The organism is Amycolatopsis sp. NBC_01286 (assembly GCF_035982555.1).
Lineage (GTDB): Bacteria > Actinomycetota > Actinomycetes > Mycobacteriales > Pseudonocardiaceae > Amycolatopsis.
Window position 1 is genome coordinate 8,860,018 of the sequence record NZ_CP108428.1, and the last position, 109,848, is coordinate 8,969,865.

At 71.0% G+C, this 109,848-nt stretch carries 116 protein-coding genes and 4 pseudogenes (2 of these 120 cut by a window edge); 60 read left to right on the plus strand and 60 right to left on the minus strand.

Features of this window, described 5'->3' with window-relative positions; translation table 11 throughout:
- Positions 1–345: the beginning of a serine hydrolase domain-containing protein gene (locus tag OG570_RS40480; protein WP_326954071.1), read on the minus strand. Its footprint begins 795 nt before the window's first position; 345 of the gene's 1,140 nt are visible here — the first part of the coding sequence; the start codon lies at positions 343–345; the stop codon falls past the left edge of the window.
- 781 nt (positions 346–1,126) lie between these two features.
- On the opposite strand from OG570_RS40480, the pseudogene OG570_RS48475 reads away from it, so the two are divergent.
- Both OG570_RS48475 and OG570_RS40485 read left to right on the plus strand, forming a co-directional pair.
- Positions 1,127–1,417, plus strand: a pseudogene (locus OG570_RS48475) (ATP-binding protein); the annotation flags it as partial.
- A 124-nt stretch (positions 1,418–1,541) separates the two neighbouring features.
- Complete coding sequence (locus tag OG570_RS40485; RefSeq protein ID WP_326948632.1) at positions 1,542–1,742, plus strand: hypothetical protein; 201 nt, start codon at positions 1,542–1,544, stop codon at positions 1,740–1,742.
- 382 nt (positions 1,743–2,124) lie between these two features.
- Here OG570_RS40485 and OG570_RS40490 read toward each other — a convergent pair whose 3' ends face one another.
- Positions 2,125–2,697: a nuclear transport factor 2 family protein gene (locus tag OG570_RS40490; RefSeq protein WP_326954072.1), complete on the minus strand. Its 573-nt coding sequence runs from the start codon at positions 2,695–2,697 to the stop codon at positions 2,125–2,127.
- 113 nt (positions 2,698–2,810) lie between these two features.
- Between OG570_RS40490 and OG570_RS40495 the strand changes: the two genes are divergently transcribed.
- Positions 2,811–4,001, plus strand: coding sequence for an amidohydrolase family protein (locus OG570_RS40495; protein ID WP_326954073.1), 1,191 nt, complete (start codon positions 2,811–2,813; stop codon positions 3,999–4,001).
- A gap of 21 nt (positions 4,002–4,022) precedes the next feature.
- Here the strand turns inward: OG570_RS40495 and OG570_RS40500 are convergent, their stop codons facing one another.
- Together OG570_RS40500 and OG570_RS40505 are read right to left on the minus strand one after the other, a co-directional pair.
- Positions 4,023–4,460 carry a MarR family winged helix-turn-helix transcriptional regulator gene (locus OG570_RS40500; RefSeq protein WP_326954074.1) on the minus strand — a complete coding sequence of 146 codons (438 nt, stop codon included), beginning with the start codon at positions 4,458–4,460 and terminating at the stop codon, positions 4,023–4,025.
- 283 nt (positions 4,461–4,743) lie between these two features.
- Complete coding sequence (locus tag OG570_RS40505) at positions 4,744–5,064, minus strand: hypothetical protein (protein ID WP_326960379.1); 321 nt, start codon at positions 5,062–5,064, stop codon at positions 4,744–4,746.
- A gap of 33 nt (positions 5,065–5,097) precedes the next feature.
- On the opposite strand from OG570_RS40505, the pseudogene OG570_RS40510 reads away from it, so the two are divergent.
- Positions 5,098–5,289, plus strand: a pseudogene (locus tag OG570_RS40510) (single-stranded DNA-binding protein); the annotation flags it as partial.
- A gap of 409 nt (positions 5,290–5,698) precedes the next feature.
- Positions 5,699–5,848 carry a hypothetical protein gene (locus OG570_RS40515; protein WP_326954075.1) on the plus strand — a complete coding sequence of 50 codons (150 nt, stop codon included), beginning with the start codon at positions 5,699–5,701 and terminating at the stop codon, positions 5,846–5,848.
- 44 nt (positions 5,849–5,892) lie between these two features.
- Here the strand turns inward: OG570_RS40515 and OG570_RS40520 are convergent, their stop codons facing one another.
- From OG570_RS40520 to OG570_RS40540, 5 genes are all read right to left on the minus strand, one after another.
- Positions 5,893–7,134 (minus strand): hypothetical protein, encoded by a 1,242-nt coding sequence (locus OG570_RS40520; RefSeq protein WP_326954076.1) that lies wholly within the window; start codon positions 7,132–7,134, stop codon positions 5,893–5,895.
- Positions 7,134–7,307 carry a hypothetical protein gene (locus OG570_RS40525; RefSeq protein ID WP_326948626.1) on the minus strand — a complete coding sequence of 58 codons (174 nt, stop codon included), beginning with the start codon at positions 7,305–7,307 and terminating at the stop codon, positions 7,134–7,136. The genes OG570_RS40520 and OG570_RS40525 overlap by 1 nt, the downstream gene beginning before the upstream one ends.
- A gap of 157 nt (positions 7,308–7,464) precedes the next feature.
- A complete protein-coding gene (locus OG570_RS40530) occupies positions 7,465–7,683 on the minus strand; it encodes a hypothetical protein (RefSeq protein ID WP_326948625.1) in 219 nt (72 codons plus the stop codon).
- A 108-nt stretch (positions 7,684–7,791) separates the two neighbouring features.
- Positions 7,792–7,998: a hypothetical protein gene (locus tag OG570_RS40535; protein WP_326948624.1), complete on the minus strand. Its 207-nt coding sequence runs from the start codon at positions 7,996–7,998 to the stop codon at positions 7,792–7,794.
- A gap of 70 nt (positions 7,999–8,068) precedes the next feature.
- Positions 8,069–8,470: an ATP-binding protein gene (locus tag OG570_RS40540; RefSeq protein WP_326954077.1), complete on the minus strand. Its 402-nt coding sequence runs from the start codon at positions 8,468–8,470 to the stop codon at positions 8,069–8,071.
- 235 nt (positions 8,471–8,705) lie between these two features.
- On the opposite strand from OG570_RS40540, the gene OG570_RS40545 reads away from it, so the two are divergent.
- Positions 8,706–9,479 (plus strand): transposase family protein, encoded by a 774-nt coding sequence (locus OG570_RS40545; RefSeq protein ID WP_326954078.1) that lies wholly within the window; start codon positions 8,706–8,708, stop codon positions 9,477–9,479.
- Positions 9,480–9,718: 239 nt separating this feature from the next.
- Here the strand turns inward: OG570_RS40545 and OG570_RS40550 are convergent.
- Positions 9,719–9,859 (minus strand): annotated as a pseudogene (locus tag OG570_RS40550) (alpha/beta hydrolase fold domain-containing protein); the annotation flags it as partial.
- Positions 9,860–10,259: 400 nt separating this feature from the next.
- On the minus strand, positions 10,260–11,378 hold the full coding sequence (locus OG570_RS40555) for a zinc-binding alcohol dehydrogenase family protein (RefSeq protein ID WP_326954079.1): 1,119 nt from the start codon (positions 11,376–11,378) through the stop codon (positions 10,260–10,262).
- A 94-nt stretch (positions 11,379–11,472) separates the two neighbouring features.
- Between OG570_RS40555 and OG570_RS40560 the strand changes: the two genes are divergently transcribed.
- A complete protein-coding gene (locus OG570_RS40560; RefSeq protein ID WP_326954080.1) occupies positions 11,473–12,039 on the plus strand; it encodes a TetR/AcrR family transcriptional regulator in 567 nt (188 codons plus the stop codon).
- Positions 12,040–12,681: 642 nt separating this feature from the next.
- Here the strand turns inward: OG570_RS40560 and OG570_RS40565 are convergent.
- Positions 12,682–13,314: an RHS repeat-associated core domain-containing protein gene (locus tag OG570_RS40565; RefSeq protein WP_326954081.1), complete on the minus strand. Its 633-nt coding sequence runs from the start codon at positions 13,312–13,314 to the stop codon at positions 12,682–12,684.
- Positions 13,315–13,876: 562 nt separating this feature from the next.
- Between OG570_RS40565 and OG570_RS40570 the strand changes: the two genes are divergently transcribed.
- Positions 13,877–14,425, plus strand: a complete 549-nt coding sequence (locus tag OG570_RS40570) for an RICIN domain-containing protein (RefSeq protein ID WP_326954082.1) — start codon at positions 13,877–13,879, stop codon at positions 14,423–14,425.
- A 95-nt stretch (positions 14,426–14,520) separates the two neighbouring features.
- Here the strand turns inward: OG570_RS40570 and OG570_RS40575 are convergent, their stop codons facing one another.
- The 4 genes from OG570_RS40575 to OG570_RS40590 form a co-directional block, all read right to left on the minus strand.
- A complete protein-coding gene (locus OG570_RS40575) occupies positions 14,521–17,322 on the minus strand; it encodes an AfsR/SARP family transcriptional regulator (protein WP_326954083.1) in 2,802 nt (933 codons plus the stop codon).
- Positions 17,323–19,451: 2,129 nt separating this feature from the next.
- Positions 19,452–19,652, minus strand: coding sequence for a hypothetical protein (locus OG570_RS40580; protein ID WP_326954084.1), 201 nt, complete (start codon positions 19,650–19,652; stop codon positions 19,452–19,454).
- A 60-nt stretch (positions 19,653–19,712) separates the two neighbouring features.
- A complete protein-coding gene (locus OG570_RS40585) occupies positions 19,713–20,024 on the minus strand; it encodes a class I SAM-dependent methyltransferase (protein ID WP_326954085.1) in 312 nt (103 codons plus the stop codon).
- Positions 20,025–20,030: 6 nt separating this feature from the next.
- Positions 20,031–20,213: a hypothetical protein gene (locus OG570_RS40590; RefSeq protein ID WP_326948619.1), complete on the minus strand. Its 183-nt coding sequence runs from the start codon at positions 20,211–20,213 to the stop codon at positions 20,031–20,033.
- A gap of 48 nt (positions 20,214–20,261) precedes the next feature.
- Here OG570_RS40590 and OG570_RS40595 point away from each other — a divergent pair, with 48 nt between their 5' ends.
- The gene (locus tag OG570_RS40595; RefSeq protein WP_326954086.1) at positions 20,262–20,495 is read left to right on the plus strand and encodes a hypothetical protein; all 234 of its coding nucleotides are present in this window, start codon (positions 20,262–20,264) and stop codon (positions 20,493–20,495) included.
- Positions 20,496–20,545: 50 nt separating this feature from the next.
- Here the strand turns inward: OG570_RS40595 and OG570_RS40600 are convergent, their stop codons facing one another.
- Positions 20,546–22,360 carry an eCIS core domain-containing protein gene (locus OG570_RS40600; RefSeq protein WP_326948617.1) on the minus strand — a complete coding sequence of 605 codons (1,815 nt, stop codon included), beginning with the start codon at positions 22,358–22,360 and terminating at the stop codon, positions 20,546–20,548.
- Between the two features lie 623 nt (positions 22,361–22,983).
- On the opposite strand from OG570_RS40600, the gene OG570_RS40605 reads away from it, so the two are divergent.
- Entirely contained in the window at positions 22,984–23,208 is a 225-nt protein-coding gene (locus OG570_RS40605) for a trypco2 family protein (protein ID WP_326948616.1), read from the plus strand.
- Between the two features lie 288 nt (positions 23,209–23,496).
- Here OG570_RS40605 and OG570_RS40610 read toward each other — a convergent pair whose 3' ends face one another.
- Positions 23,497–23,595: a CoA transferase gene (locus OG570_RS40610; RefSeq protein WP_326954087.1), complete on the minus strand. Its 99-nt coding sequence runs from the start codon at positions 23,593–23,595 to the stop codon at positions 23,497–23,499.
- Positions 23,596–23,836: 241 nt separating this feature from the next.
- A complete protein-coding gene (locus OG570_RS40615) occupies positions 23,837–24,157 on the minus strand; it encodes a hypothetical protein (protein WP_326948614.1) in 321 nt (106 codons plus the stop codon).
- A 263-nt stretch (positions 24,158–24,420) separates the two neighbouring features.
- On the opposite strand from OG570_RS40615, the gene OG570_RS40620 reads away from it, so the two are divergent.
- Positions 24,421–24,708, plus strand: coding sequence for a three-helix bundle dimerization domain-containing protein (locus OG570_RS40620; protein ID WP_326954088.1), 288 nt, complete (start codon positions 24,421–24,423; stop codon positions 24,706–24,708).
- A 48-nt stretch (positions 24,709–24,756) separates the two neighbouring features.
- Here the strand turns inward: OG570_RS40620 and OG570_RS40625 are convergent, their stop codons facing one another.
- The gene (locus OG570_RS40625) at positions 24,757–25,218 is read right to left on the minus strand and encodes an SRPBCC family protein (RefSeq protein WP_326954089.1); all 462 of its coding nucleotides are present in this window, start codon (positions 25,216–25,218) and stop codon (positions 24,757–24,759) included.
- A 69-nt stretch (positions 25,219–25,287) separates the two neighbouring features.
- Here OG570_RS40625 and OG570_RS40630 point away from each other — a divergent pair, with 69 nt between their 5' ends.
- Both OG570_RS40630 and OG570_RS40635 read left to right on the plus strand, forming a co-directional pair.
- Entirely contained in the window at positions 25,288–25,749 is a 462-nt protein-coding gene (locus tag OG570_RS40630) for a MarR family winged helix-turn-helix transcriptional regulator (protein WP_326954090.1), read from the plus strand.
- A 218-nt stretch (positions 25,750–25,967) separates the two neighbouring features.
- Positions 25,968–26,630, plus strand: a complete 663-nt coding sequence (locus OG570_RS40635; RefSeq protein ID WP_326954091.1) for a hypothetical protein — start codon at positions 25,968–25,970, stop codon at positions 26,628–26,630.
- A gap of 448 nt (positions 26,631–27,078) precedes the next feature.
- On the opposite strand, the gene OG570_RS40640 is transcribed toward OG570_RS40635, so the two are convergent.
- The 4 genes from OG570_RS40640 to OG570_RS40655 all read right to left on the minus strand — a co-directional run bounded on the left by OG570_RS40640 (position 27,079) and on the right by OG570_RS40655 (position 32,485).
- The gene (locus OG570_RS40640; RefSeq protein ID WP_326954092.1) at positions 27,079–27,660 is read right to left on the minus strand and encodes a carboxymuconolactone decarboxylase family protein; all 582 of its coding nucleotides are present in this window, start codon (positions 27,658–27,660) and stop codon (positions 27,079–27,081) included.
- Positions 27,647–27,985: a hypothetical protein gene (locus OG570_RS40645; protein WP_326954093.1), complete on the minus strand. Its 339-nt coding sequence runs from the start codon at positions 27,983–27,985 to the stop codon at positions 27,647–27,649. The genes OG570_RS40640 and OG570_RS40645 overlap by 14 nt, the downstream gene beginning before the upstream one ends.
- 51 nt (positions 27,986–28,036) lie before the next feature.
- Positions 28,037–28,441: an ATPase gene (locus tag OG570_RS40650; protein WP_326954094.1), complete on the minus strand. Its 405-nt coding sequence runs from the start codon at positions 28,439–28,441 to the stop codon at positions 28,037–28,039.
- 231 nt (positions 28,442–28,672) lie between these two features.
- Positions 28,673–32,485 carry a Pls/PosA family non-ribosomal peptide synthetase gene (locus tag OG570_RS40655; RefSeq protein ID WP_326954095.1) on the minus strand — a complete coding sequence of 1,271 codons (3,813 nt, stop codon included), beginning with the start codon at positions 32,483–32,485 and terminating at the stop codon, positions 28,673–28,675.
- A 598-nt stretch (positions 32,486–33,083) separates the two neighbouring features.
- On the opposite strand from OG570_RS40655, the gene OG570_RS40660 reads away from it, so the two are divergent.
- The 4 genes from OG570_RS40660 (at position 33,084) to OG570_RS40675 (ending at position 36,636) form a co-directional block, all read left to right on the plus strand.
- Positions 33,084–33,482: a DUF1003 domain-containing protein gene (locus OG570_RS40660; RefSeq protein ID WP_326954096.1), complete on the plus strand. Its 399-nt coding sequence runs from the start codon at positions 33,084–33,086 to the stop codon at positions 33,480–33,482.
- Between the two features lie 951 nt (positions 33,483–34,433).
- Positions 34,434–35,696, plus strand: a complete 1,263-nt coding sequence (locus OG570_RS40665) for a sodium:proton exchanger (protein ID WP_326954097.1) — start codon at positions 34,434–34,436, stop codon at positions 35,694–35,696.
- 133 nt (positions 35,697–35,829) lie between these two features.
- Positions 35,830–36,030 (plus strand): hypothetical protein, encoded by a 201-nt coding sequence (locus tag OG570_RS40670; RefSeq protein WP_326954098.1) that lies wholly within the window; start codon positions 35,830–35,832, stop codon positions 36,028–36,030.
- 186 nt (positions 36,031–36,216) lie between these two features.
- Positions 36,217–36,636: an STAS domain-containing protein gene (locus tag OG570_RS40675; protein WP_326954099.1), complete on the plus strand. Its 420-nt coding sequence runs from the start codon at positions 36,217–36,219 to the stop codon at positions 36,634–36,636.
- Positions 36,637–36,897: 261 nt separating this feature from the next.
- Here OG570_RS40675 and OG570_RS40680 read toward each other — a convergent pair whose 3' ends face one another.
- The 4 genes from OG570_RS40680 to OG570_RS40695 are packed head-to-tail and all read right to left on the minus strand — an operon-like array spanning position 36,898 to position 40,137.
- Positions 36,898–38,100 (minus strand): cytochrome P450, encoded by a 1,203-nt coding sequence (locus tag OG570_RS40680; RefSeq protein WP_326954100.1) that lies wholly within the window; start codon positions 38,098–38,100, stop codon positions 36,898–36,900.
- On the minus strand, positions 38,097–39,311 hold the full coding sequence (locus tag OG570_RS40685) for an NAD(P)/FAD-dependent oxidoreductase (RefSeq protein WP_326954101.1): 1,215 nt from the start codon (positions 39,309–39,311) through the stop codon (positions 38,097–38,099). Before OG570_RS40685 ends, OG570_RS40680 begins: the two co-directional genes overlap by 4 nt.
- Positions 39,308–39,502: a ferredoxin gene (locus OG570_RS40690; protein WP_326954102.1), complete on the minus strand. Its 195-nt coding sequence runs from the start codon at positions 39,500–39,502 to the stop codon at positions 39,308–39,310. The genes OG570_RS40685 and OG570_RS40690 overlap by 4 nt, the downstream gene beginning before the upstream one ends.
- Entirely contained in the window at positions 39,499–40,137 is a 639-nt protein-coding gene (locus tag OG570_RS40695) for a VC0807 family protein (RefSeq protein ID WP_326954103.1), read from the minus strand. The genes OG570_RS40690 and OG570_RS40695 overlap by 4 nt, the downstream gene beginning before the upstream one ends.
- Before the next feature lie 222 nt (positions 40,138–40,359).
- On the opposite strand from OG570_RS40695, the gene OG570_RS40700 reads away from it, so the two are divergent.
- The 4 genes from OG570_RS40700 to OG570_RS40715 are packed head-to-tail and all read left to right on the plus strand — an operon-like array spanning position 40,360 to position 43,949.
- Positions 40,360–41,436 carry a sensor histidine kinase gene (locus OG570_RS40700; protein ID WP_326954104.1) on the plus strand — a complete coding sequence of 359 codons (1,077 nt, stop codon included), beginning with the start codon at positions 40,360–40,362 and terminating at the stop codon, positions 41,434–41,436.
- Positions 41,433–42,086, plus strand: coding sequence for a response regulator transcription factor (locus OG570_RS40705; protein WP_326954105.1), 654 nt, complete (start codon positions 41,433–41,435; stop codon positions 42,084–42,086). Before OG570_RS40700 ends, OG570_RS40705 begins: the two co-directional genes overlap by 4 nt.
- A 10-nt stretch (positions 42,087–42,096) precedes the next feature.
- Positions 42,097–43,287 carry a sensor histidine kinase gene (locus OG570_RS40710; protein ID WP_326954106.1) on the plus strand — a complete coding sequence of 397 codons (1,191 nt, stop codon included), beginning with the start codon at positions 42,097–42,099 and terminating at the stop codon, positions 43,285–43,287.
- Positions 43,284–43,949 (plus strand): response regulator transcription factor, encoded by a 666-nt coding sequence (locus OG570_RS40715; RefSeq protein ID WP_326954107.1) that lies wholly within the window; start codon positions 43,284–43,286, stop codon positions 43,947–43,949. The genes OG570_RS40710 and OG570_RS40715 overlap by 4 nt, the downstream gene beginning before the upstream one ends.
- Here OG570_RS40715 and OG570_RS40720 read toward each other — a convergent pair.
- Together OG570_RS40720 and OG570_RS40725 are read right to left on the minus strand one after the other, a co-directional pair.
- Positions 43,946–44,764, minus strand: a complete 819-nt coding sequence (locus OG570_RS40720; RefSeq protein ID WP_326954108.1) for a CPBP family intramembrane glutamic endopeptidase — start codon at positions 44,762–44,764, stop codon at positions 43,946–43,948. The genes OG570_RS40715 and OG570_RS40720 overlap by 4 nt on opposite strands.
- 322 nt (positions 44,765–45,086) lie before the next feature.
- Complete coding sequence (locus OG570_RS40725; RefSeq protein ID WP_326954109.1) at positions 45,087–45,569, minus strand: dihydropteroate synthase; 483 nt, start codon at positions 45,567–45,569, stop codon at positions 45,087–45,089.
- A 109-nt stretch (positions 45,570–45,678) separates the two neighbouring features.
- Here OG570_RS40725 and OG570_RS40730 point away from each other — a divergent pair.
- A pseudogene (locus OG570_RS40730) lies at positions 45,679–46,340 on the plus strand (transposase); the annotation flags it as partial.
- Positions 46,341–46,685: 345 nt separating this feature from the next.
- On the opposite strand, the gene OG570_RS40735 reads toward OG570_RS40730, so the two are convergent.
- Positions 46,686–47,150: a DUF1707 SHOCT-like domain-containing protein gene (locus OG570_RS40735; RefSeq protein ID WP_326954110.1), complete on the minus strand. Its 465-nt coding sequence runs from the start codon at positions 47,148–47,150 to the stop codon at positions 46,686–46,688.
- A 162-nt stretch (positions 47,151–47,312) separates the two neighbouring features.
- Between OG570_RS40735 and OG570_RS40740 the strand changes: the two genes are divergently transcribed.
- From OG570_RS40740 to OG570_RS40765, 6 genes are all read left to right on the plus strand, one after another.
- The gene (locus OG570_RS40740; protein ID WP_326954111.1) at positions 47,313–48,011 is read left to right on the plus strand and encodes a response regulator transcription factor; all 699 of its coding nucleotides are present in this window, start codon (positions 47,313–47,315) and stop codon (positions 48,009–48,011) included.
- The gene (locus OG570_RS40745; protein WP_326954112.1) at positions 48,008–49,417 is read left to right on the plus strand and encodes a HAMP domain-containing sensor histidine kinase; all 1,410 of its coding nucleotides are present in this window, start codon (positions 48,008–48,010) and stop codon (positions 49,415–49,417) included. The genes OG570_RS40740 and OG570_RS40745 overlap by 4 nt, the downstream gene beginning before the upstream one ends.
- Before the next feature lie 55 nt (positions 49,418–49,472).
- The gene (locus OG570_RS40750) at positions 49,473–50,096 is read left to right on the plus strand and encodes a DUF998 domain-containing protein (protein WP_326954113.1); all 624 of its coding nucleotides are present in this window, start codon (positions 49,473–49,475) and stop codon (positions 50,094–50,096) included.
- Complete coding sequence (locus OG570_RS40755) at positions 50,093–52,108, plus strand: glycosyltransferase family 4 protein (RefSeq protein ID WP_326954114.1); 2,016 nt, start codon at positions 50,093–50,095, stop codon at positions 52,106–52,108. Before OG570_RS40750 ends, OG570_RS40755 begins: the two co-directional genes overlap by 4 nt.
- Before the next feature lie 104 nt (positions 52,109–52,212).
- On the plus strand, positions 52,213–52,761 hold the full coding sequence (locus OG570_RS40760; protein ID WP_326954115.1) for a hypothetical protein: 549 nt from the start codon (positions 52,213–52,215) through the stop codon (positions 52,759–52,761).
- 38 nt (positions 52,762–52,799) lie between these two features.
- The gene (locus OG570_RS40765; protein WP_326954116.1) at positions 52,800–54,008 is read left to right on the plus strand and encodes an alpha/beta hydrolase; all 1,209 of its coding nucleotides are present in this window, start codon (positions 52,800–52,802) and stop codon (positions 54,006–54,008) included.
- A 5-nt stretch (positions 54,009–54,013) separates the two neighbouring features.
- Here OG570_RS40765 and OG570_RS40770 read toward each other — a convergent pair whose 3' ends face one another.
- The 3 genes from OG570_RS40770 to OG570_RS40780 all read right to left on the minus strand — a co-directional run bounded on the left by OG570_RS40770 (position 54,014) and on the right by OG570_RS40780 (position 56,219).
- On the minus strand, positions 54,014–54,844 hold the full coding sequence (locus OG570_RS40770; RefSeq protein WP_326951503.1) for an undecaprenyl-diphosphate phosphatase: 831 nt from the start codon (positions 54,842–54,844) through the stop codon (positions 54,014–54,016).
- A gap of 124 nt (positions 54,845–54,968) precedes the next feature.
- Positions 54,969–55,418: a DUF1707 SHOCT-like domain-containing protein gene (locus OG570_RS40775; RefSeq protein ID WP_326954117.1), complete on the minus strand. Its 450-nt coding sequence runs from the start codon at positions 55,416–55,418 to the stop codon at positions 54,969–54,971.
- 99 nt (positions 55,419–55,517) lie between these two features.
- Positions 55,518–56,219 (minus strand): response regulator transcription factor, encoded by a 702-nt coding sequence (locus tag OG570_RS40780; RefSeq protein ID WP_326954118.1) that lies wholly within the window; start codon positions 56,217–56,219, stop codon positions 55,518–55,520.
- Here OG570_RS40780 and OG570_RS40785 point away from each other — a divergent pair.
- Entirely contained in the window at positions 56,218–57,138 is a 921-nt protein-coding gene (locus OG570_RS40785) for a sensor histidine kinase (RefSeq protein WP_326954119.1), read from the plus strand. The genes OG570_RS40780 and OG570_RS40785 overlap by 2 nt on opposite strands.
- Here OG570_RS40785 and OG570_RS40790 read toward each other — a convergent pair.
- The 3 genes from OG570_RS40790 to OG570_RS40800 all read right to left on the minus strand — a co-directional run bounded on the left by OG570_RS40790 (position 57,089) and on the right by OG570_RS40800 (position 59,346).
- A complete protein-coding gene (locus OG570_RS40790) occupies positions 57,089–57,751 on the minus strand; it encodes a phosphodiester glycosidase family protein (RefSeq protein ID WP_326954120.1) in 663 nt (220 codons plus the stop codon). The two genes, OG570_RS40785 and OG570_RS40790, sit on opposite strands and share 50 nt — an antisense overlap.
- Before the next feature lie 456 nt (positions 57,752–58,207).
- Complete coding sequence (locus tag OG570_RS40795) at positions 58,208–58,837, minus strand: DedA family protein (RefSeq protein WP_326954121.1); 630 nt, start codon at positions 58,835–58,837, stop codon at positions 58,208–58,210.
- 83 nt (positions 58,838–58,920) lie between these two features.
- Positions 58,921–59,346, minus strand: coding sequence for a hypothetical protein (locus OG570_RS40800; RefSeq protein ID WP_326954122.1), 426 nt, complete (start codon positions 59,344–59,346; stop codon positions 58,921–58,923).
- Between the two features lie 140 nt (positions 59,347–59,486).
- Between OG570_RS40800 and OG570_RS40805 the strand changes: the two genes are divergently transcribed.
- A complete protein-coding gene (locus OG570_RS40805) occupies positions 59,487–59,870 on the plus strand; it encodes a phosphatase PAP2 family protein (protein WP_326954123.1) in 384 nt (127 codons plus the stop codon).
- 1 nt (position 59,871) lies between these two features.
- Here OG570_RS40805 and OG570_RS40810 read toward each other — a convergent pair whose 3' ends face one another.
- Both OG570_RS40810 and OG570_RS40815 read right to left on the minus strand, forming a co-directional pair.
- Entirely contained in the window at positions 59,872–60,501 is a 630-nt protein-coding gene (locus OG570_RS40810) for a transglycosylase SLT domain-containing protein (protein ID WP_326954124.1), read from the minus strand.
- A gap of 101 nt (positions 60,502–60,602) precedes the next feature.
- Positions 60,603–61,217: a phosphatase PAP2 family protein gene (locus tag OG570_RS40815; protein WP_326954125.1), complete on the minus strand. Its 615-nt coding sequence runs from the start codon at positions 61,215–61,217 to the stop codon at positions 60,603–60,605.
- A 135-nt stretch (positions 61,218–61,352) separates the two neighbouring features.
- Between OG570_RS40815 and OG570_RS40820 the strand changes: the two genes are divergently transcribed.
- The 7 genes from OG570_RS40820 to uppS are packed head-to-tail and all read left to right on the plus strand — an operon-like array spanning position 61,353 to position 66,274.
- Complete coding sequence (locus OG570_RS40820; RefSeq protein WP_326954126.1) at positions 61,353–62,399, plus strand: MGDG synthase family glycosyltransferase; 1,047 nt, start codon at positions 61,353–61,355, stop codon at positions 62,397–62,399.
- A complete protein-coding gene (locus OG570_RS40825; protein ID WP_326954127.1) occupies positions 62,396–63,100 on the plus strand; it encodes a polysaccharide deacetylase family protein in 705 nt (234 codons plus the stop codon). Before OG570_RS40820 ends, OG570_RS40825 begins: the two co-directional genes overlap by 4 nt.
- Positions 63,101–63,109: 9 nt before the next feature.
- Entirely contained in the window at positions 63,110–63,493 is a 384-nt protein-coding gene (locus OG570_RS40830; RefSeq protein WP_326954128.1) for a BlaI/MecI/CopY family transcriptional regulator, read from the plus strand.
- Positions 63,494–63,496: 3 nt separating this feature from the next.
- Positions 63,497–64,417 (plus strand): M56 family metallopeptidase, encoded by a 921-nt coding sequence (locus OG570_RS40835; protein ID WP_326954129.1) that lies wholly within the window; start codon positions 63,497–63,499, stop codon positions 64,415–64,417.
- A gap of 52 nt (positions 64,418–64,469) precedes the next feature.
- Positions 64,470–64,766, plus strand: a complete 297-nt coding sequence (locus tag OG570_RS40840; RefSeq protein WP_326954130.1) for a PadR family transcriptional regulator — start codon at positions 64,470–64,472, stop codon at positions 64,764–64,766.
- A complete protein-coding gene (locus tag OG570_RS40845; RefSeq protein ID WP_326954131.1) occupies positions 64,763–65,485 on the plus strand; it encodes a hypothetical protein in 723 nt (240 codons plus the stop codon). The genes OG570_RS40840 and OG570_RS40845 overlap by 4 nt, the downstream gene beginning before the upstream one ends.
- Positions 65,486–65,497: 12 nt before the next feature.
- Positions 65,498–66,274 (plus strand): polyprenyl diphosphate synthase, encoded by a 777-nt coding sequence (uppS, locus tag OG570_RS40850; protein WP_326954132.1) that lies wholly within the window; start codon positions 65,498–65,500, stop codon positions 66,272–66,274.
- Positions 66,275–66,713: 439 nt separating this feature from the next.
- Here the strand turns inward: uppS and OG570_RS40855 are convergent, their stop codons facing one another.
- Positions 66,714–67,136: a hypothetical protein gene (locus OG570_RS40855; RefSeq protein ID WP_326954133.1), complete on the minus strand. Its 423-nt coding sequence runs from the start codon at positions 67,134–67,136 to the stop codon at positions 66,714–66,716.
- 390 nt (positions 67,137–67,526) lie between these two features.
- Between OG570_RS40855 and OG570_RS40860 the strand changes: the two genes are divergently transcribed.
- The 3 genes from OG570_RS40860 (at position 67,527) to OG570_RS40870 (ending at position 70,023) form a co-directional block, all read left to right on the plus strand.
- Positions 67,527–68,771 carry a sensor histidine kinase gene (locus OG570_RS40860; RefSeq protein WP_326954134.1) on the plus strand — a complete coding sequence of 415 codons (1,245 nt, stop codon included), beginning with the start codon at positions 67,527–67,529 and terminating at the stop codon, positions 68,769–68,771.
- Positions 68,759–69,409 (plus strand): response regulator transcription factor, encoded by a 651-nt coding sequence (locus tag OG570_RS40865; protein ID WP_326954135.1) that lies wholly within the window; start codon positions 68,759–68,761, stop codon positions 69,407–69,409. Before OG570_RS40860 ends, OG570_RS40865 begins: the two co-directional genes overlap by 13 nt.
- Before the next feature lie 116 nt (positions 69,410–69,525).
- Complete coding sequence (locus OG570_RS40870; protein ID WP_326954136.1) at positions 69,526–70,023, plus strand: N-acetyltransferase; 498 nt, start codon at positions 69,526–69,528, stop codon at positions 70,021–70,023.
- A gap of 44 nt (positions 70,024–70,067) precedes the next feature.
- Here OG570_RS40870 and OG570_RS40875 read toward each other — a convergent pair whose 3' ends face one another.
- Positions 70,068–70,376 (minus strand): hypothetical protein, encoded by a 309-nt coding sequence (locus OG570_RS40875; RefSeq protein ID WP_326954137.1) that lies wholly within the window; start codon positions 70,374–70,376, stop codon positions 70,068–70,070.
- Positions 70,377–71,243: 867 nt separating this feature from the next.
- Between OG570_RS40875 and OG570_RS40880 the strand changes: the two genes are divergently transcribed.
- Complete coding sequence (locus tag OG570_RS40880; protein ID WP_442788225.1) at positions 71,244–72,476, plus strand: cytochrome P450 family protein; 1,233 nt, start codon at positions 71,244–71,246, stop codon at positions 72,474–72,476.
- 409 nt (positions 72,477–72,885) lie between these two features.
- Here OG570_RS40880 and OG570_RS40885 read toward each other — a convergent pair whose 3' ends face one another.
- The gene (locus OG570_RS40885) at positions 72,886–73,575 is read right to left on the minus strand and encodes an ABC transporter ATP-binding protein (protein WP_326954139.1); all 690 of its coding nucleotides are present in this window, start codon (positions 73,573–73,575) and stop codon (positions 72,886–72,888) included.
- Positions 73,572–74,654, minus strand: a complete 1,083-nt coding sequence (locus OG570_RS40890; RefSeq protein ID WP_326954140.1) for an ABC transporter permease — start codon at positions 74,652–74,654, stop codon at positions 73,572–73,574. Before OG570_RS40890 ends, OG570_RS40885 begins: the two co-directional genes overlap by 4 nt.
- Positions 74,655–74,820: 166 nt before the next feature.
- Between OG570_RS40890 and OG570_RS40895 the strand changes: the two genes are divergently transcribed.
- From OG570_RS40895 to OG570_RS40905, 3 genes are all read left to right on the plus strand, one after another.
- Positions 74,821–76,020, plus strand: a complete 1,200-nt coding sequence (locus tag OG570_RS40895; RefSeq protein WP_326954141.1) for a sensor histidine kinase — start codon at positions 74,821–74,823, stop codon at positions 76,018–76,020.
- Complete coding sequence (locus tag OG570_RS40900; RefSeq protein WP_326954142.1) at positions 76,017–76,652, plus strand: response regulator transcription factor; 636 nt, start codon at positions 76,017–76,019, stop codon at positions 76,650–76,652. The genes OG570_RS40895 and OG570_RS40900 overlap by 4 nt, the downstream gene beginning before the upstream one ends.
- Before the next feature lie 275 nt (positions 76,653–76,927).
- Entirely contained in the window at positions 76,928–77,140 is a 213-nt protein-coding gene (locus OG570_RS40905; protein ID WP_326954143.1) for a hypothetical protein, read from the plus strand.
- A gap of 54 nt (positions 77,141–77,194) precedes the next feature.
- On the opposite strand, the gene OG570_RS40910 is transcribed toward OG570_RS40905, so the two are convergent.
- A complete protein-coding gene (locus tag OG570_RS40910; RefSeq protein ID WP_371827507.1) occupies positions 77,195–77,797 on the minus strand; it encodes a hypothetical protein in 603 nt (200 codons plus the stop codon).
- 217 nt (positions 77,798–78,014) lie between these two features.
- Here OG570_RS40910 and OG570_RS40915 point away from each other — a divergent pair, with 217 nt between their 5' ends.
- From OG570_RS40915 to OG570_RS40925, 4 genes are all read left to right on the plus strand, one after another.
- Positions 78,015–78,590: a dihydrofolate reductase family protein gene (locus tag OG570_RS40915; protein WP_247050492.1), complete on the plus strand. Its 576-nt coding sequence runs from the start codon at positions 78,015–78,017 to the stop codon at positions 78,588–78,590.
- Positions 78,591–78,633: 43 nt separating this feature from the next.
- Complete coding sequence (locus tag OG570_RS40920) at positions 78,634–79,260, plus strand: alpha-ketoglutarate-dependent dioxygenase AlkB (protein WP_326954144.1); 627 nt, start codon at positions 78,634–78,636, stop codon at positions 79,258–79,260.
- A gap of 334 nt (positions 79,261–79,594) precedes the next feature.
- Positions 79,595–79,729: a hypothetical protein gene (locus OG570_RS48480; protein ID WP_442788350.1), complete on the plus strand. Its 135-nt coding sequence runs from the start codon at positions 79,595–79,597 to the stop codon at positions 79,727–79,729.
- 69 nt (positions 79,730–79,798) lie between these two features.
- Positions 79,799–80,110 (plus strand): hypothetical protein, encoded by a 312-nt coding sequence (locus OG570_RS40925; RefSeq protein WP_326948568.1) that lies wholly within the window; start codon positions 79,799–79,801, stop codon positions 80,108–80,110.
- Between the two features lie 62 nt (positions 80,111–80,172).
- Here OG570_RS40925 and OG570_RS40930 read toward each other — a convergent pair whose 3' ends face one another.
- Both OG570_RS40930 and OG570_RS40935 read right to left on the minus strand, forming a co-directional pair.
- Complete coding sequence (locus OG570_RS40930) at positions 80,173–81,450, minus strand: cytochrome P450 (RefSeq protein ID WP_247050488.1); 1,278 nt, start codon at positions 81,448–81,450, stop codon at positions 80,173–80,175.
- Between the two features lie 53 nt (positions 81,451–81,503).
- Entirely contained in the window at positions 81,504–83,165 is a 1,662-nt protein-coding gene (locus tag OG570_RS40935) for a peptide-N4-asparagine amidase (protein WP_326954145.1), read from the minus strand.
- Between the two features lie 144 nt (positions 83,166–83,309).
- Here OG570_RS40935 and OG570_RS40940 point away from each other — a divergent pair, with 144 nt between their 5' ends.
- The gene (locus tag OG570_RS40940; protein WP_326948565.1) at positions 83,310–84,305 is read left to right on the plus strand and encodes a LacI family DNA-binding transcriptional regulator; all 996 of its coding nucleotides are present in this window, start codon (positions 83,310–83,312) and stop codon (positions 84,303–84,305) included.
- A gap of 1 nt (position 84,306) precedes the next feature.
- On the opposite strand, the gene OG570_RS40945 is transcribed toward OG570_RS40940, so the two are convergent.
- Positions 84,307–85,149 carry a 1-aminocyclopropane-1-carboxylate deaminase/D-cysteine desulfhydrase gene (locus OG570_RS40945; protein WP_326954146.1) on the minus strand — a complete coding sequence of 281 codons (843 nt, stop codon included), beginning with the start codon at positions 85,147–85,149 and terminating at the stop codon, positions 84,307–84,309.
- Positions 85,150–85,211: 62 nt separating this feature from the next.
- On the opposite strand from OG570_RS40945, the gene OG570_RS40950 reads away from it, so the two are divergent.
- Complete coding sequence (locus tag OG570_RS40950) at positions 85,212–86,417, plus strand: MFS transporter (protein WP_247050481.1); 1,206 nt, start codon at positions 85,212–85,214, stop codon at positions 86,415–86,417.
- Positions 86,418–86,572: 155 nt separating this feature from the next.
- Here OG570_RS40950 and OG570_RS40955 read toward each other — a convergent pair whose 3' ends face one another.
- From OG570_RS40955 to OG570_RS40965, 3 genes are read right to left on the minus strand one after another with little or no spacing between them, the layout of a single operon-like run.
- A complete protein-coding gene (locus OG570_RS40955; protein WP_326954147.1) occupies positions 86,573–87,466 on the minus strand; it encodes an ROK family protein in 894 nt (297 codons plus the stop codon).
- The gene (locus OG570_RS40960) at positions 87,463–90,357 is read right to left on the minus strand and encodes a glycosyl hydrolase 2 galactose-binding domain-containing protein (RefSeq protein ID WP_326954148.1); all 2,895 of its coding nucleotides are present in this window, start codon (positions 90,355–90,357) and stop codon (positions 87,463–87,465) included. Before OG570_RS40960 ends, OG570_RS40955 begins: the two co-directional genes overlap by 4 nt.
- Positions 90,354–91,796: an APC family permease gene (locus OG570_RS40965; protein WP_326954149.1), complete on the minus strand. Its 1,443-nt coding sequence runs from the start codon at positions 91,794–91,796 to the stop codon at positions 90,354–90,356. The genes OG570_RS40960 and OG570_RS40965 overlap by 4 nt, the downstream gene beginning before the upstream one ends.
- A gap of 147 nt (positions 91,797–91,943) precedes the next feature.
- Here OG570_RS40965 and OG570_RS40970 point away from each other — a divergent pair, with 147 nt between their 5' ends.
- The gene (locus tag OG570_RS40970; RefSeq protein ID WP_326960296.1) at positions 91,944–93,116 is read left to right on the plus strand and encodes an ROK family transcriptional regulator; all 1,173 of its coding nucleotides are present in this window, start codon (positions 91,944–91,946) and stop codon (positions 93,114–93,116) included.
- Between the two features lie 51 nt (positions 93,117–93,167).
- Here OG570_RS40970 and OG570_RS40975 read toward each other — a convergent pair whose 3' ends face one another.
- Positions 93,168–93,398 carry a hypothetical protein gene (locus OG570_RS40975; protein ID WP_247050471.1) on the minus strand — a complete coding sequence of 77 codons (231 nt, stop codon included), beginning with the start codon at positions 93,396–93,398 and terminating at the stop codon, positions 93,168–93,170.
- A 122-nt stretch (positions 93,399–93,520) separates the two neighbouring features.
- Between OG570_RS40975 and OG570_RS40980 the strand changes: the two genes are divergently transcribed.
- The 4 genes from OG570_RS40980 to OG570_RS40995 are packed head-to-tail and all read left to right on the plus strand — an operon-like array spanning position 93,521 to position 96,936.
- Positions 93,521–94,336 (plus strand): class I SAM-dependent methyltransferase, encoded by an 816-nt coding sequence (locus tag OG570_RS40980; protein ID WP_247050469.1) that lies wholly within the window; start codon positions 93,521–93,523, stop codon positions 94,334–94,336.
- Positions 94,337–94,384: 48 nt separating this feature from the next.
- The gene (locus tag OG570_RS40985) at positions 94,385–95,869 is read left to right on the plus strand and encodes an MFS transporter (protein WP_326954150.1); all 1,485 of its coding nucleotides are present in this window, start codon (positions 94,385–94,387) and stop codon (positions 95,867–95,869) included.
- Between the two features lie 2 nt (positions 95,870–95,871).
- On the plus strand, positions 95,872–96,429 hold the full coding sequence (locus OG570_RS40990; protein WP_326954151.1) for a TetR/AcrR family transcriptional regulator: 558 nt from the start codon (positions 95,872–95,874) through the stop codon (positions 96,427–96,429).
- Between the two features lie 21 nt (positions 96,430–96,450).
- Positions 96,451–96,936 carry a DUF3592 domain-containing protein gene (locus tag OG570_RS40995; RefSeq protein ID WP_326954152.1) on the plus strand — a complete coding sequence of 162 codons (486 nt, stop codon included), beginning with the start codon at positions 96,451–96,453 and terminating at the stop codon, positions 96,934–96,936.
- Here the strand turns inward: OG570_RS40995 and OG570_RS41000 are convergent.
- Entirely contained in the window at positions 96,933–97,730 is a 798-nt protein-coding gene (locus tag OG570_RS41000; RefSeq protein ID WP_326948553.1) for an FkbM family methyltransferase, read from the minus strand. The genes OG570_RS40995 and OG570_RS41000 overlap by 4 nt on opposite strands.
- Positions 97,731–97,884: 154 nt before the next feature.
- Between OG570_RS41000 and OG570_RS41005 the strand changes: the two genes are divergently transcribed.
- Positions 97,885–98,961, plus strand: a complete 1,077-nt coding sequence (locus OG570_RS41005) for a DUF2235 domain-containing protein (protein WP_326954153.1) — start codon at positions 97,885–97,887, stop codon at positions 98,959–98,961.
- On the opposite strand, the gene mftD is transcribed toward OG570_RS41005, so the two are convergent.
- The 4 genes from mftD to mftE all read right to left on the minus strand — a co-directional run bounded on the left by mftD (position 98,962) and on the right by mftE (position 103,097).
- Complete coding sequence (mftD, locus tag OG570_RS41010) at positions 98,962–100,137, minus strand: pre-mycofactocin synthase MftD (RefSeq protein ID WP_326954154.1); 1,176 nt, start codon at positions 100,135–100,137, stop codon at positions 98,962–98,964.
- Entirely contained in the window at positions 100,134–101,564 is a 1,431-nt protein-coding gene (mftF, locus tag OG570_RS41015; RefSeq protein WP_326954155.1) for a mycofactocin biosynthesis glycosyltransferase MftF, read from the minus strand. Before mftF ends, mftD begins: the two co-directional genes overlap by 4 nt.
- Positions 101,561–102,346, minus strand: a complete 786-nt coding sequence (locus tag OG570_RS41020) for a mycofactocin-coupled SDR family oxidoreductase (RefSeq protein ID WP_326954156.1) — start codon at positions 102,344–102,346, stop codon at positions 101,561–101,563. Before OG570_RS41020 ends, mftF begins: the two co-directional genes overlap by 4 nt.
- Positions 102,347–102,407: 61 nt before the next feature.
- On the minus strand, positions 102,408–103,097 hold the full coding sequence (gene mftE / locus OG570_RS41025) for a mycofactocin biosynthesis peptidyl-dipeptidase MftE (RefSeq protein WP_326954157.1): 690 nt from the start codon (positions 103,095–103,097) through the stop codon (positions 102,408–102,410).
- A gap of 92 nt (positions 103,098–103,189) precedes the next feature.
- Here mftE and mftR point away from each other — a divergent pair, with 92 nt between their 5' ends.
- Positions 103,190–103,819 carry a mycofactocin system transcriptional regulator gene (gene mftR, locus OG570_RS41030; RefSeq protein ID WP_326948547.1) on the plus strand — a complete coding sequence of 210 codons (630 nt, stop codon included), beginning with the start codon at positions 103,190–103,192 and terminating at the stop codon, positions 103,817–103,819.
- Here mftR and OG570_RS41035 read toward each other — a convergent pair.
- A complete protein-coding gene (locus OG570_RS41035) occupies positions 103,805–104,479 on the minus strand; it encodes a GntR family transcriptional regulator (RefSeq protein ID WP_326954158.1) in 675 nt (224 codons plus the stop codon). The genes mftR and OG570_RS41035 overlap by 15 nt on opposite strands.
- Positions 104,480–104,548: 69 nt before the next feature.
- Positions 104,549–105,142 (minus strand): hypothetical protein, encoded by a 594-nt coding sequence (locus OG570_RS41040; protein ID WP_326954159.1) that lies wholly within the window; start codon positions 105,140–105,142, stop codon positions 104,549–104,551.
- 264 nt (positions 105,143–105,406) lie between these two features.
- Here OG570_RS41040 and OG570_RS41045 point away from each other — a divergent pair, with 264 nt between their 5' ends.
- The 3 genes from OG570_RS41045 (at position 105,407) to OG570_RS41055 (ending at position 108,513) form a co-directional block, all read left to right on the plus strand.
- Positions 105,407–106,366 carry an ArsR/SmtB family transcription factor gene (locus tag OG570_RS41045; protein WP_326954160.1) on the plus strand — a complete coding sequence of 320 codons (960 nt, stop codon included), beginning with the start codon at positions 105,407–105,409 and terminating at the stop codon, positions 106,364–106,366.
- 96 nt (positions 106,367–106,462) lie between these two features.
- The gene (locus tag OG570_RS41050) at positions 106,463–107,350 is read left to right on the plus strand and encodes a polysaccharide deacetylase family protein (protein ID WP_326954161.1); all 888 of its coding nucleotides are present in this window, start codon (positions 106,463–106,465) and stop codon (positions 107,348–107,350) included.
- The gene (locus tag OG570_RS41055) at positions 107,347–108,513 is read left to right on the plus strand and encodes a M20 family metallopeptidase (RefSeq protein ID WP_326954162.1); all 1,167 of its coding nucleotides are present in this window, start codon (positions 107,347–107,349) and stop codon (positions 108,511–108,513) included. The genes OG570_RS41050 and OG570_RS41055 overlap by 4 nt, the downstream gene beginning before the upstream one ends.
- A 68-nt stretch (positions 108,514–108,581) precedes the next feature.
- Here the strand turns inward: OG570_RS41055 and OG570_RS41060 are convergent, their stop codons facing one another.
- Complete coding sequence (locus tag OG570_RS41060; protein WP_326954163.1) at positions 108,582–109,088, minus strand: type VII secretion system-associated protein; 507 nt, start codon at positions 109,086–109,088, stop codon at positions 108,582–108,584.
- On the minus strand, positions 109,078–109,848 hold the 3' portion of the coding sequence (locus OG570_RS41065; protein WP_326954164.1) for a hypothetical protein. It continues 11,085 nt past the right edge of the window; only the last 771 of its 11,856 coding nucleotides appear in the window; its start codon lies off the right edge, out of view; it ends in the stop codon at positions 109,078–109,080. Before OG570_RS41065 ends, OG570_RS41060 begins: the two co-directional genes overlap by 11 nt.

A 109,848-nucleotide genomic window follows, 5' to 3' on the forward strand; every position in this document is an offset into this window, starting at 1 on the left:
CACCAGTCCGGGCAGCCAGCGCTCGACGGTGTCTTCGAGGGACACCCGGTGCTCGGCGACGAGTTGCAGCATCACGGTGGCGACGAACGTCTTGGTCGAGCTACCGATCCGGAACGCGTCCCCGGACTGTACCGACGACATGGTCGCGATGTCGGCCTGTCCGGCTTCGGCGAACAGCTGTCCGCGCGGGCTGGTCACTTGCGCCGCCACACCCACGGTTCCGGTCTGCTGGACCGCGTTCACCTGCTGCTGCAACGCGTTCGGCGTCGAGCTGGTCGAGGCCGACGCCGGAATGGTCACGGCAAGAGCGCACGCGGCGGCCGCGGCGATCGTCGCTGCCACCATTGTGTACTTGGTATTCGTACGCACGATTTGGGCCTCCTGAGGCGCGTTCACGCCGCATTCGCGGCGCTGGCAAAATGTATGAAGATCGCCAGGCCGAAGCGATCAAGCCAGCCCCCGAATCGATGGTGGGGTTAGCCCCCGTACGACCAGGCCGAGGTCCGGGGTGGGAAGATCGGCCGAAGGGCCGCCCACAGGACCTGAACGGCCGCGGCGGACCGGTACCCGGCCGTCCCAGCCCGTTGTCGCGCCTCAGCCGAAGCCGGGTGCCGGGCCACCTGGTGGGGTTAACCCCTATCAAACGTCGGGGTGACCCGGTCTGTGCCGGGACGATCTTTCGGCGAATCTGAGTACCGCCGCGCGGAGGCCGAATCCGACTACCGCCACGTGGATCGTTGGTTCACCGAGGAAGCAGTGTCATGACAGACGGACTGATCGCACGTATCGGCCCATAGTGTTTCCGGCGGTGTTGGCGATGTGGGTCGCTTGCCTGGATGACCTGGTCAGTTGGCTGCGCGGCGGACCCCTCCGATCCCGCGGCCCGAATCGGGCGAAGGGGCATCGTCGACTACGCCGTGGGCTCCCGAAGCCTGGGTCCGGCTGGCGCCCACGGCGGTCCGGCTGCCGCGGTTGATCCGGACGTTGATGGCCGACCTCACCGATACCGAGGCGCTCGAGGTCAGCACGTGGCACTTCCCGGCCGGCGAACCCTGGCCCGACAACGCAGCGCCCACCCGGCGTTTCCCTGCTCCCCGACGACACGATCGCCGCGATAGCCGGATCCCTGAGTCGGCCGGGGTTGCTGACGCTGGCCCACCGCGGTGTCCTGACCGTCGAGGACCTTCCCGAGTTTTCTGCCCGCTCCGTCGAGGTGCTGCGTCCGGCGCTGGAGAACGGCACGATCGGCATCACCGCCTCGGCAGGTGCCGAATCGGGTCCGGCCGGAGCACGCGTCGTGTTCACCGCCCGGGACTGCCTGTGCGGCAGCGTCCGGACCGAGGTCTGCCGCTGCACCCCGTCGCAGCGTGCGCGCTACCTCGCTCGGACACCGCTGTGGTTGCTAGACCGCGTCGACCTGTTCGTCCGGCAGGTCACCGCCCCCGAGCCCGGATCCGTCGCTGCCGTCACTGGAGTCGCTGCGCAACAGCGTCGCCCGAGCCCGGGAACGCGCACGCTACAGGCGGGGGTGCCGCATCGCGATGCGCGCCTACCAGCGCGGCGACGGCACCAGCGCGCGGATCGCACTCGAGAACACCGACCCCGAACAGCCCCTGACACGACTGCTCACGAGCATGCTCGGCCACGCTGTCCCGCCGTCGACGGTCCGCGACCTGGTCCAGAAGACCAGCGCCGAGGCTCGCCGCGCGCTGCTCGGCGAGCCTCCGGCCGACCATGCCTGACGCTCGCTTCCCCACACCGGTCGCGCTGACTGCCGGAAGGCTCGGCGTGGTGTCGCGCGGCGAGCCAGCCCGTACCTGCTCGGAGACGTCCTGGGTGACGGCGGAGGGCATCCCCGGCGGTGGGCACGCCCGGCTTGACGGGTCGTGGATCGCACGAACGTCAGCACACCCCGGCCAGGCGGTGCGTCCCTGAAGCACGGCCCGATACCCGGGGTGAACCAGCCCCGTCACCCATCGCACGCCTGTCCCGGTCACCTGCAGACCGGTTCACGACCGGGCGGATGAGACCGGCCGGGGACGTCACCTGACGGCGCCCCGGCCTGCTATGTCGTGTCAAGCCGCCGCGAGGTTGGTCGACGCCTCACCTTCTTGACGGGCCTGGTCAGCGCGGCAGGCCGGCCCACGCGTAGGCGTCGTCATACAGCGCGGTGAGGTCGGTGGGCCGGTCGACGCCGTGGCGATCGGCCGGAACCGTGTACCCGCGCTCGGTCATCCACAGGCTCAACATGCGATAGGACGGCCGCGTGCCCTGAAGGTCGCCCGGATTCAGCGTCAGGGCAATGCCGGGGACGGCGGAGGTCATCGTGTCGTGGTCGAAGATCGCGACCGACGCGGCCAGCCGCCAGCCATCGGCTCCCCTTTCGGCGCGGTGCAGCATCCGCAGGTACGCGACGAGGTCGGTCTCGACGCCGCGGAAAGCGCCGCGCATCTCGATCGTCACCGGCACCTCGGCGATCGCGCGGGAGCCGTTGACGTCGATGACGGGCAGCCCGAGACGATGGGTGGACGGGGTGTGGTCGAACACCCGCTTGGACACCTCGATGTACTCCACCGCGGTGCCGTCGAACCAGCTTGTCCGGATGGTCGCCTCCGGCGTGTAGCACCGCTCGAGGCGGGACCACCAGCCCCGGTCACGCGCCTGCCGCTCGTGGGCGATCAGGTCCAGCACGCTCATCACGTCTGCTTCATTGTCGGACATGGGTAGCTGCACACCTTCCTCTGCTCGGAACGAAGTCGTACCACCTCATCCATGGGTTAGTATATACGAACACGTATAAAGGAGGATTCATGACCCGCTATGTCATCGAAGGTGCCCGGGTGTTCGACGGCGAGCAGCCGATCGGCGTGCGCACCGTGGAAGTCGAGGGAACACGGATCGTCGCCGTCGGCGCGTCGACACCCTCGACAGCCGAGCGGATCGACGGCAACGGCGCCACCCTGCTGCCCGGCCTGATCGACGCCCACACCCACGCCGACGTGGAGACACTCGGTCAAGCCCTCCGATTCGGCGTGACCACCGAGTTCGACCTGTTTTCCTTCCCGCACGCAATGCACCCGGTTCGTCGCGCCGCCGCCGAACGAACCGACATCGCGGACGTCCGTTCGTCCTCAGTGGGACTGACCGCACCCGGCGGGCACCCCACCCAGCTCCACGGCGGCCTGAACGATCCGGAGCTGCCGACGGTCACCCGGCCCGAAGACGCCGCGCGTTTCGTCGACGAGCGCATCGCCGAAGGCGCCGACTACATCAAGGTGCTCATCGAGAGCGGCAAAACCCTCGGCAAGACCGTCCCTGTCGTCGAGGAGCGCATCGTCAAGGCAGCGGTGGCCGCCGCGCATCACCGCGACCGCATGGTGATCGCCCACGCTCTGACCCTCGATGCGACCTGGCAGGCGCTGGCCGCCGGGGTCGACGGATTCGCGCACCTGTTCATCGACGGCCCGGCCACGCCCGAGCTGATCGAGGCGTTCCTTGCGGAAGGCGCGTTCCTGACCCCGACACTGAACCTGCTGGCCTCACTCACCGGCCGGCACCTCGGCGCCGTCCTGGCGGGCGACAGCCGGGTCACCGGTCGCCTGCCGCAGCCCTGGACGGACAACCTCAGCCGTGAATTCAACACGCTCCCGGCCGGCAATTTCGACAACGCACTGGCCGCGGTGAAGGCGATGCACGAGGCGGGTGTACCGATCCTGGCCGGGTCGGATGCCAACCACCACTTCGGCGCCCTGGGCATGGCACACGGGGCGAGCTTGCACGGCGAACTGCAGCTGCTCGTGCGGGCCGGGCTCACTCCGACCGAGGCGCTGCGGGCCGCCACCAGCGTGCCCGCGACTACATTCGGCCTGCACGACCGCGGCCGGATCACCCCGGGCGCGCGCGCCGATCTGCTGCTGGTCGACGGCGATCCCACCAGCAGGATCAGCGACACCCTGTCGATCAGGGACGTGTGGCGCAGCGGCACCCGGGCAGTTCAATGAGCTCCCCGGAGCCCGGTCTGCTCACGTCGGGAGTGCGGCCTCAGCGATCGACTGCAACGAGATCTGCAATGCCCGGCGGCTCCGATCGGGCAAACCGGCGAGCAGCTGGGTCATCACCTGCTCGACGATCGTGTCGCAGCGCCGAACGAGCTCCTCGCCCTCAGCAGTGAGGCGGTGCAGGATCGCCTTGCCGACGCCCGGCCGGCGTTCGAGCAACCCGCGCTGTTCCAGACGGGCCACCACCGCGCCCGCGGACTGATCGGACTGCCCGATGAACAGGGCCAGCGCATGGGTCGAGGAATCCGGCTCGGCCGCGACGGCGTACAGCATGCCCCACTGCGGCAACGTCACCCCGACCTCGGCGAGCGCGGTTTCGCAGGCCATCTGCTTGCGCAGCTGCGCTCGCCGCAGCTGCATCGCGATATCGACACCGCTGGGCACGTCCTGATCAGCCAGCATCCTGACACGATATAACAACACATGTACTCGGGCCTGGAGAAGCTCGTCCGATCCCTCAGGCGGCGCTCCCAAGCCCGCTTGCCGGATCGACCGTCTCGGCCAGGAGATCACCGTCCCCGATGGTCCGGGGCCTGCGGACCTGGCCGGCCACAACCCAGCGTGAGAACTCTTCGAACCGCACACCTCTCACGAGACCCTCAGCCCGGCGATCTGTTGCACTCGGGTTCAAGATCCATCGGAATGTCGCCGTGGGGCGTCCGGCTCCGCTGATCGGCAGGTCGACTCACAACGCGTGCACGGACACGTTCCCGAACGAGGTCTTCCCCGTCGCCGTCGAACTCTGCAGGCCTACGAAGCTCTCCGTCGGGACCAGCGTCGGGTCCACCACCGACAGCACCTCCCGGCCGCCGTCGTAGAGGGTCAGCTTCGAGCCTTGGACTGCGAAGCGCAGTGCGTGCGTCTCCTCCGGCTTGATGTCCGCCGCCGCGCCGGTACCCGCCAGCTTCGTGTCGACCCCGGCGTCCACGACGCCGATCGCGTACTTCTGGCCCCAGGACGCGATGCCCGCGTAGTAGTAGCTGTCGCGGGTGGTGAACCTCGTCATCAGGACCGCGTCACGGTCGTTCAGCGCCGTGCTGTGCGCTGCACGATCTGGCGGCAGGCGGCCGAGAACGTCGCCGAGTCCCTGGCCCGCGGCGCCCGCGGCGTCGTCCAGGGCCTCAAGCAGCGCTCGTTCCAGACCAAGGAAGGCGAGAGCCGCACGGTGGTCGAGCTGGATGTCGACGAGATCGGCCCGTCGCTGCGCTACGCCACCACCACTGTCACCAAGAACGCGAAGAACGCGCCCTCAACGGTGAACCCGGACCTGTTCACCAGCACACCCGCCGGCCTTCCCCGCCGGCCGGACAGCGAGCACGTCGGAACCCACGATGCGCCCGCTCGGATCGCGCACGCGACCGATGAGCAGATCAGCCGCTGGCAGCGGATCGTCACCACGCACCTGCCCGACGCCCCGGTGACCGATGAGCGGTGGGGCTGGCTCGCGCCGCTCGGTGCCCGCCCCGACGATGCCGCGCTTGCGCGGCAGTGGGACCAGGTCATCGGGCTGGCCGCGGCGTATCGTGAAACGTACGGAATCACCACCGCCGACGCTGCCTCCCCGCTCGGCTACCCAATCCGCCGGCAACGACCTTCGGGCCGACGCCTGGCGTGACATCACCCGGCAATGGAGGCATTTGATGACCACACCCGATCCCGAAGACGCTGCATCGGACGTGATGCTGACCCGCGAATCACTGCGCGACGCGCGGCGAACCGAGTTGGAGGAACTGGTCGACGACCAGGATCGTGGTTACAGCGAAAGCGCCCACCGCGGGCTCAGCTACTGAGCCACCCGCCGCCGACGTCCGGCGAGGACGGCCGCGATCACGTTTCAGGGCGTTCCGGGCACGCCGAGCTTCCAGAACACGAACGCCGGCTCCTGGTTCACCTTGGCTTCCCGGCGCAGGCCGTCACGGACGGCCGGGCCGAAGCCGAGGAGGCTCGAGAGGGCACCGAAGATCGTCGCCGCGGGCGGTGCGGCGCCGGCCATCCCGCCGGCGACGGCGAAGCCGGCCGTAGCCAGGACGAAAGGCAGGTCACGCAGCAGAGTGTTGCGCCGCATGGCTTTCTCGATGACGCGGATGTTCGGCCGGAACACCTCGTCGAAGACCCGGGCGACGTCCGCGGGGAACCGCTCATCGTCCGGATCCGAGCCGATCAGGTCCTCGGTCAACGCGAGGTGCCGCCGGAAGGCGTCGAACGCCTCGTCGTTACCCCGGATCGTGAGCAGGTCCGGCGTCGGCAACTGTTCCAGGACCGGCCGGGTGAAGGTGTCGACGAAGGACAGCAGCCTCGTCCCGGGATGCAGGCCGTTCATCGCGTCCCGGGCCAGCCGCCAGTACGCGTCGGACGTGCTCCAGAACGTCCCGTCGACCGCTTCCGCGTGCAGCAGCCCGTTCCACGTGGTCAGGGACTGCAGGGTCAGCCGCGGCTCGACGGTGAACCGGGCTATCTCGGCAGGACCCATGCCGAACTCCGTCCACAGCTCACGGTCCAGCTCGATCTTCGCCTGCTCGGCCAGCAACGGCAGCCGGTACTCGACCCACTGCGGATAGCTGTGCACGTCGCAGCCGAGCATTTCCAGGTGGTCGCCGAGGTGGTCGGTGACCGCGCGCTCCACCGCAGATACGGTCTCCTCGGCCGCCATGCGCAGCGGCCGGAACACGACGAGCCCGGCCCGTACCAGCGGCAGCACGTCCCACATCCGCTCGAGCTGGGTAGCCAGGTGGGCCAGCAGCCGGGTGCCGGTCTGCCTGCCGAAGGTCCGCCGGTAGAAGTGGGCGAACCGCTTGATGTGGTCCTGCACGTACAGCAGCGGGTCGTCGCAGATCACCAGGTCCGCGACCAGCACCGCGCTCTTGACCTCGGCGGACCAGTCGCGCCAGGGATCGAGGGCGATGACGGCGACCCGGCCCGGTTCCGGCCGCGGCTCCTGGCCGGGCGCGGGCAACCCCGTGTAGTAGACGCGGAGCCGCTCCAGCACCGCTTCGGCATCGTCACGCTTGCTCAGCGACAACTCGAGCTCGGGAAGCAGTTCGTCGAGGAACCGGCTGTACTCGCTGTCGACGGACATCAGCGACCCGGGGCGTAGCCGGTCATGATGCGGGCAACTTCGCCCGGCGAGGGCGTGCGCGCGTACACCCCCTCACTGGCAGCGAAACGCACCTCATTCCCGGCGACGGCCGCAAGGAGGATCAGCGGGTAGGTGTGGTCGGCCGGCACCAGACTGCTGAACAGCGCACGCATGCCAGCACTCTACGGCGGGAAAACGCGTTGGCGGGCAAGTCCGGGTGACCTTACGATCCGCCGGGGTGTGCCCCCGGCCGCGCCACGCCGTGACCACCGCCCAGGCGGAGCGAATCTCCGGTTTCGAACGAGCGCGCGTCCTCGGACTGGCCTTCGATCACCCGGACCATGGTGTCGAGCACCTGCCACAGCGGGCGTCGGTGACGACCTGTTCCAGCAGGGCCCGGTGCTCGGCGCTCACCCGCTGCGCGTGCTTGAGGTCGGTGGTCTCCACCCCGAGCACGGTGATCCCTACGACGTTGCCGGTCCTGTCGCGGCGCGGGTCGTAGGTGAAGTCGAAGAAGGTCTCCCGCGTCGTCTGCCCGGTTCCGAGCACGATCCGGGCGTCGCGGGCGGTGTAGGGCGTGCCCGATCGGTAGACCTCGTCCAGCAGCGCGAGAAATCCTTGGTCAGCGAGTTCCGGAAGGACCGTCTCGATCGGCGCTCAGATGTACCCGGCGGTCATGCCGACGGTGGCGCGGAAGGACGGGTTCGCGGTCTCCACCAGGTGCCGCGGTCCCGACAGCACCGCGAAGACCATCGGCAGCCGGCCGAACAGTGCGGCCAGATCGTCGTCCGGCGCGTCAGGCCGGTCGTGCCGTGAGTCCCTGCCCGCCGACCGGAGCGCGCGCTCAGTGTGAGACTCGTGCATTCCCCGTCTGTGTGCTCGACACAGCCTACGGTGGCCGGGCTCCTTGATCGATGCCGCCAGGTGACATCGGTCAGGCGAGCGGTCCGGGCCAAACCATTCGGACGGTGGTGCCGCCGCCGGTGCTCGTGACGCTGGCCTGCGGAGCGACCGCGCGGATGATCGGGATCCCCCGGCCGCCGTCGCGGCCGGGGTCTTTGTCCTTTCGCCAGCAGCCGATGTCGCTGACCGTGACCGCGACCTCGCCGGATTCGTCGCGGGTCGCGATGACGGTCATCAGGCCGATCGTGTGGCGCGGGTAGGCGTGCGCGACGACGTTCGCCATCGCCTCGTAGACCGCCAGCCGCAGGTCTCGCACGAGGTCGGCGGTCAGGCCCCAGCTGGTGGCCCAGTCGGCCAGGACGTCACGCAGCATCGCCGCGTGCGCGGCCACCGCCGTGACCTCCCGCATCAACCGGGCAGGGAACTTGGGCACCGATTCGTCCTCGGCGTCGGGCACCGGCACGAGGACCTCACTCTCAGCTCACCACCATTCCCGTACCCGGACAGCTGGGTGAACCAAACGTGCGCGATACCTGGGCAGGTGGGAACGGCTGGTACACGTTCGGAGGCGGCCGTGTTCGGTCGCGAGTCGTATTGGCTCCGGCCTAAGGGATGTCTCGTAACCCGGTGTCGGGCTGACTGGGGCGATAGTTGATCATGTTGTTGTGGTGCAGGTGATCACAGCGTCGCGGCCGGAGTGGATTGCCCCGTTCACCGGGCTGGAGCCGGGCCAGTTCCGCAAGCTCGTGCGGCTGGTCGCGAAGCGAGGCGGGGACGAGATCGCGGACGGCCGCCCGGGCCGGCAGTGGGCGTTGCCGCTGGCAGACCGGGTGTTGCTGGTCGCGACGTACTGGCGGACGAATCTGACGATGCGCCAGATCGGGCCGCTGTTCGGGGTGTCGCATTCCGCGGCGCACCGGGTGATCGACACGATCGGCCCGCTGCTGGCCCTGGCCCGCACACGCCGGGTGGATGCGGTCGCGATCGTGGACGGCACCCTGGTCCCGACCCGCGATCACCGACTGGCGACCCCGTCGAAGAACTACCGCTACTCGACCAACGTGCAGGTCGCGATCGACGCCGAAACCCGGCTGGTCATCGCCACCGGCGACCCACAGCCAGGCAGCAGCAACGACTGCACCGTCTACCGCGACTCGGGCATCGCCGAGCAACTCACCGACCGGCCGGTGATGGCCGATGGCGGCTACCAAGGCAACCCGGCGATCGTCATGCCCTACCGCAAACCTCGCGACGGCAGCGAGCTCCCGGACTGGAAAGAGGATCTCAACGCCACCCACCGCAAGGTCCGCGCTCGCGTCGAACACGTCCTGGCCCGGATGAAGAACTTCAAGATCCTCCGAGACTACCGCCGCGCCGCCAGCACGCTCGCTGACACGGTGTCCGGAATCGCGCACCTGCACAACGTGCTCCTCGAAGCCTGACACAACACCAGCCCCACCAACCACGCCCTCAGTTACGAGACATCCCTTAGTGGGCGGCAGGCGGATGGACGCGACTCAGGGGGCGTCAAGATCGAGATAGACCCTCGTGTTCTCTTCTGGACGAACTGGGAGGGCTCGGGACGCCAGTGGGGCCTCGAGCCCTCCCAGTCTCCCAAGATCGATATAGTGCGCCGCGCCTTGCGCGGTGGCGGCACGGGCCACCTGTGTGGCGGCGGGGGGTGCAGCATCACGAAGTCGTGGATGATGCCGTCGTAGCGGGTAGCGGTCATGGGTACACCGCAGAGCTTGGCGGCACATGCCTCACCTTCGTCGCATAGGACGTCGGCTTCGCCGTTGATGACAAGGGTGAGCGGCAGGCCGGGCCTTACAAGATCGACATGTCAAGCTCGGAGAGACCCCACAGTACTGGCAGTCAGATTGCCGGCGCGGGTCCTGGTGCTGCCGAACGTGCCGAGTTGTTTCTCGCAGGCGCCTGCGGCTACTGGCTCCGCGCCGAGCCAACCAGGTACGAGCCTCGCCACGGCAGTTCCGAATCATGTTCCTCGTGCAGGCCCCGCCCGACGTAGGCGAGATCGACGGTGTGCATGAGCGTTTCTCCTCAGTACATCGACATCACCAGGTCGAGTGATCCGCTCGTGTTGCACTCCCCCGGCTTTGACACGTGCCGAACAAGCGTGACGCGTAGCCGACAGGTGCAGTCGACCTCACCCAACGCCGACGGCTTTCCTCGCGGGAATTCCAGAAGATCCGGCTGGCTCGTCAAGACAGAGTGACGACGACTTTCTCCGCCGAGACGCCCTTCAGCTGGATGTCCATGGCGTGCTGGAAGTCGTGAACGCCGTGCCCGACGATCAACGGCTTCGGCACGGCGACATACCGGCCATCGGCGAGGGCGCCGGGCAGGAAATCGCGGTAGATGGCCGTGCTGACGTCGTTGGTCTTCAACGTCGTGCCGAAGATGAACTTCGTGGCGACCCTCTGGAACCGGGACCGGATCTGCAATGCCACGGTGGAAGTGATGATCTTGAGGATCAGCCGTGGGAGCTCGAGCCGTCCGTGCTCGTGGGCGAGGCCGGCGAAGGAGACCGCCGGGCTGGCCATCGACACGAAGCGCCGGCCGGTGCACGAGCCGGCGATGCGCACGCACGCGGCCGCAGAGGTGGTGCCGACAGCGAGCGCGCCGGCGAGTGTGCGGCCCTGGAGGGCCTGGCTGATGTCGGGTACGACGGTGGGGCTGTTGTAGTCGAAGACCTGTGCGGCCCCGAGCGAGGTGACGTAGTCGAAGTTGTGCGGTGAGGCTGTGGCGACGACCCGGTAGCCCGCCGCGACCGCCAGCTGGATGGCGTTGCTGCCGACGCTGGTCGACCCACCCCACACCAGGACGGTCTCGTCGATGGGCTCGGCGTTCACCGACGGGTGGCGCAGGCCCAGCTGATCGGTCTGGAACAACCCGCACGCCGCGGTCGAGACGGCCAGCGGGAGCACGGCGGCTTCGTCGACGGGAAGGGCGTCCGGGATCGAGCAGGCCATCCGTTCCAGTGCGACGCTGTAGAGCTGGAAGGCACCTTCAGCTGCGTTGTTGGCGTCTTTGTCGGTACCGACCACGTGAGCAAGCACCCGGTCGCCCACGCGAAAGCGGGTGACGTTCTCGCCCACTTCGACGACTTCGCCGGCGACGTCGGAGCCCAGCACCGCCGGGTAGCGAAGCCAGCGGTAGGCCAGGTTGCCCGCGGCCTGGATGATCCAGTCCAGAGGGTTGATGGCGACAGCCTGGTTGCGAATGACGATCTGGTCGGTCCCCGGCGAGGTGTAGGGCGCGGGGCCCACCTCGAGCCGAGCGTGCCTGCCGTTGATCCAGGCGGCGGTGTTGGTGGTCATGCGGACCGCTCCTCTATCGATGATTGCATCAAGTGCAATGACCACTGTGCCACAGCATTTCACCAAGTGCAATCACTGGGGTACGCTGGACGGCATGGGACGGTGGGAACCGAACGCGCGGGAGCGTCTGCAGCACGCGGCCATGACCTTGTTCCTCGAGCGTGGCTACACCGAGGTGACGGTGGCCGAGATCGCCGAGCGGGCGGGCGTGACCAAGCGGACGTTCTTCAACCACTTCACCGACAAGAGAGAAGTCCTCTTCGCCGGCGCGCCGGCCTTTGAAGACCGCGTTGTCCAATACCTGGCCGAGGCCTATGACGGCCTCGACGCCATCGACGCGGCCGTCATGGCCCTGACCCGCGCCGGCACGGACCTACTGGCGAACTACGTCGAGTACGCCGACGTCAGGCGCAAAGTGATCGCCGCTTCGCCGGAGTTGCACGAACGTAACCTGATCAAAATGTCATCCCTCGCCGCGGCCATCACCAGAGCCCTGGACACCCATCGCGAGTCGAGCAGGACGGCGGCGTTCGCCGCACAGGCAGCGGTCACGGTGTTCACAGCCGCTTACGACGACTGGACCGAAGACACCACCGCAGAATTCGATGCCCTGATGCAAGAATCGTTGACCTGCTTCCGCAAGGCCGTCCACCCCACCTGAGAAGGTGCCGGCCACCCGCGCGCCGGGCTTCAATGTCGGCTGTCGTGATGAGCGCGCACAGCCTGACCGAACCAGGTGAACACCGGTCCCGGATCCGGTAAAGGCGTCCAGCCGCCAGCTGTCTCCGAGGGGTCCTACGTCCAGCGGAACGTATAACCACAGCTAGATGCCGAACAAGACACACATCTCGTGCTTTCTTGCTGGGCATGCGATTACCAAGCATCCACGGGAACGTCTGGCCTGGCCGAGCAGATGGGGGCCTCGATCGACACCCGACGGCACGGCGCCTATCAATGGTTCGCCGACCGTTGCGCACTCCCGGTCGGCCGGACCGACCACACGATGGCATCGGCGTCCGCGCCGCCGCTCGAACACCCTCTTCTGCCGATGAACGGACATCGGCGCCACCGTCGGCCAGCACCGTAGCGACGGTACGGTGATGACTTCAGGTCGTTCGTGCCCGGCGAGGGATCGAGCGGATTTTCCTCGATGTCGTCCGCGCCGCCGCGCGCTGTCGCAGTGGCTCGATGGACGTGCCCTCGTTCCTCCGGACGTCGCCGTCGCCAACCAGTGGCACCCTCCGCTCCGGTTCCGAGCACGACCTCGTCATCGCGGCGCTCACCCAACTCGCCGCCAAAACGGTCAGTATCGCCCGATCTGACTGCCCGGGCCCAGCATATCTTCGCCAGATACCTCCGCGGCCGATTTGATCCACACCGTGAGACCCCGCCGACCCGCCAACGGCGAAAGATCGACCTGATTCGAATCCAGCGACAACTCCTCCAGGGTCTGCACATCCGAAAGCAAGCTCAGATCTACCGACTGTGTTGCGCCGATCTCAAGGCTGCGCAAACGGGTCAGCTGCGCAAGCGGTGACCAGTCCTCGACCGGGCACGCGGACACCTGCAGCCGGGTCAAGCTTTCCGACCACCTGGCAAGCTGTGAAAGAATTTCAAGCTCACGGCAATTCCGAAATGTCAAGACAACAGGGTCATCCAGGAAAGACAGCGATTCGAGGTTTCGCAAGCCCGCCAACGACATCGGGTTGTTGTTGCCGTAGCTGTAGGCGTTCAACGCCTGCGGATTGCTCGGATCGAGCACCGGGTCCGCGGTCATGAAACGACCAGCAAGCGGATCGTAGTCGCGGGCACCGATGTGCGTCACGCCTGTCGTGTTCTGATAGCCGCCCAGAAAGCCGTGCTTGTCCGGCCAGGTCGACGGCGGGGTGCCGCGGGTGGTGCCGTACGGGTCCCGCCACCGCCTGGTCACCGCCATGGAGGAACCGGCGTCGACCGTGGCGTAGGTCGTGCCGTGGTGATCAGCCAGCTTCCAGCTGAGGGTGCCCGTGCTGGTGCGGGTCGCGACGTCCGACGTAGGTCTTCACGATCGGCATCGTGACACTCAGCGCGGCGGCCGTGCTCAGCGTGTGCACGACTGCGACGACCTCGGAGCCGGATACCTACAGCTCAACAGGCCCAGTACGGCGAGGCGCCCCAGCTGCCCCGAAACACCGGTGACCGCGTAGCTCTGGACAGGCGACCCGGGTGAACGAAGCGCTGCACGAGAAATGACCACCGGGCTGCGAGGACTCCGACTGCACGGCTCGTCCATCGCCGGTCTCGGCGTCCGGTGCCGGGCGGGCGCGTGCCACGTCTTCGGCCGGCCGCAGTGATCGTGACCTGGGCACTAAAGAGCCACCAAAGACTTTCTACGGCTCGGCCGGGCACTTTGATCGGCGGGCCGCTGTCGCTAAGCAGCGCCGATGAGCCCAACCTGATCGACCGCGTCAGCTGCGACTGTCCGGGTGATCCGGTGGGCGTCGAGAAAGGGGTAGAGCATGAGACGTGGTCTGATCCGTGCCGTCACCGCGGTCGCCATGGCCGTCACCGCGGCCGTCGGTGTCGTGATTCCGGCGACGGCGGCGACCTTCGGAAAGGCTTCGCCGGCCGGTGTCGTCGCCAACGGCACCTACCGATGGGCCAACGCCAACAGCGGGCTGTGCCTGGCCTACGACGTGGGATCGCGGGGCGCGAACCGTCAGGAAGGCTGCGACGACGGCGACTACACCATCTTCTGGGACGCCGTGAACGTCAGCGGCAACAACTACCGGCTCGTCAACGAACACAACGGCCAGTGCCTGTCCATCTGGCGCGGGGACACCAACGACAACGCTCAGGTCGGCATCTACGCCTGCGTCGACACCCCCGCGGAGATCTTCACCCTGGTGCCGGCGACCTCGCCGGTGTTCGCGGGCGCCTACCAGCTCGTGAACGTCAACAGCGGCAAGTGCGTGGCGGTCGGCGGTGCCCGGACGAACAAGGGTGCCTGGGTCATCCAGTGGACCTGCGCACAGAGCGGCGAGTTCATGTGGCGCCCGTACAGCTAGTGATCCGCGCCGAGGAGCCGATCGGCGGGTGATGTGAACGGGCGAGGATCTCGCGAGCCACGAACGGCGCGGGGTCCTCGTTCCGGCCGGACCGGTCACCGAGAATCCTGATCCTCGAGGGTCTTCAGCTGTCGCCGGACCTGGGCGGCCTCGGAGTCGCGGCCGTGCGCTCCGTACAGCTCTGCCGCTTCCCGCCAGACCGCCTGGGCCTGCTCGTGCCGGCCGAGGGCGACGTACGGGTGGCCGAGCCGGTCGAGGGTGGCGGCGGACTCGTAGGTGTTGCCCAGCCGGCGGAAGAGCGTGAGCGCCTGCAGGTAGTGGTCGACGGCCCGGTCGTGGTGGCCGGTGTGGTGGTCGATGTAGCCGAGGCTGTCCAGCGTGTCCGCCTCGCCGCTGAGGTTGTGGTGCCGGCGGTGCAGGGCCAGCGCGGCCTGGCAGTGGGCGCGAGCGGTGTCGTGGTCACCGAGCCGGGAGGCGTGCCAGCCCACGCCGTTGAGCGCGTTGGCTTCCCAGGCCGGCCGGCCGAGGGCGCGGCACAGTTCCAGCGCCCGGGTGGCGTGCTCCAGGGCTCGGCGGTGGTCCTTCCGCCGCTCCCAGGCCCGGGCGAGCTGGTGGTGGGCGAGAGCCTGCTCGGCGGTGTCGCGCTGGCGCTCCGCCAAGGCGAGGGCCTGGTGCAGGTGCCGGCTCGCGTCGTCGTGACGGTCCAGTTCGCCCTGGGCTCGACCGAGGTAGCGGTGCGCGCGGGCGGCGGCGAGGTCGGGCAGGTGCGCAGCGGCGTCCACCGCGGCCCGCCACGCGGAAAGATCGTCCTGACGGTGTCCGCGCCGGGCGTGGAAGGTGGTCAGGACCCAGGCCAGCCGCCAGACCCGGAGGTGCCAGCCGTGGTCGAGGGCCGCTCGCTGGGCGGCCGTCAGGTTGGCGTGCTCGGTCTCGAACCAGGCCATCGCCGCCGACATGTCCCACGGCTCGTGAGGTTCCGCACCAGGGGCAGGTGCCTCGAGCCGGACGACCGGGCGACGTGAATCCAGGCGCCGGTCGGCGGCGTGGGCGATGTGGACGTAGAAGTCGAGCACGTGCCGCAGCGCCGTGTCCCGTTCAGCCTTGCCGTGCCGCTGGGTCGCGTATTCGGCGGCGTGGAGGCGGACCAGGTCGTGCATCCGGTACCGGCCCGGGGTGGGCTGCTGGATCAGGCACGCGTTCTCCAGCTCATTGAGCAGCGCCTGGGTCGCGCCGGACGGCTGAGCCAGCAGGCCGGCGGCGGCGGGCAGGCCGATGTCGGGGCCCGGTGCCACGCTCAGCAGGCCGAACGCGATCCCGGCCGCGTCTGACAGCGCGTGGTGGGACCAGGACAGGACCGTGCGCAGCGTCGCCTGCGGATCGCCGGGATCCAAGGCGTCCAGGCGACCGGACCGGTCGCGCAGCTCGTCCGCAAGGACGGCCAGGGGAAAGCCGGGGTGGCGGGTGGCGCGGGCGGCCACGATACCCAGCGCCAACGGAAGGCCCGCACAGCAGGCCACCAGCTCGTCGACCGCCTCAGGCTCGGCGGCGACCCGGTCGTGGCCGAGGTGGTGGGTGAGCAGGTCACGGGCCTCGTGCTCGGGGATGACGTCCAGGTCGACGCAGTGCGCACCGTGGGCGGTCACCAGCCCGCCGAGGTGGCGCCGGCTGGTGACGAGAACTGTGCAGGTGGGACTGCCGGGCAACAGCGGGCTGGCGTGTGCCGTGTCGCGGGCGTTGTCCAGCACGATCACCATGCGCTTGCCGGCCACCAGGCTGCGGTACAGCCGCACCTGGGCGTCCGGGTCGACCGGGATCGTGGCCGGGTCCACCCCGAGGCCGTCCAGGAAGCCGCGCACCGCCGTCACCAGGGGAACGGGTTGCCCGGCGGGGTCGAAACCACGCAGGTCGACGTGTAGCTGCCCGTCCGGGAACCGGTCGAGGCGGGTGTGGGCCCAGTGCAGCGCCAGCCAGGTCTTGCCGATCCCGCCGGTCCCGCCGATTGCGGAGATCACCACCGCGCCGCCCGAGTCCGGCTGGTCGTCCAGGAGGGTGTCCAGTCGGGCCAGTTCGGCGGCGCGGCCGGTGAACAGGCGCGGTGGGGCCGGCAGCTGTCGCGGCACCGGCGTGGTCGCCGGCTCGGTGCGGGCCGCCGGCACGGCCAGCTCGGGGGCGGCGCGGAGGATCTGCTGGTACAGCTGCCGCAGTGGCGGGCTCGGGTGCACGCCCAGTTCGTCGGCGAGATCGCGGCGGAGCTGCTCGTACCGCTCCAGCGCGTCGGCTTGCCGGCCACTGCGGTAGAGAGCGAGCAGGAACTGGCCGGCGAGGCGTTCGTCGAGCGGATGACGCTCCACGCGGTCGGACAGCTCGGCGAGCAAGCCGGTGTGCTCCCCCAGGCGCAGCCGGATATCGGTGAGATCGAGCTCGACCGCGTGGCGCTGCTGCAGGAGCGTGGTGCGCACCGACGCGACCCAGGCCGTGTCCGTCACTCCCGCGAGGGGATCTCCCCGCCACAGCCCGAGCGCCTGGGCGAACGAGGCCATGGCGAGGTCGTCGTGCCTGCCGGCGCGAGTCTGTTCGACGAGAGCCCGGAACCGGTGCAGGTCGACAAGCTGCGGATCCACGACGAGCCGATAACCGGCCGGGTGGGTCGTGACGGCAACGCCCGGCACGGTGGCGAGTGCCTTGCGCACCAGGGCAATGCGCTGGTGAACGGCGTCGCGGGGGTGCTGGGGAAGGCGGTGCGGACGCCAAGCCCGATCGAGCAGCTGGTCGACCGACACGACATGGTTGGCCTCCACCAGCAGCACCGCCAGCAGGCAACGCAGCTGGGCGAAGCCGATGGCGACCGGCGCGCCGTCGACGGCGGCCTCGACCTCGCCGAGCAAGCGAAATTCCACCGTCACACGAGCCCCCCACCGAAGCCGCACAGTTCCGACTCGATCCGCCGCAGACATGCCTATCCGCCCGGGCCCGCCAGCACAACCAACGACCGGGCGAACCCCTGCCCCGCCGTGCGGAGCAGAGAGCCGCACATCAGCATGGGCGTGCGTTCAGCGTTGTACGCTCGGCCGGTACTCGATGGGCAAATGGCCAGTGGAAGTCTTCGGGCTGTGAACTCGGTGACGCTGCACGTGGCGGCTCGTCGGTATCTGATGGAACACTACGACGAGTTGGTTGACCACTACGCCGGACTTCCCAAGCAGTCCAGCCTGCTGCCCCAGCTTGTCGAGGCTGCAGTCACTGCCCAGTCCCCGTTCAACGAGCCGGAGCCCAACGAGGTGGCCACGGCGGGTGATAGCCGAGGAACGCCGGCTGTTCTCCTCGGCCATGCGGGAGTGGAGCGACCGCGGCGCTCTGCAAGTTAAGCCACTGCCGTACTGGCGTGTGCTCGCGTCGGCTGAACGGTTGCCCGGCAGCAGCAACTACAGGCGCTGGGGGCTGGTCGACCGATCGTGGCATCCGATGATCGCTGCTCAGACCGCACCGGAGGTACCTCATTGACCTGGACCTGGTCGCGCCTCGATACACCGGCGCTGAAGGCGTGCGGAGCGAGTCTCTGGTATTCACGGCAGCGCGCGGTCACCGGCATGACCGGACGTCGTCGGGTCGCGCGGGCTGGGCTCGCCGGGTGATGCGGTGAAGCTGCACGGGTGTGGTGGGTCGGCGGGTGCCCGGGGGCTGAGACAGAGGTCTCGCCCTGCCTGCTTTCGAGCTACGTCGAATAGCTTGTCCGCCTCCGACGCCTGCGCAAATCTTGCGGCCGGACGGCTCGGTTTGTGGTCTGGCCACAAGGAGGAAAGATGGCATCACGGTTGATGGCTTTGAGAATCGTCGCGGCGACGGCCACCCTCGGCGCCGGGACCCTGGTCGGCGCATTGCCGGCTCAGGCGCACGAGATGGGACCGGCGCTCGGCGACTGCGGCACTCGAGCGGCCTCGCGTACAAGTACGGCCCGGTGGAGGCCGTCTCGACCGTGAACGACAACGTGGCGGGCATTACCTGTACGCCACTCCGCACGCGACTTGTGTGCAGGGCCGGGTCGAGGGACCGCCGGGCGCGGAGATCTGGCTGGACCGGTGCAACAGCAGCGGCGCGAATTGCACCGGGTTCATCGGCTACCGGACCGCAGGGAGTGACGGATTCATGGACACCGGGATCTGGAACGACGACGGCTTCCTGGCCAGGGCCTGCGGATCCTACGGCGCCAATGACCACGACATCGTTTGCACCCCCTTTGCATGAGCAGGTTCCGGCTGCCGCGGACGTTCGGATCACCTCAGTGAAGGAGAATCCGTGACACGACCTGGTCGCGCCGGTCAAAATCACCTGCCGATTCGACACAACCGACACCAACTGGCACCGGCTCGTCCGCATTCCCTGAGCCCACGGGCACGTTCGCGGATGCACAGGTAGGAGCCGCGCACCGTCGCCGACGGTGCGCGGCTCCTACCGGAACGCCGGTCCAAGACTGCTCCGGCGGTCATGTTCAACGCTGCGCCCGTGACCGTGCGGGCCAGGTCCGAGGCCACGAACGCGGCGAGGTTGCCGACGTCCGTGAGCGTGGCCGCGCAGCCACGACCGCAGTCCTGTGCGTGACGAGTTCGCAGGAGAGCTGCCCGTGCATGACCTCGGCCGCGTCGAAAGGTGGCCGACGCCGTCGACGAAGAACTTCCGCGTGACCGCCCATTCGAACGAGCCGGCAAGGCCTACTCGGTGGACACCACACACCACCAAGGTCATCACGCTAATTGCACTACGATCAGTAGAACCAATGATCCCGAGCGCGCCCAATCGCGTTGCGCGAGCTGACCAGGCTTGCGTCTGCTCATCGACATGAGCGGAAGCTGTTCGGCTGAAGCGCAGGCGCCACACTGCCGGCTTTCCAGGTTCTCGCCATGGTCGAGTACCACGGGTGGATAACGCTTCTCTCACCGCCGCGTGAATGCCCGAGCGGTGTGGTTCATGACGGCCGGTTTGCCGGACCGGCTCGGTCGCCGAAGGAGGTCGACGGACGACCGGTCGGCGGTCAGGCCTTGTCGGGTGGCTCCTCGCGGGCATAGGTCAGCGAAGCCTCGGGTTCTCCTGGATCCATAGGTTCGTTCTGGAGCAGCAGCATCAGCTTCGCGTTCCGGTGACGCTCCTGGTGGGTGGTCCGCGGCCGGGTCAGTCCGAGGTGCCGGTACAACGCCAACCGGTCGAGATCGATAATTGCCGATACCGCGGTCATGAACTCGTCAGCCGCCGAGTTGCCGTGCAGGTAGGACAGCAGATTACCCAGGGCGGGTGATCACATCGACTGTTCGCCCGAGCCGCGAGGAGGGGACGTCTCCGTGGCGGATGTCCAAGTGCGGACGTTCACGGCAGCGTGGTCGACCATGGAGGGAAGCGCATCGACTCCCATGCAGTCGAACCGTTTCGCGAGGCGGTCGAGGTCACGGCCGGTCCCGCAGCCGAAATCCACGAGTGTTCGGGCGTTGGCCGGCCCGAAGGTGTCGACGAGTTCTTCGCAGGTTGTCGCAGCTGTGTGCTGAGGGTCTGCCTGCACCTGGTCGTACAGCCGTGGATGGCGGTAGAAGAGATTGGATTCAGTGAGTTCCATGTCCGTTCAGCCTGTCGTTGCGGTGGCGGGGTGTGCCGCGTTGCGCAGTGTCTGGACGCCACGTTCGACGGCGATTGCGTCGCAGAGTATCGAGGGGATCGTGTCGGCCGTTTTCGCGGCCTGCCACGCCGCGTGAAGTGCTCGCCGGTCCAGGTACCCCGCGTCGATCAGGGTGGATTCTTCCAGCATGCGTTACGAGCGAGCCGTCGCTGCCCCGCGGATCCGCTAACCCCTGGCATGCGCGTCCCGAAAGGCCGCAATGCCCTGCCGAGCGCCACCGCGGCCTCGATCCACTGGAACCCCGCCGGCGGCCACGGGCGACACCCGGTGACCCAGCCGACGGTCAAGGGCATAACCCGGGTGGTCGACACCCTGAAGCTGGCCAAGGCGTACACGTTCACGATGGCCGCGGTGACGGCGACGAGCACCGGCCCGGCGGCGACCTTTACCGCGAAGACCGCGGCGGACTGAGGGCCGGGCGGAGAATCCGGCCCTCAGTCCGCGGAACTCGCGAGTTCCGCCTACGCCACGATGCCGTTGCGCGCGTTGCGGGTGGTGGCCTGGGCCAGGAAGTCCAGGCCGAGCGTCCGCCAGGCGGCGACACCGTTGTAGAAACCGGGGAAGTTGCGGAACTCAGCGACCAGCCCGCCGCGGGAGTTGGCCCCGCCCGGAACCTGCGCGATGGCCTGCACCGCGGCGTTTCCCGTGCGCCAGGCGCCGAGGTTGGGCGGGTTGAGGACGGGGGTGCCCGCCAGCGGCACGCCGACGGCGGCTTCGTCGGCCAGCTGGTTCAGGTTCAAGCCCGCGGGGTTGGCGGCGAAGACCGGGATCCCCGCCAGCGGCCCGGCGATGGCGGGACGTCCCAGCTGGGCCATGATCTGGTTCAGGACCGCGTTCTTGTTCCCGGTGTAGTACGCCATTTCCGCGGCGGTGAACCCGTAGGTGGTGAGCACGTTGTTCGGGCTCTTCACCAGAATGGGGACGAGGTTCTTCGCGCTGCCGCCCAGGACACCGGGTCCGATCATGCCGCGTTTCAGGTAGAGAGCGAGGTGGGTGATCCAGCCGCGCAGGCCGCGGAAGTTCCCGGCCTGGGCGCGCTGGGCGGCGGTGTGCGCGGCGGAGATGGTCGCGGTGATGGTCCGGCCCGCGTTGACGGCGTCCCGGATGTCGTCCTTGATCTGGCTGTACATCGGTTGTTCGGCGGCCGGGGCGTTCGCGCTGGCGGCGTAGTTGGAGTTGGCGTACCACTTGAGGAGGCTCTGGTACTCGCGCAGGTCGATGTCGATGTTGACTTGCACGCTGCCCTGGAGGTTGTGGTGGGGCAGCTTGACGGCCAGCGGGTGGCCCTGCGCCGTGAAGTCCATCGGGCCGATGCTGATGTCGAACAGTCCCCCGGGTAGAGCGACTCCCGGGAAGGCGTTGACCCACCGGGTGGTCAGGTTGTTCGTGTTCGCGTTGATGTTGCCGATGAAGCCCTGCACGTGATTCATGACGGTGGTGAAGGCGGCCGCGGTGCCGACGGGGGGTTCGGTGACGATCTCCAGGATCGAGTCGTACCCACCCTCGCGGATCGGCGGGTTGCCCGGGTTGGACTTGACGCGGTTGTCGTGGTCTGCGTCGATCCGGTAGCCCGCTCCCGGAGCCACGCCCACCACCGGCGCGTTCGCGATGATGCCGTACGGCACGCGGCCGTTGGCCTGGGTGGCACCCAGGGTGTTGGCGTGGGTGCCCGCGGCCACCCAGCCCTGGATCTGGACCAGCTGGGCCGGGGTCAACCGGTCGATGGGGATCGGGATCTCGACCTCCAGGCCGATCCCGCACTGCAGCAGCAGCCCGCCTGCGCGACCGGCGGTCACCGGATCGCGGTCCGCCTGGCCCGCGCGGTGCGCCGACGCGCACACGAGGTCGTGCTGGGTGAGCAACCGGCGTTCGACCGCCAGCGCCGCGCGTTCCGGCGCGCCGTCCACGGCCCCGACGAGCACGCCGGTCCGGACCGTCGCGCAACCGCGCGCGAACGTGGCCTGCTGCAGCACGTGGGTGACCTCGTGGGCGAGCAGAGCCAGGCCCGCCGGCAGGTCGGGGCGGTACTCACCGGAGCGGAAGTAGATGTCGGTGCCCGTGGTGACCGCCCGCGCGCCCAGACTGCGGGCGAGGTCGTCGGCGTCGGAACCGAGGTGGACCCGGACGGCGGAGAGATTTCTTCCGAAGAACCGCTGTAGAATACGCCGCGCATCGGCGTCGAGTCGTTGCCCCTTCCCTCGTGAATTGCGAATCAGTGCCGCCGACCACTCGGGGGCAGACGGCGTGCGGTGCGATTCATGTGCGGTTTCGATCATGTGGGCGTCCTCTGCGGTTGTCGCGCGCGATTGCTCTCGATCGATGGGAAACGAGTGAATGGCGGAGGTGTCGCCGTGCTCGTCGTCACCCCAAGCGCACCCCCGGTTGATGTCGCTACCCGTCGTCGCGGCGTTACCGCATTCGCGGCGGCAGCGATGCCGCAAGCGCGGCGTATCACGCCACCCGAGATGTCCATGTGCATCCGCTCGCCACGGTTTGCCGCAATCGGTAGCCACCCGGCTGAGTTGAATTCCCGCAACTACCTGGTCCTATCTACGACAGCCCCGCGTTGGCCACCGGAAACAACAACGTGCATATGTGGTGACCATCGATCGCTCCCCGTCGCCGAAGCTAAACGGACGGACCAGAATGGCCACATGTCAGTGACTTACCGTCAAGTGTTGCGGGTAGGCGAATTCCGCGCGCTCTTCCTGAGCATGATCGTCTCGGTCGCCGGCAGATATATTCTGCCGTGCGATATTCGCCGAAGACCCACCGGTCAACACCGGCGATGACTGGTGCCCTCGGCTATTCGGCACGCAGGCCGCCCCTGTCTGACCGTGCCCTTGCTTCTCCCGCCGGGGCGTGTTGCAAGTCGTGCCCGACCTGCGACTGTGGAGGCATGGAAATCGAGTTGGTCGAGATGCGCCGGGACGCCAAAGTGAAGGCCGGGTTCAAAGCGTGGCTGATCTCCGCCGACGCCGAAGGCGGGCTAGCACAGGGTCGCACGCACAAGGTCAAGCTGACCCTCACCCCGAAGAAGCCAGGCGGCGGGGATCTGCTGGTCGCAGGTGATCAAGCTCGTCCGGCGGGGCCGGGTGACGTATCCGGGCACGTCGAACGCTGAGAGGACCGTGCTGTGTGGGAGCGGGTCCGCGGTCACCGGCCCGGGCGGCCCCGGCTCGGGCTACGAAGTGGCACCGCGACTGGTGCCGACCTCGGCGGAGCCTCCCCCGACACATCAGGACGATGATCCGAGGCGCATCGAGAACAGGTAGCGGAGGACGCGCGGTCGCCTCTCCCCCGGTCGTTGTCCCGTATCGGCTAGCTCAACCGGACGGAAGGTGATCGCCGCCGCGGGCTGCGTCGGCCAGCGCGAGGTACGGGAGGGAACCCTCTGGGCACGCGCAGTGCATCAGGCCGTGGCCTCGAGCATCGAGACCTCGATCGTCACGCCCTCGCCGGTCCGCCAGCTCCGCAGCAACGCCGCAAGGATCGCCTGCGCGCGGTACATGCCGGACAAGATGTCGGCCGTCAGGATGCCGATCTTCGCCGGGACTTCGGGGGCTGCCGGCGATGGCGATGAGCTCGGCTTCGGACCAGAAGGCCTGCGACCCCGTCTGCCGGCCGGCCGCCTCCAAGCACGAAAGTGCTCGCACCGCAGGGGACGAGCACACGTCGATTTCGACCGGGCCGACCTCACCATCGACCACGAACCCACCGTCGCGTCCTCGACCTCTGCTACGGGTGCAGAGCTAGGGCTGCGAACCCGTGCCGTCAGCGCACACACGGTCGATCCAGTCCACCGCGGCCGCGCACATGTCGACCTCGCGCCCGCGAGCGTGACCGACCACGTCTCCGTCACACCAGACGATCAAGGCGACGTCTTCGTCCGGCGCGGGCGTCAGCCCCACCACCCAGCTGCGGCCCTGACGCTCGAGATGACGCTCCACGGTGGTCCAGCGCCGCCCAGGGGTCGTCGTGACGTGCCACTGCGGGTCGGCAGCGAGATCCGCGACGCGCAACGGCGCCGCCGAGACGAGAAACCGGCTCACCGCGATCGGGTTACGATCCACACCGCCCAACCTCGCACACCCTGCCGAACTGTCCCCCGCAGGGCAAAGACCGTTGCGCAAGCGACAGCTACGGTCAGTCATTGGTCGGCTGAGTGCCGGGCAGGGCGTCACCGCGCTCCGCTCGGCGATACCCCGACACGACCAGCGCCGCGTGCTCGGTTCGCCCGGCGTGGGCGCTCAGTGACGTGCACTGTTCATGTCTGGACCCGGTCGAGCCCAGGAAGGAGTGGGAAGCTTGGGTTCTCCTAGCGAAGGCAGTGACGATGCGCATCCACGAACCCGGGCTGACGATGGAGCACGCCGCATCACTCGACGAAGCCGACGGCCGGCTGAGCCAGGCCGTGGAAATCGGAGAGATCACCGCACGGCTTCGAAAGCGCTACCCACCCAGCGAAATCTCGCCCGCCGACCTCGCCGAGCGGGTCCGCGTCTACCACCACCGATTCGACACCGCCAGGATCCGCAGCTACGTGCCGATCCTGGTGGAGCACCTCGCCCGCCGCTCCATCGACACCCCGTCGTTCCAGTCGGCGCTCCACGAGCGCGGCTGACGGAGCCGCGCGTCGAGAAGCACGTCAGCGTGAAGGGAAAGCCGCGTTTCAGTGGCTCCGGATCGCACCGGCGGGCGTGGCCGACTCGAGCAACCGCGCGAGAGCGCGCAGGTTCGTTTTCATGCCCTGCTTGAAGAAACGTTCGGCGATACCGCCGAGGCGACCGGCCGGACCGGTCAGCCCTTCCGCGCTGATCCGCCCTTCGAGCGTCAGGCGAGTACCGGTGGCCGTCGGCGCGAACCGGTAGCGGTACCGGAACGGGGTGGGGCCGGCCACGGACACGAAGGTGATCTCTTCGTCCGGCACCCAGGTGACGACTTCGACGTCGTTGTGCGCCGGGCCGGCGGGCAGCGACCGCACCATGCGGAACCGGGCTCCCGGAGCGACCGGGTCGGCGGGCTCGACCCGGACCACTGCTTCGTACCAGCGCGGCATGGTCGTGACGTCGGCGACGAACGCGAACACCCGCGCCGGCGGCCGGTCGATGTCCTGCGTGATCTCGAAGCTCATCAGAGGTCCTTCCCTCGGTCCACCCGGTCGATAGGTGATACGACATCTGATGACGTGTAATCTATTCCCGTGCGCATCGCCGAAGAGTTACGGTTCCTGATCCTGGCCGCGCAGCGGGAAGGTAACCGCGTGCTCGCCCAGGCCCTCAAGCCGCTCGGGGTCACGCCGTCGCAGGCCGAGGTGCTGCGGCTCCTGCAGGACCGCCAGCCGCTGACCCTCAACGGCCTGGGCGCCCTGCTGGTCTGCGAAAGCGGCAGCAGTCCCAGTCGGCTGGTCGACCGCCTGACCACCACCGGCCTGATCGACCGCCTCCCCGCCGACCACGACCGCCGCCAAGTCCGGCTCACGCTCACCCCCGAAGGCGCGCGCATCGCCACACGTATCGCCGAGATCGAGGACGAGCTCTACGACCGGCTCGACACCGCCGGCGCCGGGAGCGACACCGGCGAGGTCATCTGCTTCCTGCACCGGTTCGTCGACGGCCTGCCGGCCGGCCGCGCCCTCGCGCACCGCAAGGAGACCGGCGCCTGATCATGCCTCATCGCACAGCGGCCAACCGACATCCATGCCTCGACGTCGTCGTAAACGAGCATTGCTGCTGCCGCCCTCAACTTGAAAGTCAGTACCTTGTTGAGATCGACCTTCAGGTCGGCTGTCGAAGCCTGGCCTCGATCGTGGTGTAATCCACTTGCGACGCAGTCCTGACCAGGACGCTGCGCATACGTCCTGGGGAGGAAGCAAGCAGCGCGATGCCGGTCGTCTGCCCCACCCGGGCGATGGAACGCTGGACCGTCCGGACCGAGGGAACCGAGGCCGTCTTCAGCTGCGCCCCGCTCGTCGAAGACCACACTGCCGCCCGCGCGCTGCCTCGGGTGTGGGCAGGACGAGGCCTGGGAGTGTCCGACGTGGACCTGTCCGGGCTGATCGCGGCGCTGGGCGAGGTCATGAAGACGCCGGCCTACTGGTGGTCCCGCCCGCCGGGCAGCCACCACCCCGAAGCCACGATGACATGGTCACAACCGCGACGAGACCACGATGACGGCTTCGTCTACCTGACCGGACCCTGCGGCTATGACACCGTCGAAGCCGGTTGCCGGCCTGTCGTCAGCTTCTCGATCGAGCTGGCTTCCGTCCGTGACCTGCGGATCCACACCTGGACGATCACCAGGACCGGCCCCAAAGGACACTGGCAGACCGCCGAACGCACGATCATCGCCGAGGGCCGCCACTGGACCGTCGGCCTGACCCCGATGACCGGCGACACCGTCGCGCTGATGCTGTGGTCGGGCAACGACGTCGCCGCCCACCTGCGAGGTCCGGAACCGGACGTGGTGCGCACCGCCTACTGGTGGGCCACGAATCTGCTGAACGGCAGGCCCTGGACGGCACCACAGCCTGGCCACGCCCGCTGAATCGCTCAATCGCAATTGTCATTCTCAGCCCCCGGCGATGGGTGACCAGATGGCCCCCGCGAACTCCTTTCAGGTCAACAGGTTCGGCCGACTCAGCGCCGGCTCCGCCGGTCGGGCGCGCTCCCGCGTCCGCGACCCGCTCGGCAGTCGCGCGGGCCGATGCGTCGAGCAGTACCGAGAACCGGGGATCGATGCGGATCTCGTGGTGCCAGGCGACCTGCGTGAAGACCTGGAACGGCCCGGTCCACGGCACCTCGACCAGCCAGCCGTCGGCCAGCTTGCCCGCGACGCTGAGCCGGGGCAGCAGCGCGATGCCCAGCCTCGCGGTCAGCGCGCAGATGTCACCCGGTATCGGCGCGGCAAGAACCTTGGCTGCGGCACCCGACGTCCGGCAACTCGCCGGGTCGCCGGGCGCCGCACTCACGTTGATACGAGAACCGGCCGTGTGTCAGGCGTAGCCCCGTTTGAGCATCATGCCGGCGGCCTTGTCGAACTCGGCGTCGGTCGGGATGGCGAAGCCCAGCGCGTTGGCATACCGGGTGACGATGTTGAACACGGCCGCGACCGCGGCCGCATCGTCGAGTTGTCGCCGGGTGGCGCCCGCGGCCAGCGCCGCTCGGATCTGCTCGCCCTGCAGTTCGTCAGGGTGCACGGTCATGGTTTCCAGAACGGCGAGCGTGGCGCGCAGAGGCTCCGAGATGGGTGCGGTCTGGTAATCGGCGAGGGCCGCGTCCGCCACCGCCTTGTCCATCCCGTGCACGGCGATGGCCCGGTGCGCCCCAATGCAAAAGGGACACGAGTTCCACTTGGCGACCATCGCGGCCATCAGCTCTCGCTCCGCCACGGACCATTCGCTCGGTCCGCGCATCGCGTCCTGCGTCCACGCGCCGAGGGCCGTGCCGACGAAACCCTTGTGGTAGAAGGCAACCCGGGCCGCGTCCGGGAGACGCGCACCCAGCGCCAAAGAAATGACCCGGATCAGCATCTTGCTGCGGAGACCGTCACCGCGTTCGACTTCAGGCAGGCGCATCGGTCGCCTCCGCGATGACACGGGCCGCGGTGTCCCAGCGAGCGAGACCCGCCCCGACGCAGGCGGACATGACGACCTCGAACGATGCCTTGTCGCTGCCCGCCACCTGCCGGACGGCAGCGACCTCGGCATCGGTCACCCGGTAGGAGGCGTCACCGATCTGCCGGGCCAGCTCGTCGTACGGTTCGGCAACCGGCGGCCCACCCGCCGCCCGGGTCGCCACCGCGGTTCGCAGCGCAGCCTCGGTGACTCCGGTGTTGCCGCCCACTGCGGTGCGCAATGCTTCCGCTCGATCGCGGTGTGAGACTGGGGTGCCTGTGCTCATGTGGCCTCTCCGCTGTCGCCAGGATCAGGTCCGGTGTGGACGGTATCCGCTTCAGGCCCCTGGGGCATCCCGTTGCGTCGCGGCGCGGAACCGGTCGAGGTACAGCGGCCAGCCCGCGCCGGACCCGAGGCCGGTGAAGCTCTCCCAGCCTTCGCCGTGCCGGTCGAGGTGCCGATGCTCGAGTGCGACCCTGGTGCGGTCGGCGCCTTCGGCGGTGAACCGGATCTCCACCTCGCTGGTGCGGTCCGGATCGGACTCCAGCTGCCAGCGCGGACTGATGTCCCAGCTGAGGACCGGCCGGCCCGAGGGCTCGTAGGCGAGGACTCGCGACCACGTGCACCGGCTGTCGTCGGAGCCCACGTCGTACACGGTGCCGCCGGCCTTGGGCTCCAGCACCGTCCGCTCGACGACGATGTCGACCTGAACCGAGGTCGCGGCTGGTGACGTGCTGCTCATTCGCGCGACCAGCGGGAAGCAGGTTGCGACGGCTCGCCACGTTCACGCCATCGCTGTACGGCAGTGATCAGCGCGAAGGGAACCGACGCCCTGGACGAAGTGATGGCCACACATTCCTCATTGCTTGCTTTCCGGATACCCGTGCTACGTACAGACCACCCCATCACAGAACCGGTGACGGTCCAAGTACTGCACTCCGCGGCGTCTGCTTGCGTGCCGGCTCAAGCTCGATCACAGGCAACGTCGGATAGCCGGAGCCGGGTTTCGCTGGGGTGCGATCGGGTTGCCGTGGAAGCGACCCGGCGGCACCTGCTCGCCCCGCATCACCAGGGAGTTCGCGGCGATCGCGCAGCCCGCGTCCAGGTTCGTGTCGAACAGCGTGATCGCGTGCGGGCCCAGCGTGGCCCCCGGGCCGAGCGTCACCGGGCCCAGCTGCAGCACCCTATCCTGGAACAGGTGGGTCTGGAGCACGCAGCCGCGGTCGACGACGGCGCCGTCCCCGAGCGTCACCAGGTCCGGCTCGGGCAGCCACGTCGTCTCGCACACCACACCACGGCCGATCTTCGCACCGTAAGCCCGCAGCAGTGCCGTGTGCACCGGCGTGCCGACGATCCCCGCGCCGAGCCACCGCATCGCGAGCTCCTCGTGATACACCGCCACCAGCTCGTTGCGCCACACGAACCCGCTCCACAGCGGATGCCGTCCCGGCGTGACGCGGCCCAGCAGCAGCCACTTCGCCCCGACCGCCAACCCCGCCGCGACCGGCCCGGCCGCCAGCAGCACCGGCCCGGACGCAGCGACCGCCCACGCCACACCGTCGCGCGCGCAAACCCAGGCCAGCACCGCGAAAACGGCGTAACCGAAGCACGCGCTGAGCGCCACCGGGACCAGCCGCGTCAGCTCCACGGCCCCGCGCGCGAGGACGAGCCGGCGAGACGGGGCACTGGTACGCGCGCGGTCGGCGGTCTCCGGCCGACGGGGAATGCGCAGCGCCGGGCGCCCGACCCACGATGTGCCTTCCCCGGCCCGCTCGGGTGCCTGGGACAGGACGCCGATCAGGGCCCCGGACGGGACGGCGTGCCCGGGCGCGACTTCGGCCGAATTGCCGACGAACGCCCGGTCCCCCACCGTCGCGACCCCGCACAGCAGCCGTCCCCCGCGCAGCCGGTAGGGCGCGACGAGGCTGTCGTCGGCGAGGAACCCGCCGGAGCCGACCGACATCAGCCGGGGCACACCGGCCACAGTGGACGCTTCGGTGCCGCGGCCGATCCTTGCTCCGAGCAGCCGGAGCCAGCCGGGCGTGACCAGGCTCGCGTACACCGGGAACAGGCTGCCTCGGGCCGCGGACGCCAGGTTCTCGGTCAGCCAGGCCGCCCACGCGGCCCGGCTGTGCACCGGGTGCGCGCCGGGGCGCACCCATCGGCCCGCGAGCCGGGCCATCGCGGCCGTCAGCACCGCGACGAGCACGAGCGTCACCGGGCCGGCGACCGGGACCAGCCACAGTGCGCCCGCGCCGGTGGTGTCGAGCCAAGCGAACACGACCGCAGCCGGCAGCACCGCGGCGAGGAGCACCAGCCCGGTGAGCAGCGGCGTCACGGTGTAGGCCGCGGCCCACCACTTCGAACGCGGCGCGGGCACCGGGAGCGACGACGCGGCCGGGACGTCGGCCGCCACGCAGGCGCCGGGCTCGACCACGGCGCCCGCGCCGACGGCGACGTCCGCCAGCAGCGTGGCCCGCGCGCCGACCGTGGCCCCGGGGCCGACTTCGACCCGGCCGATCCGGACCACCGCGCCGTCGACGTGCCAGCCGGCGAGGTCGGCACCCGGCTCCACCGCGCACCCGGCCCCGAACACGCCCAGACCGGTGACCGGTGGCGCGGCGTGCAGGTCGACGCCGGCACCTACCCGGTTGCCCAGCAGCCGCGCGTACCCGAGGTTCCACGCGGTGCCTGGCAAGCCGCCCACCCCGGCGAGGGCGGCCACCCGCTCGGCGGCCCACAGCCGCAGGTGCGTCCACCCGCCCTTGCGGTACTCACCCGGGCGCAGGCCGGCCGTGAGCAACCGCGCGCCGGCCACGGCGAGCCCGACCCGGCCCGGGGTCGACACCAGCAGTACGAACCCGGCCGCCAGCAGCAGCCAGCGCGTCACCGGCACGGCCGGGCCGCCGAAGAGCACGTCGAACACGGCAGTGGACAACAGCACGGCCAGCACCCACCGGGCGCCGGTGACCCAGCTGCTCAGGCCGTACACGGCGGTGCGGGCGACCGCGGCGTGCCGGGACATCGGCCGCGCCGGCACCGCTGGAGTCCCGACGGCCGCACTGTCCACTCGAGACAGTGTGGCGGTCAGGGAGGCGAGGGTGGGGTGGCGGTAGACGTCGCCGATGGCGGCGTGCGGGAACCGGGTGCGCAGCGCGGAGACGAGCCGGGCGGCCGCGAGGCTGGTGCCGCCGAGGGCGAAGAAGTCCGAGCCGGCTCCCGGCAGGACGCCGAGCAGCTCCCGCCACCGCCCGGCGATCCAGGCGCGGTCCTCGTCGGTGTCTTCGGCGGCGCCGGCCGCGGTGGGCAGCGGCCAGGGCAGGGCCCGCCGGTCGACTTTCCCCGCCGGGGTCAGGGGCAGCTCCGGCAGTACGGCCAGCACGGGGACCAGCCCGTGCGGCAGGAGCCGGGCCAGCCGCGTCCGCGCGTCGCCGGTGTCGAACGTCCGATCCGGACAGCTGAGCCGCAGGTAGCCGGCGAGCACGGTGCCGTGGTGCACGGTGGCCGCCGCGGCGGCCACGCCGGGCAGGGTGAGCAGGGCGGTTTCGACCTCGCCGAGTTCGATGCGGCGGCCGCCGATCTTGACCTGGCCGTCTGCGCGTCCCGCGAACACCAGCCCGCCCGGCTCCGCGCGGACCAGGTCGCCGCTGCGGTAGGCGCGGTCCCAGCCCAGCGTGGGCACCGGCGCGTACGCCGTCGCGTCCTTGACGGGGTCGAGGTAGCGGGCCAGGCCGACACCGGCGATCACCAGCTCGCCGGTCTCCCCTGGCGGGACGGGTTCGCCGGCCGGCCCGACCACGGCGACGTCCCAGCCGGCCAGCGGGACGCCGATGCGGACCGGCTCGCCCGTGCGCAACCGTGTCGCGGTGGTGACCACGGTTGCCTCGGTCGGGCCGTAGGTGTTCCACACTTCGCGCGCGCCGTCGTCGAACCGTTCGACCAGCTCCGCCGGGCACGCTTCGCCGCCGAAGACCAGCAGCCGGACCGCCGCCAGCGCGGCCGGCTCCCACAGCGCGGCCAGGCTCGGCACCGTGGACACGACGGTGACGCCACGCCCGGCCAGCCACGGGCCGAGGTCGGGACCGGACCGGACGACCGCCCGCGGCGCCGGGACCAGGCAGGCGCCGTGCCGCCAGGCCAGCCACATCTCCTCGCACGAGGCGTCGAATCCGACCGACAGCCCGGCCAGCACCCGGTCGCCCGGTCCGAGCGGACGCCCGCGCAGGAAGATCCCGGCTTCGGCGTCGACGAACGCGGCCGCGGCGCGGTGCGTGACCGCGACACCTTTCGGCGTCCCGGTGGATCCGGAGGTGAAGATGATCCAGGCGTCCTCGCCCGGCCCGGGCGACGCGGCGGTTCCCTTTGCGGGTGCGCAGGTGTGCACGGCGAGGCCGGTGACGACGACCGCGCAGACCCTGGCCTCGGCGAACACCTGCGCGGCCCGCTCGGGCGGTTCGTCGACGTCGACGGGGACATAGGCCGCGCCGGCGGCGAGGATCCCGAGCACGGCGACGTAGAGGTCGTTCGTCCCCGACGGCACCGACAGCCCGACCCGATCACCCGGGCCGACGCCACGGGCCCGCAGCGTCCGCGCGAGTTCGTCGACCCGGTCGGCGAGGGTGCGGTAGCTCAGGTTGTCAGTGCCGTCGTCGAGTGCGGGCGCGTCGGGGAACGTCGCCACGGTCGCGGCGAAGACGTCGAGCAGGGTGCGCGGTGGCGCGGCCGGGCCCCCGGACCACCGTGAAGCTTGCACGGGCCGGACGTCGGCAATGACCGAAGGCGTCATGAACTGCTCCTGGAATAAGCGAAGAATGGCCGCACGAACTCGGCGACGCTGCCCACAATGGCAGGGACGCACCCGGTTTGCAGGTGACGATCACCACGATCTCAGCGTCTTCTCAGCGCGCAACCGGGCGAACCGGGAAACGTGGGAGCAATACGCATTTACCCATTCTTGAAAGTTCGACTCACATTTCACAAGAAACGCGCAGCGTTCACCTTTTCTGGTGAATCAGCGGAATCGACGCAACCACAGTGCGAGCACGCCTGGGGCGCGGTGCGCGCGAAGGCCGAACCATCGTGGTGACGAGCAGGAACGAGCCGTCGTACGAGATCAGGCAACGTGACGCCGGTGACCGGCCAGCGACGAGCCGGATCCACGGTTCGGGGTTGCGTGCGCGGGTCGCGACCACTGCGTGCCCGCGATGATCAGTGTCGCCACCCGCTGCCTCGAACCCGACTAGCGGGACTTTTCGGCGTCATCATGTCGCCGCCTCGGCGCGGCACGTGCACGTCAGGCCCGATCTTGACGCGGATGGGTCACACTCGCCACGCAAGCCCGCGATCAGCCGACATCGACCGAGTCCGCAACTCAAGGAGCGCCCGTGGCCACCGTTCGTCGTGACGCCAAGCCCGAACACCCTGTCGTGGTCCACATGCGGGAGCATCGCGCCGCCAACGCGCAACTGCGGGTCGCCGACGCGATCACCAAGTTCGCCGGCTCGATGTCGTTCGTCTACTTGCACGTCCTCGCCTTCGCGATCTGGATGACGCTCGTCGAGAAGAGCCCGTGGCCGACCCTGACGCTGGTCGTGTCCCTCGAAGCGATCTTCCTCTCGACTTTCGTCATGATCGGGCAGAACCGGGCAGCGGCCTTCCAGCAGGCCAAAGCCGACCATGACTTCGTCGAACAGGAAACCGAACTCAAGACCAATACCCAGATCACCCGCGAGATCCACGCGCTGACCACGGAACTGGCCCGCCGGGCCGCCGAGACACCGTGACCCTCGTCGTGTTCAGCTTCCGATGCAGCAACATCGCAGGATCCGTGCGTTCGCCACGGATGCCCGAGAACAGATGACATCCGAGCTCGGGCCGGAATTCGAGCTGCTGCGCAGACCGCCGCGGTGGCGGCCGAAGGCGTCCTGAGTGAGGTCAGTTCTCAGTGTCGCGGTGTGATGCCAGTCCAGGAAGCTCGACGGCTCCGCTGCCTGCCCGGCCTGTTGGCCGCCCAGGTGATCGGGTCCTTTCAACTTGGCAGCAAGACCCCTAGGCGATGTCAGAGTTACGCATGACGGCTGGTCACCGAGGCCTCGCCGGGGGTACCGGATTCGTCAGCACCGGACATGTCGGCGCGAATCGGTAGTCGGTACATAGCCAGATCGCGCGACGATCGAGCTCGCCGGCGACCGTGGCCAGCTTGTCCTCCACGAGCCAGACGCCGTACCCGCCCAGCTGCAGCCGAAGGGCGACCGCCCCTGCATCGTCGGCTGCCCGAATTCGGCCAAACCACCGCTTGTGTGACCTGTCGCACAGACCTGTCCTGCCGACGTCGGCGCGAGTCGCCCTTTCGACTGCGGTGACGTGATCCGCGTCCGCCGAGTGGGCACCGTCTTGCCGGTGGCGGACGGCTGGATTGCGGCTGGCGCTTGATCATGGATTCGGCATGACGAAACAGCAGGCGACGCCGCCGCGTAACCGGACATTCGTGACGCGGTGATCTTGATCAACGGTTGCGGCAACACGAACCAGCAGGTCAAGGTGATGGTGTTCCGAAGGGGAGTAGCCCGCAAGCCCGCTGATCGACATGCTGAGAACCCCGGTGTTCTCCGGCAGCGGGACCCATCGGTGGTGGGTGGGCGAGACCTTCGGCCAGCTGATCGTGTGCCTGGCCGAGACCCCTGGACGTCGCGGCCGTGGCAGGCCGCCTCCGTCCGGGAAGGAACCCCTGCACCGTGTTGACCAAGCTGCTACGCCCGATCGGGCTCTGCGTAGCCCTGACCGTGCCCGCCCTCGCCCTGCGCTTCTCCGGCGCGGCCCCGAGCCCGGTCATCGGGCTGCTGTTGTTCGGGATGGCTGTGGTCGCCTCGTCGTTCGTGCTCGCCTGGGCCGCCGAAGCCGCCCAGGTCGACATCTCCGGCGGGCTGGCGATCGCGATCCTCGCCGTCATCGCCGTGCTGCCCGAGTACGCCGTCGACCTCTACTTCGCTTACACCGCCGGGTCGGACCCCGAGTACGTCGCCTACGCCGCGGCCAACATGACCGGCTCGAACCGCCTGCTGCTCGGTCTCGGCTGGTCGCTGGTCGTGCTCATCGGTCTCGCGATCGCGAAGCGGCGCACCGGCAAGACGGTCCGCGAGCTGACGCTGGACTCGCCCTACCGGGTCGAGCTCGGGTTCCTGGCGATCGCCTCGGTCGTCGCGTTCGTGATCCCCGCGACGGGGCAGATCTCGCTGCTGCTGGGGTTCGCGCTGCTCGGGTTCTTCGGGTTCTACCTCTGGAAAGTCTCCCGCGCCGACGTCTCCGAACCGCACCTGGTCGGGCCGGCCGCGACCATCGGCGCCCTGCCGAAACGTGCCCGGCGCGCCCTGGTCATCGGGCTGTTCGTCTTCGCCGCCGCGGTGATCCTCGCCTGTGCCGAACCGTTCGCGCACAACCTGATCGCCGCCGGCACCGAGCTAGGGATCGACCGGTTCCTGCTCGTGCAGTGGCTGGCCCCGCTGGCTTCGGAGGCGCCGGAGTTCATCGTGGCGATCCTGTTCGCGATCCGCGGCAAGGCGGGCGACGCGATCGGGACGCTGATCTCCAGCAAGGTCAACCAGTGGACGCTGCTGGTCGGCAGCCTCCCGCTGGCCTACCTGCTCGGCGGCGGGGGTGCCGCGCTGCACTTGGACGCCCGGCAGGTCGAGGAGTTCCTGCTGACGGCGACGCAGACGCTGCTCGGGGTGGCCGCGCTGCTCGCGTTGCGGTTCCCGCGTTGGGCGGCGTGGACGCTGCTGGGCTTGTTTGCCGTCCAGTTCGCGTTGCCCGGCCAGACCGTGCGCTACGTCCTGTGTGGCGTCTACGCGGTGATCGCGCTGGTCGCGCTGGTCCGCAACCGCCGCCACATCCTGCCGACGCTGGCCGCGCCGTTCCGCCGCGTTCCCAGCGACGCCGACGCCATCGGTGATGACCGGGACCCGAGCGTCCCGGACGTCACCGCCACGGCACGCCACTGAAGGCCCGCGGATGGCGACGAGGCCGCCACCGCGGCCGTCATCGACGTGGCGCTGGGCCCGCCGCAGGCACCGATCCCCGGGCGCACGCCGCGGCCGGACTGATCAGGAGCTGAGCCGAGCTTTCCTGCAGGAGTTGCGCGACGCGCTGCCGGCCGCGTTGCTCCGGGCTTTGCCGGGGGTGCCGGTGACGTTGCTGTTCGTCGTGTTCAGCCAGGCCAAGGCCGGCCAGGCCGGTCCGTTGCTGATGCACGTCTTCGGTCTCACCGAGCACGAAGCGGCCATCGTCATCGCTCACGCACGCCTGGCCACAGGCGACGACCAGTCACCAGGATGAACTTCTCCCGTCGGCTCGACATTGTCGCCGGTTCAGGGGTGGCGAGGGGCGGAACTGTCGGTACTGGTGCGTAAAGTCGCGGCGAGAGGTTCACCAGCCAGCTTCTCGGCCTCGCACCCGAGAAACCGGCAGTTGGTGTCTCCGGGTGCTCCCGAAACACCGGTCGTATCTGGAGTGAACCTCACCATGAACGTCTCACGGTCGGCTGCGCGACGACCTGCCTACGCGATCGACGTCACCGATCGCGGTGACGTGGTCATCGTGACCGGGACCGGCGAACTCGACCTCGCAGCGGACCCGCTGCTGACGATGAGCCTGCAGCAGGCTCTGTCTCTCGGCAGATCGGTGGTCGTCGACCTGACCACGGCGGCGTGCTGCGGGTCGTGTGTCCTGACGCAGCTCGCTGCCGCCGGACGGCGGCTGCGGGGAACCGGCCGGACGCTGATCGTGGTGACGACGGTGTACGCCGTGTTGCGGCCGCTGGCGCTGCTGCACCTCGAACTGCTGCTCACGCTCGTCGCCGACCTCGATGCGGCGTTCGCCCGCCTCGGCGTGCCCCTTAGCCCAGTGGTTGGCGTGGCCGACGCTACATCCGAACCGGCCTGACGTTCATACCCCCGCGGTGGGTCGGTCTTCCGATCGGTGCGAGCGAGTTCGCGGGCAGGCCGTGGGTGAGCACATTCCAGTCGGTGCGGTGCTGGTCGAACAGGACGGTGGAGGTGCCTGCCTTGATGTCGTGCTGCCGGACGAGGTCGTTGGCGGCGAGCGGGCATCGGCGGCACTGTCCGCACGCGGCCCTGATCGGCGGCGACGGACTGGCAGGTCAGGGACGATGAATGGGCTGGTCGTGTCCGATGTCTCACGGCGTCAGCCGACCGCCACGCGCAGTTCCGCCGGGCCGCGCAGGATCGTGTTCGGCCGGTACCGCGGCGGATCCGCCACCAGGCGCGGTGCGACCAGCCGCGTCGCGATCGCGGTGAGCACGGCCTCGCCCTCCATGCGGGCCAGCGCGGCACCCAGGCAGTAGTGGACGCCGCCGCCGAACGCGAGGTGCCGGTTGTCCGGGCGTTCCGGCCAGAATCGCTGCGCGTCCGGGAACCGCCGCGGATCGCGGTTGCCGGCCGCGAGCAGCAGGAGCACGCGGTCGCCCCGGGGCACGTCCGTGTCGCCGATGCGCACGTCGGCTGTGGTGAGGCGGCCGGTCAGCTGCACCGGTGGGTCGTAGCGCAGCACCTCCTCGACGACGGCGGGCGCGAGGCCGGGGTCGGCGCGCAGGCGAGCGAGGACATCCGGGTTGCGCAACAGCGCGAGCGTGCCGTTGGCGATCAGGTTCACCGTGGTCTCGTGGCCCGCGATGAGCAGCAGGCCGAGAGTGGTCGCCAGTTCCACCATGGTCATGCGCTCGGCCGGGTCGCCGTCGGTGAGCAGGCCGGAAATCAGGTCGTCGCCGGGTTCGGTGAGGCGCCGCACGATCATCGGCGTGAGGTAGGCGCGCCAGTCCTCGCGGGTCTTCGCGACGTCGGCGAGCTCTTCTTCCGTGAACGACTCCTGCGGGTCGAGCGCGCGGGTCAGGCGCGCGGCGAAGTCGTGGAACACCGGCTCCTCCGACCGCGGGACCCCCAGCAGTTCGCAGATCACCCCGACCGGCAGCGGGTAGGCGAGCGCGGACACCACGTCGAGCTCGTCGGCGCCGTCGAGACCGTCGACCAGCTCCGTGACCATGGCCTCGATCTTCGGTCGCATGCCGAGGATCCGCGGCACGAACTGGCGCACCACCTGCCCGCGCAGGGTGTCGTGGTGCGGTGGGTCCTGCTGCAGGAACGGGCCGCGGAACGGTGTGCCGTCCGAGCCCAGCGGCGCGTCCGGCTCGAACGTCATGGGTTCCTGCGCGGACAGCCGTGGGTCACGCAGCAGCCGGCTGATTTCGGCGTGACCGCTGACGGCCCAGACGTGCTCGTCGATCCGCTGCACGGGCTCGCGCGCCAGTTCGGCGAACACCGGGTACGGGTCGGGCCGCTGCGCGATGTCGAGCAAGCGGCCGTAGGGAACCGCCGCGGGATAACGGGTCATGACTGTCCTCCTGGGACGGTGACGAGCTCGGGTGCGTCCGTGGCGCCGGTGGCGGGCGGGAACGGGGCGCGTTCGGTGATCAGGGCCGCGTAGCCGTCGAGCACCCGCGGCGAGTCGACCGCTACGGCACCGACCGTGATCCCGCCGCGGCCGTACACGGCGACGAACGAGCGGCGCTCGAAGGAGCCTTGGGCGAGTACGACGTCGGCGGCGAGGTGCGGCAGGCCGATGGCCTTGATGTTGAGACCGAACTGGTCGGACCAGAACGCGGGCAGGGCGGTGACCTCCCGCCGGGGGCCGCCGGCCAGGTTGTGCGCGGCGACATCCGCCTGGTCGAGCGCGTTGCCCCAGTGCTCGAAGCGTTGCGGCGGGGCCGCGAACCGCGGGTGCCGCCACCGCGCGACGTCGCCCGCTGCGTAGACCCCCGGGATGACGTCGCCGTCGACGTCGAGCACGCGGCACGCGGCGTCACAGTCCACTCCGGAGGGACCCGCGGAGACCCCGCTGCCGAGCAGCCACGCGGTGTTCGGCACCGAACCGGTCGCCACGACCACCACGTCCACGGGCAGGCGGGTGCCGTCCGAGAGCGTCGCGAGGCCGCCGTCGAGGCCGGTCAACGTCGTCAGAGTCCGCAAGTCGACACCGTGGGCCCGGTGCCGGGCTCCGAGGACCGCGCCGACGGTGTCGCCGCACGCGCTCCCCATCGGCGTGGTACCGCGGTGCACGACGGTCACCGGCAGCCCGAGGTCGACGCAGCTCGACGCCACCTCCGACCCGGTGAACCCCGCGCCGACCACGAGCACCCGGTCCGGCCCGGCGGCGAGGGCCCGGCGCAGGCGGTCGGCGTCGTCTCGCGTGCGGACCACGTGCGTGCCCGGCGGGCCGGGGCGGGCCTGGGCACCGGTGGCGACGACCAGGCCGTCGAAACCGATCCGGTCATCGCCGATCCGCACCTCGCGGGTGGTCAGGTCGAGCCCGGTCACGGGGCGGCCGAGCCGCCAGTCGGCGTCCAGGCCGCGGGCGACCGGTAGCTGGAGGTGGTCCGTGCCCAGCCGGCCGGCGAGCACCGCCTTCGACAACGGCGGCCGGTCGTAGGGCTCGTGCGGTTCGGCGCCGATGATGAGCAGCTCCCCGGTGAACCCGTTGGCGCGCAGCGACTCCGCCGCTCGCAGTCCGGCGAGCGACGCGCCGGCCACGACGATCCGCTTCACCGGTCCTCCCCGATGGTGACCGCGCCAACGGGACACGCGAGCGCGGCGCGGCGCACCTCGCGGGCGGCCGCCGCGTCCGGCACGTGGTCGTACTCCAGCGACTCCTCGCCCCGGAACCGGAACACCCCAGGGGCGGCGAACACGCACTGGCCGTAGCTCTGGCAGCGGTTGAGGTCGACGAGCACCTTCACGGCCGGACCGCCACCGACGAGGACTTCCGGCGTGCCGTCATGAGCAGCGTCCACGGCACCAGCCCGACGTACACCGCGACCATCAGGACCTGCGACAAGTCGGCGGCCAGGTCCACCGGCAGCAGGAAGATCGCGGCGACGCGCACCAGCGAGTCCACCAGCAGCCCGATGCCCCAGACCAGGGAAATCCGGTACCAGTGCGCTTGCCCGCCGGGCGCGTTCGCCGCGGCCCGGAACTGCTCGATCCGCCCGGAGCACCGGGCCATCCGCTCCGCCGCGTAGTAGGCGAACGGCTTGCGGAGAAGGCAGCTGCCCGCCATGACCAGCCCGGCGAGCAGTGACGTCGCGGCGTCCTTGGCGAGCAGCAGCCGCGCGTCGCCGCTGACGAACGCCAGTGCGAGGCCCACGCCGAACAACAGGAGCAGGAACAACGCGAACGGCTCGAGCCTTCGCTGGCGAACCACGACCCACAACACCCGTACGCCGGCGACGACGGTGCCGATCAGGAGCGCCTGGTAGCTGCTCGCGCCGGCCACATCGGCGACGAAGTACGCGGCCACGGGCAAGCCCACGTCCAGGGCCAGGGTGCCGATCAGGGTGCGCGCGGCCGACGTTTCGGGGACGGTCTTCTGCACTGTGCTTCTCCTCGCTCGACCCGGTTCCCGGGTGGTGGTCGCAAAGCTACGGAGCGAGCCGGGCCGCGTCGTGGACCTGAGGTTCGAATGCGGGTGGAGACGCTTCTCCACCCGGACTGCACCCGCGCTCCCACGACCCGGGGCCGTGTTCTTCGTAAGATCTCCCCGACGGGATCGGAAGTGGAGGCACAGGTGCGCGCGGAGAACGGAAGACTCGGGCTTGTGCGCGCCGTTGACGAGCCAGGCCCGGCCACGCGCCTGGGCACGTTCGGCGACCAGCTGGTGCGGCCGTTCCTGCTGCTGTTCGCGATCGGGGGAACCGTCGTGTGGTGGCGGGCGGTCCTGTGGCCCGGCGTCGCGCTGCCGGTGTTCGTCGTGGCCGGTGCGTCGGCGATCGTGGCCTTGTTCCCGTTGCGGCGGCTCCCCCTCGGGTGGCTCGTCACCCTCCTGTCGGTGGCGATGCTCTCGGGCTCGGTGCTGGTGCCGCTGACCGAGCAGACGACGAGCGGGCCCTTCTTCGCTTACCTCGCCGCCGGCGCGGCGGGCAGCAGGCTGGCTTCCCGCAAGGCCGCGGCCGGGATCGCCGTGACCGGTGCCGTGCTCGCGGCGGTGCTGACCGCCGTGATCGCGGCGCTGGACCCGGACGCCGGTCCGTGGCCGTGGTGGCTCGCCCTCACCGTCGCGCTGCCGGTGTACATCGGCATCGCGCAACGAGAACGCAATGCGGCACTCGCCCTCGTCGAGCGCGGCCGCATCGCCCGCGAGATCCACGACGTGCTCGGGCACTCGCTGTCCGGGATCGCGCTGCAGCTGGACATGTCCGACGCGCTGCGGGAAAGCGGACGCGCCGAACAGGCCGACGCGGCCGTGCGCAAAGCTCGCGCGCTCGCCGTCGACAGCATGGCCGAGACGCGGCGCGCGGTGCACGCCCTGCGGCAGGGCGCGTTGCCGCTCGGGGAATCCCTGCGGGCGCTGGCCGCGGACGTGACGATTTCGGGCTCGGCTCGGCACATCGGCGCGGAAGTGGCACACACCGTGCTGCGAACCGCGCAGGAAGCCGTGACGAACGCGGCGAAGCACGCACCGGGCGCGGCGGTGTCCGTGCGGCTGGCGTGCCGCGCGGACGTCGTGCGACTGACCGTCCACAACGGACCTGCCGCCGAGCAGCGCGGCGACCTCGCCACCGGCACCGGCCTGGGGCTGGTGGGCATGCGCGAACGCGCCGCGCTGCACGGCGGAACCCTCGAAGCCGGGCCGGACGGCGCCGGCTGGACCGTGGAACTGGAGCTGCCCCGATGAATGCCGCACCGATCACCCTCGTCGTGGCCGACGACCAGACCACCGTGCGGGAAGCACTCGTGGTGATGCTCGACCTGGCGCCCGACGTGAGCGTGGTCGCGGGCGTGGCCGACGGCGAGGCGGCGGTGCGAGCGGTCGAGCGGCACCGGCCGGACGTCGCGCTGATGGACCTCAAGATGCCCGTTCTCGGCGGGGTCGAGGCCACCGAACGCATCCACGCGGCCGGGACCGGCACCGCCGTGCTCGTGCTGACCACGTTCGACGACGACGAGTCCATCCTGGCCGCGCTGCAGGCCGGCGCCAGCGGTTACCTGACCAAGGACGCCGACCGCGCGACGATCCTCAACGCCGTGCGCACCGCGGCGCAGGGCCAGACGGTGCTGGCTCCCGAGGTCCAGCGCCGCCTGCTGGCCCTGGCGACGCGCTCGCCGCGGCGCCCGCGTGACGATTTCGGCCTCACCGCACGGGAACGCGAGATCCTCGGCCTGATCGGGGAAGGCCTGCGAAACCCGCAGATCGCCGCCAAGCTGGTGATCTCCGAGGCGACGGTCAAGACGCACATCAACAACCTGTTCGCGAAAGCCGGGTTTCGCGACCGCGCCGACGCCGTGCGCTACGCGCTGAGCCCGGGTCGGAAGCCGGTTCTCTAGACTGCCCGTCATGCTGCGGACCTGGCTCGGCGACAGGTTGCGGAGGCTGAGGGACGGATGGCGTGTCTACAACGCCGAGGCGTGGGACCCGTGGCTGGCCGTGCTGCTGACAGTGCTGGCCTTCACGCCGGTGCTGGGAAGTATGAGCGCTCAGTTCGGCGACCTGCCCAGACGGCCCGCCGACGCGTTCGCGATCGTCCTCGTGCTCGCGCAGACGGTCCCGCTCGCGGTGCGCGCCAGGCAGCCCGCGCTCTGCCTGGCGATCGTCGGAACGTCGTTCGCGGTTCACGAGACGCTCGCTTACCCGCCCGAATTCGGCACTGTGACAACGTACTTCGCGCTCTACGCGGTAGGGGCGCACCAGGAACGGTTCAGACACGGCATCGGCGTCGCGGCATCAGTGGTCTTCCTCGGTTTGTCGACCGCCATGCACGTGCTCGGCTCGCCCAATTCGCCGGCCGACGTCCTGATCTTCTACCTCATCTTCGTGGCGTGCTGGTTGCTCGGCGCTTTCGTGCGTCGCAGGCGCGTCGAGGAAGCCGAACGGCGCCGGCTGGCGGTGGCCTCCGCGGCCACCGCCGAACGAGCGCGCATCGCGCGAGAGCTCCACGACGTGGTCACCCACCACGTCACCGCGATAGTCGTCCAGGCCGATGCCACGCAGTTCGTCGCCGGCTCGCAGGACCGCGTCCGCACCGCACTGACCACGATCGGCGGGAGCGGGCGACGGGCCCTGACCGAGCTTCGGCACCTGCTCGACGTGCTGGAAGCGACCGGAGAGCCGGACTCCCTGTGTGCTCCAGCCGACGGGACGGTGACGAACCTCGTCAAGCAGACCCGAGCCGGTGGGCAACCGGTTTCCTTCGTCACGGAGGGAACCGAGCCCATCCTCCCGGACGACGTCCGGCTCACCGCGTTCCGAGTGGTGCAGGAAGGCCTGACCAACGTGCTCAAGTACGCCGCCGGCCGCCCGGCCGAGGTGCGGATCGGCTTCTCTCCGAACCACGTCGAGATCGAGGTGGCCAACACCGCCGCGACGGTGCCACGGCGAGCGAACGCCCGGCGGGAACCGGCGGGTGGCCGTGGCCTGGCCGGGCTGCGCGACCGAGTCGGCGCGCTCGGCGGCGAGGTGACCGCGGGCCGGCGACCGGACGGCGGATTCCGCTTGCACGCATCGATACCCGTGGACGGTGAAACATGACCATCAGCGTTTTGATCTGCGAAGACCAGGAAATCGTCCGCACCGGCTACGCCATGGTGTTCGACGCGCAGGCGGACATGAGTGTCGTCGGTGAGGCCGCCGACGGGCCCGCCGCGGTCGAAGCGGCCGAGCGCCTGAAACCCGACGTCGTGGTCATGGACATCCAGCTGCCGCTGCTCAACGGCATCGAGGTCACCCGGCGCATCGCGGGGCCCGAGGCGACGTCACCACCGAAGGTGCTCGTGGTGACCACGTTCAACGTCGACGAGTACGTCTACGACGCGCTGCAGGCCGGGGCCAGTGGTTTCCTGCTCAAGGACTCCTCGCTCACCGAGCTCGTCAACGGCGTGCGCACCGTCGCACGGGGCGAGTCCCTGCTCTCCCCCACGGTGACCCGGACGCTGATCGGCCGCTTCGCCGACCGGATCCGGCCCGCCAAGGCGACCCCCGGCGCTGACCCGCTCGGTCTGCTGGCCCCTCGGGAACGCGAGGTCCTGCGCCTGATCGCCTGCGGTATGTCCAACACCGAAATCGCCGCGGAGCTGGCGATCGGCGTCGAGACCGTACGCACCTACGTGTCTCGCATCCTGGCGAAGCTCAACGTGCGCGACCGCGTCCAGGCCGTGGTACTCGCCTACCGCGCGGGGTTCGTCACGCTCTAGATCACCGAGCGCGACGTCGATCCGGGCCGCAGGATCCGGCCTTTGCTTACCGCGAACCACAGCAGGAGCCCGGCTGCCACCAGACAGGACAGGATCGCGGCCGCGCCGGCTTCGGGGCCGAACGAGCCGCCGGTGAGCCAGGTCGGGCCGGACAGCGTCGTGTGGACGACGCTGCCGAACTCGTTCGTCTTGCCGGAAACGGCCGTACCGAATCCCGCCTCGACGAGATTCCACGCGAAGTGGATGCCGATCGGCATCCACAGCGCGCGAGTGGCGACGTACGCGGCCCCCAGCAGGATTCCGCCCTGCAGGACGATCGCGAGCGCACCCCAGAGCATCGCGCTCCAATCGGTATCCGAACCACCCGCCAGGTGCACGACGCCGAAGAACACCGCGGACACCGCCAAGGAAACCCAGGTGCCGAAGCGCGCCTCGACGACGCGGAACACGATGCCCCGGAACACGACCTCTTCGGTGACCGCGGTGCAGACCATGATCCCGGTGGTCGCCAGCAGTTTCCCGGGGTTCCCGGTGGCCAGCTGCCCACCGCCGGAAACGAAGACGACCAGCATCGTGGACAGGAACGCACCGGCTCCGACGACCACGCCCCACAGGAGCCGGGACCAGGCGCGATCGCGCGGGAGCTCGCCGACCGACTGCCGCCGCTCGAGGAACCGGCTCAACCGCCGGTAGCAGAACAACGTCGCCACGCCGGCGGCCACGCCGACCACGAGATCCAGCGGACCGAAGTCGCTCAGCGCCACGGTCGCTTTCTGCGCGAGCGCCATCACCACGAGCATCGCGACCAGTAGCAACGGAAAACGCCACCTGTGTGCCCACGCCGGCGCCTGACGGCCTCTTGTCGGTTCGGTTGAAGGGAAAGTCATGAAACGGCTCCCAGCTCAGATCGGTGCACCCACCACCGGGGACACGCGAGGGTTATCAAGCTGGGGAGAAAGTAGACGAAGAGCCGTACCTGCGAGTCACCCTGGCATGGACGGTGGCGAGTAACCCTCACGGGGGACATCCGAGCGCTGTGACGTCGTTCGCCCGGCGAGCACCGGGAAAGGCGGCGCGGCAACCCGGTGCCGGAGAGCGCTCGAATCGGAGTACTTCGCCGGCACCACCCTGTCCGCCTCACTGGCCGCTGTCGTGGCACCCTGTCCTCGACAACAGGTCTACATCCTCGCCTGCCCGGCACGCTGCCACCAGGCCGGTCGGCCCCAGACGGCCTCGAGCATCGCAATCACGTCCCGCGTTTCCGCACGTCGTGTACCCGGATGACGTCGACGCCGGCCGACCACGCCGGGGCGACCAAGGCCAGCGAACCGGCCAGTCGGTTTCGACGTCGCGGCCCGTAACCGCGCCGAGGAACGACTTGCCGCTGACGCCCAGCAGCACCGGCGCTCCCGGGCCACACAGCTCCGGCAGGCGCCGTAGCAGGCGCAGGTTGTCCTCGACGCCCTTGCCGAAGCCGGTACCCGGGTCGATCCACACCTCGGTCGAACCGCCGGACCGCGCTGACGCGGCGACGTCCAGCAGGTGAGCGCTCACCTCGGCAACAACGTCGCCGTACTCCGGCTGCACGCCCGCCCGCACCGGGACCGTCGTCGAGTGCATGCCCACGTAGCCGACACCGAGGCGCGCAGCGACCTGGTGCAGCGAGCACCTCCGGGTACATGGTCAGCACCGAACCGATGGCGACGCGTTGCTGCTGCCCGCCCGAGAGATGATCTCGGGTGTGGTGGATCGTTTGTCGTTGCGGTTGGTGCCGGATGAGCCGCGACCGCAGGGTGGTGGGACGGCTCCGGTGGACGCTCGTGCGGTGTTCACGGCGGTTGTGTACGTGCTGAGCAGCGGGTGTGCGTGGCGGGATCTGCCGCCGTCGTTCGGTGCGCCGTTCCAGACCGCGCACCGCCGCTTCGGCCAGTGGACCGAAGCCGGGCTGTGGCGACAGTTGCATCACGTGCTGCTGGACGAGCTCGGCAGCCAAGGCCTACTCGACTGGAGCCGCGCGATCCTGTCCGGCCGCTCCGGCCTGTCGCTTTCGGTCGCCATGTCCGCCGCGAACACGAACGACTCCTACGCGCTCAAACCGCTGGTGATGGCGATTCCGGCGATCCGGTCCCGCCGTGGGCCGCGACGGCGTAAGCCGGCCAAGCTGCACGCTGACAAGGCCTACGACCAGACCGACCTCGGCGCTGGGTCCGCGACCGTGGCATCAAGGTCCGGATCGCCCGTAAAGGCATCGAATCCAAGGATAAGCTCGGCAAGCACCGCTGGGTGATCGAACGAACCATGGCCTGGTTCACCGAATACCGGCGCCTGACCGTGCGCTACGAACGCAAAGCCGGCAAATTCCTCGCCTTCCTGATCCTCGGAGCCAGCCTCACTTGCTACGTGGTGGGCGGCGGTCAAGTCCCTGATGTGACGATAGAAGCAGACACCCTCCCACGCGTCGCCACTGTCGCAGGTTCGTGCCACATCATCTTGAACTTTCGACCTTCAACGGGGCCAATCGCGCCCCGGCCGCGGACCATCTCATCGACTTGACCAGCAGAACGGCACTGAGCGTTATACCCCGCGATCACCTTGCATCATCCGATGCCGTCAAGAGCCGCCCCAGCTCGCCGATATCGGCCCCACCGGAGTCTGGCGGGGGTCGGCGATCGGCCAGCAACAACACTGGTAACGCATCTGCGTCAATACTTCAAGACATTGGCGCGTCGGTAGCGTTTAACCACCACCGTGCTCGCCGGCGTCGATCCCGTAGGGTTCGAACCCGTCCGAGCCGAACCCGTGCACAGCCGCGACGACGATCGCCACCGTGAACAACAGTCCGATGAGGACAGTGACGATCAGCAGCAACCGCCGTCGGCCAGGTGTGGATTCCGGGGCTCGGCCGAGCAGCACCACGAGGTCCGCGGCGAGGTTACGACGGGCACCCGCGACGATCGGACGCCAGCCGTGCGCCACATCCGGTGAAGTGACGGGCAGATCCGCGGTCACGTCGGCGAGTTCGTGACGGAAGCGGATTTCCTCGATCCGCGCCAGGCGTTCCTCGACTTCGTCCATCGTCAAGCGACCTTCGCCCGCCGCCGCGTAGAGCGCGGCCCGGACCTGCTCACGTTCCGCATCCGAGCAGCGGATCCCGTCCGTGGTGTCCGTAGGCAGCGTCGAACCGACCGGATTCTCGCTCATCGTTTCCTCCTTTGTGGCGGAACAACCCTTGTTGTGAGATTAACCGCGGAAAACCGTGCCCGGCCCGGTCGAGCGTTAATGTTCGATGAGAGTTGGGCGGCCCCGGCCGGACCTCGACTACAGTCACGGTGTGTCATCAACTCCGGGCGAAGGGACGCGAGGGTGCACCTGGTGATCGTCGACGACGAAGCTGCCGTGCAGGACTCGCTGTCGCGGACGCTGCGGTTCGAGGGCTACACCGTCTCCGTCGCCGGGGACGGCGTGGCCGGGCTCGAGCTGATCCGCGCCGAGGCGCCCGACGGTGTCCTGCTCGACGTCACCATGCCGCTGCTCGGCGGCCTCGAGACCTGCCGGGTGCTGCGGGCCGAGGGCAACCCGGTGCCGATCCTCATGCTGACCGCGCGCACCGCGGTCACCGACCGGGTCGCCGGCCTCGACGCCGGGGCCGACGACTACCTGGCCAAGCCGTTCGCCCTGCAGGAGCTGCTCGCCCGCGTCCGCGCGCTGCTACGCCGCACCGAGTACAACACCCCGACGCCCGCGGTCCCGTCGTCGACGGCGTTGCGGTTCACGGACGTCACCCTGGACCCGGCGACGCGGGAGGTGTTCCGCGGCGACCGGCCGGTGCACCTGACCCGCACCGAGTTCGCGATGCTCGAGACCTTCCTGCGGCACCCCCGGATCGTGCTGACCCGCACCGCGATGTTCGAGCACGTCTGGGGCTACGACTTCGGGACCGCGTCCAACGGGCTCGACGTCTACGTCAGCTACCTGCGACGCAAGCTCGAAGCCGACGGTGAGCCCCGGCTGCTGCACACGGTGCGCGGCGTCGGCTACGTCCTGCGCGAGGAGCCACTGTGAGAGCCACTGTGAAACGGGTCCGCTGGAAGACGCTCTCGCTGCGGGCCCGGCTCGGGGTGCTCGTCGCGGCGGCGGTGGCCGTCGCCGTCGTGCTGGTGTCGGCGATCTCCTGGAGCATCACCCGGGCCGACCTCTACGACCAGTTCGACGCCCGGCTGCAGTCCTACGCCCAGCTCGCCGCGAAGACGTCGTCGCCCGCCGAAGCGCTCGCGACGCTGACCTCCACCGGCAACCACGGCCCGGACTCCGGCCACGGCGGCGGGCTGACCGTGCAGTTCCTGTCCGCCACGGGCGAGATCACCGGCACGGCGGGGGCGAAGCCCGTCATCCCGGTGCTGCCGCCCGACGCACCCGTCGCGGCGGGGGAACTCGACCGCACCTCCGACGTCCGCCGGATCGAAGGCGACCGGTTCCGGGTGTGGACGGCCCAGCGCGCCGGTGGCGGTGCGGTCCAGGTCGCCCAGGACTCCGAGGACGTCGAAGACACGTTGGCGCGGCTGGGGATCTGGCTGCTGGTGGTGTCCGTGGCCGGGGTGCTCGGGGCGACGCTGGTGGGCCGGGCGATCGCGCGGTCGGCGTTGCGGCCGGTCGACGACCTGACCGCGGCGGCCGAGAACGTCGCCCGGACCCAGGAGCTGTCGGCGGCCATCGACGTCGCCGCGTCCGGCGAGATCGGCCGGCTGTCGACCGCGTTCAACGCGATGCTCGGGGCGTTGAGCCGTTCCCGGGACGAGCAGCGGCGGCTGGTGGAGGACGCCGGTCACGAGCTGCGCACGCCGTTGACGAGCCTGCGCAACAACATCGAGCTGCTCATCCACGCCGAGGCGAACCCGCAGCGGCAGTTGCCGGCCGAGGATCGCTCCCGGTTGCTGGCCGATCTCGACACCCAGGCCGTCGAGCTGACCGCGTTGATCGGTGAACTGATCGAGCTGTCCACCGGGGAACGGCCGAGCGAGGCGGAGGAGCGCGTGGCGCTGGCCGACGTCGTCGGCTCGGCGGTCGAACGCGCTCGGTCGCGGTGGCCGGCGGTGTCCTTCGACGCCGAGCTGACCGGCGCCGACGTGCACGCCCGGCCTTCCGCCCTGGAGCGGGCCGTGCTGAACGTGCTCGACAACGCCGCGAAGTGGTCGCCGTCCGGTGGGACCGTCCGGGTGACGATGGCGGTGACATCCCTCGCGGTCCGGGTTCGCGTCGATGACGAGGGCCCGGGGATCGCCGAAGCCGACCTCTCGCACGTGTTCGAGCGGTTCTACCGGGCCGACGCCGCCCGCGCGCTGCCTGGCTCGGGGCTGGGTCTGGCGATCGTCGAGCAGGTGCTGACGCAGCACGGCGGCCGTGCCGAGGCCGCGCGCGCCGACGGCGGGGGCGCCCGGTTCGATCTGGTGCTCCCCCTGGCCGCTTCTTAAGGAAACCGCGCGCGATCTTCATCGAACTCTCATGCGGGCCCAGCAGCTTTGAGGTGTGACTCCACGGTCCACGCTTTCGCCCACTCCGCTGGCGACCCTGACGCTGGTGATGGCGGCCGTCGCCCAGGCCATCATCGCCGGGCTGACCCTCGGCTTCGCCGGCCACGTCAGTCCCTGGCGCGACCCGGTCAGCGACTACGCCTGGCACCGCGGCGGCCGGCTCCTGTTCGCGGTGGCCGTCGTACTCCTGCTCGCGGCCGCCGCCGCGCTGGCGGTCGCCGCCCACCTCGCCGCGCTGCCCCGGACACCGCTCGTGAGCAGCTTGTTCCTGCTGTGGACGGCCGGGCTCCTCGTGGTCTTGCTGTTCCGCAGCAACCTCAGCACCGCGGACCCGACGGCGTCCGGGGAGATCCACCGCGCCGGCGGGGCCGTGCTGTTCGCCAGCCTCCCGCTGGCCGCGTGGACGCTGAGCACGCGGCTGCGGGCCGACACCCGCTGGCTCGCCGCCGCGGCCACCCTCCGGCGCGGCGCGGTCGCGGGCGTCGTCACCGCGGCGGCGTTCGGGCTGGCGCAGCTCGTCGGCTGGCTCCCGGCCGGCCTGCTCGAACGCGTCGCGCTCCTGGCCGAGTTCCTGATCATCGCCACCATGGCGACCGCGCTGCGGCGGGCCGTCCGATGACCGCCCTGGCCGTCGCCTGCGCCCTGCTCGCCGCGGTCCTCTTCGCCGCGGCGGCCACCCGGCAGCACGACGAGGTCGCGGGCTTGGCGGTCGAGGGCACACCCCGGCTGCGCACCCTGGCCCGGCTGCTGCGCTCGCGCGCGTGGTGGACCGGGACGTCACTGGCGACCGGCGGGAGCCTGCTGCACGTCGTCGCCCTGTCCCTCGCGCCGCTTCCGGTCGTCCAGCCGCTGGGCGTGTTCAGCCTCGTCCTCACGGTCGTCTTCGCGCGCCGGGCCCGCGACCGCCGGGTCCTCGGTGCCGTGGGCCTGGTCCTGCTCGGCGTCGCGGGTTTCGTGGCGCTCGCGGCGTCCGCCACCACGGACACGGTGGTCAGCTGGGGAACCGCCGAGTCGGTCGCGGTGGCCGGGTTCGCGGTGGCCGCGGTCGTCTGGTTCGCCCGCGCGAGCTGTGCCGTACTGGCCGGGGCCGCGGCCCTCCTCTTCGGACTCGGCTCCGCGGTCGTGCACGCCGCCGTCACCCAGCCGCTCGCGGCGGCCCTCCTGCTCGGTGCCCAGGCCCTGCTCCTGCTGGGCGCCGGCGGGGTGGTCCTGCACCGCGCCTACGCCGCCGGGCCCACCGCCGTCGTCGTCGGGACCACGACCGTGCTCGACCCGCTGACCGCCGTCGCCGTGGCCGCCGTGGCCTACGGCGAAGCACCCCATCTCACCGCGGCCACCGCGGTGCTCGCGGCCGCGGCCGCTCTCGTCGCTCTCGCCGGTGTGCGTGTGCTCGCCGGTGCCCTTCCGCGGAACCCGTCACCAGTCAAGGAGATCCCCGTGCCCTCGTCCGGCCTGCGCGTCCTGATCGGCGCCGACACCTTCCCGCCCAACGTCAACGGCGCGTCGTTCTTCGCCGAGCGGCTGGCCCGGGGCCTCGCGCGGCGGGGGCACGACGTCCACGTCGTGTGCCCGTCCACCGGCGGTCCCTCGCACACCGAAGAACGCGACGGCTACACCGTCCACCGGGTCCGGTCCCGGGCCATCCCGTTCCACACCGACTACCGGTTCTGCACACCGGGCGGCGCCCGCAAGGAAGTCGGGCCGTTGCTGGACCGGCTGCGCCCCGACGTCGTGCACGTCCAGGCCCACTTCGGCGTCGGCCGCGCGCTGCTCGATGCGGCGACCGAACGCGAGCTGCCCGGCATGGCCACGAACCACTTCATGCCGGACAACCTGCTCGGCTACACGCCGTTCCCGCGGCGGGTCAAGGATTCGATCGCCCGCTGGGCCTGGCGGGACCTGGTGCGCGTCTACCGCGACGCGCGGATCGTGACCACCCCGACGCCGCGAGCCGCCGAGGTCCTCGCCGGGATCGGTCTCGACCGCCCGGTCCAGGTCGTCTCCTGCGGGATCGACCTCGCCCACTACGCAGCCGGCGGCCGCCGCTCGGACGGGCCGATGTCGGTGCTCTTCGTCGGGCGCCTGGACGCCGAGAAGAACATCGACCAGCTGCTGCGCGCGCTGGCCCCGCTGCCGCACGTGCGCGCGGACCTCGTCGGCGACGGCACCCGCCGGCGGGACCTCGAAACGCTCGCCGCGGACCTGGGCATCACCGACCGCGTGACCTTCCACGGCTTCGTGCCCGACGCCGAGCTCGTCCGCCGGTACGCCGAAGCCGACGTGTTCTGCATGCCCGGCACGGCCGAGCTGCAGAGCCTGGCCACGATGGAAGCGATGGCCGCCGGGCTGCCCGTCGTCGCGGCCGACGCGCTCGCCCTGCCGCACCTGGTCCACCACGGTGGCAACGGTTATCTCTTCGAGCCCGGCGCGATCACGACGATCTCGCGGTGGCTCGCCGAGCTGGCGGCCGATCCCGCGTCCCGCACGCGGATGGGCGAGGCGTCCCGCGCCATCGTCGCCGGTCACGACATCGACCGCGCCCTGGACGCTTTCGAGGGCCAGTACCGGATCCTGCTCGGGCTGCCCGAAGCGGCCGTCGCAAGCGAACCGGCGGTTCCGCAGATCGCGTGATCAGGGGGCGGAGGGTAAGCGTTCGGCCAACGCCGGTTGCCGAGCGCTTACCGGCTCCGTGTGACAGTGCGGTGTCCGTGCCGCCGTGACATCGGAGAACCGCCATGCCCGAACGCAGTCCCCTGCCGGCGGGGAAGCTGTCCGACCTGGCCGATCGGGTGGCCGCCCAGCTGGGTCCGGCGATGCTGGCGGAGGACGCGCCGGAGCCCGATCCGCTGGTCGTGGCCGCGTGGCACGCGATGAACGCCTTGCAGCGCGTCGCCGAGCTCCTGCCGGGCGGACAGCTCGCGGGGGAACCCGATACCCGGCTGCGCAGCTTGAACGACCTGGCCTCCCGCGGGGAGCACATCGTCCAGGCGGCCATGGAAAGCCTCATCGCCGAGGGCCACGACGCGCCCGTCATCGAGCGGTCCGGCCCACCGGACACCGCGAAACTCGAGACCGCCACCCTCCACCTCACCTTCACCGGGGACCAGGCGCTCTCGCTCGAACTTGAAGGCTGCGCTCAGCCCGGTGAGCCGGTGCGCCTGGCCGGCCGAAGCACGTCGGCCCTGCGGCAGCTGGACTCCCTCGCGCGGCAGGCCGTCACCGCGGCGGTGGCCGAAATCGCCCACGTCCTGGTCTCGGCGCTGTCGGAAACCCCGCGAATTTAGTACGTGTCGCGTAGTACGCAGCGTGTACTATTCGCGCCATGGCTCGCACGCTGCGGATCCTGCTCGTCGTGGCCCTGCTGATCGTCGTGGGGCTCGGCGCTTACGTCGGTTACGCCGCGATCCGGGCGGCGCAACCGGTCACTCTGCCCGCGCCGACCGGCCCCTACCCCGTCGGCCGCACCATCACCGAGTGGACCGACCACGCCCGCCTCGACCCGCTGGCACCGCGACCCGGTTCACCACGGCGGCTGTCGGTCTGGCTCTGGTACCCCGCCGCTCCGGCGGCCGAGGCCGGAACCGCTCCGTACGCGCCCGGAGCGTGGGCGGGACTCCATCTCGACGGCGCACTGGCGTGGAGCGAGACCGGCTTCGACGACGTCCACGTCCACGCGGTCGCCGACGTCCCGGTCGCGGCCGGCCGGTTCCCCGTCGTCGTGCTGGAACCGGGTCTGGGCTTCGCCGCGCCGCAGTACACCGCGATCGCGGAGAACCTCGCCTCCCACGGGTATCTGGTCGCGGGCGTCACCCCGACCTACAGCGCGAACCTGACCGTCCTCGACGGCACCGCCGTGCCGTCCGACGAAGCGGGCAACCCTTCGGCGTTCGACACCGCCGACCTGCACGCCGGGCAGGCGCAGGTCGCGGGTGACCGGCTGGTCGGCGTCTGGGCGGCCGACGCTCGCTTCGCCGCGGCGCAGGTCGCGGGACTTCAGGCTCGGGGCCGGTTCGCCGGTCACGTCGACACCGCCGCGACGGTCTACATCGGACATTCTTTCGGCGGGGCCGCGGCCCTCGAAGCCTGCCGGTCCGACCCGCACTGCGCCGGCGCCGCCGACCTGGACGGCACCCAGTACGGCGCCGTCGTCCACTCCGGACTCACCAAGCCGCTGCTGCTCATCGGCAGCCAGGACTCCTGTGTCACGGGAACCTGCGAGCCGAGCGCTCCGGGTGACCAGGCCGACCGGGACGCGGCCCGGTCGCTGGTGAACGCCGGCACCGGTCCCGTCTGGTGCTACCGGATCCGCGGGGCCGAGCACTTCGACTTCACCGACTACGGCGCCTACTACCTCGCCGCACCGGCCGGGTTCCTGCTCGCGCTCGGCCCCATCGACGGCGACGTCGCGCTCGCCATCGTCAACGCCCACCTCGGCGCGTTCGTCGACCACGCCGTCAGCGGACGCCCCGCCGCGCTGCTCGCCGCACCTTCGCCGTACGCGGAGGTCGAGGTGCAGCGCACGGCCCCCTGAGCCGGTCAGCTGTGGAGCACGCCGGTGCTCAGCAGGCCCAGCAGCGCGACTCCGACGATGACCCGGTAGACGACGAACGCCGTGAAGGTGTGGCCGGCCACGAACTTCAGCAGCCACGCGATGGCCCCGTACGCCACGGCGAACGACACCACGGTCCCGACGACCAGCGGTACGACGTCGATGCTGCCGCCCACGGCGTCCTTCAGCTCGTACAGCCCGGCGCCGGTCAACGCGGGGATCGACAGGAAGAACGACAACCGCGTCGCGGCGACCCGGTCGAGGCCGCGCAGCAGGCCCGTCGAGATCGTCGCGCCGGATCGCGAGAAGCCTGGGAAGAGCAGCGCCAGGATCTGCGACGAGCCCACGAGCATCGCGTCGGGCAGCGTGACGTCGGCTTCGGCGCGCCTGCCCGTGCCGAAGCGGTCCGCGAGCCACATGACCGCGCTGCCCCCGATCAGCGAGGCCGCGACCACCCACAACGACGCCAGCGGTCCCTTGACGAGCGACTGGAACAGCAGTCCGGCGACCACGATCGGAATGGTCGCGAGAATGACCCACCAGGAGAACTTGTAGTCGTGTTCCTGGCGGGCCTCGGCGTTGACGAGCCCGCGGCCCCACGCGCCGGCGAACCGGGCGATGTCGCGGAAGAAGTAGACGAGCACGGCGGCGATCGCGCCGACCTGGATCACCGCCGTGAAGCCGACGACGGACTGGTCGTCGACCGGAATGCCGAGCAGTCCTTCCGCGATCTTCAGGTGGCCCGTGGACGACACGGGCAGGAATTCGGTCAGCCCTTCCACGACGCCGAGGATCACGGACTGGCCGATGTCGATCACGCTCAAGGAGTTGTTCTTTCTGAGGAGGAGGGCGGACACCCGGGTCGTGGGGGGTCGGTCCGGATGTCCGCCCGGTCTGGTGCACGATCCGCAAAGGATCGCACGGGAAGCAGAGTGCCGGGCCTCAGCCTCGCCCGAGTTCGTGGTGGTCGAGCCCTTCGTCGCCGAATCCGTGCACCGCGGCCAGGACGAGCGCTGTGAAGATCAGCGCCACCGCGACCGCGGCGACGAACACCGCCCAGCGACGTCGCCGGCTCACGGCCACCTGTCCTCGGCCGACGAGCGCCGTCGCGTCCGCGCTCAGCTGCCGTCGTGCGGTGGCCAGGATGGGCAGCCACCCGGCGGCCACACCTGGTGGCATTTCCGATCGAGGGAGGTCGGCGGCGACCGCGTCCAGCTCGTGCCGGAACCGCGCCGCGGCGACGAGCGCCAGGCGGTCGTCCAGTTCCTCGACCGTGATGCGCCCTTCCCCGGCGGCCTGGGCCAGCCGCGACCGGGTCTGTTCGCGTTCTCCGTCCGAGCAGCGGATCGCCCCGGGTGGGGCGTCGTCGCCCGCTGAGACGGGATCAGCCATCGCACGTCCTCGAGCTGGTGGTCCGGATTCGTTGCCCGCACGCTATAAGGGCGGAAGTTTCCGGCGCGCTAGGGAAAGGTTAACGTCCGGCAAGAATGGTCACGTCCCCTGCGGAACCGGCTGCTCCAAGCGGTAGCCGTAACCCCGCACGGTGGTGATGACCGGCAGCGCGCCGGAGTCCGCCGCGGCGGCGGCCAGCTTGCGCCGCAGCGCGACGATGTGCACGTCCAGCGTCTTCGTCGAGCCGCGCCAGTGCGTGTCCCACACGTCCGCCATCAAGGTGTCCCGGCTGATCGCCGCACCGGGCTCCTGTGCCAGCCGCAGAAGCAGGTCGAACTCCTTGGGGCGCAGGGAAACCTCGTCGCCCGCCAGTACCACGCGGCGGGCGGCGACCTGGACCACCAGCTCCCCCACCCGCAGCGGCATCGCGTTGGACGAATATCCTCGGCGCAGGTGCGCGTGCAGCCGCGCCAGCAGCTCCCTTAGCCGGATCGGCTTGGTCAGGTAGTCGTCGGCGCCGACCTCCAGCCCCACGACGACGTCCATCTCCTGCGTGCGGGCCGTGATCATGATGATCAGCGCGTTCGGCGTGATCACCCGCGCGCGCCGGCACACCTCGATCCCGTCGAGGTCCGGTAACCCCAGATCGAGCAGGACCACGTTGTACTCGTCGAGCTTCATCCGGCGCAGCGCGTCGCCCCCGGTGTGGGACCACATCACGTCGTAATCGTGCATCCGCAGGGCCGACTCGAGCAGGCTGCCGATGGTTTCGTCGTCTTCTACGAGAAGAACCGCGGCCATGGGGAAATGTTACCGGAATTCCGGGGGACCGATCTCCGGCCGGAGAATTTACCTCGTTGAGGTGAACGCTAACCGTGGGCTAGCCTTTTCCCTCGCCGAAACGTCGCAATCAGCGGATTGTCACGACAGACTTGCGTCATGCGCAGACGGATCATTCTGCTTGCCGTCGCCGCCGCGCTCCTGGCAACCAGCCTTTTCGGGATCCCCCTCGCGGTCGGTGTCGCGAGCTACTTCACCCAGGACGAGCGCACCGAACTCGAGCGCACCGCCGACGCCGCGTCCCTGTCGATCGCCGACGACGTGCTCGTCGCACCAGCTGCGCACCCCGCTGGCCGGCCTGCGTCTGCAGCTGGAGTCGGCCCTCGACCCGCCAGGACAGGACCTCGAAGCGGCGGTCGTGGCGGCGATCGCAACAGCGGACCGGCTGGAGACGACGATCGACGACCTGGTCACCCTCGCCGTCCGCCCGCCGGAGGACCGCGGGGTGATCGAGCCGGACGTGCTGCTGCGCGACGTCGTGGCCGGCTGGCGGAACCTGCTCGCCACCCAGGGACGGCAGCTGGTCATCTCCCCCGACGCCGACGGGCGTCCGAGAGCCGCCGAGGCGGCGGTGCGGCAGATCGTCGGCGTCCTGCTCGACAACGCCGTCATCCACGGCGCGGGGATGGTGACGATCACGACCCGCGACAGCGCCGACGCGTTCGCGATCGACGTCGCCGACGAGGGCCGTGGCACGAGCGACGGCCCGGACCTGTTCACCCGGGGCCACAGCGGCGCCGGGGGGACCGGGATCGGCTTGGCGCTGGCCCGGGACCTCGCCGAGGCCGAGGGCGGCCGGCTGTGGCTCAGCCGGCCCGCCCCGATGACGTTCACCCTGTTGCTGCCCCCGGCGCCCGCAGCGCACCGGAGCGCGCCGTGATCGCGAAGAAGTCGCGCTGGTCAACGGACAGGTAGCGATCCGGCGCGGTCGGCATGCTCGGGACCAGCGTCCGGGGCGCCGAACCCGCGACGTCGGGGCGGAACAGGTTGCAGCTCACCATCCCGCCGTGGATGTCCAGCTCCATCCCGCGGACAACGCCCGCCGCCGTCAGCGCGCTCGCCATGGCAGTCAGGGTGAGCTGGTTACCGGCCACGTAGACGAGCCGGCCCTCCGCGTCGACCCCGACGCCCGAGCGCCAGGTGAACTGGAACTGGTTGCGTGCGCTCCCCCACTGCCCCGCGGGGTTGCCCGACAGCCCGGGGACCGGCTTGCCGCCGTCGACGATCAGCTCGAGGTTCTGGCGCACCGCGGCGACCTGCGGGGTCATCTGGGCGTCGCGGCCCCACAGCGCGACGGTCGCCACGCCGGACCGGTCGACGACCAGGGAGGCCATCCCGTTCTTCAGGGGCTTCCCGTACTGGCCGTCGGCGTAGAAGCCGCCGTCGGTGTCGCGGAACTTGAAGCCCGAGTTGAACGTCGCGAGCAGCGACGGGCGGAGCGCGTTCGGCACCTGAGCCTGCTCGGGCCAGCTGCCGCCCGGCCGCCTGGCCACCGGCCATCCGGGCTCCGGGGATCCACACGCCTTCACCGGGCAGGGCACCCGGAAGAGTCGTCAGCGCCGCGGGGGCGTTCGCCTGATCCCCGGCCGGCGCCGGGACCGGCACGGGCAGGGCGTCGATGCTCGGCGCGCTGTTCGCCGGGGGATGTCTGGTGTAGTACCAGTTCTCGAGCGCGTTCACCACGGGGCCGGCGCCCATCTGCCGCGCCCAGTCCGCGCTCCGGGCGGTGAAGGTCGCCGCTCCGGGTGCGGTGAGCGCCTGAACGTAGGTGACGGCCGGGTAGATGATCAAAACCAGGAACACGACGAGCAACCGCCGCAGTCGTTTCTTACGGCGTTTCACCGGCGGACGAGGAAGATTCGGAGTTCCGGTTCGGCTCGCTGCGTCGACCATATTTCACGGTAACGACGCCCGGGTTCGCCCCAGTGCAGCGAAGTGCTAATGAATGGCTAAGAGCCGCTGACCTCGTCGCGCTGTTTGCGGTTCCGGAGGAGTTCGAGGCCGAGCGGAATGAGCGACACGATCACAACGAGCGCGATGATCGGCAGCAGGTACTGGTCGATCCCGGGGATGCTGGACCCGAGGACGTAGCCGGCCAGCGTGATGCCGATCGACCAGAGCAGGCCGCCGAGGACCTGCCAGACCGCGAAGGTGCGGGCGGGAACGGCGAGGATGCCGGCGAGCGGGTTCAGGACGGTGCGGACCACCGGGATGAACCGCGCGAGGACGATCGCCTTGGCGTGGCCGTAGCGGCCGAAAAGTTCTTCGGCCCTGGTCAATCCCCGATGCAGGTGCTGGTTGCGGGTCCGGGCCAGCAGGGCACGGCCGCCGCGCCGCCCGATGAGGAATCCGGTCTGCGCGCCCAGGAGCGCGCCCGCGACGGACGCGATCAGCACGAGGGGCAGCGAAAGGTGCACAGCGGCCGTCGCACTGGTCGTGCAGAACAGGCCCGCGGTGAAGAGCAGGGAGTCGCCGGGCAGGAAGAACCCGATCAGCAGGCCGGTTTCGGCGAACAGGACGAGGAACACCCCGGCCGCACCGAGGCTCGACAACCAGGATGTCGCGCTCAACGGGTTCATCGGTCGGACCGCCTTCCATCTTCGACACGTACGTAGTATTTCTACACCCATGTCGTATTACGCGGCCACCAGCCCACCGCCGCTCAGGGCGCGGTCGCGTCACCACTCAGGGCGCGTTCCCACAGCCGGGCACGGTGCTTGTCCAGCAGACGACGGCCGATCAGGTAGACCCCGCCCAGCACGGCGAGCGCGGCCGATTCCCACAGCACCCCACCGAGGACGGCGGTGATGAACACCTCGGAGCCGCTCAACGGCGGGGCGACCGTCGCCCGACCGGCGGGCACGGGGATGTCAGGCCGGAGACTCGCGGTCACCACGTGGCGCGCACGGGCGTCGGCGGCCGCCGACGCCGCGAGCCTGCTGTAGTCGGCCACGGAGAGCACGCCGACGACCGCGACCGACCCGGCCGCCAGCAGTCCCAGCAGGGCGATGACCCACGCCTCCAGCCGGTCCGGCATCCGGCCGGACCGGGAGACCATCGGCTTCAGCAGCCGCAGGCGCCTCGGCACCCCACTCGATCCCCGCACAACCCTCATCACTCCAGCGTGCACCCCGGCCAGAGCCGGGGCACGGCCATTAACCGGGCCTTTGCCCGGCGCCGGCAGATGCTTACCCGGCACCGGGCCGCGAGCAGCGACGTCCAAGCATCATGTCCGCTTTGCCCGTTCCTAATGTTTGGCTAACACTTGGTCGGCGACTTGGATTTCAGGTCGCGCGGCCACGTCCGCCCACGGCGGATCGGGTCGTCCGGGCCGGCGGACTGTCCTTCCCGTCGGGGCACACCTCCGACGCCGCCCTGGCCGCGGGCCTGATCGCCTGGCTCGTCGTACGCCGGTTCACCGGCCGCGTCACTGCGCGGGTGGTGTGGCCGATCGCCGCCGCGTATGCCCTGCTGATCGCCTGGACCCGCGTCTACCTCGGCGTCCACTGGCCCACCGATGTCCTGGGCAGCTTGGCGTTCGTCACGACCTGGCTGTCCGGCGCGCTCGTCCTGCAACGCCTCGACGAGCGTGAGACGAGTCATCGGGCCTGATTCAGGGCTTTCCCACCGCCGTGCCCGCTTTCGCCCACGTGGCGCGCAGGTCCGTCAGATAGGTCTGCACCTGCGCGCCGGGCTTCGTGCCGCGCGCGAATGCTTTCATATTGCCCGGCCCGGCGTTGTAGCCCAGCGCGAGCAGTTCGTCGGTCGTGTACTGGCCGCTGTGTTTCGCGGGCAGCTGAGCGGCCAGGTCGTGTAGATACCAGGCTTCGGCCTGAATGGCGAGGTCCGGGTCGTCGGGCAGTTCCTGCCAGTCGCGGCCGGCGAACGGCCGGCCGCGGCGGGTCTGCTCGTACGTCGCGCGGTGCATGTTCGCCACCCCGAACGCGGCGTCCGGCTTGAGGTTCTGCCAGGCGCGCTCGAGCTGCGGATCGTGCGGCTTGTAGTTCTCGTTGTAGAGGATGGCCAGCACCAGCTGCGGGTCGACGCCGGCTTCGCGGGCGCGCGCGATGACCTGCGGCGCGAACTTCGCCGGATCGGGGTTCACCGCGGCGTCCTGGGCCGATGTGTTCGTGACGGGCGCAACCGGGGTGGCCGACGTCGCGGGAGCGCTGGACCCGGGAGCTGCGGAGCAGCCCGCCAGCGCCAGCGCGCAAACGGCCGCGAGCACACGATACGGCCGCATGAGTCCTGCCTTCGTCGGGTGAACGCCACTGTACGGCGTGCGGCCGGTCGAGCGCGTCGGCTCCGCACGACGCCCTCATGAATGTCCATAAAGGACTCACATCAGCGGGCCGCGACCGTGGTTCGTTCGCCGGTCCCGGCCAGCGGCCGCAGGGCTCCGTCCCGCAAGTAGTCCACGAGGGCCTTCATCGGGCGCCGCAGCGGCAGGCCCAGGCACGCGACCAGCGCACCGAGAACAGCTCCGGCGAACACGTCGTGCGGGTAGTGCGCACCCAGGTACATGCGCGAAAACGCGACCAGCAGGGCCAGCCCGAGCGCGACCAGGCCGGTGCGGCGCGCGGCGAACAGCAGGGCGACGGCCGCGGCGACGGCGAGCGTGACGTGGTTGCTGGGGAACGAGTAGTCCGTGGCGTAGTCGCAGGTCGCCACCGTGGGCACCGCCGGGTACCGGATGCACGGCCGCGGCTCCTGGACGAGGACCTTCACGAGATTGCTCAAGCCGTAGGCCAGCGCGACGGCGAGCGGCACCCACAGCGCGGCGGCCATGCGAGCCGCGTCGCGGGGACGCATCCGCCACCACGTCACCACGGCGAGGAGGGCGAGCAGGACCAGGCCCACGTTGGTGAAGAGCGCCATGAACCCCTGCAACCACGGGGTTTCCCGGGCGAACCCCAGCACCGCGAGGTACCAGCTGCCGTCGATTGCCCCGCCGTCCACGCGAGTGTCCCCTTCCGCCGTACATCTACAGTCTTCTAGAAATTCTACTTCAGTGTAGATGCAGTCGCCGCCTCTTCTTGCCACCCGTTAATCTACATGCATGTAGAACTTCGACATCGAGTCGAAGGAGGAGGCATGGCGCGCATCGTGATCGTTTCGGCCCGGTTCGGCGCCGGGCACGACCGGGCCGCGTACGCCCTGGCGGACCGGCTGAGCGCCCACGAGGTCGAGGTCCTCGACTTCTTGGACCTCCTGCCACCCGCGCTGGGCGGCCGAATGTGCCGGCTATACCGGCGCCAGCTGCAGACGGCTCCACGCAGCTGGGACTGGACGCTGCGTGCCCTGAACGGCCCCCGCGCCGCCGGGCTGGCGAGCCGCGCCGCCACGCTCGCCTGCGGCGGACTGCGAGAGGCGCTCGGCGACCGGACGGAACTGGCCGTCTCCACCTACCCGCTCGCGTCCCACGCGCTGGCGCACCTGCGCGGACGCGGCGAGCTGACCGCCCCGCTCGCGGTGTACCTGACCGACCCTGCCGTGCACCGCATCTGCGTCTCCGGCGCCGCCGACCTCCACATCGCGCCGAACCACCTCGCCCGGCAGCAGGCCCGCACCCTGGGTGCACGTGCGGCCGCGGTCGCGGCGCCGCTGGTCGCGCCTGCTTTCCGGCCCGCGACGCCACCCGAACGGCAGCAGGCCCGGCTGGCGTTCGGACTGCCCACGGAAGGGCGGCTCGCACTCGTCACCGCTGGCTCGTGGGGCGTCGGGCAGGTCCGCCGGACCGCCCACGACGTCGCCCGGTCCGGCATAGTGACCCCGGTGGTCGCCTGCGGCAGCAACACCGGCCTGCGCGACCGGCTGCGAGCCGAAGGCCTCGCGCACGCGTTCGGCTGGGTCGAGGACATGCCCGGCCTGATGCGGGCCGTCGACGTCGTCGTCCAGAACGCCGGCGGGCTGACCAGCTCGGAAGCCCTCGCGGCTCGGTTACCCGTGCTGACCTACCGCTGCCTGCCGGGCCACGGGCGCGCGAACGCCGCTGTACTCGACCGGCTCGGCCTCGCCCGCTGGATCCGCGACCCCGCCGAACTGCCCGCCGCGCTGGCATCGGACGACTGCCCGCCCGCCACGGCCCAGCCGGCCGAAGACCCGATCCCGCTGCTCGAGAAGCTCCTGGACCGCGCATGAAAGCAGCTATCGGGCTCGCGGGACTCGTGGCATTGGCCCACGCGGCACCCGCCGCGGCCTTCCTTCCCGGCCCCCGGCGCACCTTCCTGCCGCGGCTGGCCGGGATCGGCGTCCCCGGGCAGGTCGCCCTGACCTTCGACGACGGCCCGTCGCCGACGTCGACCCCGCAGTTCCTCAGCGCCCTCGATCGCCACGGCATCAAGGCGACGTTCTTCCTGCTCGGCGCCCAGGCCCTGCGCGCCCCGAAGCTGACCAGGGCCATCGCCGAGGCCGGGCACGAGATCGGCGTCCACGGCTGGGACCACCAGTGCCTGCTGCGCAAGCCCCCCGGCCGCACCCACCGGGAACTGCTCGGCGCCCGCGACCTCATCGAGACCCTCACCGGCGTCCGGCCCCGCTGGTTCCGGCCGCCCTACGGCGTCTTCAGCGGGGCGTCCCTGCTCTCGGCCCGGCGGCTAGGGCTCACCCCGGTGCTGTGGAGCACGTGGGGCTTCGACTGGACCGAAGGCTGCACCCCGGCGTCCATCCACCACAAGGTCATGCGGAACCTCGGCGACCGCGGCACGATCCTGCTGCACGACAGCGACGTCACCACCGGCAACGGCGCCTGGCGAGCCACCCTGGGCGCGCTCCCGTCGATCATCGGCGACTCCCGCCGCCGCGGTCTCCACCTCGGCCGGCTCAGTACGACACTTCTGTAGAATGCGGCCATGAGGATGCAGCGGGACGAAAGCGCACGACGGGCTCCCGGCGCGCTGGAGGCGGAGGTCCTGGCGATCCTGTGGGAAGCCGACGACCCCCTCGCCCCAGCGGAAGTCCAGGAGCGCCTCGACGGCGACCTCGCCTACACCACCGTCGTGACGATCCTCTCCCGCCTGCACGACAAAGGCGTCGCCGCCCGGGAAAAGCAGGGCCGGTCGTTCCGCTACCACGCCGTCGAAGACGAACCCGGCCTGGCCGCGCGGCGGATGACCAAGGTGCTCGACAACGAACCGGACCGCCGCAGCGTGCTCGCCCGCTTCGTCTCGAACTTGTCCAAATCGGACGAACGCGAGCTGCGCAAGCTCCTGGGCAAGCCCGGCACCGGGCGATGAGCCGTGGACCTCGACGTCTGGATCCCGCTGCTGCTGCCCTTGGCCGCGTGGCCCTTGGCACGTCTCGTCGCTCCCCGGCTCGCACCCCGTGAGGCCGGCTGGCTGCTGACCGCCGGCTGCCTCGTGCTGGCCGCGGGCAGCACCATCACCCTGGCTCTGCAGGCCTTCGCCGGTCTGACGCTCATCCCGGCGGTCGCGCGCGCCGGGCACTGGTCCCCCGACGTGCTGCGCGGCCTGGCCCCGATCAACCTGCCAGTGTCGGCCGCCTGCGGACTGCTGCTCGCCGGGCTCGCCGTCGCGTTCGCCCGGGCCACCATCGGCTACACCCGCTGGATCCGCGCCCTGACCCGGGAACTCGACGACCACAGCCGCGAACCGGGCGTGGTCATCCTGCCGGGCGCCGAGCCCGTGGCGTTCGCCGCACCCGGACGCGGCGGCCGGATCGCCATCTCCAGCGGCATGCTCGGCGCGCTCTCCCCGCGCGAACGCACCGCCCTGCTCGCCCACGAACGCGCCCACCTTCGCCTGCGCCACCACCACTTCCTCGTCGCCATTACCCTCGCCGGGACACTGAACCCGTTGCTGCGCCCGCTGTGCGCGGCCGCCCGGTTCGCTCTGGAGCGCTGGGCCGATGAGGCCGCCGCCGAGCACGTGGGCGACCGCACGGTGGTCGCCCACGCCGTCGCCAAGGCCGCACTGGCCGGGCGGTCCCGGCCGACGTACGCGCTGGCCGCGACCGGCGGCCCGGTCCCCCGCCGCGTCAAGGCACTGCTGACGGCCCAGCACCGCCGGCTCCCGGCCGCGCTGCTCGCGGCCACGGTGGTCTTCGGCATCACCGCGTGGTCTGCGGAGACCGCGCTCGATTCGGTCACCGACCTGCACAGCACCATTGAATCGGCGCAGACGGGGCACCAGTCCGACTGATCCCCCATTACTACGTTGCGCGTACTACTCGACGCGTAGTAGTGTGCCGTGGATGCCGAACGACGCCCAGATCCTCGTGCTCTACGCGCTGACCGACGGCCCGCTGCACGGCTACGCCGTCAACACCGCGATCGGCGAGCTGACCGGAGAACGGCTGGGGCCGGGCAGCCTCTACGGCGCCCTCGCCCGGTTGGAGGCGAAGGGGCTGATCGAAGCTCTCGAAGGTGAAGGCCGCCAGCGTCCGGTGCGCATCACCGACCAGGGACGGACCGTCCTGAAGCGCGAACTGCTGGCCATGGCCAGGGTGGCCGACGCGGGACTCCGGCGGCTCGGCGCGCGGCCGGCATGACCGTCGCCCAGGGGCTGGTCCGGCTTTATCCGCGAGCGTTCCGGGATCGCTGGGGCGCGGACCTGGCGGTGGAGGTCCGCACGAGCGGCCCGCGGTCGTGGCCGAACCTGCTCGCGGGCGTCGCCGACATGTGGCTGCACCCCGCCGCCTGGCCCGCACGCTCGGCCGCCCAGCGCCAGGCCCGGGTCGTCGCGATGGCGGTGATCGTGACGGGCATCGGCTGGTTCGCCACACACCTGATGGTCGAGGGCACCCGCGGGCTTCCCCGGATGCTCGACGTCTGCGCGGTCGCGGTGGTCGCCGGTCTGCTGCTCGCCGTGCCGCGCCCGGCCCCGGCCACGCTGACGGCCATCGGGCGGCGGCTCTTGCGCCGGCTCGCCGGACCGGCCGTGCTGGGCGTCGCCGTCGTCGCCGTCGTCCACGGGACCGGCGGTTCCTTCGTCCCGCCGATCCGGCTCGCCGTGCTCGCGTGCTGGTGGGGTTCTTGGGGCTGGGCCGTGATCCAGGTCGCCAGGACCATCGCCGGGGTGGGTCCCGACCCGGCCGCGCCCCCGTGGCGCTTCCGGTTCGGCGTCCGGGTCCTGGCCGCCGCGGCCGCGGCCACCGGTGCGACCCAGCTGGTCGCGGCGGTCACCGATCCGGCGCCCGGTCCGGCCGCGCTCGGCCTGTGCCTGCTCGCGGCACCACTGTTCCTCCGGCCCCCGGCCGCCGCGGCCTGAAAGGTGAAGACGATGCGCGTCACCGCGCCCCTCTTCGCCCGGTACGCGCGACGCCTGCGCAAGCAGCTCGACGACACCGCCCTGCCGGGCCACGTCGGCCTGATCATGGACGGCAACCGGCGCTGGGCCCGGCAACAGGGCATGGCCAACCCCAGCCTCGGGCACTGGTACGGCGCCGAGCACGCCGAACGCGTGCTCTCCTGGTGCGAGTCTCTCGGCATCCGCTACGTCACGGTTTTCTTGTGCTCCACGGAAAACCTGACCAGCCGCGCCGACGGCGAGGTGGCGTTCCTCATGGACGTCGTCGAACGGCTCGCCACCGACCGGCTGGCCCGGCCGGGCGCCCGGTGGCGAGTCCACGTCGCGGGCGCCGTCGACCTGCTGCCGGCGTCCACGGCACGCGCCCTGAAACACGCCGCCGAAGCCACCAGGGAGTGCCCGACCGGCGCCCACGTCACCCTGGCGATCGGCTACGGCGGCCGCCAGGAGATCGTCGACGGCCTCCGCGACCTCCTCACCGAGCGTGCCACCTCGGGCGGCACACTCACGGAGGTCGCGGAAACGCTGACCGTCGACGACGTCGCCGCCCACTTGTACGCGCCGGAGCACCCGGAACCCGACCTGATCATCCGCACGAGCGGCGAGCAGCGCCTGTCGAACTTCCTGCTCTGGCAAGGCGCCTACGCGGAACTGCACTTCTGCGACGCCTACTGGCCAGCCTTCCGAGACATCGACTTCCTCCGTGCCCTGCGCAGCTACGCGGGCCGGCAACGCCGGTTCGGCGCCTGACGCCGCGCCGGATTGTCTTCGTCGGTACCGCGTCGCGGCCCGATTCTCTTCCCACCGTTGAAGGGAACGGGCCGAGACGACCGGTCCGCGGATGCGCCGCACTGACGGACGCGCTCAGCCAAGTCCAGGTCGATCGAGCAGTGGGCACGTGAGTCTGGAGTCGCAGACAAGGGCACCCTCGTTGACAACCGACCGGCATCTCTTCGGCCCCACGCCGGGCGAGGTTCGTCACACAGTGCGCGTTGGGCGCGGCATGCCAGGCATCGTGGATCCACACACCACACGTGGGCCAGTTCGGGTCGTTCCATTGTCGTACTGCAACGAACCGACCGGGTAGCGCTGATCGGCCTGTTCGCCGCCGACAATGGCCTCGCCTGTTCCCGGAACACACATCACTGCGGCGAAAGCGCATACCGCCGCAGTCGCGGATGTTCTCGTTTCATGACAACCTTTCTGTATCACGCAGGGCGAGCCAGGTGCACAGTCCGGCCAGGGCCAGTTCCGGGACCGCGCAGACGAGCGCCTGGGTGAATTCGGCGCCGGGCCGGGCGGTGAGGACGTCGAACCAGGCGTCCATCCCCATGAGCGCCGCGACCGCCGAGGCCGACAGGCGGGCGCGGGCATCGCCCCGGTGATACCACCGCGCCGTCGTCGCGCAGCCGAGCGCCATGGCCAGGTCGAGTCCGATCCACACGGCCGGCCAGTGCCGCACCTGGGTCGTCTCGGGCAAGGTCCGGCCCAGCACGAACACCCACGGCACCATCCCCGCCGCCACCGCACCCAGCACACCAGGCACCCACCTGGGCCGGGCACCCGGCGACGTCGCCGTGCATGGCAGCCAGGGCATCGTCTGAACGGTCATGAAATTCCTCCGCTGAACGTCGTGCTGCCGACGCCGGTGCGGGGCAGCCCTGCGGCAGAACTTTGCCGCCGGAACCGGCCGAGATCAGTAGCCCGTGGTTCCGACTTCGTGGTGGTACCTGCTACCGCACCGGTCCGGGTGGCTGCACGATGGTGGTGCCGGTCCCGGCTCGATTACCGTCGGATCATGGACACGGCACCCCGGGCGGGAACGACGCATCGCCGGCTCTCGGGTTCGGCCTGCACCAGACCGATGTGGAGTTCGCCAGAGACATCGCCTCAGGCGGGGTGATCTTCACTGCTGACCGCGGTTCAGGTGAACCTAGGTTCACCATGAGATCGGGTCCAGGTTTCATGGCACCGTGCTCCTGCGGTGCCCTAGCGTCGTGCCATGACGATTCCAGCCGGACTGAGACGCACGGTCCTCCGGGCGCGGCGGGACACCGGCTTTCTTGCCGCTGGTGTGCTGCCGCACCTGGCGCTGGTGCCCGTGTGGTCCTGGGCGGCGACGACTACCGCCAAGACGGGGAACTGGCTCCTCACGGTTTCCGTGTCGGCCGCCCTGGTCCTGCTCGGCACCCCGGTGCTGACGGCCGTTCAGCGGGCTCGCCACCGGGCGCTCATCGGGGTGGACATCCCCCGGCTCACCCCCGCCGCGCCGGAACAATGGACGTGGGCCTCGACCGCCCGGTGGCTCGCGGCTACACGGCCTTGGCGCAAGATCTGCTACCACCTCCTGCTGGGCCCGCTGCTCGCGCTGCTGGAACTGCTGGTGCTCGCGGTAGCGGTGACGTGCCTGGCGTGCGTCACCGCCTACGCCTGGTCATGGGCGCTGCCGACCGGAATCCGCCACGACGGGTTCGGCTACGCGACCCAGCTGCCGGCTTACACAGCGGCTGGGCTCCTCCTCCTGTGCGCCCTGCCCTGGACTGCGCGGGCAGTAGCCCGGGCCGAGGCGCGGCTGGCGTCGGGCCTGCTCGGGCCCAGCCGGACGCAGCGGCTCCAGGAGCGGGTCGATCAGCTGGCCGTGAGCCGGACCGACTTGATCGAGGCCGTCGACGCGGAGCGCCGCCGGATCGAGCGCGACCTGCACGACGGCACCCAGCAGCGGCTGGTGTCGCTCGCGGTCAACCTGGGTCTGGCCATGGCCACCCGCCCGGACCTGCCGAGTGATGCCCGCGAGGTGATCGCTAGAGCGCACCTGGAGGCGAAGGAAGCGATCAGCGAACTCAATGACCTGGTACGAGGGCTGCACCCGGCTGTGCTCGAGGATCGAGGTCTGGACGCGGCGTTGTCCGGGCTGGCTGCCCGCACGCCCGTGCCGGTGCGGTTGCGGGTCGATCTGGCGGAGCGGGTGGCGCCCAATGTGGAGTCAATCGCGTACTTCGTGATCTCCGAGGCGTTGACCAATGCGACGAAGCACGCCAACGCGATGCGTGCGGAGGTGCTGGTCCGTCAGGTCGGCGAGGTGCTGCGCGTGCGCGTTACCGACGACGGGCTGGGCGGTGCCGACGCCGCCGGCACGGGGCTGACCGGGCTGGCCAAGCGGGTCGGCTCCCTCGACGGGGCCTTCCACGTCAGCAGCCCCGTCGGCGGGCCCACCACCATCACCGCGGAGCTGCCGTGCGCGCGGTGATCGCCGAGGATTCGGTGTTGTTGCGGGTAGGCCTGATCAAGGTGCTGGAGATGGGCGGGTTCCAGGTCGCCGCGGAAGCCGGCGACGCGGAGGGGCTGTTGGCGGCAGTGGCGGAGCACCGGCCCGAACTCGCCTTGATCGACGTCCGGATGCCGCCCGGCTTCACCGACGAGGGAGTGCGGGCGGCGATGGAGATCCGTCGGCGCTGGCCGGGGACGCCGGTGGTGCTGCTTTCGCAGTACGTGGAGGAGCGGTACGCGGCTGACCTGCTGTCTGCGAACACCAGCGGTGTGGGCTACCTGCTCAAGCAGCGGGTTGCCGATGTTGCCGAGTTCGTGGCGGCGGTCCGGCGAGTGGCGGACGGGGGCACGGCCCTGGATCCGCAGGTCGTCGCCCAGTTGCTGCTGCGGCGCGACAGCGACCCGCTCGCGCGGCTGACCCCCCGCGAACGGGAGGTGCTCGGCCTGATGGCCGAAGGGCGCTCCAATGCCGGCATCGCGCAAGCGCTGGTGGTCAGCGAGAGCGCCGTGGCGAAGCACATCAACAACATCTTCGCCAAGCTTGACCTGCCCGTGGTCGACGCGGACCACCGCCGCGTCCTGGCCGTGCTGCGGTTCCTCGGAGCGTCCCGGGCCTGACCTTCCCATCCGTGATCACGATCTACGGCTGATGATGCCTCGGGCAGGATCTGATCGGCCCGTTGAAGGATGATCGCGCGGATGCCACGGTGACCAGGTGTGTAGCGTCGGCTGCTATGAGCTGGCTGCCTGACGATTTCGTCCACCCCGTCTACACGCCCGTGCTCGACACCGGGCTTCACCTGCGGCCGATCCGGGAGACGGACACCGCTCTCGATTACCCTGCTGTGATGGGCTCCCGGGAGCGCTTGTGGGGGATCTTCGGCCCGGCCTGGTCTTGGCCCAGGGAGACGATGACGTACGAGGAGGACCGCCTCGACCTGTTGCGGCACGAGAAGGAGATAGCCGCGCATCAGTCGTTCAACTATGCGCTGCTGGACGACGAGGAGACCGCGATCCTCGGCTGCGTGTACATCGACCCGCCCGAGCGCACCGGTTCCGACGGCGAGGTGGCGTGGTGGGTGGTGGACGACCTCGCCGGCAGCGACGTGGAGCGTGCGCTCGACGCGCTGGTGCCGCGTTGGATCGCCGCCGACTGGCCCTTCCGCCGGCCCCGCTTTCTGGGTCGCGACATTGCCTGGCGGGATTGGCTCGCGCTGCCGCCCGTCTCATGACACGTCCGAAGCGATAGCTGGATCATGTCCCTTTGAAGTTCCTCTCATCGTTTGTGTGGCGGAGTCGAGCTAGGGCCGGAATCCCTGACGTAAGGGCCAAGCGTGGTCAAGCTCGCCGTGAGCAGCGCCCCGCGGTCGTTGTAGGTGAACGTTTCGCTGGACGCCGCCTGGTGGTCGGAATGCCCGGTCACTCCGGCCTCGGAGGTAGCGGCCGAGGTCATCCGCCCGCTCGGGTCGTAGCCGAACGTCCGGGACGCGGTCGCGGCGTCGGCGCCGCCTTCGACCGGGTCGACCGAAAGGAACCGGCCCAGCAGCGGGCTGTACGGGCGGGCGCCCATCTGCACCAAAGACATCGTAGGCCCGCTGGTGTTCACCGAGCCAGCCGTAGTCCATCGAGCCAGGCGAGTTGTCCGGCACGTTCTGCGGGTCGACCACGCCGTCCGTCTTGAGCGGCTGGCCGTACGGGTCGTACGTCCGCAGCTCACCGGCCTGGTGACCGGAGGCGTCGGTGGACAACACCAGGTCACCGCGGACCGAAGGGTGGTCGAACGACGGGGTGAAAGCGCCGTCCGAACCGGCCGCGCTGGTGTAGAGCGCGGACCTGACGTCGGCACCGCGCTTGAGCGAAGGATCCGACGGCGTGAACGCCCAGCACAGAGAGAGTTCCCTGCAGCTTGCTCCGCACGGTAGCTGGGGCGGGCGGAAACTCGGACTGCCCCGTCGAGAAACCGCATTGGTCACCCATCGTTCACCTGACCCAGGCGCCAATATCCCCCACGCGGGTGACTTCACTGGGATGGCCGATTAGCGCCGGTCGCGCGTCATTTCACTCGTTGAGGGCACGCGAGGCGAGTCCTCGCGGTGGCACAATTGTTAATGCTGTCTTCCGGGCGATCGTTGGGGGTGAAACCATAACGGGAAACCGGAAGGCTACGTGCTGGATCACTGCAGTGCGGGGTCTAAATGCACTTTGTTCAGTGAATCCCACCGGTGGGGTCGCGCCTTGAGGCGAGTCTTGGAACAACTGCGGCTCATTCGCCGCCGCGCCGTTCTACGGCAACCCGTGAGTCGGCGGCGGCACGGTCGCGGTCCGCGGCAACGCCGGAAACACCGGTTCGCAAGGGAGTGACCGTGATCTGCATCCTGGACACGCACTGATCCGCAGCCGGTATTCCGTATCCGAGTTCGGCCGGGTCCATGCGAGAACCGGCGGGGGGAGAATGAGAGTGGAACAGCCGATCACGCTCGACGTCAACGCCTCCGACGTGCACGCCGAAGGCGCCCGGCTGCGGCAACGGGGGCCGGTCACCCGGATCGAACTGCCCGGCGGCGTTCCGGCCTGGGCCGCTACCGGAAACGATGTCCTGCGTCGGCTGCTGGCCGACCCCCGGGTGTCCAAGGACGCCTTGCAGCACTGGCCCGCATTCATCAACGGGGAAATCGCCGAAGACTGGCCGCTGCGGATCTGGGTGTCGATCCGGAACATGTTCACCGCCTACGGTGCCGACCACCGGCGGCTGCGTTCCCTGACGGCCGCCGCCTTCACGGCCCGCCGCACCGAGGCGCTCCGCCCGAAAGTCGAAGAAATCACCCGGGACCTGCTCGACGCCATCGAGGCAGATCCCGGTGATACGCCCGTCGACCTGCGGGCACGGTACGCCTACCCGCTGCCGATCGAGGTCATCTGCCGGCTGTTCGGCGTCCCGGGCGACAAACAGGCCGGGATCCGCGAAGTAGTGGACGGCTTCTTCGACAGCGCGATCACCGCGCAACAGGCGCAGGCGAACGTGGCGGTGGCGTACGCCCTGTTCACCGACCTGATCGCGCAGAAGCGCGCGGCGCCCGCCGACGACCTGACCAGCGCCCTGATCGCCGCGCGCGACGACCGGGACGGCGCGCTGACCGAAACCGAGCTCGTCGACACGCTGATGCTGATGATGACCGCCGGCCACGAGACCACCGTGAACCTGCTCGACCACGCCGTCACCGCGCTGCTGACCCACCCTGATCAGCTCGCCCTGGTCCGGTCCGGGCGACAGTCCTGGACCGCCGTGGTGGAGGAGACGCTGCGCTGGCAGGCGCCGATCCCGTACACGCCGCTGCGGTACGCGGTCGAGGACATCGAGGTGGACGGCACGATGATCCGGCGCGGCGACGCGATCCTGGTCGGCTTCGGCGCCGCCGGGCGCGACCCCGCCCAGCACGGCGACACCGCCGACGAGTTCGACATCACCCGCGCGGCCGCACCGCACCTCACCTTCGGCTACGGCGTGCACCACTGCCCGGGCGCGCCGCTGGCCCGGCTCGAAGCCGAAGTGGCGCTCCCGGCGCTGTTCGACCGCTTCCCGGACCTGTCCCTCGCCGTGCCCCCGGAGAAACTGACCACCCTGCCCACGTTCCTGTCCAACGGACATACCAGCCTGCCCGTCCACCTCCGGCCCGCACCTCGATGACACCGGAACGATGACACCGGAACCGGCCCTCCACCGCGGGCGTGGCCCGAGCGTGTCCGGTTCATCCCTCGGTTCGAGCTCCGCGACACCGCTACCGCGGACGAGCCGTTGTCCCGCCGGCTGCCTGCCGTCTCACCCGATCTGCTGGAGCCCGCCTCCACCGCGCCCGCACGCTACGCGCCGCACACCAAAGAGCAACGCCAAGCTGCTGACCGCTACCACCCTCACCTTCGACGACGGCTTGCGGCGCTGGCTTTCCGGCCCTCTGTCGGCGCGGTCGCTGGACCAGCTGGCCACCGCCGTGGCCGCCCTACGCCGAAACATGGAACAGGAACCGGCGGGCGTGCCGACCGGGTGACCGGCGCGAACCCGCACAGAGCGACCCGGCCCAGACGCACCGGAGCCGACATCAGCCGGCGTTCCCGGCCACGGGGGCGGCCAGGCGTCCGTCGCGGACTTCGGCGATCCGGTCGACCGCGGTGAGGTGGCCGCGGTCGTGGGTGACCAGCACGGTGGCCGTCGCCTGCTGGTGGGTGAGCCGGGTGATCAGGTCGATGATCGCGGCGCCCCGGTCGTGGTCCAGCGCGCTGGTGGGCTCGTCGACCAGCAGCACACCCGGGGTGTTCACCAGCGCGCGAGCGACGTTGACGCGCTGCCGCTGACCGCCGGAGAGCTGGTGGGGACGCCGCCCCGCCAGGTCGCCCAGCCCGACGGCGGCCAGCAGGTCCGCGGCCCGTTCGCGGGCCTTCGCCGGTGACCGGCCGTCGAGCCTCGCCAGCACCTCCAGCTGCTCGGCGGCGGTGAGCGACGGCAGCAGGTTCGGCTGCTGGAAGACGATGCCGACCTTGCGGCGGCGCAGCGCAGCCAGCTCGCCCCGGGACAGCCCTGCGGTGGCGACGCCGTCGACGACGACCGTGCCGGTGTCCGGGGTGATCAGCGTGGCCGCGACCGCGAGGAGGCTGGACTTGCCGGAGCCGGACGGCCCGAGCACGGCGGTCACGGTGCCGGCGGGCACGTGCAGGCTGACCCGGTCGAGCGCGGTCAGGCGGGAGTCGCCGTCGGGGTAGGTCAAGGTGACATCGGACAGGTCGAGGCTCATCGGGCACTCCCCAGGGCGGTCAGCGGGTCGACGGAGGTGATGCGGCGGACGGCGAGGACGGCGCCGAGCGCGCCCAGCGCGATCAGCACGGCCGCGGGGACCAGCACCGTGCCCGGGTCGAGCCGGAACGGTACGGCGGAACCGGCGAGGGCGGCGCCGAGGCCCACCGCGAGGCCGGTACCGATCAGCGTGCCGCCGGCCAGGAGGACGACCGCCTGGCCGAGGGCGTCCTTCACGAGCGTGGCGGTGCCGGCGCCGAGCGCCTTGAGGATCGCGACGTCCCCGCTGCGCTGGATGGTCCACACGGTGAAGAACGCCCCGACGACGAGGGCGGAGATGACGAACAGGAAGCCGCGCATCAGCTGCAGCGAACCGTTTTCGGAGGTGTAGGAGCCGATCGCGGACAGCGAGTCGCCGGTCGCCACCGTCCTCGTGCCCGCCGCGCGATCTACGGCCGCGGTGTCCACAGTGTCCACACCGGACGACGTGGTCAGCGCGAGGACGGTCGCGGTCACGTCGCCGGTGGGCGGCACCAGCGTCCGCCAGGTCCCGAGGCTCGTCCAGATCACCGGCAGGTGACTGAACGAGGCGTCGCCCCCCACCGCGGTTACGGCCAGCTCGTGGCCGCTGAGCGTGACGTGGTCGCCGGGGTGCAGGCCGAGGGCGTCGGCCGCCGGCCCGGACAGCACCACCGAGCGGTCGTCGAGCTTTCCGCTGTCCGGCGCGAGACCGGAACCGGGCTCGACGCCGAAGGCGGAAACGCCGGTGCTCTTGCCGCCGGCGGCGGCCTTGACCGTCGTGATATCCAGCGGTTCGGCCGCGGCGACACCCGGGGTGGCGGCCCACTGCCGCTGCTGCCCGGCGGTGACAGCCGAATCGGCGTACGAGAGCTTCTCCCCGCCACCGCCGAACACGATCATGTCGGCGGGCAGCCCGGTGATCGCCGAGACGTTCTGCTGCCCCAGGCCGGCGGTGAGGCCGGACAGCAAGCCGACCAGCAGGGTGATCAGCACGACCACGGTCCCCATCAAGGCGAACCGCCCCTTGGCGAACTTCAGGTCCCTCCAGGCGACGAACACAGGAGACTGTCCTTTCACGACGGAAGCGATGTGCCTCCACCGTCGCCTCCCGGGACGTTCCGCGGCATCGCGCGCAGGACGGCACTTCACGAGCCGGAAGGCGCCACGCCGGTTGTACCTTTCGACAGAGGCGCCCCGGCGCCGGCTCGCTTAGGCTGAGCGGACCGTGCACACGACCACTCCGCCGCCGACCCCGACGACCCAGGCTCTCGCCTGGTGCCTGCACCTGCTGATCGTCGGCCTGCTCGCGCTGGCCGCCGTCCGGGCGGTGACGGGTGACCATGCCTCCGCCGGGGCGACCGTCGCCGCGGCTTCGGTGTGCGCTCTGGTGTACGCGATCGGCCCGCTGCTGCCGGTGATCCGCCGCTCCCGCTGGGCAGCGGCCGGGTGGCTGGCCGCGGTCGGCGTCGCTTGGCTGGTGCTGCTGGTCTTCGCCGCCGACGGGGTCTGGGTCGCCTTTCCCCTGTACTTCCTCCAGCTCCACCTGCTCCCCCGCGCCGCGGGACTTTCCGCCGTGACTGCCACCGCGGCGGCGGCGATCACCGCGTTCGCCGTCCACCAGGGCGGCTTCACCCCGGCCGCGGTGATCGGCCCGGCTCTCGGCGCCGCCGTGGCCGTCGCCGTCGTCCGGGGGTACCAGACCCTGTACCGCGAGAGCGATCGACGTCGCGAGCTGATCGCCGAGCTCACGGCGACCCGCGCCGACCTCGCCGAGGTGCAGCACGCGGCCGGCGTGCTGGCCGAGCGGGAGCGGCTGGCCCGCGAGATCCACGACACCCTGGCCCAGGGGCTCTCCAGCATCCAGCTGCTGCTGCGCGCCGCCGAACGGGCCCTGCCCGGCACCCCGGAGCACGCCGCCCGGTACGTCGTCCAGGCCCGCCAGGCCGCTGTGGACAACCTCGCCGAAGCGCGCCGGTTCGTCGCCGCGCTCGTCCCGCCCGCGCTGGACGGCACGACCCTCGGCGGCGCGCTGGAACGGCTGTGCGCCACCACTTCCGCGCGCCACCCGATCACGGCGCGCTGCCACCTCGGCGGCGTCGCGGTCCCCCTGCCGACCGCGCACGACGTCGCCCTGTTGCGGGTCGCCCAGTCCGCACTCGCGAACACCGTCCAGCACGCGCGCGCCGGCTCCGTCGACGTCACCCTCGGCTACGGCCGCGACGACGTCACCCTCGAAGTCGCCGACGACGGGACGGGCTTCGACCCCGCTGACGCTCCCGAAAGCGGTGGCTTCGGCTTGGCGGCGATGCGCGCCCGGCTGGCCTCGCTCGGCGGCGAGTTCACCGTCGAGTCCGCCCACGGCCACGGCACCACCCTCCTGGCCCGGCTTCCCTTCCCCCACACCGACCCCGAGGCACCCCGGTGACCGGCACGCCCATCCGGCTCCTGCTGGCCGATGACCACCCCGTCGTCCGGGCCGGGCTGCGGGCCGTATTGGAGACCGAGCCCGGCATGGTCGTGGTCGCCGAAGCCACCACCGCCGAGGCCGCGGTCGCCCGCGCCGCCGCGGGCGACATCGACGTCGTGCTGATGGACCTGCAGTTCGGCGCGGGCATGGGCGGCGCCGAGGCCACCGCCGCGATCACCGCCCGGCCGGGCGCGCCGCGGGTCGTGGTCGTCACCACCTACGACTCCGACGCCGACACGCTGCCCGCCATCGAAGCCGGCGCCACCGGCTACCTCCTCAAGGACGCCCCGCCGGACGAGCTGGCGGCCGCCGTCCGCACCGCGGCCGCGGGCCGCACCACCCTGGCCCCGTCGGTCGCCGAGCGGCTGATGGCCCGGCTGCGCGTCCCCGGCACCGCGCTGACCCGCCGCGAGACCGAGGTTCTCGCCCTGGTCGCCGACGGCCTGTCCAACCAGGCCGTCGCCGCCCGCCTCCACCTCACCGAAGGCACCGTCAAGTCCCACCTGGCCCGCATCTACACCAAGCTCGCCGTCGACTCACGCACGGCGGCCGTCGCCACCGCCGTGGCCCTGGGCATCCTCCGCCGCTGAGTCGCGCCGGCCACCGCAGGGAGGCGGTCACCGAACCGAGCGATGGTGTGCGGCGACGACCGCGAGCAGCTCGATGAGCACGTGGCCGAAGCCGCAGGCCTGGAGCAGACAGCGGACGCCAAGCGTGGCACTGTGGCTTCCTTCAGGTGATCGATAACGTCCTCGCCCGCGGAACAGCTCCTGGTCGCGGAGCACGACGACCGCGCACCGCGAAACTGCCGCCGCTCGAACCAGCCAAGCTCGACTACGTTAGGCGACGGGACGGGATGCACGGCATGAGGCACTTCTACGCATCGATCGCACTGGCGTCGGGGGTGTCGGCCAAGGAGCTTGCCGAGTACCTCGGTCACCACGACCCGGGCTACACGCTCCGGATCTACACCCACTTGGTCCCGTCGAGCCACCGCCGGGCGCGCGAAGCAGCCGACGGGATCTTCAAGCCACGCCACACCGGGGCGGCACGGCTTGAAGATCCCGAGACGGCCTAGCGACGGCCCGACCAGATCAACAACTACAAAACAGCAGGTCAGACCCCATCTCGCCTACTTGTGCCAGAACTTGACGCCGCTCCACGTCACCGTGATCGGGCCCGCGCCGCTCGAGGTCCGGTAGCTGCCGAACTTGTCGTAGTAGCTGCCGCTCGGGCTCGAGATCGTCTGCTTCAGCGAGCCGTTCAGGTACACCTTGTGCGAGCTGCCCACCTGGTTGATCGTGTTGACCTTCACCGACGTGCCGACGGTCGCGCCGCTGCCCAGCGTCGCCCCGCCCTCCACGGCGTACATCCGGCCGCCCTTCTCGACCGCCAGCAGGAAGTACGGCCCGGAGTCCGAGCCGTCCCGGAAGGTCTGCTTGAGACTGATCCGGGTGCCGGTCATGCTGGTGATCTTGAAGGAGCCCTCGAACTGGTGGGTGCCGCCCGTGTAGGTGTCGTAACGGCGTTCCGCCCGCTGCTCACCGCTGCTGCTGGAGCAGGTGAGCTTGAAGGTGAGCCCGGACGTCGAGCCGCAGCCGACGTTCTGGGTCTTGTAGCCCGGCGAGTCCGAGGTCCACGTACCGCCTCCGACCTGGGCTTCCGCCGTCGGGGCGAGCACCGCCAGCCCCGCCGCGACCGTCACGAGCACTCCCGCACCGCGAAGTCTGCGCACCGTCCAACCTCCTGTGTGACGAGAGGCGGCGGTGACCGGTCACAGGTTCAGACCTTTGCCCGGCTGAGGAAGACTGTACGAGCCCGGGCGGCCCGCGGACAAGACCCACTTCCACCCGGCAGGGTGCGTCGGAAGTTTTCGGGCGCGGCTTGTCGAATCCGGCGTCCGCCGTTCGACACACTGGCAGAAGCAAGATCGGAACCCCGAGGAGCACCGCATGCGCACCCTGATCTCCACCTCGTTCGTCTCGCTCGACGGCGTCGTCGAAGGACCCGGCGGCGAGCCGGGCTACCGCAACTCGGGCTGGACCTTCAAGGACGTCGAGTTCGACCCCGCCGCGTACGAGATCAAGGGCAGCGAGCAGGAGGAAGCCACCGCCCTGCTGCTGGGCCGGGTCAGCTACCAGGCGTTCGCGCCGGTGTGGCCGGGGATGACCGTCGAGTTCGCCGGCTACAACGCGATGCCGAAGTACGTCGTGTCGACCACGCTGCAGGAGTCCGACCTGGTGACGAACTGGGGCGAGACGACCATCCTCCGCTCGCTGGCCGACGTCGCCGCGCTCAAGGAGACCGAGGGCGGGCCGATCATCGTCAACGGCAGCGCCGCACTGAACCAGGCACTGGCCGACGCCGGCCTGATCGACCGCTACCACCTGCTGGTCTTCCCGGTCCTGCTCGGCGCGGGCAAGCGGCTGTTCAGCGGGACCGACAAGGACAAGCAGAACCTCAAGCTGGTCAGCAGCGAGGCCTACGGCAACGGCGTCCAGAAGCTCGTCTACGACGTCGCGCACTGAGATTCACTAGAACAGGTGTTCGATCTTGGTGTAAGGTGAGGTCATGAACCCGGGTCTCCAGTCTTCGCTGTTCGGCACCCAGGGCTCGATTTCGCTGCGCCCGCTCGCCCCGGAGCGGACCGACCTCGGGGCGGGCGCGTGGGTGGACATCCAGCCCGGCTGGCTCGAGGGTGCCGACGAGCTCTTCGCCGCGCTCGTCGAAGGCGTGCCGTGGCAGGCCGAGAAGCGCAAGATGTACGACCGGGTCGTCGCCGTGCCGCGGCTGCTGAGCTACTACCGCGAGAACGTGCCGCTCCCCCACCCCGCGCTCACCGCGGCGCGGGAGGCGCTGAGCAAGCACTACCTGCGCGAGCTGCGGGAGCCGTTCCGCACGTCGGGCTTGTGTTACTACCGCGACGGCCGGGACAGCGTGGCCTGGCACGGCGACCGCATCGGCCGCGGCGCCCGCGAGGACACGATGATCGCCATCCTCTCGGTCGGCGCGGCCCGCACCCTGGCACTACGCCCACGCGGAGGCGGCGGCAAGACCTTGGCCCGCCCACTGGGCCACGGCGACCTCCTCGTGATGGGCGGCAGCTGCCAGCGCACGTGGGAGCACTCGATCCCGAAGACGGCCAAGCCGGTCGGGCCGCGGATCAGCGTGCAGTTCCGGCCGCGCGGGGTGAACTGAGGGTTCCGTGGGCCCACTGCCACCTGGGGCCGTCGTGGGGATCGCGACGCGCGCCTCGCTCGGCTGGGCGAGGCCGATGCAGGACCGTTGCGGCGGCTTTCTCCGGGTCCGCGGATCCCGCCGCGTGGCCTCTCCCGACTCACAACCACGCTCCGCAGCAGCCTGAGCGTGTGCCATGGCCTAACCGCTCCGCACGGTCTCGCGCGACCCATAACCACGCCTCCGCGGCGTTTCCGCCAAGACCGGGTTATCGCGCCCTCCGACCTGCCGGACGCCACCGCCGGCGGGCCGCGCGCTCCGTGACCTCGGCTTCGACTCGCTGACCGCGGTCGATCTGCGTAACCGCCTCACCACGACGACCGGCCTCGCGCTGCCCACGTCACTGGCCTCGACCACCCGAACCCCGAGGCGCTCGCCGACAGCCGGCGGCGGGCCGGTTCGGCACGATGCGGGTGTCGATCCGCCGTAGGCCGTAACGAGCCCGGTCGGCTCGGAGACTGCCCGGGCGAGCGCTCCGGAGCGTCGAGGGAGGCTGACCGTGCCGCACATCCACTACGGGACCACGCCCAGGTCCGGCTACATGGAGGTCAAGTGCACCAGGGAGGAGACGGCGAAGATCGCCGATGCAACGGCCAAGGTCGGTGACTGGATCTGGATCTTCTCCCCGGTCCTGGGCCCCTGGCCGATCACCGTCATCCGCGGGTCGGCGGCGTTGCTCGGCTGGAAAGCCCGGCGCTGCCTCGAACACGGCAACTGCCTGGCCTTCACCTTCGCCGGCTTGGTCGCCATCCCGTTCGAGTACGACCCGGACGTACCCGACACCCGCCCCACCGAGGGCAACTGGACCTGACCGCGGTGACCATCCGAGCCCCGGTGGCCGACACAGTCCACAAAGGACGGCCAGGCAGGGGCTCAGTCGACCAGGACCGGGAGTTCGTCCAGGCCGTACACAATGGACACCTTGCGGAACGCCAGCTCCTCGGCCGGCACGGCCAGGCGCAGGTTCGGGAACCGGCGCACCAGGGCAGGGTACGCCGTGCGCAGCTCCATCCTGGCCAGCTCGGCGCCGATGCAGCGGTGGATGCCGTAGCTGAACGCCAAGTGTGACGTCGGCTCGCGGGTGGCGTCGAACTTCTCCATGTCCGGGCCCAGCTTCGGGTCGCGGTCCGCGACCGACAGCGACACCAGCACGATGTCGCCCTCGGCTATGTGGACGCCGCCGATCTCCATGTCCTGCTTGGCGAACCGCGGGAACGCCATCTGGACGACCGTCAGGTAGCGCAGCAGCTCCTCGACGAAACGGTGCACGGACTCGTCGTCGCCGCGGACGGCGTCGAACGCCTTCTCGTCGCGCAGCAGCACCAGCGCGCCCAGGGCGAGCATGCTCGCTGTGGTCTCCAGGCCGCCGGTGAGCACGCCGTCGGCGAGCCCGGCCAGCTCGCGGTCGGAGATCTCGTCGCCGTGTTCCTTGATCAGCATGCCGAGCAGGCCGTCGCCCGGCTCTTCGCGCTGCTTCTTCACGATGTCGAGCAGGTAGGTCAGCGACTCCGTCATCGCGCCGAGCGACGCGCTGGCGCCGCCGAACAGGTCGAAACGCGCGGTGCTGAGCCGCTGGAAGTCCTCGCGGTCCTCGTAGGACACGCCGAGCAGCTCGCAGATGGTGAGCGACGGGATCGGCAGCGCGAACGCCTGCCACAGGTCGACCGGGCCGTCGGTGGCGGCCATCGCGTCGAGCTGCTCGGCGACGATCTCGTCGATGCGCGGGGTCAGCCTGCCCAGCCGGCGCATGGTGAACTCGGGCGTGAGCAGCTTGCGCAGCCGGGTGTGCACCGGCGGGTCCGCGAACCCGAGGCCGCCCGGGTTCTGGTCCTCGGTCACCCCGGCGCTGCCCACCAGGTTGGTGAAGTCGCTGGAGAACCCGGTCACCTTGCCGAGGACGGCCTTCGCCTCGTCGTACCCCGTGACCAGCCAGGCGTTCATCCCGAACGGCAGGTCGAGCTTGCTGATCGGCGCCTCGGCCCTGGTCGCGGCCAGCTCGGCGACCGGGTCGAGACCCTCGCGCTTGAGCGGCAGCAGCGCCGAATCCGGCAGGAAGGACGACATCTTCTCGAGGTCGAAGCCCTTTTTCGACTGCCGCGCGAGGTAGCGTCGGCCGACCCAGCCCAGGACTCGTGAGCGGAGACTCCCCATGTCTCCGACAGTACCCCACTAGCCCGATCGGGTGAGCGGCAGCGAGACGGGGTTCACCTTCGCGGCGGTAGCTCCCGGTTTTCGGTGATCCGTCCGTGTTGGCCGGCGATGTAGTGCAGGTACGGCCGGCCCGCGTCGTCGGCTCCCGTGTAGAGCGTCTTGGACTGCCCGTCCGCCTCGGTGTTGACGCCGTTCGTGCGCGCCAGCACGCCGGACGCGGACAGCCACTCCCGCGACGCCCGCACCGGGCGCCACGACCGGCCGTCGCCGGTCAGGTCGCCGAGGATCTTGGTCATCTCGGCGGCGCCAGAGATCCGCAGGTTCTGGTCGTCGGTGATGTTCGCGGTGGCGTCGGTGGTCAGCGGGTAGGACCAGGTGTGCCGATCCGCCGTCCGCACCCGGCCGTCCACAGTGGACGTCGAGGTCTGCTGGCCCGCGTCGGCCTGGACGACGTGCTGGGTGAAGCCGCCGCCGGTGACGTCGTCGCTGTTGCGGTAGTCGCGGGTGCGCTCGACGCGGGTGTAGACGCGTCCCGCCGACGTGTCGACGTAGCCCGCGGTGACGTCGTGGCGCTTCGCCGTGACGGTCGCGTTGACGCCGCCGGCGATGTCCTTCACCGTCGTCTGCCGGACCGGCGCCGCCGCGACGTCGTCCTGGGTGAGCGCGCCGGACGTCCGCGCGGCGTGGTCGTCGGTGTAGAGCAGCAGGGTGGGCACGACCGTCCACTCGCCGCCGATGTCCGGCACGGTGAACGACAGGTCGTGCGCGCCGCCGTCGACGAGCTTGCCCACGAACGGCGTGACGTCGTAGGTCTCGGCGTGCAGGCTGAACGTGTCGATCGCCACGATCGGCCGCCACAGCTGCGGGACGATGCCGCCGGAGTAGATGTGCGGGAAGGTGAACGCCGAGCCGGCGGCCGTCCCGTCGATCGCGAAGTTCGCCTCGCGGTAGGGCCCGTGGCCGCACATCCCCGCCGCCGGGTACTTCGCCGAGACCTCGTCGGGGACGTCGTCGAACCACTGCTCGTCGCAGGCGTGGCCTTCGAGGGTCACCTCGAGCTGCGCGCGGGTGATGTTGCGCGGCAGGTCCTTCGCGGTGAAGTGGACGGTCGGCGCCGCGGGGGTCGCGTCGGCGTGGCCCAGCCCGGCGACGTGGTCGGCGACGTCGGGCGCCGGGTGCTTCCGGTCGGCGCGGTAGTAGGTGAGCGTGACGGTCTGGGCGTAGACGCCGGTGTAGACGTCGGAGGTGAAGTTCTCGATGCCGCCGCGGAAGGGCTGCGGGGTGCGCAGCAGTGCGGCGTACGGCGTGAGGTCCTTGTCGAAGTGGTAGGTGATCGGGCGGTTGCCCTCACCGCTGGGCTCTTCGGTGGTCCCCCACCAGACCTCGGCGTCGCCGATCTTCAGGTCGCCGATCCGGTCGTACTGCCGCCCGCTGACGGTGACGGTCTGGTCCATGACGACCTTCGCCCACGGCCCGGCGCACGCCTTCGGCGGCGTGAGGGTGCCTTGGTAGAACTGCGAGGCGCCGTCGGCGGCGTTGGAGCGGAAGGCGTCGGCGAGCGTGACGGTGCAGTGCTGCGTGTCCGGCCGCGTCACCGCGGGCGCGGCCGGCACGGGATCGTCGGTGTCGTGTTCGAGGACGGGATCGGCCGAGGCGACCGCCCCCGACATTCCGGTCATCAGCACCAGCGACAGGACGATCGTGAAGATCCGCACCCGGACTCCTCCCAGTGGCAGGAACGCGAGACGAATCCTAGTACCGCGATCATGCGACGAACGGTGGGAAATGACCGCGGTGAGACATTCGCTGAAACGTTTCATCCGCGTGCTAGGCTGACCCTTTCTCAGCGAGGGGGTTCGGTGGTCGGCATCAAGGACGTCGCCAAGCAGGCCGGCGTCTCGATCGGCACGGTGTCCAATGTGGTCAACCGGCCGCACGTGGTCGCGACCGCCACCCGCAACCGGGTGCTCTCGGTCATCGAAGAGCTCGGGTACGTCCGCGACGAGTCCGCGCGGCAGCTGCGCGCCGGCAGCAGCCGGATCATGGGGCTGCTGGTGCTGGACCTCGGGAACCCGTTCTTCGTCGACGTCGCCCGCGGCGCCGAGCAGGCAGCGCACGCCGAAGGCCTCAACATCATCACCTGCAACAGCGGGCAGCGCTCCGACCTCGAAGCGTCATACCTGGCGATGTTCGCCGAGCAGCGGGTCCGCGGGGTGCTGCTGAGCCCGGTCGGGGCGACGAGCGAGGCGCTGCACGCGTTCCGGCGCAGTGGCACGCCGTACGTCTTCGTCGACCGCAAGGCCCCGACGTCCGAAGCGAGTTCGGTGGCGGTGGACGACATCGCCGGCGGCGCGCTCGGCGCCCGGCACCTGCTGGAGACCGGCCACGAGCGGATCGCGTTCGTCAACGGCCCGGCCATCCTCGCCCAGTGCCGCGACCGCGAGCAGGGCGTCCACTCGGTGCTGGGGAGCTCGGCGGCGGAGCTGACGGTGCTGGAGGGGCTCGGCCTGGACGTCGCCTCGGGGCGCGACGCGGGTTCCCGGCTGCTCGGCATGAGTCCCCGGCCGACGGCGGTGTTCTGCGCCAACGACCTGCTCGCGCTGGGCGTGCTGCAGGCGATGGTGGGCGCGGGCGTGCGCGTCCCGGAGGAGATGGCGATCGTCGGCTACGACGACATCGAGTTCGCGGGCGCGGCGGCGGTCCCGCTGACGTCGGTCCGGCAGCCGGCGCAACGCCTCGGGCGCACCGCGGCGGAGCTGCTGCTGGCCGAGACGGCGGACACGAAGACGGAACGGCAGGCCGTGGTGTTCACCCCGGAGCTGGTCGTCCGCGAGTCGACCCGGGTGCGCCGCTGACCTACCCGGCGACGACGGCCACGATCGTCGTCCCGGGCGCGAAGCCGCCACGGCGGATCCGCTGCAGGAGGCCGTACACCATCTTCGCTTCGTAGACCCAGTTGAGCCGGAGGCCGTGCCGGGCCTCGAAACCGTCGATGAACGCGTCCAGGTCCGGGGTGCGGCGGGCGAAGCCGCCGAACGCGAAGTCCGCGTCGATCGACCAGTCCCCGCGACGGCCGCCGTAGGTCTCGGTCTGCAGGCGGGTGACGTCGGCGTCGAGGAAGCCGCCTTTCAGCGCGGAGAAGCCGAGGGCGCGCTGCCCCGGTGCGAGGGCGGCGGCGATCCCGGCCAGCGTCGTGCCGGTGCCGCACGAGCAGGCGACGACGTCGAACGGGACGTCGATCTCGGCGACCAGCTCCGCGCAGCCACGCACGCCCGCCGGGTTCGCGCCGCCTTCCGGGATCAGGAAGAACTCGCCCCACCGGCGGCGCAGGGCGGGCAGTGCCTCGGCCCTCGCGCGGTACGCCGTGCGGTCGAGGTAGGTCAGCGCCATGCCGTGGGCGACGGCCGCGCGCAGGACGTCGTTGAGCGGCCGGTGCTCCTCACCGCGCACGACGCCGATCGTCTCGAAGCCGAAGTAGTGCCCGGCGGCGGCCGTGGCGAGCAGGTGGTTGGAGTAGGCGCCGCCGAACGTCAGCAGCCTCTTCGCGCCGGCCGCGTCGCGGAGGTTGTGCTTGAGCTTGCGCCACTTGTTGCCGGGCAGCTCGGGGTGGATCAGGTCGTCGCGCTTGAGGAAGACGCGCACGCCGAGGCCGGGTTCCCGCAGCTCGACCAGCGGCGACGGCACCCGGAGCTGATCCACGGTGATCAGCCTAGAGCGTAAATCGCTTGGGTCGGGCGCGATCGTTAGGCAAGGTAACGATCATGACCAGCAGATGGGTGCGGCTGCAGGCCGTCGCGGTGTCCGGTTCGGCCTGTGAGGGACTGTTGCTGGCGGCGCTGCCCCTGCTGGCCGTGTCGATCACCACCGATCCGCGCGAGGTGTCGCTGGTCAACGTCTTCGGGCAGGCGCCGTGGCTGCTGTTGTCGCTGTTCGCCGGGGTGCTCATCGACCGCGTGCGGCGGACCACCGTGCTCGCCTGGGCGTACGCCGTGCAGGTCGGGACCGCGCTGGTGCTGGGCGCGATCACCACGGCCGGGGCGCTGACGCTGCCCGCGCTGCTCGTCATCGCGTTCGTCATCACCTCCGCGCAGGTGCTCGGCGACGGCGCGAGCGGCGCGCTCGTGCCCGAACTGGTCGCGCCCGACCGGCTGGCCCACGCCAACGCGCGGCTGACGGTGATCGACCGGGGCGTGGTGCAGTTCATCGTGCCGCCGGCGACCGGGTTCCTGATCGCCGTCGGCACCGGGGCGCCCGCGTGGCTGGCCGCCGCGTTCGCGCTGGTCGCGCTGGTACTGGCGCGACGGATCCCGTCCGAGTCGATCGTCGCCGCGCGGACGCACCCGCTGCGTGACCTCTCGGCCGGGCTCACCCACCTGGTCCGGACGCCGCTGCTGCGGTCGATCACGATCAACGTCGCGCTGGGCTCGTTCGCCGCGAGTGCCAGCAGCTCCATGCTGGTGCTGTACGCGACGCAGATCCTGCACGTCGGCTCGGTCGGGTACGGGCTGCTGCTGGCGTGTCTCGCGGTCGGCTGGGTGCTGTCGTCGTTCGTGGTGCAGCGGATCGTCGACCGGCTCGGCTACTCGTGGTCGATGCGGCTCGCGCAGGGCCTGGGCGCGGTGTCGCCGCTGCTGCTGGCCGTGCTGCCGCCGTGGCCGCCGCTGATCGGGGCGGTGCTGGTGTTCATGACCTCGACGGTGCTGGTCTGGAACGTCTGTTCGCAGTCGAGCCGCCAGCGTTTCACGCCGGCCCCGCTGCTGGGCCGGGTGCTGACGAGCCACCGCGCGCTGGCCTGGGGCCTGACGCCGCTGGGCGCGTTGACCGGCGGTCTGGTCGCGGCCCACTGGAGCCTGCGCGGGGTGTGGGTGATGGTCGCGGCGATCCAGGCGGTGAGCGCGGTCCTCGTGTGGTTCCAGCTGTCGCCGGAGGCCTTCCGCCGCACCGAACTGGCCGCCGCCGAAGCCTGACGCCGCATGCCGGCCCGGAAGGTCTGCCGCAGCTGGTCGTGAGTGTTTAGGCGGGTTAGAACCCCTCTAAACACTCACGACCCCCAAGGCGAGTACGGCTCAGGGTTGATACCGGGTGGCGTGCCGGGTCGGGGCACCGGCACGCCACCCGGTCGTTACTGATCCCCCAGGGCCAGGGCGATCGCGCCCAGCAGTGCCGCGTCCTGGTCGAAACGCGCCGCCACCAGCTCCGGGGGGAACGGGACCGCGTGCGCCAAGCGGGACGCCAGTGCCGGCAGCAGCACGTCCGCCGAGCGGACCAGGCCGCCGCCCACCGCGATGCGCTGGGGGTCCAGGGCCAGCGCGAGGTTCGCCACGTGCATCGACAGCTCGTCGAGCGCCGCGGTCACCAGTTCCTTGGCCTCGGCGTTCTCCTTGGCGAGGGCGAACAGCTCGCCCGCGGTGACCGGGCGGCCGAGCAGACTGCTCGCCCGGCCGCCCAGCCCACGCCCACCGACGGCTTCCTCCAGCGGCGCCGCTCCGCTGGCGAAACCCTCGGTGTCCTGCGGTGAAAGCAGGTTGTACCCGATCTCACCCGCAGCTCCGTTGGCGCCGGTCAGCAACCGGCCACCGACCAGTACCGCCGCGGCGATACCGGTGCCCAGCGAGAGGAACACGGCCGGATCGGTCCCGGCCAGCGCGCCCCACCGCCATTCCGCGAGTGCCGCCGCCTTCGCGTCGGTCCCGACCGAGATCGGCACGTCCGGGAACTCCGCCGCCACCAGCTCCGCCAGGTGCAGCTGCTCCCAGCCCGGCACGTTCGGCGCGAGCAGGATCCGATCCGGCAGCACGATCCCCGGACTGACGACGCCGATCGCGGTGGGCACTGCGCCCGCCTCGGTCAGGAGCGAACGAGCCCCGGCGAGCGCCCGCACGACCACCTGGTCGGCTCCCGCCTGCGCGTCGGTGTCCAGCCGGCAGGTGGCCAGCAGGTTCCCGTCGTCGTCGGCGAGCCCCAGCGCCACTTTCGTGCCGCCGAAGTCGATCCCGAGAATCCGGTTGTCACTCACTCCCTGGTCCCCTCGATCTGCGGCGGCACCGCCGCGTCCCCGTGGTGGCCGTGCCCGCCGGCCGCCCCCACCACGATCCGGCCGGTGTTGAACCCGTCGACGCTGATCACCGGCGCGGCGCCACGCAGGTCGGCCGCCTTGTAGGTGACGGTCAGCGTCTGCGACTGGCCCGGCCACAGCGTGATGTCGTTGTCGTCCCAGGTCGCGGCCGCGAGCTGGTTGTCACCGCCGGCCTCGTGCCCGTCCGGCGTGCCGCGGCGGACGTCGGCCCGCAGGAAGAAGCCGACCGCCGGGGTCTTCGACGTGTTGGTCACGGTGACCGTGGTGACGGTGTCGTCGCCGTCCGGCCCACGCCCCGGCTTCGTCGACGCGACGGCGCTGACCTGCGACTTCGGCAGGTCCTGCAGCGCCTGCAGGTTGCTGTACTGCGACAGCGTGGCCTGCGGGTTGCCGAGCGTCTTGCCCCAGTCGACGACGTCCTTCTGCGTGGACAGCCAGTAGACGTTCCGGTCGACGACCTTCCCGCCCTGCTTCACCTGCAGCTCGACGAAATACACCTTCGCGGCAGCCGGCGCCTTCGTCTCGGCCGGCACCTTCGGCTTGAGGACGCCGGTCTTGACGCCCTGCGAACCCAGCGAAAGCCCGGACGCCGTCTGGTCGTCCAGCACCTTGCCCGCGGTGTCCAGCACGCGGGCCTGCACCGAAAGGCCGTTCTGCGTACCGGCGCCCAGGTTGTCCAGGGTGACGGACCCGTTGTCGTAGCCGTAGATCGCGTGCAGCGGCTTGTTGGCCTTCTTGGCGCCGAAGAACGCGCCGGCCTGGTCGCCGTCGTCGTTGTAGAGCGACCACAGCAGCGTCGGCCAGCCCTTGTTCAGCTGCCAGTAGACGACGCCCGTCGCGGGGTTGTCCTTGTCCGTCGAGTGGTGCAGGAAGGACTCGAACTGCGAGCGGGTGTTCTCGTAGTTCGCGATGTTCGCGAGGTCCACATAGGACTTGAGCGAGTTCCACTTGCCGTACCGCTGGGTGATCGACTGGTCGAGCGTGTACAGCGTGCCGAACGCGTAGCCGCCGTGGTCGGGCTCGAAGTTGGCGTGGTACTGGTTGTACGCCGGGTCCTGCCACAGCTTCGCCTGCTCGGTCGGCGAGAGGAACCGCTTGATCGAGTCGAGCGTCGGCACGGTGTGCCCGGCGCTCTGCTCGCTCGCGAAGCCCCACGAGCCGCCCGCGTTGGTCCGCGAGGAGTCGTCCGCGTCGAAGTGCGACGTGTCGTACCAGTAGGACGGCGGGACCCAGTCGTACGGGCCTTCCTTCTCCCCCGAGTTGCCCAGGGTCGGCGTGCTCTTGTACTCCGCCGAGGCGATCACCGGCACCTGGAAGTCGGCTTCCTTGAACGCCTTGAGCGTCTCGCTCTCCTGGCGCGGCACCGGCTCGTTGTCGCTCCAGCCGTAGTTGAAGACGCTCGGGTGGCTCCGCTCCATCTGCCCGATGGTGTAGGCCGAGTCGTGCATGATCCGGTAGTCGCGCTCGGTCAGCGTCGAGGCGTCCTCGGGCTGCCAGGCGTCACAGCAGATGAACCCGCCGATCACGAGCAGCCCGGCGCGGTCGGCCTGGTCGTAGAAGTCCTGCGGCATGTCGTGGCCCTCGAGCCGGACGCCGGACAGGCCCATGTTCTTGATCAGCGCGATCTGGTGGGCGGTGTCGGCCTTGTCGTAGCGCAGGAAGAGGTCCGGGGCGAAGCCGCCGCCGCGGAACACGAAGTCCTTGCCGTTGACGGCGAACTGGCGCGCGCCCTCGGGCAGCGGCACCGACTTCCCGACCAGCCGCGAGGTCACCGTGCGGATGCCGAAGGTGCTCTTCGACGACGTCGACAGCGTCCCGTTCTGCGAGACCGCGGTGGTCAGCGTGTACAGCGGCTGGTCACCCATCGAGTAGGGCCACCAGACGCGCGGCTTGCTGATCTTCACCGGCGCGAACGTCACGGTCCGCTTGGTGTTCGCCGGGATCGTCGCGCGCTGCTTGACGACGATCGGCGCGCCCGAAGGCGGCGTGATCGTCGCGGCGACGTCCCCGGTCTGCGCGGTGGCCGCGTTGTTCGTGACGTCGACCTTCACCTTCAGCGAGGAGCTGGACAGGTCGGCCGCGTTGTCCTGCACGACGTGGGCGTTGTCGCCGGTGAGCGCGTCGGACACCTGCAAGGTCGGCGGCAACTGGATGCCGGTGTTGTTGTCCGGCGGGATCTGGCCCCAGTCGACCTGGTCGAGGGTGTACATCTTCGACGGGTCGTTCGGGTAGACCTTGATCGCCAGGGTGTTCTTGCCCGGCTTCACCAGCTTCGAGACGTCGAAGGTGTGCCCGGCGTACGCGCCGCTCACGATGTCCTTCGACGCCACCAGCTTGCCGTTCACCCAGACGTCGCCCTCGCCGACGATGCCCGGGATGGTCAGCTTCGCGCTCTGGCCTGCGTGGAAGTCCGGGGTGAAGTCGGTGCGGTACCACCACGGGTCGGAGAACGGCTTGGTGACGACGGGGCCGACCGAGGTGACGTACCCGAAGCACTTGCGCATGTTGTCCGAGACGAACACGTCCGGGCACTTGCCGTTCTGCACCAGCGCGTTGATCTCGGTGCCGGGCGCGCCGGCGTCGTCGGGCTTCACCGGCAGCCAGCCGCGGGTGGCGTACCCGGGCGTGGAGACCTTGTCCCCGCCGTCCTTGACGCTCGCGGTGGTCAGCACCTGCCAGCCGTGCGCGCCGAGGGTGCTCAAGCCGTGCGGCCTGGCCGTTTCCTGCTGAGCGGGTTCTTGAGCGGCGGCCGGCGCGGCCACGCTCAGCACCCCGGGCACCAGGAGCAACGCCGTGACGGCGGCGATCCTGGCCTTGGGCGACTTCGTCATGCGTGAGCCCCTTCGGTGTCGGCGAACGCTTCCTTGATCTCCTTGGGCCCGAACGGCCAGGTCTTCTCGGTCTTCGCGTAGATCAGGTAGGCGATCCCGCCGAGGACGAGCCAGCCCACCGACAGCCCGATCGAGAGCCAGGTCGCGGAGATGTAGATGTAGACCCAGCCGACGAGCGCGAGGATCGTCGGGAACGGGTAGAGCCACTGGCGGTACGGCCGCTCGAGGTCCGGCTGCCGGCGGCGCAGCACGACGATCGCGGCGACCTGGGCCAGCGACTGGATGATCACCAGGGTCGCGACCGCCGCGTTGATCACGTCGGTCAGGGTGAACAGCGAGCCGACGATCGTGATGGCGCCCATCGTGAGCACGCCCGCGGTCGGCAGGTTGAGCTTCGGGTGCAGCTTGGCGAAGACCGACAGGAACACCTTGTCGCGCGCGGCTTCGAACGGCACGCGCGAACCGCCGAGCAGGCCGGCGAACACCGAGCCGACGGCCGCGATCACGATGAAGACGGTCACGATCTTCGCCGTGGTGGTGCCCCAGGCCTGTTCGAGCACGGTGGAGGCGACCGACGTCGCGTTCTTCAGCTCCTCCAGCGGGATCGAGCCGAGCACACCGACCTGGAGCAGGAAGTACAGGGCCATGATGCCCACGATCGAGAAGATGATCGACCGCGGGAGCGTCCGGCCCGGCGTGCGGACCTCGCCGCCGAGGTACGCGCTGGTGTTGTAGCCGAGGTAGTCGTAGATCGCGATGATCAGGCCGGCACCGAGGCCGCCCCAGAACGTGCCGTCGCCGGCGGAGCTGAACGCGCCCGGCGTGAACGCGAACGCCTGCGAAGCGCTGAAGTGCGTCGCGGCCGCGACGATCGTGGTGAGCACCGCGATCAGCATGACCACGAACAACACCGTGGTCAGCTTGCCGATCTGGCCGATCTTGCGGAACAGCGCCAGCACGATGAGCAGCGTGACGCCGATGCCGATGATCTTGCCCAGCGCGGTGACCCCGCCGTCGTCGGTGACGCCCGGGATCAGGTAGCCGAGGTACTGGACCAGCCCGATGATGCCGGTCGACATGATCAGCGGGATGAACAGCACCGCGCTCCAGACGAACAGGAACGGCATCAGCCGCCCGGTGCGGTACTGGAACGCTTCGCGCAGGTAGATGTAGGTGCCGCCGGCGCCCGGCATCGAAGCGCCGAGTTCGGCCCAGATGAGCCCGTCGGCCAGCGCGACGATCGCCCCGATGACCCAGCCGAACATCGCCTGCGGGCCGCCCATCGTCGCGACCATGGCGGGGATCGTGACGAACGGGCCGATACCGCACATCTGGGTCATGTTGATCGCGGTGGCCTGCAGCGGGCCGATCTTGCGTTCGAGGGCGGGCTGCGGGGAAACCGCGGCCCCGGAGTCCCCTGAACGAGTGGGTGAACTCACGACGTGCCTCCGTCCGATAGTTAGTAAAGTTTCTTAACATAAAACGTGCGGGGTCGAAAGAGGTCCGTGGGTAAACTTGCGGCAACGCAGACAGGAGATGGGGACTTGGTGGGCCAAAACGGGCCGCAGGTGGGGACTCCGGCCGGCATGCGGGCGCTGAACCAGCGTCTTGTGCTGGAAAGGCTTCGCGCGCACGGGGAAGCGACGCGACCGCAGATCGCGGCCGACACCGGGCTGTCGAAACCGACCGTGGGGCAAGCCCTGCTCGACCTCGAACAACACGGCCTGGTCCGGGCGACGGGGCGCAGCCTGGCCGGCCCCGGGCGGGCGGCCGTCGTCTACCAGGCCGCGCCGGACGCGGGCCACGTCGTCGGCGTCGACATCGGGCGGCGCGTCATCCGCGTCGCCGTCGCGGACCTCGACGGCAGCATCGTCGCGCGGCTCGACGAGCCCAACCGGTGCCGCTCGGCGAGCGCCCTGGTGCGCACGGTGAGCGAAGCCGTCGAACGCGCCGTCGCGTCGGCCGGGCTGGACCCGCACGAGGTCGTCTCGACCGTCGTCGGCACCCCCGGCGTCCCGGACCCGGCCACCGGGACGGTGCACCGCGCGCCCAACCTGCCGGGCTGGGAGCGGCGCGGGCTGCTGCACGAGCTCGTCGCCGGGCTGGCCGGGGCGGGCTCGGACGTCGTGGTCGAGAACGACGCGAACCTGTGCGCGGTCGGCGAGCACGCGCTCGGGGCCGCGCTGGGCGTCGACGTGCTGGTGTGCCTGACCGTCGGCACCGGCATCGGGATGGGGCTGCTGGTGGACGGCAAGCTGTTCCGCGGCGCGAACGGCGCGGCGGGCGAGATCGCCGACCTGCCGTTCGGTCCGCTGCCCACCGGCGCCGACGCCGGCCGTCCCGGCCCGGTGGAGTCCGCGGCGGCGGGCCGGGCCGTGGTCGACGCGGCCCACGAGCACGGGCTCACGAAGGCGCGGTCGGCGAAGGACGTCTTCCGGCTGGCCCGCGCGGGCGACGAGCGGGCCGTACGGGTGGTCGAGGACGAGGCGGAGAAGCTCGCGTACGTGGTTTCGGCGGTGACGGCGGTGCTGGACCCGCGGCTGATCGTGCTGGGCGGCGGCATCGGCGGCAACGCCGACCTGCTGGCGGAACCGATGCGGCGGTCACTGGCCGCGACGATCCCGGTGGTCCCGGAGATCGTGGCCGGTCAGCTGGGCGAGGACGCGGTACTGGCGGGCGCGATCGCGACGGCGCTGGGCACGGCCCGGGACCTGGTGTTCGACCGGCGGGGCCTGCGGCGCGCGGCAGGCGAGGCGTAGGGGCCGCACAGTCACACGACCACACAGCCGGGCGTCCACTTCGGACCGGCGTCAGTCCGAGCGGCCGCGCAGGGTCAGCACCACGCGCAGCACGTGCTCGACCGCCGCCGGGAACGCGGCCCCGCGCAGCTCGCCGCGATCGGCCAGGTTCCGGGACGCGAACTCCAGCTCGCGCTCCGGGCCGCCGCGCCGCACCACGAGCGCGGCCAGCTCCTCGAGGTCGAGGTCCGGGTGGTCGAGGCGCGTCAAGGCGAACTCGACGATCAGTTCCTCCTGCGTCACGTCCGCCTCCTTCCGCTGGTTCCAGCGTACCCGCGCCGCGCGCCGCGGTAGGGCCATCCGGCCCGGAATGATCAGGCCGTCCGGCCGATCACGGCGGCCGCCGCCGCGACGCAGACTCGATCATGCGCACGACCCCACTTGACCAGGCGAAACGACTCGTCCGGCACACCGAAGAACTCGTCCACCGGTCCCTGGCGACCCTCGGCGCCACGCAGTCGCAGCGCCGGATCGCGGCCGACGCCCAGGACTACTGGCACCAGCCCGCCGGCGACCGGTGGCGCGCGAACTCCCACTGGCGCGACGCCCCGGTCTTCCAGGAGAACGACCTCTGGTCGGCGATCGGCCGCGACCACCTGGAGCTGTTCGAACGCGGCGCCCGGATGACCGGCTTCACCCGGTCGTGGGACCGGATCGTCGACTGGGGCTGCGGTGGCGGCGCCAACGCCGTCGCGTTCGCCCCGCGCGCCGAGCACTACATCGGCGTCGACATCTCCGGCGAGACGCTGAAGGAGTGCGAGCGCGAGGTCGCCGACGCGTGCGCGACGCCGTTCACCCCGGTCTCGATCGACGTCGACGAGCCGGAGGCGGCGCTGCGGCAGATCACCGAGCCGTGCGACGTCTTCCTGAGCTTCTACGTCTTCGAGCTGATCCCCACGCCCGAGTACGGCGAACGCCTGCTGCGCATCGCGGCCCGGCTGCTCGCGCCCGGCGGCCTGGCGCTGATCCAGATCAAGTACGACCCGGGCAGCTGGCGGACCCGGCCGCGGCGGCGGAACTACCGCTCGGGGCTCGCCGAGATGACGACCTACCCGATCGCGGCGTTCTGGGAGCTCGCCGAGCGGTGCGGGCTCAAGCCCGAGACCGTCCAGCTGGTGCCGCACAACGCGCTCGACCGGCACTACGCGTACTTCTTCCTGTCCAAGCCCGGCGCGGTGTGACCGGTCTGACCTGGCTTACTGTACCGTCCAGCCGGTACAGTAACTGGCATGACCACGTACGCGCCCACCTCCGCACCGTTGAGCCACCGCCGCCGCTGGGCCGCGCTGAGCGTGCTGGTCGGCGCCGTGCTGCTGCTCGCCGTCGACGGCACGGTGCTCTACCTCGCCGTGCCGTCCCTGACCCGCGAGCTCTCCCCCAGCGCCACCGAGATCCTCTGGATCGGCGACGTCTACTCGCTCGCGCTGGCCGGCCTGCTCGTCACCGCGGGCAACCTCGCCGACCGGTTCGGCCGCAAGAAGGTGCTGCTCATCGGCACCGCGGCGTTCGGGGTGGCGTCCACGCTGGCCGCCTTCTCCCCCACCGCGGGCGTGCTCGTCGCCGCGCGGCTGCTGCTCGGGATCGCGGCGGCGACGATCATGCCGTCGACGCTGTCGATCATCCGCACCCTGTTCACCGACGCCCGCGAGCGCACCCGCGCCATCGCGATCTGGTCGGCGGGCTCCGGTGGTGGCATCGCGCTCGGCCCGCTCGTCGGCGGCGTGCTGCTGGAGCACTACTGGTGGGGTTCGGTGTTCCTCATCAACGTGCCGATCGTCGTCGTCTTCCTCATCGCCGGCGCGTGGCTGCTGCCGGAGTCGCGTGACCCGAACCCGGGCCGGTTCGACCTGCTGTCGGCCGCGTTGTCGATGGCCGCGATCGTGCCGCTGGTCTACGCGGTCAAGCACGCCATCGGTTCGGGCGTCGACGCGCCGGTCGTGCTGACGGCCGTGATCGGGCTGGTCTCGGGTGTGCTGTTCGTGCGCCGCCAGCGCCGGGTGGCCGACCCGCTGATCGACGTGACGCTGTTCCGCAACGGCGCCTTCAGCGGCGCGGTGGTGGCGAACTTCGTCGCGGTCTTCGCGCTGATGGGCCTGCTGTTCTTCTTCTCGCAGTACCTGCAGCTGGTCCGCGGGTTCAGCCCGCTGCAGGCCGGGCTCGCGGAGATGCCCGCGACGCTGGCCTCGATCGTGGTCGTGGCCGCCGTCGGCGTGGTCGTCACGCGGCTCGGCCGGGGCCGCGCGGTCGCCGTCAGCCTGGCCGTCACGGCCGTGGGGCTGCTGCTGGTCGCCGTCACCGAGCAGGCGCCGCAGTACATCTGGCTGGGCCTGACGCTGGTGCCGGTCGGGCTCGGGGTCGGGCTGGCGCTGACGCTGACCGTGGACTCGGTGCTGTCGGCCGTCCCGCGGGACAAGGCGGGCTCGGCGTCGGCGATCTCCGAAACCGCGTACGAACTGGGTGCGGCGCTGGGCATCGCGCTCCTCGGCTCGCTCGTGACGCTCGTCTACCGCGGCCTGCTGCCGCCGGCGGTGGCGCCCGAGGTCCGGGAGTCGCTGGCGGCCGCGGTGACCGTGCTCGACCCGGCGTCACCGGTGGCCGAGAGCGCCCGGCAGGCGTTCACCGGCGCCATGCAGGTGACGTCGGTCGCGGCGGCCCTCGTCACCGCCGTTGCCGCGCTGATCGCCTGGCGTACGATCCCGTCCGGAAAGGACTGACGATGCCTCGCAAAGCCGGGCGCAGCCCCGAAGAAACGCGCCGGGCCCTGCTCGACGCGGCCGGGAAGACGATCCGCGCCCGTGGGGTCTCCGCGTCGCTGGACGACATCGCCCGGCAGGCGGGGGTCTCGAAAGGCGGGCTGCTGTACCACTTCCCGGCCAAGGACGCCCTGGTGCGCGCGCTCGCCCAGGACCTCCTCGACGCGTTCCGGGCGGAGGTGTCCGCCGCGCTGGACCCGGCGGACACCGCGCCGGGCCGGCTGACCCGCGCGTACGTCCGGGCGTCGCTGGACACGTCCCAGGACGAGGTCGCGATCCGGGAGAACATCGCGCTGATCGCCCAGCTGATCTCGATCCCCGAGGTCGCCGAGCTGGCCCGCGCGGACGCCGAGCGGTGGGACGCGGACCTGCACGCGGACGGCCTGCCGCCCGACGTGGTGACCCTGGTCGTCGCGGCGGCGGACGGCGCGAGCACGGCGCCGCTGTGGGGCGTCGGCATCGACGTGCCCGCCGCCCGGCGGCTGGAACGGCAACTGCTGGACCTGACCCGCGAAGCGTGATCCTTCGTCCATACTGGACACATGAGCGAACCCGAGCCGGTCCCCGTCGCCCGGGTGCGACGGCGTCGCGGACCCGCCTCGGCCGGGCCACGCCGGGCCGCCGGGTGGGTTCTCGTCCCCGGGCTCGTGCTCGCCGTCGCCGTCGCGCTCGGGGCGGTCGCCGTGCAGCGGACCGAGAGCCGGTTGCGGGCGTCGGGCCAGGAAGCGCCGGCCACGGTCACGGCGGTCGTGCCGACGAAGTCCAGCTACAACGTCGACGTCCGGTTCACGACCGCGGACGGCCGGGAGATCACCGCCCGACTCAAGGACTTCCCGCGCGACCCGGGCCTGGCGACGGGCGACCGGCTCCGCGTCGGCTACGACCCCGAACGCCCGGACGCCACGCTCTGGGACGTCCGGGACCCCCTGGCCTTCACCGGCGCCACGATCTTCCTGGCCGCCCTGTCCGCGGTACTGGCGGCGGCGTCGATCGTGACCTTCGTGCTCCTCCGCCGGCGGCGCGGCTAGCGAACCGCGAACACCATGCCGATGTCCGCGGCTTCCTGCACCGGGTCCTGCTCCGCGCTGACCGTGAAACCCTTGCCCGCGAACACCTCCCGGATCGTGTCCCGGTTGCGCCGCCAGCCTTCGACCTCCACCACCGCCTGCCGGACCAACGGCCAGTGCCGGTCCTCGATGCCGTGCAACACGTCCAGCTCCGCGCCCTCGACGTCCACCTTCAGCAGGTCGATGCGGTCGATGGCCTGCTCGTCCAGTACCGGCGACAGCGGCCGGACGCGGACGCGGTGCGTCTCCAGTTCCCGCATGACCCGGAGCTTGCGGCCGACGATTCCCCGCAGCACCGGCGCCGGGACGCGACGGGCCGTGGCACCCAGGCCGCCCCGGCGGATCATCTCGACGATGCTGGCCGTGACGCGCTTGCGCTCGGCTTCGACGTTTCCCGCGTCCCGCAAGGAAGACGAGAAGATCGTCGCGGCCGGGAAGTAGCTGAAGTCCAGCTCGTCCTCCGCCGAGGACAACCCGAACGGCAGTGCGGTCAGCCGGCCGCCGAAGAACTCGCGGGCGTTGCGCTCCAGCGTCTCGTAGAGCGGTGGCAACGGCTCGAAGGCGAAGATCCGCACGTCGCCGTCCAGGCGCTCGTAGACGGCCGCCGAGAAGACGCCGACGTTCGCGCCGACGTCGAGGACCGTGGCGCCGGGTGCGAACTCGATGCCGTGGGCGAAGTAGCCGGCCACCTCTTCGCGCAGGAACGACACTTCCCACGGGTTGATGCTGTGCAGGGCGATCGCGTCCATCGTCATCCGCGAAGGATTACCAGTCCCGGGGGCCGGTGGTCCAGACCCGGACGTCGGGAACGACCGGCCGCGGCTACGCCATCCGGGTGACGTGTCCGATTCCGCGTAACCAGGCCTTCGCTCCTGCGACCCGTTGGGGGAGGCTCCGGAGAGGGGTGCCATGAAACGTCTCGTGATCTGCTGCGACGGCACGTGGAACACACCGGACCAGACTTCCGGCGGAACGCCGTCCCCCACGAACGTCACGAAGCTGGCCCTGGCCGTCGCCGGCGAGTTCGACGGCGTCCCCCAGCGCCTGTACTACCACCGCGGTGTCGGGTCCTACGGCCGGGCGCGGCTGCGCGGCGGCGCGTTCGGGGTCGGCGTGGCCCACGACGTGCTCCGCGCGTACCGGTTCGTCGTGGAGAACTACGAGCCGGACGACGAGATCTTCCTGTTCGGCTTCAGCCGCGGCGCCTACACCGCGCGCAGCGTCGCCGGGCTGATCCGGAACGCCGGAGTGCTCAAGCCGGCCGCCGTCGAGCGGATCGACGACGCGTACGCGTTGTACCGCGCGCGGTCGATCAAGCCGCGGGACATCGAGTCGGAGCTGTTCCGGCGGTCCTACAGCCACGAAGACACCCGGATCCGGTTCATCGGCGTCTGGGACACGGTGGGCGCGCTCGGGATCCCCACGATCGGGCCGAAGTTCCTGATGGACCGGATCAACCGGCGGTTCGCCTTCCACGACACCGAGCTGAGCAGCCGGGTCGACGTCGCGATGCACGCCGTCGCGATCGACGAGCGGCGCAAGGCCTTCCGGCCGGCCCTGTGGACGCGGCACGACGACGCCGGCGACCAGGTGGTCGAGCAGGTCTGGTTCTCCGGGGTGCACAGCGACGTCGGCGGCGGCTACCCGGACTCGTCCCTGGCCGACGTCGCCCTCCGGTGGCTGGCGGGCCGCGCGGCGGAGCACGGCCTGGGCCTGCGGAACGGCGCGTTCACGACCGAAGCCGGGTGGGGCGTCGAGAACCTCCCCGCGGTGCACGCGAACCCGCTCGGCGAGATCCACGAGTCGCGCACGGGGATCTACCGCCTGCAGCGGCCCCTGGCGCGGCTTCACCTCGACCTCCGCGAAGCCGTCGCCATGTCCGTCGCGTCGAGCGCGGCCCGGCGGCGGCACGACGCCGGCGCCGCGTACTGCCCGCCCGGGTTCGACGAACTCGCCAAGGCAGTCCCCGAGACCGACGTCGGGTGATCAGCCGACCGCGACGCCGAGGTCGGCCTCGAACCCCGTGGGCACCAGCACGTCCGACCGGGTGAGGTCGTGCACGCTCCGCTTGCCCAGCGCCAGCAGCGTCGAGTCGATGCCGCCCCGCAGCACGTCGAGGACGTTCTCGACGCCCGCTTGCCCGTCCGCGGCCAGGCCCCACAGGTACGCGCGGCCGATCAGCACCGCGCGAGCGCCCAGGGCCAGGGCCTTCACGACATCGCTGCCGCGGCGGATTCCGCCGTCCAGCAGGATTTCCACCCGGTCGCCGACCGCCTCGGCGATCGCCGGGAGCGCGCGGATCGTCGCCGGGGTGCCGTCGAGGTTGTTGCCGCCGTGGTTGGACACCGAGATCGCGCTGACGCCCGCGTCCACCGCGCGGCGGGCCTCGTCGACCCGGATGACGCCCTTGAGCAGGAACGGGCCGTCCCACTGCGAGCGCAGCCAGGCGACGTCCTCCCACGACGGCGGCGGCGTCTGCATCCACTGGCCGTACGCGCCGAAGAACGTCGGCGACGGCTCGCCCGGCTGGGCCATGTTCGGCACGCCGAGGTCCGGCAGCGCGCGGGTGCGCACGTAGTCGAGCAGCCAGCGCGGGTGCGTCAGGCCTTCCGGCGCGAAGCGCAGCAGCTCGCGGAAGGTGAGCCGTTCCGGGATGTGCGGGCTGCCCCAGTCGCGGCTGTGCGAGAACGACCAGTCCAGGGTCAGGATGATGCCGACGGCCCCGGCCGCGCGGGCGCGCTCGAGACGGCGCTGGATGTCTTCGCGGGTGCCGGTCCAGTAGACCTGGAAGTAGGTGTTCGGGTTGGCCGCGACGACCTCTTCGATCGGCTTGCTGCCGAACGAGCTGAGCCCGATCGACGTCCCGCGCGCGGCGGCGGCGCGGGCCACGGCCACCTCGCCGTCCGGGTGCACCGCCTGCACCCCGGTCGGGGAGATCAGCACCGGCAGCGCGACGTCGCGGCCGAGCACGTGCGTGCTCAGGTCGCGCTCGCCGAAGTGCCCGGCGGTGCGCGGCGCGAACCGCAGCTCGTCGAACGCGCCGAGGTTGTCGGCCAGCGTCAGGCCCCTTTCGGAACCGGCGATCAGGGCGGAGTAGACGGAACCGGGGAGACGCTTCTTCGCGCGTCGCTGGGCTTCGGCGACGGACTCGAACCAGGTCATCGTGTTCCCTTCGGGTCGATCTTCAGCGGGCGCCGCACGACGGCCGGGCGGACCGGCACCGTGGTGCGCTGCGCCAGGCAGCCGGCCCAGACGCCGGCGCCGTACGCGATGTCGTCGGCGATCGCGGCCGCGGTGTAGCGGACGGGATCGAGCTCCGGCCGCCGCTGCGCCCACGCGGTCAGCGGGGGGCCCAGCAGCAGCGAAGCGACGGCGGCGCGGCGGCTCCAGCGGCGCCGCCCGCCGGGGACCAGCAGCGCGGCGAGGAGCGGGGCCGCGAACTGGGTGCCGTAGCGGCCACACCCGAGCCAGGTCTGCCGGACGGCGGTGGCCATCGCGCGCACGACCCCGGCGTCCGGGACGTCGTGGGCGCGCAGGAGCCGGACCATGCTGCCCACCGAGCCGCCGAACGCGAGCGCGGCGAGCGCCGGCCGGCGGGCCAGCAGCGCGCCGACGGTCAGCGCGGGCCAGGGGTGCAAAGCCAAGGGCGCCAGCGCTTTCGGGTGCCGCAGCGCGAGCGGTGCGGCGGACGTGCCGTAGCGGGCCCGGCGGCCCAGCAGGTCGCGCCAGGTCTCCGGTTCGTGGTGGTCGACGGCGACGTCCGGGGCGTAGCGGACGCGGAAGCCGGCCTCGTGCAGGCGCCAGACGAGGTCGACGTCCTCGCCGACGCGCAGCGCCGGATCGAACACCGCGCCGTCGACCGCGACCGACGTCAGCGCACTGCGGCGGACGACGAGCGCGGCGGTCGGCACGTACGACACGCGCGTGCCCGGCGCGACCCGCGCGGGGCGGTCGCCGAGGTCGAGGCTGCCCGCGGCGCGGGTGTAGCGGCCGGCCCAGGTGCCGGGCGCCAGCGCGCGGACGCGGGGGGCGACGGCGGCGAGCAGCGGGTCGGCGAAGTGCGTCGCGAGGCGGTCGGCCCAGCCGTCGGCCGGGACGCAGTCGCTGTCCAGGAAGGCGATCAGCTCGGTGCCGACGTGGTCCAGCGCGGTGTTGCGCGCGGCGCCCGGGCCGCCGTTGACGTCGCGGCGGACCAGCTTCGCGCCGTGCGCGGCGGCCACGGCCGCGACGGCGGCGGGGTCGTCCGAACCGTCGTCGACGACGAGCACGGGGTGCTTGTGGTCGAGCCCGGCCAGGCAGCGACCGAGCAGTTCCGCGCGGTCGCGGACCGGGACGACGACGGTGACGTCCGCGGGTGCGTCAGGCTCCGGCGGCACGGGATGGGCGAGACCGGCGTCGGTGAGGCGGCGGGCGAGCGTGCCGGTGGCGGCGGAGGTGACCGGGCCGTCGCCGAGGTCCTGCCACGCTTTGCGGCCCGCCCCGGTCAGCCGCAGCACACGGGCCGGGGAGCCGCCGAACCAGAGGCCGTCGGCGAGTTCGCGGGTGTCCGGGTCCAGCGCGACGCGGAACCCGGGCGGCAAGGGCGTCATAAGGCCAGACCTCCGTCCACCGGCACGACCGCGCCGGTCATCGCCCCGCTGTCCGGGCCGGCGAGGAACGCCAGCACGGCGGCGACTTCCGCCGGGTCGAGGAGCCGCCCGGCGGGCTGCTGTTCGGCGAACGCGGCCGCCTCGGGCAGGTCGTAGAGCCGGGCGCTCTCGGCGAGGATCGGGGTGTCGGTCGAACCGGGGCTGACGGCGTTGGCGGTGACGCCGGTGCGGCCCAGCTCGGCACCGAGCGCGCGGATGAGCCCGGCGACGCCGGCCTTCGCGGCGCAGTAGGCGGCGAGCATCGGCAGGCCACGGGTCGCGGCGGCCGAGGCGACGGCGAGAAACCGGCCGGCGCGCGGTTCGGGCCGGCGCAGCAACGCGGGCACGGCGGCCCGGGCGAGATGGACGACGCCGTTGAGGTTGACCTCGAGGACGGCCTTTTCCCGCGCCTCCGGGACTTCCCAGAGCGGCACTCCCCCGGCGATCACGCCCGCGGCGGCGATCGCGACGTCGAGCCCGCCCCAGCGGCGTTCGGCCTCGGCCACGGCGGCGGCCAGGGCGCCGGGGTCGCGGACATCGGCGACGAAGGCCGCGGCGTTGTCCCCCGCCTTCGCGACGACGGCGGCCAGCTCGGCCGCGGTGCCCATCGGGTACGGAAGGGCCGGATCGTCGGCGGCGACGTCGACGGCGAGGACGGCGTAACCCTGCTCGGCCAGCCGAAGGACGGTCGCGGCGCCGATCCCGCGCGCCGCGCCGGTCACGAGGGCGATGCGCGGGGTCATGCCGCCACCGCGCCTCGGGTCGGGTGTCCACAGGGGACACCGGCGCCGGGTGCAGGCGCCGTCATGCGACCACCGCCGGATGCCAAGCGTCCACATGGGACACCAACGCTCCGGTCAACAGCGCCAGCAGTTCCCGGCCCTCCGCCGCCGTCGCCGACGTCGGGTCGCCCAGTACCCCGGTCGCCGTCACCGCGCGGACGCCGCCTTCGCGCAGCAGCGGCAGCACCTCTCCCAGCGGCCGCGTGTCCCCCACGACCGCGCGGTCCATTCGCACTCCGCTCGGCCGCAACGCCAGCTGCAGCGCCGTTTCCGGGCGGCCGGCGTGCGGATCGCCCGGCCAGCGCGGCTGGAACACCTCGACGTCGCGCGACTCCGCCCGCAGGCGGGCGACGGCCCGGGTGACCGGGCCCGCGTTGCCGCCGTGGGCGGAGACGAACAGCAGCCTGCCGAACGTCTCGGCCGCCGAGCGGCCCAGCTCGACCAGCAGCAGCTCGGTCGCCTCCTGGCCGATCGACAACGTCCCGGCGAAGCCCGCGTGCTCGCCGCTGGAGCCGTAGGCCACCGCGGGCGCCACCAGGACGTCCGGGCGTGCGGCCGCGAGCCCGTCGCAGAGGGCCTTCGCGATGTCGGTGTCGGTGGTCAGCGGCAGGTGCGGGCCGTGCTGCTCGGTCGCGCCGACCGGCACCGCCAGGATCGCCCCGGCCGCCGCGCGCTCGGCGACGTCCGGCGAGGACAGTTCCGCGAGCCGCATGATCGACCTCTTTTCGGCACCCTGTGACGAATATCAGGCAGAGTAATGTCACCCAGTGTCAGAAACAAGCCTCACGAAGGAACGGCACACGGATGACCGAACCGACCCCCGCCGCCCGCCGCGGCCGCCCACCGGGCACCAGCGCTCGTGAGCTGGAGGTCATCGCCCTGCGGCTGTTCACCGAACGGGGCTTCCACGAGACGACGGTCGACGAGATCGCCGCGACCGCCGGGGTCAGCCGCCGCACGTTCTTCCGGTACTACGACGCCAAGTCCGACGTCCTGTGGAACGAGTTCGACACCGAGGTCGAGACGATCCGGAAGCTGCTCGCCGACGCGCCCGCCGGCCTGCCCGTGATGGACGCCGTCCGCGCGGCCGTGCTGGCCGCGAACCACTACCGCGCCGAGGACGTCCCCGAGCTGCGCAAGCGGATGAGCCTGCTCAGCTCGGTCCCCGAGCTGGCCGCGAGCGCGGCGATCCACTACGACGCCTGGGAACGCGCGGTCAGCGCGTACGTCGGCACGCGGACCGGCCAGCCCGCGGACTCGCTGTACCCGCTGGCGGTGGGCCGGGCGGTGCTGGCGGCGTGCCGCGCGGCCTACGAACGCTGGTCGGCCCGGGCCGACGCGGACCTGACGGTCTACCTGGACGCGGCGCTCCGGGCGCTGACCGCGGGCTTCGCGGACGCGGCGCTCACGGCCGAGCCGTCACCGGCCGGCTGAGCGCCGTTTGCCGGTGAGGATGTCGAACGCGTGCCGGCGGTGGGTGGCGAACAGCTCCAGCGCGGCCTCGCGGTCACCGGCGCGCAGCGCGGCGGCCAGCTGCCGGTGCTCCTCCGGGATCGCCGCGAGGTAGCCGTCGGCCTCGACGCCGACGCGCGTCAGCAGGAACAGGTGCACCTGCGAGCGGATGGCCTCCCACGCTTCGAGCAGGCGCCGGTGCCCCGCGGCGGCGTACACGGCGTCGTGGAAGCCGATGTCGCAGCGGACCATCTCGTGCTCGTCCGCGGCACGCGCCATCCGCCCGACGGCCGCGTCGACCGCCGCCAGCCCCTCGGCCGGCGCGCGCTCGATCACCAGCGCGACGGCGAGCTGCTCGAGGGCCGCCCGCAGCGTGTCGAGCTCGGCGACGTCCGGCTCGGTCAGGGCCGTCACGGTCGCGCCGCGGTGCCACTCGCTGCGCGCCAGGCCCTCCCGTTCGAGCCGCAGGAGAGCTTCCCGCACCGGCCCCCGGCTGACGCCCAGCGCGGCGGACAGCTCCACCTCCCGCAGCTGGCTACCGGGCGGGTAGGCGCCGTCGAAGATGGCGTCCCGGATCCGGTCGGCGACCTCGTCGGCCAGCCCCCGCCGCCGCGCGGGCACCACCCGGCCGGGTTCGCTCATCGCTGTCCTTCCTCCAGGCTTGTCCCAAAGTTAACATCGCCGGCCCGGCAAACCGTGCACGACGGCCACTCACAGGTCCGACGCGCGCCGGAAAGCCCGGCCGAGCAGCAGGACGGCGGCGAGCCCGAGCAGCCAGCCCAGCAAGAAGCCGACGGTCAACGGCCACGGCACCGAGGTCCGCCACCAGCGGTAGCCCGCGGACAGCAGCCCGGCGGCCAGGCTGAGGAAACCGACCCCCTCGAACGCCAGCCTGGTCGGGTGCAGGAAGTTCCAGCCGGTGACGCTGAACCAGCCGCGGGTCGTGGGCGCGGCCAGCGCCGACGTCCGCCACGACTCCCACCGGACCTGCCCGCCGAGCCGCTGCGCCAGCGACTCGCGCACGTAGCGGCGGATCAGCTTGAGGTGGAAGTCGTGCAGGATGTACCGGCTGCCGAGCAGGTACGCCGCGAACGGGACGAGCAGCAGCAGGGCGAAGTTCGACGACGAGATCGCCACGCTGGAGATCGCGCCCGCGGAGGCCAGCTGGAGGGCGAACACGTTCCACTGGACCGTCGCTCGCCGCTCGGTCTCGGTCCGGAGCGCGTTGTACTCGGCGAGCAGGATCTGGGTGCGGGCCGCCGGATCGACCTCGCCGTCCGGTGGGGGTTCGCCGGGCTGCGTCATGCGACCAGGATCGCACGGCAGGCATCCGGATACCGCCTTTTCGAGCGTCGCCGGCCCCTGGTCACCGGGCGTGCCCGCAGCCCTCCCCCAGCCGGCTGCGGGCACGTCCCGTCGAGCAGAACCTGCCAGCGTCGCGCGAGCGGGTCAACGGGCCCGAAAACGTTTCGCGCCCGGCCGAAACGTCGCCCGGCGGGAATGCCGGGTGACCCGGCGGAAACCGCGTCCGACCAGCGCTATTCTCGCTGGGAAGGGGGTGCGCCCGGCATGTTGGAAATTCACTTCACGGACGCGGACCTGGCGAAGCTGACCATCGCCGAGGACGCCGACCCGATGTGGGAGCTGCTGATGAGCAGCTACCGGATCCGGCGACCCGAGGGTGAGCCGTTCTTCGGCCGGTGGCGCCGGGGGTCACGTTCCGCGGTCCCCGAGTCCGGGCGGTTGCTCATGGCCGCCGTGCCGCCGTACGGCTACTGCCCGGACTTCCTCACCCCGGCCGGGGCCCGCACGGTCGGCGACGGCATCGCCGCCATGCTCGAGACCCCGCCGCGGGTCCTGGCCGCCGACGTCGCCGAGCTCGCCGCGCAGGGCACCCGCGTCCCGCCGTGGCTGCGCCGACTCGGCGACGGCGAACCGCGCGAGCTGCGCCGGCTGGGCACGGCGCTGCACGACTACTACCGCCAGTGCCTCGCCCCGGACTGGCCGGCGGTCCGCCGCACCGTCGCGCGCGACCGCCGCCGGCTGCAGTCCGGCCTCGAGCGCGGCGGGCCCCAGCTGCTGCTCTCGACGCTGCACCCGGACATCACGTGGAACCCGCCCGTGCTCCACGTCCGCTTCCCGGTCGACCAGACGCTCCACCTGGCCGGCCGCGGCCTCCGGCTGCTCCCGACATTCTTCGCCCACGGCATGCCGACGACGTACAAGGACCCGGGGCTGCCGCCGGTGCTCGTCTACTCGATCGGCCACACGACCCTCGACAGCGACGCCGAGCCCGGCCCGTCGCTGGCCGCGCTGCTCGGCCGGACCCGCGCCCGCGTCCTCATGACGGTGGCGATCACCCGCTGCAACACGAGCGAGCTGGCGGAGCTGACGGACATCGCCCTGGCCACGGCCAGCCAGCACGCGTCGGTCCTGCGGGCGAGCGGGCTGATCACCAGCACCCGGGCGGGCAAGTCGCAGATCCACGAGATCACGCCGCTGGGCCTGGGCGTGATCCGGGCCGGCTGACTCTTCCGGCCCCTTGCCCTCGACGTTTCCCCGCGTTCAAGATGCGGTGGTGGAGAACGAAGTCGAGACGCTCGAGCCCGCCGCCCTGGAGGACGCATGACGGAACAACCCTGGCGGTGGGACGAATCGACGTGGCGCGGGCACGTCGAGCACGTCCGGGCGGGCCGCGCGCTGCGGCCCGCGTCGTGGCCCGGCGGCGCGAAGGTGGCCGTGGCGCTGTCGTTCGACTCCGACCACGAGACGCCCGCGTTGCGCGACGGCGACGTGCTGCCCGGCAAGCTGGCGCAGGGCGAGTACGGCGCGCGCGTCGGCGTGCCGCGGTTGCTGCGGCTCCTCGAGCGGTACTCCGCGCCGGCGTCCTTCTTCGTGCCCGCGGTCTCGGCTTTGCTGCACGACGGCGAAGTCCAGTCCTATGTGGACAACGGGCACGAAGTCGCGCTGCACGGCTGGATCCACGAACGCAACACCGCTCTCACCGAGGCCGAAGAGCGTGACCTCGCCTTCCGCGCCGCCGACGTCCTGGAACGGCTCGCGGGCACCCGGCCGGCCGGCATCCGGACGCCGTCGTGGGATTTCTCCGCGCACACCCTGGCCATCACCCGCGAGCTGGGCCTGCAGTACGACTCGTCGCTGATGGCCGACGACGACTGCTACGAGCTCCTCGAACACGGCGAGCCCACCGGCGTGGTCGAGCTGCCGGTGGAGTGGATCCGCGACGACGCGCCGTACTTCATGATGGACCGCTTCGCCGCCCTGCGGCCCTACACACCACCGCGCGGGGTGCTCTCGATCTGGCGCGACGAGTTCGACGCGGCCTACGCCGACGGCGGCCTGTTCCAGCTCACCATGCACCCGCACATCATCGGGCACCGCTCGCGGATCGCGATACTCACCGAGCTGCTCGACCACATCACCGGCCACGACGGCGTCTGGTTCGCCACGCACGCCCAGGTCGTCGGCCACGTCCTCGGGGAGCGACCGTGACGATCCTGCACGAGTGGGTGCGCGCCCACCGCGACGAGCTGCTGGCCGACGTCGCCGCTTACGTCGGCATCGAGACGCCCAGTGACGACAAGGAATGCCTCGCCCGGGGACTGTCCTGGGTGGACGGCTGGCTGCGCGAGCGGCTGGGCCCGCCCGCGTCGGTGCGCGACGTCGACGGCGGCGCGCACGGCGACGTCAAGGTCTACGACTACCCGGGTGCCGGTCAGCCGGTTCTCGTGCTGGCGCACTACGACACGGTGTGGCCGCTCGGGACGCTCGCGGACTGGCCGTTCACGGTGGACGGCGACCACGCGACCGGGCCGGGGATCTTCGACATGAAGTCGGGCCTGGTCCACGCGGTGTGGGCGCTGCGCGCGCTCGACGCCGCCGGGCTCCCCCGCCCGGCCGTCCGGCTGGTCCTCAACGGCGACGAGGAGATCGGCAGCCCGGCGTCCCGGCCGGTGATCGAGGAGGCCGCGGCGGGCACCCGCGCGACGCTGGTGTTCGAGGCGAGCGCGGCCGGCGCGGTGAAGACCGCGCGCAAGGGCGTCGGCCTGTTCCGCGTGCGCGCCACCGGCGTCGAGTCCCACGCCGGGCTGGACCCGGCGAAGGGCGCGAGCGCGATCGACGAGCTGGCCCGGGCGGTCCTGGCCCTGCACGCCCTGGCCGACCCGGCCGCCGGGACGACGGTCAACGTCGGCGTGATCACCGGCGGGACCAGGCAGAACGTGATCGCGGGCGCGGCGTCCGGAGAGGTCGACGTGCGCGTGTCGAGCGCGGCGGAAGCGTCTCGCATCGACGCGAGCCTGGCGGCGCTGACGGCCCACGACCCCCGCGCGACACTCGTGGTGGAGGGCGGCTGGAACCGCCCGGTGATGGAGCGTTCCCCGGCAACGGCGGAGCTGTACGCCCTGGCCCGCGCGACGGCGGCGGAGCTGGGCGTCACGTTGGCGGAGTGCTCGGTGGGCGGAGCCAGCGACGGCAACTTCGTGGCGGCGCTGGGCCACCCGGTCCTGGACGGCTTCGGCGCGGTCGGCGACGGCGCCCACGCACGGCACGAGCACATCAGCGTCGAGGGAATGCTGGAACGAACAGCCCTGGCGGCGGCCGTCCTGCACCGCCTCGGCGAAAGCCCGGTGAACCCAGGCGGTCCGGCGGACTAGGCCAAGTCCGTGAATGCCACATCGAGGGACACTAGGTCCCTCGATGTGGCATTCACGGACTTCAAGCGTCACGGGCGCGAGGTGAGGTCCTGGACCGTCGCCGCCGGCAGACGGGTGCAGCCGACCGCGCCCGGGTTGAGCAGCAGGTCCGTGCCCGGGCGGTCCGCCAGCAGCGCCGCCAGCTCCGCCGCGTCCACCGCCCGCCAGCCCGCCGTCCGGACCCGGTGGCGGTGGGCCGGCGCCGTCGCGACCAGCAGGCACGGGACGCCGTCGGGCGACGGTGCCGTCAAGGGTGCGCCCGACGCGTCCAACGCGACCGCCGTCTCGACCTGGCGGAACACCGACGCCACCTGGGCGAACTCCGCGTCACCCACGGCCAGCAGCCGCAGGACCGCGTCCAGCGGGTCCGCCGGGCTGTCCGGGCCCGACGGCACGTACTCCGGGTTCGGCTCGAAGTCGCCGATCGAGCCGTCCGCCGCGGCCGGCCAGCCGCCGACCACGTGGGACCGGTCGGGCGCCGACGGCTCCGGGGGCCACGCCGGGTCGACGAGCAGCACCCACTTCTCAGCCGTCATCACGCACCCCTCCCACCGCGGCCGTCAACCGGGCCGATCGTTCCGACGCCGCCTTCTCCTGTTCCTGATAGCGTCGCACGCCCTCCGCGATCCGCCACCGGTAGAGCCACGCGAGGTTCGTGACCCGGAACCGCCGCATCAGCCACAACGCGCGCCGCGTGGGCTCGGGGTCGTCCACCGCGCCACGCACCGCTTCGCGCATGACCCCGATCGGCAGATCCCCCTCGGCCAGCTCCCGGATCACCACCGCGACCGCGCCGGCCCGCGTCTCGACGTCCGGCGACGCCAGGACGGCGTCCATCGCGACCGTCACCAGTCCCGGCCGCAACGCTCCGTGCCGGGCCAGGGCGTCGATGGCGTCCGCGGCGGCGCCGACGTCCAGGCCGCCGGCCACCCGGGCCGCGATCTCCAGCACGTCGTCCCGGCCGACGACGGTGTCGGTGACGCCGTGCAGCTGCAGCAACGCGAACTCCTCGGCCAGCCCGGCCACGGCCGCGGCGTCGGCCGGGCTCAAGGCGCCATCGACTACAAACGGCGCCGCACCCGGCGGAGTCAACGCGATCAGTTCACTTTGGACATCAGCCATCAGCGCGTCCGGAACGACAGGCACAGGCAATCCGTCACGGAGCCGCTCCACAATAGACTCGGCGAGCGTACGAGGGGTGTCCACAATAGAGGTGCTCGGAGCCGAAGGCCGATACACCAAGCCGTCCCGCCACTCACCTTTGCCCACGCCCGGGAAGAAGTCCCGGATGGACGG

What these genes read in the sequence shown, in the direction of transcription:
- mftE (WP_326954157.1), bottom strand. Translation starts at nt 103,097, where the DNA reads ATGCGGCTCGCGGAACTGTCCTCGCCGGACGTCGCCGAGCGCGCGGCG.
- OG570_RS40760 (WP_326954115.1), top strand. Translation starts at nt 52,213, where the DNA reads ATGCCCGAACGCAGTCCCCTGCCGGCGGGGAAGCTGTCCGACCTGGCC.
- OG570_RS40880 (WP_442788225.1), top strand. Translation starts at nt 71,244, where the DNA reads ATGAGAGTGGAACAGCCGATCACGCTCGACGTCAACGCCTCCGACGTG.
- OG570_RS40580 (WP_326954084.1), bottom strand. Translation starts at nt 19,652, where the DNA reads ATGACCGCGGTATCGGCAATTATCGATCTCGACCGGTTGGCGTTGTAC.
- OG570_RS40875 (WP_326954137.1), bottom strand. Translation starts at nt 70,376, where the DNA reads ATGTCTTTGGTGCAGATGGGCGCCCGCCCGTACAGCCCGCTGCTGGGC.
- OG570_RS40755 (WP_326954114.1), top strand. Translation starts at nt 50,093, where the DNA reads ATGACCGCCCTGGCCGTCGCCTGCGCCCTGCTCGCCGCGGTCCTCTTC.
- OG570_RS40795 (WP_326954121.1), bottom strand. Translation starts at nt 58,837, where the DNA reads ATGAACCCGTTGAGCGCGACATCCTGGTTGTCGAGCCTCGGTGCGGCC.
- OG570_RS40905 (WP_326954143.1), top strand. Translation starts at nt 76,928, where the DNA reads ATGAGGCACTTCTACGCATCGATCGCACTGGCGTCGGGGGTGTCGGCC.
- OG570_RS40990 (WP_326954151.1), top strand. Translation starts at nt 95,872, where the DNA reads ATGCCTCGCAAAGCCGGGCGCAGCCCCGAAGAAACGCGCCGGGCCCTG.
- OG570_RS40710 (WP_326954106.1), top strand. Translation starts at nt 42,097, where the DNA reads ATGCTGCGGACCTGGCTCGGCGACAGGTTGCGGAGGCTGAGGGACGGA.
- OG570_RS40930 (WP_247050488.1), bottom strand. Translation starts at nt 81,450, where the DNA reads ATGGGGAGTCTCCGCTCACGAGTCCTGGGCTGGGTCGGCCGACGCTAC.
- OG570_RS40600 (WP_326948617.1), bottom strand. Translation starts at nt 22,360, where the DNA reads ATGATCGAAACCGCACATGAATCGCACCGCACGCCGTCTGCCCCCGAG.
- OG570_RS40735 (WP_326954110.1), bottom strand. Translation starts at nt 47,150, where the DNA reads ATGAGCGAGAATCCGGTCGGTTCGACGCTGCCTACGGACACCACGGAC.
- OG570_RS40505 (WP_326960379.1), bottom strand. Translation starts at nt 5,064, where the DNA reads ATGACGAGGTTCACCACCCGCGACAGCTACTACTACGCGGGCATCGCG.
- OG570_RS41060 (WP_326954163.1), bottom strand. Translation starts at nt 109,088, where the DNA reads ATGACGGCTGAGAAGTGGGTGCTGCTCGTCGACCCGGCGTGGCCCCCG.
- OG570_RS40860 (WP_326954134.1), top strand. Translation starts at nt 67,527, where the DNA reads ATGACGATTCCAGCCGGACTGAGACGCACGGTCCTCCGGGCGCGGCGG.
- uppS (WP_326954132.1), top strand. Translation starts at nt 65,498, where the DNA reads ATGCGCGTCACCGCGCCCCTCTTCGCCCGGTACGCGCGACGCCTGCGC.
- mftR (WP_326948547.1), top strand. Translation starts at nt 103,190, where the DNA reads ATGACCGAACCGACCCCCGCCGCCCGCCGCGGCCGCCCACCGGGCACC.
- OG570_RS40885 (WP_326954139.1), bottom strand. Translation starts at nt 73,575, where the DNA reads ATGAGCCTCGACCTGTCCGATGTCACCTTGACCTACCCCGACGGCGAC.
- OG570_RS40680 (WP_326954100.1), bottom strand. Translation starts at nt 38,100, where the DNA reads ATGACCCGTTATCCCGCGGCGGTTCCCTACGGCCGCTTGCTCGACATC.
- OG570_RS40765 (WP_326954116.1), top strand. Translation starts at nt 52,800, where the DNA reads ATGGCTCGCACGCTGCGGATCCTGCTCGTCGTGGCCCTGCTGATCGTC.
- OG570_RS40715 (WP_326954107.1), top strand. Translation starts at nt 43,284, where the DNA reads ATGACCATCAGCGTTTTGATCTGCGAAGACCAGGAAATCGTCCGCACC.
- OG570_RS40485 (WP_326948632.1), top strand. Translation starts at nt 1,542, where the DNA reads ATGCGCGCCTACCAGCGCGGCGACGGCACCAGCGCGCGGATCGCACTC.
- OG570_RS40775 (WP_326954117.1), bottom strand. Translation starts at nt 55,418, where the DNA reads ATGGCTGATCCCGTCTCAGCGGGCGACGACGCCCCACCCGGGGCGATC.
- OG570_RS40645 (WP_326954093.1), bottom strand. Translation starts at nt 27,985, where the DNA reads ATGAGCACAGGCACCCCAGTCTCACACCGCGATCGAGCGGAAGCATTG.
- OG570_RS40520 (WP_326954076.1), bottom strand. Translation starts at nt 7,134, where the DNA reads ATGTCCGTCGACAGCGAGTACAGCCGGTTCCTCGACGAACTGCTTCCC.
- OG570_RS40960 (WP_326954148.1), bottom strand. Translation starts at nt 90,357, where the DNA reads ATGACGAAGTCGCCCAAGGCCAGGATCGCCGCCGTCACGGCGTTGCTC.
- OG570_RS40855 (WP_326954133.1), bottom strand. Translation starts at nt 67,136, where the DNA reads ATGACCGTTCAGACGATGCCCTGGCTGCCATGCACGGCGACGTCGCCG.
- OG570_RS40555 (WP_326954079.1), bottom strand. Translation starts at nt 11,378, where the DNA reads ATGACCACCAACACCGCCGCCTGGATCAACGGCAGGCACGCTCGGCTC.
- OG570_RS40495 (WP_326954073.1), top strand. Translation starts at nt 2,811, where the DNA reads ATGACCCGCTATGTCATCGAAGGTGCCCGGGTGTTCGACGGCGAGCAG.
- OG570_RS40560 (WP_326954080.1), top strand. Translation starts at nt 11,473, where the DNA reads ATGGGACGGTGGGAACCGAACGCGCGGGAGCGTCTGCAGCACGCGGCC.
- OG570_RS40625 (WP_326954089.1), bottom strand. Translation starts at nt 25,218, where the DNA reads ATGAGCTTCGAGATCACGCAGGACATCGACCGGCCGCCGGCGCGGGTG.
- OG570_RS40585 (WP_326954085.1), bottom strand. Translation starts at nt 20,024, where the DNA reads ATGGAACTCACTGAATCCAATCTCTTCTACCGCCATCCACGGCTGTAC.
- OG570_RS40525 (WP_326948626.1), bottom strand. Translation starts at nt 7,307, where the DNA reads ATGCGTGCGCTGTTCAGCAGTCTGGTGCCGGCCGACCACACCTACCCG.
- OG570_RS40675 (WP_326954099.1), top strand. Translation starts at nt 36,217, where the DNA reads ATGAACGTCTCACGGTCGGCTGCGCGACGACCTGCCTACGCGATCGAC.
- OG570_RS40590 (WP_326948619.1), bottom strand. Translation starts at nt 20,213, where the DNA reads ATGCTGGAAGAATCCACCCTGATCGACGCGGGGTACCTGGACCGGCGA.
- mftD (WP_326954154.1), bottom strand. Translation starts at nt 100,137, where the DNA reads ATGACCTGGTTCGAGTCCGTCGCCGAAGCCCAGCGACGCGCGAAGAAG.
- OG570_RS40535 (WP_326948624.1), bottom strand. Translation starts at nt 7,998, where the DNA reads ATGCACGAGTCTCACACTGAGCGCGCGCTCCGGTCGGCGGGCAGGGAC.
- OG570_RS40500 (WP_326954074.1), bottom strand. Translation starts at nt 4,460, where the DNA reads ATGCTGGCTGATCAGGACGTGCCCAGCGGTGTCGATATCGCGATGCAG.
- OG570_RS41000 (WP_326948553.1), bottom strand. Translation starts at nt 97,730, where the DNA reads ATGACGATGGACGCGATCGCCCTGCACAGCATCAACCCGTGGGAAGTG.
- OG570_RS40605 (WP_326948616.1), top strand. Translation starts at nt 22,984, where the DNA reads ATGGAAATCGAGTTGGTCGAGATGCGCCGGGACGCCAAAGTGAAGGCC.
- OG570_RS40825 (WP_326954127.1), top strand. Translation starts at nt 62,396, where the DNA reads ATGAAAGCAGCTATCGGGCTCGCGGGACTCGTGGCATTGGCCCACGCG.
- OG570_RS40705 (WP_326954105.1), top strand. Translation starts at nt 41,433, where the DNA reads ATGAATGCCGCACCGATCACCCTCGTCGTGGCCGACGACCAGACCACC.
- OG570_RS40805 (WP_326954123.1), top strand. Translation starts at nt 59,487, where the DNA reads ATGTCCGCTTTGCCCGTTCCTAATGTTTGGCTAACACTTGGTCGGCGA.
- OG570_RS40655 (WP_326954095.1), bottom strand. Translation starts at nt 32,485, where the DNA reads ATGACGCCTTCGGTCATTGCCGACGTCCGGCCCGTGCAAGCTTCACGG.
- OG570_RS40840 (WP_326954130.1), top strand. Translation starts at nt 64,470, where the DNA reads ATGCCGAACGACGCCCAGATCCTCGTGCTCTACGCGCTGACCGACGGC.
- OG570_RS40725 (WP_326954109.1), bottom strand. Translation starts at nt 45,569, where the DNA reads ATGCACTCGACGACGGTCCCGGTGCGGGCGGGCGTGCAGCCGGAGTAC.
- OG570_RS41005 (WP_326954153.1), top strand. Translation starts at nt 97,885, where the DNA reads ATGAAACGTCTCGTGATCTGCTGCGACGGCACGTGGAACACACCGGAC.
- OG570_RS40610 (WP_326954087.1), bottom strand. Translation starts at nt 23,595, where the DNA reads ATGTACCGCGCGCAGGCGATCCTTGCGGCGTTGCTGCGGAGCTGGCGG.
- OG570_RS40950 (WP_247050481.1), top strand. Translation starts at nt 85,212, where the DNA reads ATGACCAGCAGATGGGTGCGGCTGCAGGCCGTCGCGGTGTCCGGTTCG.
- OG570_RS40970 (WP_326960296.1), top strand. Translation starts at nt 91,944, where the DNA reads ATGCGGGCGCTGAACCAGCGTCTTGTGCTGGAAAGGCTTCGCGCGCAC.
- OG570_RS40635 (WP_326954091.1), top strand. Translation starts at nt 25,968, where the DNA reads ATGCCGGTCGTCTGCCCCACCCGGGCGATGGAACGCTGGACCGTCCGG.
- OG570_RS40995 (WP_326954152.1), top strand. Translation starts at nt 96,451, where the DNA reads ATGAGCGAACCCGAGCCGGTCCCCGTCGCCCGGGTGCGACGGCGTCGC.
- OG570_RS40810 (WP_326954124.1), bottom strand. Translation starts at nt 60,501, where the DNA reads ATGCGGCCGTATCGTGTGCTCGCGGCCGTTTGCGCGCTGGCGCTGGCG.
- OG570_RS40830 (WP_326954128.1), top strand. Translation starts at nt 63,110, where the DNA reads ATGAGGATGCAGCGGGACGAAAGCGCACGACGGGCTCCCGGCGCGCTG.
- OG570_RS40650 (WP_326954094.1), bottom strand. Translation starts at nt 28,441, where the DNA reads ATGAGCAGCACGTCACCAGCCGCGACCTCGGTTCAGGTCGACATCGTC.
- OG570_RS40920 (WP_326954144.1), top strand. Translation starts at nt 78,634, where the DNA reads ATGAACCCGGGTCTCCAGTCTTCGCTGTTCGGCACCCAGGGCTCGATT.
- OG570_RS40620 (WP_326954088.1), top strand. Translation starts at nt 24,421, where the DNA reads ATGCGCATCCACGAACCCGGGCTGACGATGGAGCACGCCGCATCACTC.
- mftF (WP_326954155.1), bottom strand. Translation starts at nt 101,564, where the DNA reads ATGACGCCCTTGCCGCCCGGGTTCCGCGTCGCGCTGGACCCGGACACC.
- OG570_RS40780 (WP_326954118.1), bottom strand. Translation starts at nt 56,219, where the DNA reads ATGGCCGCGGTTCTTCTCGTAGAAGACGACGAAACCATCGGCAGCCTG.
- OG570_RS40565 (WP_326954081.1), bottom strand. Translation starts at nt 13,314, where the DNA reads ATGGCGGTGACCAGGCGGTGGCGGGACCCGTACGGCACCACCCGCGGC.
- OG570_RS40595 (WP_326954086.1), top strand. Translation starts at nt 20,262, where the DNA reads ATGCGCGTCCCGAAAGGCCGCAATGCCCTGCCGAGCGCCACCGCGGCC.
- OG570_RS41050 (WP_326954161.1), top strand. Translation starts at nt 106,463, where the DNA reads ATGACGGAACAACCCTGGCGGTGGGACGAATCGACGTGGCGCGGGCAC.
- OG570_RS41035 (WP_326954158.1), bottom strand. Translation starts at nt 104,479, where the DNA reads ATGAGCGAACCCGGCCGGGTGGTGCCCGCGCGGCGGCGGGGGCTGGCC.
- OG570_RS41020 (WP_326954156.1), bottom strand. Translation starts at nt 102,346, where the DNA reads ATGACCCCGCGCATCGCCCTCGTGACCGGCGCGGCGCGCGGGATCGGC.
- OG570_RS40985 (WP_326954150.1), top strand. Translation starts at nt 94,385, where the DNA reads ATGACCACGTACGCGCCCACCTCCGCACCGTTGAGCCACCGCCGCCGC.
- OG570_RS40820 (WP_326954126.1), top strand. Translation starts at nt 61,353, where the DNA reads ATGGCGCGCATCGTGATCGTTTCGGCCCGGTTCGGCGCCGGGCACGAC.
- OG570_RS40640 (WP_326954092.1), bottom strand. Translation starts at nt 27,660, where the DNA reads ATGCGCCTGCCTGAAGTCGAACGCGGTGACGGTCTCCGCAGCAAGATG.
- OG570_RS40980 (WP_247050469.1), top strand. Translation starts at nt 93,521, where the DNA reads ATGCGCACGACCCCACTTGACCAGGCGAAACGACTCGTCCGGCACACC.
- OG570_RS40570 (WP_326954082.1), top strand. Translation starts at nt 13,877, where the DNA reads ATGAGACGTGGTCTGATCCGTGCCGTCACCGCGGTCGCCATGGCCGTC.
- OG570_RS40915 (WP_247050492.1), top strand. Translation starts at nt 78,015, where the DNA reads ATGCGCACCCTGATCTCCACCTCGTTCGTCTCGCTCGACGGCGTCGTC.
- OG570_RS41045 (WP_326954160.1), top strand. Translation starts at nt 105,407, where the DNA reads ATGTTGGAAATTCACTTCACGGACGCGGACCTGGCGAAGCTGACCATC.
- OG570_RS41040 (WP_326954159.1), bottom strand. Translation starts at nt 105,142, where the DNA reads ATGACGCAGCCCGGCGAACCCCCACCGGACGGCGAGGTCGATCCGGCG.
- OG570_RS40785 (WP_326954119.1), top strand. Translation starts at nt 56,218, where the DNA reads ATGGGGAAATGTTACCGGAATTCCGGGGGACCGATCTCCGGCCGGAGA.
- OG570_RS40490 (WP_326954072.1), bottom strand. Translation starts at nt 2,697, where the DNA reads ATGAGCGTGCTGGACCTGATCGCCCACGAGCGGCAGGCGCGTGACCGG.
- OG570_RS40845 (WP_326954131.1), top strand. Translation starts at nt 64,763, where the DNA reads ATGACCGTCGCCCAGGGGCTGGTCCGGCTTTATCCGCGAGCGTTCCGG.
- OG570_RS40870 (WP_326954136.1), top strand. Translation starts at nt 69,526, where the DNA reads ATGAGCTGGCTGCCTGACGATTTCGTCCACCCCGTCTACACGCCCGTG.
- OG570_RS40515 (WP_326954075.1), top strand. Translation starts at nt 5,699, where the DNA reads ATGACCACACCCGATCCCGAAGACGCTGCATCGGACGTGATGCTGACC.